This window comes from Paracoccus gahaiensis (assembly GCF_005048225.1).
Classification (GTDB): Bacteria; Pseudomonadota; Alphaproteobacteria; order Rhodobacterales; family Rhodobacteraceae; genus Paracoccus; species Paracoccus gahaiensis.
The window spans coordinates 1-113370 of record NZ_SUNI01000003.1 but is presented as its reverse complement, the minus strand read 5'-3'; the positions used below and the strand labels follow the sequence as shown (position 1 = coordinate 113370).

General features: G+C 69.1%; 106 protein-coding genes, 1 other RNA gene, 1 pseudogene, 1 riboswitch and 1 other annotated feature (1 of these 110 only partly in view). Of the genes and pseudogenes, 54 read left to right on the top strand and 54 right to left on the bottom strand.

The features are described 5' to 3' along the window. The 4 genes in view from FA743_RS05255 to FA743_RS05240 are tightly spaced (at most 36 nt apart) and all read left to right on the top strand, a layout consistent with a single transcriptional unit that may run on beyond the window. Window positions 1–1120 carry the 3' portion of a GTP-binding protein gene (locus FA743_RS05255; protein ID WP_136884832.1) on the top strand. The gene continues 98 nt to the left of window position 1, outside the view, so the window shows 1120 of its 1218 coding nt (coding positions 99–1218); the start codon falls outside the window, past its left edge; the stop codon is at window positions 1118–1120. Next, a complete protein-coding gene (locus FA743_RS05250; protein ID WP_169308773.1) occupies window positions 1117–1737 on the top strand; it encodes a DUF1826 domain-containing protein in 621 nt (206 codons plus the stop codon). Before FA743_RS05255 ends, FA743_RS05250 begins: the two co-directional genes overlap by 4 nt. Further along, a complete protein-coding gene (locus tag FA743_RS20570) occupies window positions 1731–2069 on the top strand; it encodes a DUF6525 family protein (protein ID WP_246054842.1) in 339 nt (112 codons plus the stop codon). The genes FA743_RS05250 and FA743_RS20570 overlap by 7 nt, the downstream gene beginning before the upstream one ends. Before the next feature lie 36 nt (window positions 2070–2105). Further along, window positions 2106–3083, top strand: a complete 978-nt coding sequence (locus FA743_RS05240; RefSeq protein ID WP_136884830.1) for a zinc-binding dehydrogenase — start codon at window positions 2106–2108, stop codon at window positions 3081–3083. An 82-nt stretch (window positions 3084–3165) separates the two neighbouring features. Here the strand turns inward: FA743_RS05240 and FA743_RS05235 are convergent, their stop codons facing one another. Together FA743_RS05235 and FA743_RS05230 are read right to left on the bottom strand one after the other, a co-directional pair. Then, window positions 3166–3522, bottom strand: coding sequence for a YigZ family protein (locus FA743_RS05235; protein ID WP_136884829.1), 357 nt, complete (start codon window positions 3520–3522; stop codon window positions 3166–3168). 89 nt (window positions 3523–3611) lie between these two features. Then, window positions 3612–4028 (bottom strand): Fur family transcriptional regulator, encoded by a 417-nt coding sequence (locus FA743_RS05230; protein WP_136884828.1) that lies wholly within the window; start codon window positions 4026–4028, stop codon window positions 3612–3614. Window positions 4029–4127: 99 nt separating this feature from the next. Here FA743_RS05230 and FA743_RS05225 point away from each other — a divergent pair, with 99 nt between their 5' ends. From FA743_RS05225 to FA743_RS05205, 5 genes are all read left to right on the top strand, one after another. After that, window positions 4128–5024 (top strand): metal ABC transporter substrate-binding protein, encoded by an 897-nt coding sequence (locus tag FA743_RS05225; RefSeq protein WP_136884827.1) that lies wholly within the window; start codon window positions 4128–4130, stop codon window positions 5022–5024. Beyond that, window positions 5017–5886, top strand: coding sequence for a manganese/iron ABC transporter ATP-binding protein (locus tag FA743_RS05220; RefSeq protein ID WP_136884826.1), 870 nt, complete (start codon window positions 5017–5019; stop codon window positions 5884–5886). Before FA743_RS05225 ends, FA743_RS05220 begins: the two co-directional genes overlap by 8 nt. A gap of 67 nt (window positions 5887–5953) precedes the next feature. Further along, the gene (locus FA743_RS05215) at window positions 5954–6814 is read left to right on the top strand and encodes a metal ABC transporter permease (protein ID WP_136884825.1); all 861 of its coding nucleotides are present in this window, start codon (window positions 5954–5956) and stop codon (window positions 6812–6814) included. Further along, window positions 6811–7626: a metal ABC transporter permease gene (locus tag FA743_RS05210; protein WP_136884824.1), complete on the top strand. Its 816-nt coding sequence runs from the start codon at window positions 6811–6813 to the stop codon at window positions 7624–7626. Before FA743_RS05215 ends, FA743_RS05210 begins: the two co-directional genes overlap by 4 nt. A 60-nt stretch (window positions 7627–7686) precedes the next feature. Beyond that, window positions 7687–9006 (top strand): GH1 family beta-glucosidase, encoded by a 1320-nt coding sequence (locus FA743_RS05205; RefSeq protein ID WP_136884823.1) that lies wholly within the window; start codon window positions 7687–7689, stop codon window positions 9004–9006. Here FA743_RS05205 and FA743_RS05200 read toward each other — a convergent pair. Further along, a complete protein-coding gene (locus FA743_RS05200; RefSeq protein WP_136884822.1) occupies window positions 9003–10628 on the bottom strand; it encodes a GMC family oxidoreductase in 1626 nt (541 codons plus the stop codon). The two genes, FA743_RS05205 and FA743_RS05200, sit on opposite strands and share 4 nt — an antisense overlap. 237 nt (window positions 10629–10865) lie before the next feature. Between FA743_RS05200 and FA743_RS20235 the strand changes: the two genes are divergently transcribed. From FA743_RS20235 to FA743_RS05180, 5 genes are all read left to right on the top strand, one after another. After that, the gene (locus tag FA743_RS20235; RefSeq protein WP_169308772.1) at window positions 10866–11030 is read left to right on the top strand and encodes a hypothetical protein; all 165 of its coding nucleotides are present in this window, start codon (window positions 10866–10868) and stop codon (window positions 11028–11030) included. Continuing rightward, complete coding sequence (locus tag FA743_RS05195) at window positions 11030–12211, top strand: vWA domain-containing protein (RefSeq protein ID WP_136884821.1); 1182 nt, start codon at window positions 11030–11032, stop codon at window positions 12209–12211. Before FA743_RS20235 ends, FA743_RS05195 begins: the two co-directional genes overlap by 1 nt. Window positions 12212–12265: 54 nt before the next feature. Then, window positions 12266–12952 (top strand): M48 family metallopeptidase, encoded by a 687-nt coding sequence (locus FA743_RS05190; protein WP_136884820.1) that lies wholly within the window; start codon window positions 12266–12268, stop codon window positions 12950–12952. A 62-nt stretch (window positions 12953–13014) separates the two neighbouring features. Next, complete coding sequence (locus tag FA743_RS05185; protein WP_136884819.1) at window positions 13015–14199, top strand: alpha/beta hydrolase family protein; 1185 nt, start codon at window positions 13015–13017, stop codon at window positions 14197–14199. Further along, window positions 14196–15530, top strand: a complete 1335-nt coding sequence (locus FA743_RS05180; protein WP_246054841.1) for a cytochrome P450 — start codon at window positions 14196–14198, stop codon at window positions 15528–15530. The genes FA743_RS05185 and FA743_RS05180 overlap by 4 nt, the downstream gene beginning before the upstream one ends. A 24-nt stretch (window positions 15531–15554) precedes the next feature. On the opposite strand, the gene FA743_RS05175 is transcribed toward FA743_RS05180, so the two are convergent. The 11 genes from FA743_RS05175 to FA743_RS05125 form a co-directional block, all read right to left on the bottom strand. After that, window positions 15555–16655 (bottom strand): ABC transporter ATP-binding protein, encoded by a 1101-nt coding sequence (locus FA743_RS05175; protein ID WP_136885012.1) that lies wholly within the window; start codon window positions 16653–16655, stop codon window positions 15555–15557. A gap of 11 nt (window positions 16656–16666) precedes the next feature. Then, window positions 16667–17479 (bottom strand): ABC transporter permease, encoded by an 813-nt coding sequence (locus FA743_RS05170; RefSeq protein WP_136884818.1) that lies wholly within the window; start codon window positions 17477–17479, stop codon window positions 16667–16669. Beyond that, complete coding sequence (locus FA743_RS05165) at window positions 17476–18348, bottom strand: ABC transporter permease (protein ID WP_136884817.1); 873 nt, start codon at window positions 18346–18348, stop codon at window positions 17476–17478. The genes FA743_RS05170 and FA743_RS05165 overlap by 4 nt, the downstream gene beginning before the upstream one ends. Window positions 18349–18435: 87 nt before the next feature. Continuing rightward, window positions 18436–19206 carry a squalene/phytoene synthase family protein gene (locus FA743_RS05160; RefSeq protein WP_136884816.1) on the bottom strand — a complete coding sequence of 257 codons (771 nt, stop codon included), beginning with the start codon at window positions 19204–19206 and terminating at the stop codon, window positions 18436–18438. Further along, window positions 19203–20642 carry a cysteine--tRNA ligase gene (gene cysS / locus FA743_RS05155; protein ID WP_136884815.1) on the bottom strand — a complete coding sequence of 480 codons (1440 nt, stop codon included), beginning with the start codon at window positions 20640–20642 and terminating at the stop codon, window positions 19203–19205. The genes FA743_RS05160 and cysS overlap by 4 nt, the downstream gene beginning before the upstream one ends. A gap of 34 nt (window positions 20643–20676) precedes the next feature. Beyond that, window positions 20677–21903, bottom strand: a complete 1227-nt coding sequence (locus FA743_RS05150) for a glycosyltransferase (RefSeq protein ID WP_136884814.1) — start codon at window positions 21901–21903, stop codon at window positions 20677–20679. Further along, entirely contained in the window at window positions 21900–23522 is a 1623-nt protein-coding gene (locus FA743_RS05145; RefSeq protein ID WP_136885011.1) for an ABC transporter ATP-binding protein, read from the bottom strand. The genes FA743_RS05150 and FA743_RS05145 overlap by 4 nt, the downstream gene beginning before the upstream one ends. A gap of 92 nt (window positions 23523–23614) precedes the next feature. Beyond that, the gene (locus FA743_RS05140) at window positions 23615–24718 is read right to left on the bottom strand and encodes an ABC transporter permease (RefSeq protein ID WP_136884813.1); all 1104 of its coding nucleotides are present in this window, start codon (window positions 24716–24718) and stop codon (window positions 23615–23617) included. After that, window positions 24718–25794, bottom strand: coding sequence for a microcin C ABC transporter permease YejB (locus FA743_RS05135; protein ID WP_135313158.1), 1077 nt, complete (start codon window positions 25792–25794; stop codon window positions 24718–24720). The genes FA743_RS05140 and FA743_RS05135 overlap by 1 nt, the downstream gene beginning before the upstream one ends. A 96-nt stretch (window positions 25795–25890) precedes the next feature. Next, window positions 25891–27750, bottom strand: a complete 1860-nt coding sequence (locus tag FA743_RS05130) for an extracellular solute-binding protein (RefSeq protein ID WP_136884812.1) — start codon at window positions 27748–27750, stop codon at window positions 25891–25893. Window positions 27751–28003: 253 nt separating this feature from the next. Further along, window positions 28004–28537 carry a c-type cytochrome gene (locus FA743_RS05125; protein ID WP_136884811.1) on the bottom strand — a complete coding sequence of 178 codons (534 nt, stop codon included), beginning with the start codon at window positions 28535–28537 and terminating at the stop codon, window positions 28004–28006. Window positions 28538–28661: 124 nt separating this feature from the next. On the opposite strand from FA743_RS05125, the gene FA743_RS05120 reads away from it, so the two are divergent. After that, a complete protein-coding gene (locus FA743_RS05120; RefSeq protein WP_136885010.1) occupies window positions 28662–29519 on the top strand; it encodes a prephenate dehydratase in 858 nt (285 codons plus the stop codon). Between the two features lie 18 nt (window positions 29520–29537). Here FA743_RS05120 and FA743_RS05115 read toward each other — a convergent pair whose 3' ends face one another. Next, on the bottom strand, window positions 29538–29996 hold the full coding sequence (locus FA743_RS05115) for a hypothetical protein (protein WP_136884810.1): 459 nt from the start codon (window positions 29994–29996) through the stop codon (window positions 29538–29540). A gap of 430 nt (window positions 29997–30426) precedes the next feature. On the opposite strand from FA743_RS05115, the gene ffs reads away from it, so the two are divergent. The 5 genes from ffs (at window position 30427) to recR (ending at window position 34149) form a co-directional block, all read left to right on the top strand. Next, window positions 30427–30525: signal recognition particle sRNA small type (ffs, locus tag FA743_RS05110), an RNA gene on the top strand. Window positions 30526–30646: 121 nt separating this feature from the next. Further along, window positions 30647–31312 carry an HAD family hydrolase gene (locus FA743_RS05105; protein WP_246054853.1) on the top strand — a complete coding sequence of 222 codons (666 nt, stop codon included), beginning with the start codon at window positions 30647–30649 and terminating at the stop codon, window positions 31310–31312. 66 nt (window positions 31313–31378) lie between these two features. Next, on the top strand, window positions 31379–33178 hold the full coding sequence (locus tag FA743_RS05100; RefSeq protein WP_136884808.1) for a DNA polymerase III subunit gamma/tau: 1800 nt from the start codon (window positions 31379–31381) through the stop codon (window positions 33176–33178). 3 nt (window positions 33179–33181) lie between these two features. Further along, entirely contained in the window at window positions 33182–33526 is a 345-nt protein-coding gene (locus FA743_RS05095) for a YbaB/EbfC family nucleoid-associated protein (protein ID WP_136884807.1), read from the top strand. A gap of 5 nt (window positions 33527–33531) precedes the next feature. Beyond that, on the top strand, window positions 33532–34149 hold the full coding sequence (gene recR, locus FA743_RS05090) for a recombination mediator RecR (RefSeq protein WP_281281765.1): 618 nt from the start codon (window positions 33532–33534) through the stop codon (window positions 34147–34149). Window positions 34150–34251: 102 nt separating this feature from the next. Here the strand turns inward: recR and FA743_RS05085 are convergent, their stop codons facing one another. From FA743_RS05085 to FA743_RS05070, 4 genes are all read right to left on the bottom strand, one after another. Then, window positions 34252–34704: an Hsp20 family protein gene (locus FA743_RS05085; RefSeq protein ID WP_136884806.1), complete on the bottom strand. Its 453-nt coding sequence runs from the start codon at window positions 34702–34704 to the stop codon at window positions 34252–34254. Between the two features lie 128 nt (window positions 34705–34832). Then, entirely contained in the window at window positions 34833–36143 is a 1311-nt protein-coding gene (glcF, locus tag FA743_RS05080; RefSeq protein ID WP_136884805.1) for a glycolate oxidase subunit GlcF, read from the bottom strand. After that, the gene (locus tag FA743_RS05075; protein ID WP_136884804.1) at window positions 36143–37183 is read right to left on the bottom strand and encodes an FAD-binding protein; all 1041 of its coding nucleotides are present in this window, start codon (window positions 37181–37183) and stop codon (window positions 36143–36145) included. Before FA743_RS05075 ends, glcF begins: the two co-directional genes overlap by 1 nt. A 4-nt stretch (window positions 37184–37187) precedes the next feature. Further along, window positions 37188–38645 (bottom strand): FAD-linked oxidase C-terminal domain-containing protein, encoded by a 1458-nt coding sequence (locus tag FA743_RS05070; RefSeq protein ID WP_136885008.1) that lies wholly within the window; start codon window positions 38643–38645, stop codon window positions 37188–37190. A gap of 91 nt (window positions 38646–38736) precedes the next feature. On the opposite strand from FA743_RS05070, the gene FA743_RS05065 reads away from it, so the two are divergent. Further along, window positions 38737–39513, top strand: coding sequence for a DUF599 domain-containing protein (locus FA743_RS05065; protein WP_136884803.1), 777 nt, complete (start codon window positions 38737–38739; stop codon window positions 39511–39513). Here the strand turns inward: FA743_RS05065 and FA743_RS05060 are convergent. Both FA743_RS05060 and FA743_RS05055 read right to left on the bottom strand, forming a co-directional pair. Continuing rightward, a complete protein-coding gene (locus tag FA743_RS05060) occupies window positions 39419–40618 on the bottom strand; it encodes an MFS transporter (protein ID WP_136884802.1) in 1200 nt (399 codons plus the stop codon). The genes FA743_RS05065 and FA743_RS05060 overlap by 95 nt on opposite strands. Window positions 40619–40720: 102 nt before the next feature. After that, window positions 40721–41185 carry a hypothetical protein gene (locus FA743_RS05055; RefSeq protein WP_246054840.1) on the bottom strand — a complete coding sequence of 155 codons (465 nt, stop codon included), beginning with the start codon at window positions 41183–41185 and terminating at the stop codon, window positions 40721–40723. On the opposite strand from FA743_RS05055, the gene FA743_RS05050 reads away from it, so the two are divergent. Beyond that, entirely contained in the window at window positions 41174–41956 is a 783-nt protein-coding gene (locus tag FA743_RS05050) for an alpha/beta fold hydrolase (RefSeq protein ID WP_136884801.1), read from the top strand. The genes FA743_RS05055 and FA743_RS05050 overlap by 12 nt on opposite strands. On the opposite strand, the gene FA743_RS05045 is transcribed toward FA743_RS05050, so the two are convergent. The 4 genes from FA743_RS05045 to FA743_RS05030 all read right to left on the bottom strand — a co-directional run bounded on the left by FA743_RS05045 (window position 41953) and on the right by FA743_RS05030 (window position 45281). Continuing rightward, a complete protein-coding gene (locus FA743_RS05045; RefSeq protein ID WP_169308770.1) occupies window positions 41953–42264 on the bottom strand; it encodes a hypothetical protein in 312 nt (103 codons plus the stop codon). The two genes, FA743_RS05050 and FA743_RS05045, sit on opposite strands and share 4 nt — an antisense overlap. A 45-nt stretch (window positions 42265–42309) precedes the next feature. After that, window positions 42310–42672 carry a cell division protein ZapA gene (gene zapA / locus FA743_RS05040; RefSeq protein ID WP_135313172.1) on the bottom strand — a complete coding sequence of 121 codons (363 nt, stop codon included), beginning with the start codon at window positions 42670–42672 and terminating at the stop codon, window positions 42310–42312. Window position 42673: 1 nt separating this feature from the next. Further along, entirely contained in the window at window positions 42674–43399 is a 726-nt protein-coding gene (locus FA743_RS20440) for a hypothetical protein (protein WP_211242194.1), read from the bottom strand. A 109-nt stretch (window positions 43400–43508) separates the two neighbouring features. After that, entirely contained in the window at window positions 43509–45281 is a 1773-nt protein-coding gene (locus FA743_RS05030; protein WP_136884799.1) for a BCCT family transporter, read from the bottom strand. A 220-nt stretch (window positions 45282–45501) separates the two neighbouring features. Here FA743_RS05030 and FA743_RS05025 point away from each other — a divergent pair, with 220 nt between their 5' ends. The 5 genes from FA743_RS05025 to ade all read left to right on the top strand — a co-directional run bounded on the left by FA743_RS05025 (window position 45502) and on the right by ade (window position 50603). After that, window positions 45502–46158: a potassium channel family protein gene (locus tag FA743_RS05025; RefSeq protein ID WP_136884798.1), complete on the top strand. Its 657-nt coding sequence runs from the start codon at window positions 45502–45504 to the stop codon at window positions 46156–46158. Between the two features lie 26 nt (window positions 46159–46184). Then, on the top strand, window positions 46185–47510 hold the full coding sequence (locus tag FA743_RS05020; RefSeq protein ID WP_136885006.1) for a TrkH family potassium uptake protein: 1326 nt from the start codon (window positions 46185–46187) through the stop codon (window positions 47508–47510). A gap of 44 nt (window positions 47511–47554) precedes the next feature. After that, entirely contained in the window at window positions 47555–48142 is a 588-nt protein-coding gene (gene hisB, locus FA743_RS05015) for an imidazoleglycerol-phosphate dehydratase HisB (protein WP_136884797.1), read from the top strand. Next, window positions 48142–48771 carry an imidazole glycerol phosphate synthase subunit HisH gene (gene hisH, locus FA743_RS05010; protein WP_136884796.1) on the top strand — a complete coding sequence of 210 codons (630 nt, stop codon included), beginning with the start codon at window positions 48142–48144 and terminating at the stop codon, window positions 48769–48771. Before hisB ends, hisH begins: the two co-directional genes overlap by 1 nt. A gap of 134 nt (window positions 48772–48905) precedes the next feature. Next, window positions 48906–50603 (top strand): adenine deaminase, encoded by a 1698-nt coding sequence (gene ade, locus FA743_RS05005; protein WP_136884795.1) that lies wholly within the window; start codon window positions 48906–48908, stop codon window positions 50601–50603. A gap of 66 nt (window positions 50604–50669) precedes the next feature. Here ade and FA743_RS05000 read toward each other — a convergent pair whose 3' ends face one another. Further along, window positions 50670–51257, bottom strand: coding sequence for a (d)CMP kinase (locus FA743_RS05000; protein WP_136884794.1), 588 nt, complete (start codon window positions 51255–51257; stop codon window positions 50670–50672). Window positions 51258–51496: 239 nt separating this feature from the next. Between FA743_RS05000 and FA743_RS04995 the strand changes: the two genes are divergently transcribed. Beyond that, the gene (locus tag FA743_RS04995) at window positions 51497–52258 is read left to right on the top strand and encodes a helix-turn-helix transcriptional regulator (protein WP_136884793.1); all 762 of its coding nucleotides are present in this window, start codon (window positions 51497–51499) and stop codon (window positions 52256–52258) included. Between the two features lie 201 nt (window positions 52259–52459). Here the strand turns inward: FA743_RS04995 and tsf are convergent, their stop codons facing one another. Beyond that, complete coding sequence (tsf, locus tag FA743_RS04990; RefSeq protein ID WP_136884792.1) at window positions 52460–53338, bottom strand: translation elongation factor Ts; 879 nt, start codon at window positions 53336–53338, stop codon at window positions 52460–52462. A gap of 86 nt (window positions 53339–53424) precedes the next feature. Beyond that, complete coding sequence (gene rpsB / locus FA743_RS04985; RefSeq protein WP_136884791.1) at window positions 53425–54210, bottom strand: 30S ribosomal protein S2; 786 nt, start codon at window positions 54208–54210, stop codon at window positions 53425–53427. Between the two features lie 284 nt (window positions 54211–54494). Here rpsB and eda point away from each other — a divergent pair, with 284 nt between their 5' ends. Further along, window positions 54495–55139 carry a bifunctional 4-hydroxy-2-oxoglutarate aldolase/2-dehydro-3-deoxy-phosphogluconate aldolase gene (gene eda, locus FA743_RS04980; RefSeq protein ID WP_136884790.1) on the top strand — a complete coding sequence of 215 codons (645 nt, stop codon included), beginning with the start codon at window positions 54495–54497 and terminating at the stop codon, window positions 55137–55139. Between the two features lies 1 nt (window position 55140). Then, window positions 55141–56340 carry an MFS transporter gene (locus tag FA743_RS04975; protein WP_136884789.1) on the top strand — a complete coding sequence of 400 codons (1200 nt, stop codon included), beginning with the start codon at window positions 55141–55143 and terminating at the stop codon, window positions 56338–56340. A 66-nt stretch (window positions 56341–56406) separates the two neighbouring features. Here FA743_RS04975 and xseA read toward each other — a convergent pair whose 3' ends face one another. Continuing rightward, complete coding sequence (gene xseA, locus FA743_RS04970) at window positions 56407–57990, bottom strand: exodeoxyribonuclease VII large subunit (RefSeq protein WP_136884788.1); 1584 nt, start codon at window positions 57988–57990, stop codon at window positions 56407–56409. A gap of 62 nt (window positions 57991–58052) precedes the next feature. Here xseA and purD point away from each other — a divergent pair, with 62 nt between their 5' ends. Further along, window positions 58053–59309, top strand: coding sequence for a phosphoribosylamine--glycine ligase (purD, locus tag FA743_RS04965; RefSeq protein ID WP_136884787.1), 1257 nt, complete (start codon window positions 58053–58055; stop codon window positions 59307–59309). 63 nt (window positions 59310–59372) lie between these two features. On the opposite strand, the gene FA743_RS04960 is transcribed toward purD, so the two are convergent. Next, on the bottom strand, window positions 59373–60392 hold the full coding sequence (locus FA743_RS04960; RefSeq protein WP_136884786.1) for a ribose-phosphate pyrophosphokinase: 1020 nt from the start codon (window positions 60390–60392) through the stop codon (window positions 59373–59375). Between the two features lie 84 nt (window positions 60393–60476). On the opposite strand from FA743_RS04960, the gene FA743_RS04955 reads away from it, so the two are divergent. Together FA743_RS04955 and FA743_RS04950 are read left to right on the top strand one after the other, a co-directional pair. Next, window positions 60477–61076, top strand: coding sequence for a 2-hydroxychromene-2-carboxylate isomerase (locus FA743_RS04955; RefSeq protein ID WP_136884785.1), 600 nt, complete (start codon window positions 60477–60479; stop codon window positions 61074–61076). Next, window positions 61073–61849 (top strand): alpha/beta fold hydrolase, encoded by a 777-nt coding sequence (locus tag FA743_RS04950; protein WP_136884784.1) that lies wholly within the window; start codon window positions 61073–61075, stop codon window positions 61847–61849. The genes FA743_RS04955 and FA743_RS04950 overlap by 4 nt, the downstream gene beginning before the upstream one ends. A gap of 15 nt (window positions 61850–61864) precedes the next feature. On the opposite strand, the gene FA743_RS04945 is transcribed toward FA743_RS04950, so the two are convergent. The 7 genes from FA743_RS04945 to FA743_RS04915 all read right to left on the bottom strand — a co-directional run bounded on the left by FA743_RS04945 (window position 61865) and on the right by FA743_RS04915 (window position 68336). Next, the gene (locus tag FA743_RS04945; protein ID WP_136884783.1) at window positions 61865–62212 is read right to left on the bottom strand and encodes an H-type lectin domain-containing protein; all 348 of its coding nucleotides are present in this window, start codon (window positions 62210–62212) and stop codon (window positions 61865–61867) included. 138 nt (window positions 62213–62350) lie between these two features. After that, the gene (locus FA743_RS04940; protein ID WP_136884782.1) at window positions 62351–62800 is read right to left on the bottom strand and encodes a F0F1 ATP synthase subunit epsilon; all 450 of its coding nucleotides are present in this window, start codon (window positions 62798–62800) and stop codon (window positions 62351–62353) included. A gap of 10 nt (window positions 62801–62810) precedes the next feature. After that, complete coding sequence (gene atpD / locus FA743_RS04935) at window positions 62811–64235, bottom strand: F0F1 ATP synthase subunit beta (RefSeq protein ID WP_136884781.1); 1425 nt, start codon at window positions 64233–64235, stop codon at window positions 62811–62813. Between the two features lie 21 nt (window positions 64236–64256). Then, window positions 64257–65126, bottom strand: coding sequence for a F0F1 ATP synthase subunit gamma (locus FA743_RS04930; protein ID WP_136884780.1), 870 nt, complete (start codon window positions 65124–65126; stop codon window positions 64257–64259). Between the two features lie 11 nt (window positions 65127–65137). Then, on the bottom strand, window positions 65138–66673 hold the full coding sequence (gene atpA, locus FA743_RS04925; RefSeq protein WP_136884779.1) for a F0F1 ATP synthase subunit alpha: 1536 nt from the start codon (window positions 66671–66673) through the stop codon (window positions 65138–65140). After that, window positions 66673–67239, bottom strand: coding sequence for a F0F1 ATP synthase subunit delta (locus tag FA743_RS04920; RefSeq protein WP_136884778.1), 567 nt, complete (start codon window positions 67237–67239; stop codon window positions 66673–66675). Before FA743_RS04920 ends, atpA begins: the two co-directional genes overlap by 1 nt. 287 nt (window positions 67240–67526) lie before the next feature. Beyond that, window positions 67527–68336: a class I SAM-dependent methyltransferase gene (locus tag FA743_RS04915; protein WP_136884777.1), complete on the bottom strand. Its 810-nt coding sequence runs from the start codon at window positions 68334–68336 to the stop codon at window positions 67527–67529. 57 nt (window positions 68337–68393) lie between these two features. On the opposite strand from FA743_RS04915, the gene gloB reads away from it, so the two are divergent. Together gloB and clpA are read left to right on the top strand one after the other, a co-directional pair. After that, the gene (gloB, locus tag FA743_RS04910; protein ID WP_136884776.1) at window positions 68394–69140 is read left to right on the top strand and encodes a hydroxyacylglutathione hydrolase; all 747 of its coding nucleotides are present in this window, start codon (window positions 68394–68396) and stop codon (window positions 69138–69140) included. Window positions 69141–69373: 233 nt separating this feature from the next. Continuing rightward, window positions 69374–71698, top strand: coding sequence for an ATP-dependent Clp protease ATP-binding subunit ClpA (gene clpA / locus FA743_RS04905; RefSeq protein ID WP_136884775.1), 2325 nt, complete (start codon window positions 69374–69376; stop codon window positions 71696–71698). A 521-nt stretch (window positions 71699–72219) separates the two neighbouring features. Here clpA and FA743_RS04900 read toward each other — a convergent pair. After that, on the bottom strand, window positions 72220–73164 hold the full coding sequence (locus FA743_RS04900) for a DMT family transporter (RefSeq protein ID WP_281281764.1): 945 nt from the start codon (window positions 73162–73164) through the stop codon (window positions 72220–72222). A gap of 239 nt (window positions 73165–73403) precedes the next feature. Here FA743_RS04900 and FA743_RS04895 point away from each other — a divergent pair, with 239 nt between their 5' ends. Then, window positions 73404–73934, top strand: coding sequence for a gamma carbonic anhydrase family protein (locus tag FA743_RS04895; RefSeq protein WP_136884774.1), 531 nt, complete (start codon window positions 73404–73406; stop codon window positions 73932–73934). A gap of 14 nt (window positions 73935–73948) precedes the next feature. Here FA743_RS04895 and FA743_RS04890 read toward each other — a convergent pair whose 3' ends face one another. From FA743_RS04890 to FA743_RS04880, 3 genes are read right to left on the bottom strand one after another with little or no spacing between them, the layout of a single operon-like run. Then, window positions 73949–75445 (bottom strand): tripartite tricarboxylate transporter permease, encoded by a 1497-nt coding sequence (locus tag FA743_RS04890; RefSeq protein WP_136884773.1) that lies wholly within the window; start codon window positions 75443–75445, stop codon window positions 73949–73951. Between the two features lies 1 nt (window position 75446). Further along, complete coding sequence (locus FA743_RS04885) at window positions 75447–75914, bottom strand: tripartite tricarboxylate transporter TctB family protein (RefSeq protein WP_136884772.1); 468 nt, start codon at window positions 75912–75914, stop codon at window positions 75447–75449. Between the two features lie 3 nt (window positions 75915–75917). Beyond that, window positions 75918–76898 carry a Bug family tripartite tricarboxylate transporter substrate binding protein gene (locus tag FA743_RS04880; RefSeq protein ID WP_136884771.1) on the bottom strand — a complete coding sequence of 327 codons (981 nt, stop codon included), beginning with the start codon at window positions 76896–76898 and terminating at the stop codon, window positions 75918–75920. A 182-nt stretch (window positions 76899–77080) separates the two neighbouring features. On the opposite strand from FA743_RS04880, the gene FA743_RS04875 reads away from it, so the two are divergent. The 15 genes from FA743_RS04875 to FA743_RS04805 all read left to right on the top strand — a co-directional run bounded on the left by FA743_RS04875 (window position 77081) and on the right by FA743_RS04805 (window position 91948). Further along, a complete protein-coding gene (locus tag FA743_RS04875; protein ID WP_136884770.1) occupies window positions 77081–78049 on the top strand; it encodes an AAA family ATPase in 969 nt (322 codons plus the stop codon). Then, window positions 78043–78873, top strand: coding sequence for a DUF58 domain-containing protein (locus FA743_RS04870; RefSeq protein ID WP_136884769.1), 831 nt, complete (start codon window positions 78043–78045; stop codon window positions 78871–78873). Before FA743_RS04875 ends, FA743_RS04870 begins: the two co-directional genes overlap by 7 nt. After that, window positions 78870–79223, top strand: a complete 354-nt coding sequence (locus tag FA743_RS04865; RefSeq protein ID WP_136884768.1) for a hypothetical protein — start codon at window positions 78870–78872, stop codon at window positions 79221–79223. The genes FA743_RS04870 and FA743_RS04865 overlap by 4 nt, the downstream gene beginning before the upstream one ends. Further along, window positions 79220–80179 (top strand): VWA domain-containing protein, encoded by a 960-nt coding sequence (locus FA743_RS04860; protein ID WP_136884767.1) that lies wholly within the window; start codon window positions 79220–79222, stop codon window positions 80177–80179. The genes FA743_RS04865 and FA743_RS04860 overlap by 4 nt, the downstream gene beginning before the upstream one ends. After that, the gene (locus FA743_RS04855; protein ID WP_136884766.1) at window positions 80176–81078 is read left to right on the top strand and encodes a VWA domain-containing protein; all 903 of its coding nucleotides are present in this window, start codon (window positions 80176–80178) and stop codon (window positions 81076–81078) included. Before FA743_RS04860 ends, FA743_RS04855 begins: the two co-directional genes overlap by 4 nt. After that, window positions 81075–81689, top strand: a complete 615-nt coding sequence (locus FA743_RS04850) for a hypothetical protein (protein WP_136884765.1) — start codon at window positions 81075–81077, stop codon at window positions 81687–81689. The genes FA743_RS04855 and FA743_RS04850 overlap by 4 nt, the downstream gene beginning before the upstream one ends. Beyond that, complete coding sequence (locus FA743_RS04845; RefSeq protein ID WP_136884764.1) at window positions 81683–82846, top strand: BatD family protein; 1164 nt, start codon at window positions 81683–81685, stop codon at window positions 82844–82846. Before FA743_RS04850 ends, FA743_RS04845 begins: the two co-directional genes overlap by 7 nt. A 39-nt stretch (window positions 82847–82885) precedes the next feature. Continuing rightward, window positions 82886–83101: riboswitch (cobalamin riboswitch) on the top strand. Window positions 83102–83131: 30 nt separating this feature from the next. Beyond that, on the top strand, window positions 83132–83971 hold the full coding sequence (locus FA743_RS04840) for an ABC transporter ATP-binding protein (protein ID WP_136884763.1): 840 nt from the start codon (window positions 83132–83134) through the stop codon (window positions 83969–83971). Window positions 83972–83996: 25 nt separating this feature from the next. Then, complete coding sequence (locus tag FA743_RS04835) at window positions 83997–84926, top strand: ABC transporter substrate-binding protein (protein WP_246054852.1); 930 nt, start codon at window positions 83997–83999, stop codon at window positions 84924–84926. A gap of 3 nt (window positions 84927–84929) precedes the next feature. Next, complete coding sequence (locus tag FA743_RS04830) at window positions 84930–85976, top strand: FecCD family ABC transporter permease (RefSeq protein ID WP_136884762.1); 1047 nt, start codon at window positions 84930–84932, stop codon at window positions 85974–85976. Between the two features lie 367 nt (window positions 85977–86343). Then, on the top strand, window positions 86344–87435 hold the full coding sequence (locus tag FA743_RS04825) for an ABC transporter permease (RefSeq protein WP_136884761.1): 1092 nt from the start codon (window positions 86344–86346) through the stop codon (window positions 87433–87435). Beyond that, complete coding sequence (locus FA743_RS04820) at window positions 87432–88199, top strand: ABC transporter ATP-binding protein (protein WP_136884760.1); 768 nt, start codon at window positions 87432–87434, stop codon at window positions 88197–88199. The genes FA743_RS04825 and FA743_RS04820 overlap by 4 nt, the downstream gene beginning before the upstream one ends. Window positions 88200–88202: 3 nt before the next feature. Then, a complete protein-coding gene (locus tag FA743_RS04815) occupies window positions 88203–89450 on the top strand; it encodes an MlaD family protein (protein WP_136884759.1) in 1248 nt (415 codons plus the stop codon). 8 nt (window positions 89451–89458) lie between these two features. Further along, the gene (locus FA743_RS04810) at window positions 89459–90076 is read left to right on the top strand and encodes an ABC-type transport auxiliary lipoprotein family protein (RefSeq protein WP_136884758.1); all 618 of its coding nucleotides are present in this window, start codon (window positions 89459–89461) and stop codon (window positions 90074–90076) included. Window positions 90077–90163: 87 nt separating this feature from the next. Next, complete coding sequence (locus FA743_RS04805; protein WP_136884757.1) at window positions 90164–91948, top strand: acetate/propionate family kinase; 1785 nt, start codon at window positions 90164–90166, stop codon at window positions 91946–91948. A gap of 26 nt (window positions 91949–91974) precedes the next feature. Here the strand turns inward: FA743_RS04805 and FA743_RS04800 are convergent, their stop codons facing one another. The 6 genes from FA743_RS04800 to FA743_RS04770 all read right to left on the bottom strand — a co-directional run bounded on the left by FA743_RS04800 (window position 91975) and on the right by FA743_RS04770 (window position 101025). Continuing rightward, window positions 91975–92427 carry a DUF1810 domain-containing protein gene (locus tag FA743_RS04800; RefSeq protein ID WP_136884756.1) on the bottom strand — a complete coding sequence of 151 codons (453 nt, stop codon included), beginning with the start codon at window positions 92425–92427 and terminating at the stop codon, window positions 91975–91977. Window positions 92428–92521: 94 nt separating this feature from the next. Next, window positions 92522–93376 carry a universal stress protein gene (locus FA743_RS04795; protein WP_136884755.1) on the bottom strand — a complete coding sequence of 285 codons (855 nt, stop codon included), beginning with the start codon at window positions 93374–93376 and terminating at the stop codon, window positions 92522–92524. Between the two features lie 13 nt (window positions 93377–93389). Then, the gene (locus FA743_RS04790; protein ID WP_136884754.1) at window positions 93390–94886 is read right to left on the bottom strand and encodes a SulP family inorganic anion transporter; all 1497 of its coding nucleotides are present in this window, start codon (window positions 94884–94886) and stop codon (window positions 93390–93392) included. 71 nt (window positions 94887–94957) lie between these two features. Then, window positions 94958–95013: a sequence feature (sul1 is cis-regulatory element that is thought to sense ions involved in sulfur or methionine metabolism; They are found in Alphaproteobacteria), on the bottom strand. Window positions 95014–95181: 168 nt separating this feature from the next. Then, window positions 95182–96453: a CAP domain-containing protein gene (locus FA743_RS20780; RefSeq protein WP_136884752.1), complete on the bottom strand. Its 1272-nt coding sequence runs from the start codon at window positions 96451–96453 to the stop codon at window positions 95182–95184. Window positions 96454–96796: 343 nt separating this feature from the next. Continuing rightward, entirely contained in the window at window positions 96797–99889 is a 3093-nt protein-coding gene (locus FA743_RS04775; protein WP_136884751.1) for an efflux RND transporter permease subunit, read from the bottom strand. After that, window positions 99886–101025 carry an efflux RND transporter periplasmic adaptor subunit gene (locus tag FA743_RS04770; protein ID WP_136884750.1) on the bottom strand — a complete coding sequence of 380 codons (1140 nt, stop codon included), beginning with the start codon at window positions 101023–101025 and terminating at the stop codon, window positions 99886–99888. The genes FA743_RS04775 and FA743_RS04770 overlap by 4 nt, the downstream gene beginning before the upstream one ends. 224 nt (window positions 101026–101249) lie before the next feature. Between FA743_RS04770 and FA743_RS04765 the strand changes: the two genes are divergently transcribed. Then, window positions 101250–104090, top strand: a complete 2841-nt coding sequence (locus FA743_RS04765) for an AMP-binding protein (protein ID WP_169308769.1) — start codon at window positions 101250–101252, stop codon at window positions 104088–104090. On the opposite strand, the gene FA743_RS04760 is transcribed toward FA743_RS04765, so the two are convergent. Continuing rightward, window positions 104068–104841 (bottom strand): SDR family NAD(P)-dependent oxidoreductase, encoded by a 774-nt coding sequence (locus tag FA743_RS04760; protein ID WP_136884748.1) that lies wholly within the window; start codon window positions 104839–104841, stop codon window positions 104068–104070. The two genes, FA743_RS04765 and FA743_RS04760, sit on opposite strands and share 23 nt — an antisense overlap. Before the next feature lie 346 nt (window positions 104842–105187). On the opposite strand from FA743_RS04760, the gene FA743_RS04755 reads away from it, so the two are divergent. After that, entirely contained in the window at window positions 105188–107506 is a 2319-nt protein-coding gene (locus tag FA743_RS04755) for an AAA family ATPase (protein WP_169308768.1), read from the top strand. Here FA743_RS04755 and FA743_RS04750 read toward each other — a convergent pair whose 3' ends face one another. The 5 genes from FA743_RS04750 to FA743_RS04735 all read right to left on the bottom strand — a co-directional run bounded on the left by FA743_RS04750 (window position 107507) and on the right by FA743_RS04735 (window position 111774). After that, on the bottom strand, window positions 107507–108571 hold the full coding sequence (locus tag FA743_RS04750; protein ID WP_136884746.1) for a TAXI family TRAP transporter solute-binding subunit: 1065 nt from the start codon (window positions 108569–108571) through the stop codon (window positions 107507–107509). It lies immediately after the preceding gene. A 26-nt stretch (window positions 108572–108597) separates the two neighbouring features. Next, on the bottom strand, window positions 108598–109755 hold the full coding sequence (locus FA743_RS04745; RefSeq protein ID WP_136884745.1) for a coiled-coil domain-containing protein: 1158 nt from the start codon (window positions 109753–109755) through the stop codon (window positions 108598–108600). Between the two features lie 294 nt (window positions 109756–110049). After that, a complete protein-coding gene (locus FA743_RS20230) occupies window positions 110050–110190 on the bottom strand; it encodes a hypothetical protein (RefSeq protein ID WP_169308767.1) in 141 nt (46 codons plus the stop codon). Window positions 110191–110557: 367 nt separating this feature from the next. Next, window positions 110558–111553, bottom strand: a complete 996-nt coding sequence (locus FA743_RS04740) for a DUF6976 family protein (protein WP_136884744.1) — start codon at window positions 111551–111553, stop codon at window positions 110558–110560. A gap of 11 nt (window positions 111554–111564) precedes the next feature. Beyond that, window positions 111565–111774, bottom strand: coding sequence for a hypothetical protein (locus FA743_RS04735; protein ID WP_136884743.1), 210 nt, complete (start codon window positions 111772–111774; stop codon window positions 111565–111567). Between the two features lie 562 nt (window positions 111775–112336). Here FA743_RS04735 and FA743_RS20890 point away from each other — a divergent pair. Next, window positions 112337–113163: pseudogene (locus FA743_RS20890) on the top strand (IS30 family transposase); the annotation flags it as partial. Window positions 113164–113270: 107 nt separating this feature from the next. On the opposite strand, the gene FA743_RS04715 reads toward FA743_RS20890, so the two are convergent. Beyond that, window positions 113271–113370: IS3 family transposase (locus FA743_RS04715; protein ID WP_136884740.1), on the bottom strand; the 100-nt coding region annotated here is incomplete at its 5' end.

Sequence of the window (113370 nt, the reverse complement as noted above, 5' to 3'; positions counted from 1 at the left end):
CCTGCGCGTCGCGGTCATCGTGAACGACATGTCCGAGGTGAACATCGACGCCGACCTGATCCGCGCCGAGGGCGGCATGGCCCGCACCGAAGAAGCCCTAGTCGAGATGTCGAACGGCTGCATCTGCTGCACGCTGCGCGAGGATCTGCTGGTCGAGGTCCGCGCCCTGGCCGAAGCCGGGCGCTTCGATTACCTGATGATCGAATCGACCGGCATCAGCGAGCCGCTGCCCGTCGCCACCACCTTCGAATTCGCGGACGAGGACGGCGCCAGCCTGTCCGACGTGGCCCGGCTGGACACGATGGTCACGGTCGTCGACGCGGTGAACCTGACGGCCGATTTCTCCAGCCACGACTTTCTGGCCGACCGGGGCGAGGTGATGGGCGATCAGGACGACCGCACGCTGGTCGACCTCCTGACCGACCAGATCGAGTTCGCCGATGTGATCGTGCTGAACAAATGCGCGGACGCGGGCCCGGCCCGGGTCGATGCCGCACGCAAGATCATCCGCGCGCTGAACCGCGACGCCCGCATCATCGAGACCGATCACAGCCGTGTCGCGCCCCGTGACGTCCTCAACACCGGGCTCTTCGACTTCGACCGCGCGCATCAGCACCCGATGTGGGCGAAGGAGCTTTACGGCTTTGCCGACCACACCCCCGAGACCGAGGAATACGGCGTCACCAGCTTCGTCTATCGCGCCCGCCATCCCTTCGAGCCGCGCAAGATCCATGACGTGCTGAACGGCCCCCTGCCCGGCGTGATCCGCGCCAAGGGCCATTTCTGGATCGCCACGCGCCCCGATTGGGTGGCCGAATTCTCGCTGGCGGGCGCGCTGTCCTCGGTCCGGCCCCTGGGCCAGTGGTGGGCGACGGTGCCGCGCGAGCGCTGGCCCACCCATCCCGAGGGCCAGGCCTATCTGACCCGCAACTGGGCCGAGCCCTATGGCGACCGCCGCCAGGAGCTGGTCTTCATCGGCACCGGCATGGACGAGGACCGGCTGCGCGCGCGCCTGGACGCCTGCCTTCTGGGCGAGGAATGGGGCGAGGCCCCCGATGGCTGGGCCCGCCTGCCCGACCCCTTCCCGGCCTGGCGCCGGGCCGAGGAGATCGCGGCATGACCACCCGCGTCACCCTGCGGCCCGCGACGGCCCTGAACCAGTCCGCCGATCCGCGGGTCCTGGGAACGCTGGTGATGCCGGGCGTGGCCGCCGCCCTCTGGCAGCGCCCCATCGATCCCCTCTGGCAGGCCTGGCTGGACGGATTGCCGGTTTCGCAGCTGCCCCGCCTCCGCCAGACCCTGCGCCCGCAGGACGTGGCCGCCGCGATGACCGCCGCCTGCGCGGCGTCGGATCTGCCCGACAGCCCGCAGCGCCAGCGGCTGATCGACGATGTCGCCGAACTGGCCCTGCTGGCCGCCCGGCATCTGGATGCGCTGCTGATCACCCTGCGGATCGAGGTCACCGCCGGCCAGTCCTGCCCGAAATGGCATCTCGATGCCGTCCGCGCCCGGCTGCTCTGCACGCTGCGGGGGGCGGGCACGCAGTTCGGCCCCGCCTCGGGCGCGGCGCAGGTCGCCGCGCCCCAGCAGATGCCCACCGGCGCCGCCGCGCTGTTCCGGGGCCGCCGATGGGGGGCCGAGCCCTCGGGCCTCCTGCATCGCTCGCCCCCCGCGCAGCCCGGCCGGACGCGCCTGCTGGTGGTCGTCGATCCGGTCGACGAGGCTGCCTCGTGCTGACCCCTGCTCAAAGTGGCGCCCCGCCCTCCGGCAGCGCCCGACAGGCCCTTGCCGCGCGCTGCGGCAATCTGGGCCGGACCGCGCAGCGCCAGCGCCGCCGCAGCCGCGATCCGATGGCCGCCTATGACGCCCTGCCCGCGCCGCTGCGCCGCTGGCTGGCCGGGGCGGCGCTGCCTTGGTCGCCCGCCTCCTGCCTGCGACTCTGGCAGCGCCTGCGCGCCGAGGGCGCCTCGCAGGCAAAGGCGCTGGCCGCGCTGGACCGGGCCGAGGCCAAGGCGCTGCGGCGCGAGACCGGGGCGGCGCCTCTGGCAGAAGGGGCACGGGCTGCCTAGGTTCAGGGCCAACGCGTCCTTTCGAAAGGCCCCCTCATGCATGCCGTCACCCATGACCGCTTCGGCGATCCCGCCGAGGTCCTGCAGACCACCACCGCCGACCGCCCCATCCCCCAGGACGGAGAGCTGCTGATCCGCGTGATCCTGTCGCCGATCCACAATCACGACCTCTGGACCATCCGCGGCAGCTACGGCACCAAGCCCCCCCTGCCCGCCATCGCCGGCAGCGAGGCCCTGGGCATCGTCGAGGAAACCGGCCCCGGCGTCGACCCGGCCCTCAAGGGCCGCCGCGTGGCCGCCGCCGGGCTGAAGGGCTCCTGGGCCGACTATGCCATCGCGGCCGCCGAGGGCGCGATCCCGGTGCCCGACGAGATGCCCGACGAGGCCGCGGCCCAGCTGATCGCCATGCCCTTCAGCGCCATCACCCTGCTGGAATTCCTGCATGTCCAGCGCGGGGACTGGGTCGTCCAGACCGCCGCCAATGGTGCGGTGGGCAAGATCATGGCGGTCCTCGCCCAATCGCGCGGCATCCGCCTGCTGAACCTGGTGCGCCGCCCCGAGGCCGCCGAGGAACTGGCCGCGCTCGGCATGACCGACATCGTCTCGACCGACGATCCCGACTGGATCGCCAAGGCCCGCGCGATCCTGGGCGAGGACGGCGCCCGCGCTGCCGTCGATTCGGTCGGTGGCCCGATCGCGGCCGGCCTGATCGACCTGCTGGGCACCGAGGGCCTGCTGGTCACCTTCGGCTCGATGACCGGCGACGACCTGCAGCTGCCCGCCGGCCCGATCATCTTCAAGCACCTGACGGTCAAGGGCTTCTGGGGCGCCCGCGTCATGCCGCAGACCCCGGCCGAGGATCGCCAGCGCATGTTCGGCGAGCTGATCGGCCTGGTGATGGACGGCACGCTGAAGCTGCCCTCGGGCGGCGACTTCGCCCTGGATCAGCCGGCCGAGGCCGTCACCGCCGCCCTGACCCCGGGGCGCGAGGGCAAGATCATGTTCCGCCCCTGACCACCCGGGTCCGGACCCCTGCGCGCCCCGGCGTGCGGGGGTCACCCCCCGCCCCATCTCTGGCCCCATCACTCTGGCCCCATCACCCCAGCCCGGTCTCGCGCAGGTAATGCCGCACCGCCTCGGCCACATGCCGGAACCGGTCGCCGCCCAGATGCTTGCCGCCATACCAGCGGGTGACGACGACCACATGGCCCTGCAGCCCGGCCCGCTCCAGCATCTGCGCGATCAGCTGCGCCGCCCCGCTCTCGCCGTCGTCATCCTTCACGACCTCTCCGTCCAGCACCACCGCCCAGCTGTGATGGGTGGCCTTGGCAAAGCGCTTGACCCCGCGCAGCTCGGCCAGCAGCGCCGCGATCTCGGCCCGACTGGCCACCGCCCCGCCCGAGACCGCATAGCGCGATCCCCGGTCCGAAATGATCCTATCAAAGACCTGCACGCGCCCTCCTGCGACGGTCCATAAATATCCCGGGGGGAGGCGCCGCAGGCGACGGGGGGCAGCGCCCCCCTCCGTCAGCGCCGCCTGCCTCAGCGCCGCCGGACATACAGCTCCAGCCGGTGATGGACGATCTCATAGCCCATCTCGGCGGCGATCTCGGCCTGCAGCCGCTCGATGCGCTCGTCGGTGAACTCCATGACCGCGCCGCTGTCCAGATCGATCATGTGATCGTGGTGGCGCTGGTCAGCGGCCTCCCAACGGGCGGGCTCGCCCTGGAATTCCAGCTTCTCGATCACCCCCTGCGCGCGCAGCGTGGTCAGCGTGCGATAGACGGTGGCCAGCGACACGCCCGCCCCGGCGGTCACCGCCCGGCCATGCAGCTCGGCCGCGTCGGGATGATCGTCGGCATCGGCGATCACCCGCAGCAGCGCCGCGCGCTGCCGCGTGACCCGCACGCCCGCCTCCCGCAGCGCCTGTTCCAACCTGTCCGCCCGTCGCTCGCCCATGCGCGCCATCCTGCCGCAACCGCCTTCCAGTTGCAACTCGTTCTCAGCTCTTGACAGTTGCGAACGAGTCGCAGAAAAGAGGCCAACCAAGGAGCTCCCATGATCCGCGCGCTGACCGTCCTGATGACCCTCGCCCCGATGACCGCGCAGGCCGAGACGCTGAACGTCGCCACCAGCTTCACCGTCATCGCCGACATGGCCCGCAATGTCGGCGGCGATCTGGCCAGCGTGCAGTCCATCACCCCCCCGGGGGCCGAGGTCCACGGCTACCAGCCCAGCCCCCGCGACATCATCGGCATCGCCGAGGCCGATCTGGTGCTGGTCAACGGCCTGAATCTCGACGGATGGGCCAACCAGTTCCTCGACCGGCTGGACGACGTGCCGATCGTCACCGTCAGCGACGGGATCGACCCCCTGCCGATCACCGGCTCCGAAGACAGCTCCGAATACGGCGCCGAGGGCGGCCAGCCCAACCCGCATGGCTGGATGGCCCTCACCTCGGCGCAGATCTATGTCGACAACATCGCCCGGGCGATGGCCGAGGCCGATCCCGACAATGCGGATGCCTACCGGGCCAATGCCGACGCCTACAAGGACCGCATCGCCGGGGTCATCGGCCCGCTGCGCGACCGTGCCCTGGCCCTGCCCGAGGATCGCCGCTTCCTCGTCACCTCCGAGGGCGCCTTCTCCTATCTCGCCCGCGACTTCGGCCTGACCGAGATGTTCCTCTGGCCCATCAACGCGGAAGGCCAAGGCACGCCCCAGCAGGTCCGCGGCCTGATCGACGCGATGCGCGAGACGGGGGCCCCGGTGATCTTCTCGGAAAGCACCGTCTCGGACCGCCCGGCCCGCAGCATCGCCGCCGAGACCGGCGCGGATTACGGCGGCATCCTCTATGTCGACAGCCTGTCCGAGGCCGACGGCCCGGTGCCCACCTATCTGGACCTGTTGCGCGTGACCTCAGAAACAATTCTCGACAGTCTCGAAGATGAATGACACCCCCGGCATCGAGGTCGCCGATCTGACCGTCGCCTATCGCAACGGCCATACCGCCCTGAAGGACGCCGCCTTCACGGTCCCGCAGGGCTCGGTCACGGCCTTGGTGGGCGTGAACGGCGCGGGCAAGTCGACGCTCTTCAAGGCCCTGATGGACCTTCTGCCCCATGCTGCGGGCCATGTCCGCATCCTCGGCCTGCCGGTGCGCAAGGCCCTGTCGCAGAACCTCGTGGCCTATGTCCCCCAGGCCGAGGAGGTCGACTGGACCTTCCCGGTCCTGGTCGAGGATGTGGTGATGATGGGCCGCTACGGCCATATGGGCTTTCTGCGCCGCGCCCGCCCCGCCGACCGCCAGGCCGTCACCGACGCCCTCTCCCGCGTGGGCCTGACCGAGTTCCGCCGCCGCCAGATCGGGGAACTGTCCGGCGGCCAGAAGAAGCGCGTCTTCCTGGCCCGGGCGCTGGCGCAGGAGGCCCGCGTGATCCTGCTCGACGAGCCCTTCACCGGCGTCGACGTGCAGACCGAACAGACGATCATCACCCTCCTGCGCCAGATGCGCGACGAGGGGCGGGTGATGCTGGTCTCGACCCATGATCTGGGCGCGGTGCCGGAATATTGCGACCGCGTCGTGCTGGTCAAGGGCACGGTCCTGGCCTCGGGCCCGACCGCCACCACCTTCACCCCCGACAACCTGCGCCTGGCCTTCGGTGGCACGCTGCGCCACTTCATGCTGGGCGGCACCGACCTGCATGACGATGCCGACCGCCGCGCCGTCGACGTCTTCACCGATGACGAACGCCCGCTGGTCTTCTACGACGACCGCCACCGCAAGGCCGTCCCCGGCACGGACGACCGCCCATGACCCCTTCATCTTGGCGGAAATATCCCACGGGGGTGCGGGGGTGTGAAACCCCCGCCTGCGGCGCCCGATGATCGAGCTGGCCCTCACCCCCTTCGCCTACGGCTACATGGCGACCGCGATCTGGGTCTCGGCGCTGGTGGGCGGCGTCTGCGCCTTCCTCTCGGCCTATCTCATGCTCAAGGGCTGGAGCCTGATCGGCGACGCCCTCTCCCATTCCATCGTGCCCGGCGTGGCGGGGGCCTACATGCTGGGCCTGCCCTTCGCGCTCGGCGCCTTCCTGTCGGGGGGGCTGGCGGCGCTGGCAATGCTGTTCCTGGGCACCCGCACCGGGCTGAAACAGGACGCGATCATCGGGCTGATCTTCACCGGTTTCTTCGGCATCGGGCTGTTCATGGTTTCGCTGAACCCTGTCGCGGTGGACCTGCAGGCGATCACCATGGGCAATATCCTGGCCATCGCGCCGGGCGACGTGATCCAGCTGGTGCTGATCTCGGGCATCTCGCTGACCATCCTCCTGCTGAAATGGCGCGACCTGATGGTGGTCTTCTTCGACGAGACGCATGCCCGCACCATCGGCCTGCATCCGAACCGCCTCAAGGCGCTGTTCTTCACCCTGCTGGCCGCCTCGACCGTGGCGGCGATGCAGACCGTGGGCGCCTTCCTGGTCATCGCGCTGGTCGTCACGCCGGGCGCCACCGCCTATCTGCTGACCGACCGCTTCGCGCGGCTGATCCTGATCTCGGTCACCATCGGCACGCTCACCTCGGCCATCGGCGCCTATGCCAGCTTCTTCCTGGACGGCGCCACCGGCGGCATCATCGTGACGCTGCAGACGCTGATCTTTCTTGCCGCCTTCGTCTTCGCCCCCACCCACGGGCTGCGCGCCGCGCGTGCCCGCGCCCGCGCCGCGATGGGAGGGGGGGCATGAACGGCCTCATCCTGCCCTTCACCTTTCCGGTCATGGCCGATGCGGCGCTGATCGCGGTGATCGTGGCCATTCCGGCGGCGCTTCTCAGCTGCTTTCTGGTCCTCAAGGGCTGGGCGCTGATGGGCGACGGGATCAGCCATGCGGTGCTGCCGGGCATCGTGCTGGCCTATGCGATGGGACTGCCCCTGCTGGTCGGCGCCTTCGCGGCGGGCATGATCTGTGCCCTCTCGGCGGGCTGGCTGGACGAGAACAGCCGCATCAAGCCCGACACGGCGCTTGGCGTCGTCATGGCGGGAATGTTCGCCTTCGGCCTGATCCTCTTCACCCTCTTTCCGCCCGGCGTGCATCTGGACCATATCCTCTTCGGCAACATCCTGGGGATCGGCCCGCAGGACTTCGCCCAGGCCCTGCCCATCGCCCTGGCCGTCACCGGGGCGCTGATCCTGAAATGGCGCGACTTCGCCCTGCTGGCCTTCGACCCGGTGCAGGCGCGGGTCTCGGGGCTCCGGGTAGGCTGGCTGCATTACGGGATGCTGGCGATGATCGCGGCCTCGGTCGTGGCGATGCTGTCGGCGGTGGGGATCATCCTGGCCGTGGGCCTGCTGATCGCGCCCGGCGCCATCGCCTTCCTGCTGACCCGGCGTCTGGCCCTGATGATGGGGCTGGCCACGGCCATCGCGGTCGCCAGCAGCCTGGCGGGCATCTGGGCCAGCTTCTGGCTGGACAGCGCCCCCGCCCCCACCATCATCGTCATCCTGACCGGCGTCTTCATCCTGGCCTTCACCTGGCGCCAGATCGCCCCGCGCCACTGACCCCTTCCCTGCGCGGCCCGATCATGCCAGCATGTTACCGCCACCAGTGAGGAGAGACCCATGCTGCCCCCCCGCACCGACTTCCCCGAGGGCTTCACCTTCGGCGCCGCCACCTCGGCCTATCAGATCGAGGGCACGCGCGGCGCGGGCCTGTCGCATTGGGACAGCTTCGCCGCCACGCCCGGCAACATCATCGACGCCAGCGACGGCAGCCGCGCCTGCGACCACCTGACCCGCTGGCCCGAGGATCTGGACCTGGTCCGCGACGCGGGCTTCGACGCCTACCGCTTCTCGACCTCCTGGGCGCGGGTGATGCCGGACGGCGTGACCGTGAACCCGCAAGGCCTGGATTTCTACGACAAGCTGGTCGACGGCATGCTGGAACGGGGCTTGCAGCCCTTCCTGACCTATCACCACTGGGACCTGCCCGCCGATCTGGCAGCCCAAGGCGGCTGGCAGAACCGCGACATCGCGGCGCGCTTCGCCGATCTGTGCCGCGCCGTGAATGCCCGGATCGGCGACCGCATGACCAGCGCCGCCACCCTGAACGAGCCGTGGTGCATCGCCTGGCTGTCGCATTTCCTGGGCGCCCATGCGCCGGGCCTGCGCGACATCCGCGCCGCCTCCCGCGCCATGCACCATGTGCTGCTGGCGCACGGCACCGCGATGCAGGCGCTGCGCGCGGACGGGGCGGACAACCTCGGCATCGTGCTGAACTTCGAGACATCGCATCCCGCCGATGACACGCCCGAGGCGCTCGGCGCCGCCGAAACCCAGGATGCGATCTATAACCAGTGGTTCATTTGCGCGCTGATGGGTCAGGGCTATCCCGACGCCGCGCTGGCCGGCATCGGCCCGCATCTGCCACAGGGCTGGCAGGACGACATGGCCCTGATCGCGCAGCCCCTCGACTGGCTGGGCGTCAACTACTACACGCGCCGCCTCTATACCGGCAATGCCGGCCTCTGGCCCCATGCCTCCGAGGCGCCGGGCCCCCTGCCCAAGACCCAGATGGACTGGGAGATCCGCCCCGAGGGCCTGACCGAGTTCCTGACCCGCCTCGCCCGCGACCATACCGGCGCCCTGCCCCTCTACGTCACCGAGAACGGCATGGCGCTGGAAGCCGGGGGCGGAACGGGCGCCGACATCACCGAGGATGCCCGCCGCATCCAGTTCGCGAGCGACCATCTGCGCGCCACCAAGGCGGCGATGGATCAAGGGGTGGATGTGCGCGGCTTCTTCTACTGGTCGCTTCTGGACAATTACGAATGGGGCTGGGGCTATGGCCCGCGCTTCGGGCTGGTCCATGTCGATTACGAGACGATGACCCGCACGCCGAAATCCAGCTGGCACGCCTTCCGGTCGATGCTGAAGGGCTAGGCCCTTTCGCGCGCGTCCTGCAAAATCATCTCGCTGGCCCGGCTGGCGATCATGGTCACGGGCGCATGGGTATTGCCCGACACGATGGCGGGCATGATCCCCGCATCCGCGATGCGCAGGCCCGACAGCCCGTGGACGCGCAGCTGCGGGTCCACCACGGCCATAGGGTCCGTGCCCATCCGGGTCGTGCCGACGGGATGGAAGATGGTCGTGCCGATCTGGGCCGCGGCCTCGTGCAGCTGGGCATCCGAGGTCAGATGCGCACCGGGGCGGTGTTCCTCGGGGGAAAATTCGGCCATGCGGGCGGTCTGCATCAGCCGGCGCGCATGGCGCAGGCTGTCGATGGCCACCTGCCGGTCGCCCTCGGTGCTCAGATAGCGCGGCGCGATGGCGGGCGGGCTGCGCGGATCCGGGGCGGTGATGTGGCTGGACCCGGTGCTTTCGGGGCGCAGGTTGCAGACCGACACCGTCAGCGCCGGAAAGTCGTCCAGCGGATCGCCGAACTTCCCCAGCGACAGCGGCTGCACGTGGTATTCGATGTTCGCCGTGTCGTAGCGGTCCGACGAGCGGGCGAAGATGCCCAGCTGGCTGGGCGCCATCGCCATCGGCCCGGTCCGGCGAAGCGCATATTCCAGCGCGATCCCGGCCTTGCCCCAGATCGTGCGCGCCCGGTCGTTCAGCGTCCGCGCGCCCGCGATGCGAAACACCATGCGCAGCTGCAGGTGATCCTGCAGGTTCTCGCCCACGCCGGACAGCGCATGGACCGGCGCGATGCCCAGGGCGGCCAGCCGCTCGGGCTGGCCGATGCCCGACAGCTCCAAGAGCGCGGGCGACCCGATGGCGCCGGCGGCCAGGATCACCTCGCCCCGCGCCCGGGCCAGGCGGCGCTGGCCATGCTGCTCGAAGACCACGCCGGTGACGCGCCGCCCGTCCATCTGCAGGCGCAGGACCTGGGCGTCGGTCTCGATCCGCAGGTTGGGGCGGCCCCGGGCGGGGTCGAGGAAGGCCTTCCTCGCATTCCAGCGGATGCCCTTGCGCTGCGTGACGGGAAAATAGCCCACGCCCTCGTTGTCGCCGGTGTTGAAATCGGGCCGGGCGGGCAGGCCCAGCTCCTGCGCGGCCTCGGCCACGGCATCCAGGATCGGCCAGCGCAGCCGCTGGCGTTCGACCCGCAATTCGCCCTGATCGCCATGCAGGTCGCAGGCGGGGTCGTAATGCCGCTCGGTCGCACGGAAATGCGGCAGCACGTCCGACCAGCCCCAGCCGGGATTGCCCCTCTGCCGCCAGCCGTCGTAATCGGCCGCCTGCCCGCGCATGTAGATCATGCCGTTGATCGAGGAACAGCCGCCCAGCACCCGCCCGCGCGGATAGTTCAGACGCCGCCCGCCCAAGCCCGGCTCCGGTTCGGTCCGATAGCACCAGTCCAGCGTCGGATCGCCCATCGCATGCAGATAGCCCACCGGGATGTGCACCCAGAGCCGGTTGTCATGGCCCCCGGCCTCCAGAAGCAGGACCCGGGCGCGGGGATCGGCCGAGAGCCTGTTGGCCAGCACGCAGCCACCCGAGCCCGCGCCCACGATGATATGGTCGTAATCGCCGAAATCCTGGCCGACATCCTGCATGTGATCCTCCGATCCCCCGGGGGGTGAGGCTAGAGCGATGCCGGGCGGGCGGCAAGCGGGCCCCGTGTCGCGGTCGCGCCCGTTCCCGGGCCGGGGGTTGCCGTGCCTGCGGCCTTTTGGATATTTGGGCCAAGATGAAAGCGGCAGGCGGGCGCGATGGGCGGATCGGTCGCGGTTGCGGGCGGGGGCGGGGCGGGCTATCTGCGGAGGGCAGGATCTGCCACGGGAAGGACCGACATGATCGTCATCATCGCCGCCATCGTCGGGGCCGCCCTGGGCTGGCGGCGCGCCGTCAAACTGGGCGGGACGCGCAGCGACCGGGTGCAATATGCCGTGGCCTTCGCCCTGGGCTGCGCCATGATCGGCGTCTTCGCCACGATCTTCGTCCACCGGATGGCCTGATGCTGCTGCCCTTCCTCGACAACCTGCGCCGGCAGGGGGTTCCGGTCTCGCTGCGCGAATGGCTGGACCTGATGGAGGGGATGGGCGCCGGGCTGGATGGGCGGACGGTCGACGGCTTCCACGGGCTGGCGCGGCTGGTGCTGGTCAAGGACGAGCGCCACCTGGACCGCTTCGACCGTGCCTTCGCCCAGACCTTCTCGGGGCTGGAGGAGGTTCCCGTCGAGGCACTGCTGGATCCCCGCGCCCTGCCCCGCGAATGGCTGGAGAAGCTGGCCGAGGGGCTCTTGACCGAGGCCGAGCGGGCCCAGGTCGCGGGATCGGGCAGCTTCGAGGCGCTGATGGAGAAGCTCCGCCAGCGGCTGGCCGAGCAGCAGGGCCGTCATCAGGGCGGCAGCAAATGGGTGGGCACGGCGGGCACCTCGCCCTTCGGGGCCTATGGCTACAACCCGGAAGGCGTGCGGATCGGGCAGGAGGCCAGCCGCCACCGCCGCGCCGTCAAGGTCTGGGACAGGCGCGAGTTCCGCGATTTCGACGACCGGGCCGAGCTGGGCACCCGCAACATCAAGGTCGCGCTGAAGCGCCTGCGCCAATGGGCGCGCCACGGGGCGGCGGACGAGCTGGACCTGCCCGGCACCATCCGCGCCACCGCCGATCACGGCTATATCGACGTGCGGACCCGACCCGAACGCAGGAATGCCGTCAAGGTGCTGCTGTTCCTGGACGTGGGCGGCAGCATGGACGACCATGTCCGCGTGGTGGACGAGCTGTTCAGCGCCGCGCGGGCCGAATTCAAGCACATGCACCATTTCTACTTCCACAACTGCCTCTACGAAGGCGTCTGGACCGACAACCGCCGCCGGTGGGACGCGCAGACCCCCACCTGGGACGTGCTGCACCGCTTTGGCCGTGACTACAAATGCATCGTGGTGGGCGATGCCTCCATGTCGCCCTACGAGATCGCCGTGCCGGGCGGGGCCAGCGAGCATTGGAACGCCGAATCCGGCGAGGTCTGGCTGCGGCGGCTGACCGGGGGCTTTCCCGACCATGTCTGGCTGAACCCCGTCCCCGAGGCGCACTGGGCCTATACCCAGTCCATCGGCATGGTGGGCGAGGTCTTCGAGAACCGCATGCTGCCCCTGACGCTGGACGGGCTGACCCGCGCCATGCGGCTTCTGGGGTGATGGCGCGGCAAACTGGCTCTGGCACGGACGGGCGGGGGCGCCCATATTGAGGGCATGATGAAGTTTCTGCCGCTGATCCTGCTGGGCCTCTATCTGGTCGCGATGTGGTTCTTTTCCGCATGGCGCCTCAAGAAGGACCTGAACGAAAAGGCCACGCCGCTGCGCCATCCGCGCCTGACGCCGATGCTGAAGCGGCTTGGCGACGCGATGGACCTGCCGCCCATCCAGGCCCATGTCTACGAGGTCGAGCCGGTGAACGGGCTGGCCGCCCCCGACGGGCGGATCTTCCTGACGCGCGGCTTCATCCGCAAGCTGGACGCCTGCGAGGTCACCGCCGAGGAGATGGCCAGCGTCATCGCGCATGAGCTGGGCCATGTGTCACTGGGCCATTCGCGGCGCCGGATGATCGACTTCGCGGGCCAGAACGCCATCCGCCTGGCGCTGGCGGGCGTGCTGGGACGCTTCCTGCCCGGCATCGGCACCTGGATCGCCAATGCGGTGGCCACCGCCGTCGCCGCCCGCCTGTCGCGGCAGGACGAGTTCGAGGCCGACCGCTTCGCCAGCGCGCTGATGATCAAGGCGGGGCTGGGCACCGATCCGCAGAAATCGCTATTCCGCAAGCTGGACAAGCTGACCGGCAGCGCGGGCGCAGGCGCCCCCGCCTGGTTCCTGTCGCATCCGCCCACCGCGCGCCGGATCGCCGCAATCGAGGCGCATGAGGCACGCTGGCGCGACGGCTGAGCGCGACCTCTTGCCGCGCCGGGATTTGGGCCTATTCTGCCCCCGACAGATCAAAGGCCCGCATGACCCCTCCCTTCCGCCGCCATGTCCTGTATTTGCCGGGATTCGACCCGATCCCGCCCCGGCGGTATCGCGAGCTGTACCGCCGCGAGGGGGCCGATCAGGCCGCCATCTCGGGCCACCGGCTGCGCATCACCAAAGCCGAGGCGCCGGGCTTTGCCTGGACCGTGCATGGCAAGGTCGAGGATCGCGACACCCGCACCGTGATCGAGGTCGCGCTGTGGTCCGACATTGTGCAGGCCTCGATGCGGCAGGGGATCGCGGGGACCTTCGCGCAGCTGGCGCGGACCTCCTGGACCTATATCGCGACGGGCACGCTGCCGCGTCTGATGCGGCTGCGGCGCGGGCCGGTGATCGCGGCGCTCTATCCCATCGCGGTGCTGCTGGTGCAGCTGCTACTGGCGATGCTGGCGGGGGGAGTGGCCGCGTGGGCCGTGGTGGCGATGGGGGGCGGCTGGCTGGGCCTTCCGGTGGCGCTGGCGGCAGTCTGGGGGGTGCTGGTGCTGGGCCAGCGGCTGGATCACAAGCTGTTCGCCTATTACCTGATGCATGACTATGCCTTCACCGCGCGCCATCGCGGCGGCTATCCCCCTGCGCTGGAAGATCGGCTGGCCCAGTTCCGCGACCGGCTGCGCCAGATCATCAACGAGGGCCCCGACGAGGTGCTGGTCGTCGGCCATTCCTCGGGCGCCTATCTGGCGGTGTCGCTGCTGGCCGATCTGCTGCGCGACCGGCCCCTGCCCCCGGGCGGCCCGACCTTGTCGCTGCTGACGCTTGGCCATGTCGTGCCGATGGCGGCCTTCCTGCCCGATGCGGGGCGGCTGCGCGACGATCTGGCCTGGCTGGGCCGGGCCGAGGGGATTTTCTGGCTGGACGTGACCGCGCCGGGCGATGCCTGCTGCTTCGCGCTCTGCGATCCGGTGGCGGTCTGCGGGATGGGCGGCGAGGGGCAGCGCTGGCCGCTGGTCATCTCGGCGGCCTTCACCCAGACATTGTCGCCCGAGCGGCAAAAGGCCATCAAGAACCGCTGGTTCCGGCTGCATTTCCAGTATCTTTGCGCCTTCGACAAGCCCGGCGATTACGACTATTTCGCGATCACCGCCGGGCCCCAGACGCTGGCGCAGCGCTTTGCGGGGCGCAAGCCCTCGCCCGCGCGGATCACCCGGGCCGTCGGCGCGCGACCGTGACCACGCCGCGACCGCAGGGCACCCAAGGGCGCGGCACCCTGCGCGGGCTGATCCGGGGGTTCCGCCGCGACCTGCTCTCGGCTTTGCCCGAGCGGCTGTACGGCGCCTGGATGGCCGAGTTCCGCACGCCGCTGATCCACAGCTTCTTCTGCAACGATCCCGCGCTGCTGCGGGTGATCCTGCAGGACCGCGCCGGTGATTTCCCGAAATCCAACCGCATGCGCGAAGGGTTGGCGCCGCTTCTGGGCAATGGCGTCTTCATCTCGAACGGCGCCGAATGGGCGCATCAGCGCCGCATCATCGACCCGGCCTTCGAGGGCGGCCGGGTGCGGGCCAGCTATCCCGCGATCCTGGACGCCGCCCGCGCCGCCGCCGCGCGCCTCACTCCGGGCGTCCATGACATCGAGCCGCAGTCGGCCCATGCCGCCGCCGACGTGATCTTTCGCACGCTCTTCTCGCTGCCCATCGAGCATCGCATCGCCTCGGACGTGTTCGAGGCCTTCCGCGAGCATCAGGAGGCGCAGCCGCTGGTGAACCTCGCGGCCCTGCTGCCCCTGCCCCGATGGATGCCGCGCCCCCATTCGCGCCGCACCCGGACCACCGCCGCCCGCATCCGGGGCCTGATCGAAACCCTGGTTAGCGACCGCGCGGCGGCCATCGCGGCGGGCACCGCGCCCGACGATCTGGCGACAAAGATCATGACCACCCACGATCCGCAGACCGGCGAATGCTTCACCGGGCCCGAGATGATCGACCAGGTCGCGGTGCTGTTCTTGGCGGGGCACGAGACCAGCGCTTCGGTCCTGGGCTGGGCCTTGTGGCTGCTGGCCGCGAACCCCGACTGGCAGGACCGCGTGGCCGACGAGGCCCAGATGCTCAGCGACGACTTCGCCTGCCTCAGTGGCCTGAAAGCCACCCGCGCGGTCTTCCGCGAGGCATTGCGGCTCTATCCGGCGGTGGCGATGTTCGTGCGCGAGGCCACGGGGCCCGAGACCTTCCGCGACCGCAAGGTGCCGCGCGGCGCGCAGCTGGTCGTCTCGCCCTGGCATCTGCACCGGCATGGCAGGCTGTGGGACCGGCCCGACGATTTCGACCCCGCCCGGTGGGACACGCCCGAGGGCAAGGCCAGCGCACGCGGCGCCTACCTGCCCTTCTCCGCGGGCCCCCGCGCCTGCCCCGGCGCGGGGCTGGCCATGGCCGAGGGCGTCGTCATGCTGGCCGCCATCCTGGGGCGCTGGCGGATGGAGGTGACGGACCGCATCCCCACCCCCGTCGCCCGCCTGACCATCCGCGCGGCGGACGGCATCTGGGTCCGGCTGACCCCGCGCTGAGGCCGCGTCGACTCCGGGGCGGGTCTAGCGGAACAGCACCAGCGATCCCGGCGACCAGGCCAGCCGCGTGCGGGTGCCCACCTCCTGCACGTCGCGGCCAAAGACGTTGCGCATGGAAATGCGCACGGTGCGGGCCTTGCCGTCCAGCCGCGCCGCCCCGTCCAGCCGCAGGTCGTAATAGGTCATGTCGCCGTAATAGACGACCTCGTCGATGGTGGCGTTCGTCTCGCGCGGCTGGCTGTGCGTGGCGCCGGGGCCCAGCAGGGTCATCGTCTCGGGGCGAAAGCCCACCATCGGCCCCTCGTCCTCGGGATTGGCGCGGCTGATCTGCGTCGCGGGCAGGTCCACCCGGCCCAGGCCCGCGACCTCGGCCGTCACGATGCCGCCCGCCTCCGAGATCACCTGCGCGGGCAGGAAGTTCATCACCCCGATGAAATCCGCCACCCGCCGCGTGGCGGGCCGGGCATACAGCGCCTCGGGGCCGTCCAGCTGCGCGATCTCGCCCTCGAACATGACGGCGATGCGGTCGGACATGACCAGCGCCTCCTCCTGATCATGCGTCACCAGCACGAAGGTGATGCCCACCTGCCGCTGCAGCTTGATCAGCTCGACCTGCATCTGCTCGCGCATCTTGCGGTCCAGCGCCGACAAAGGCTCGTCCAGCAGCAGCACCTTGGGCTTCAGGATCAGCGCGCGCGCCAGCGCCACGCGTTGCCGCTGCCCGCCCGACAGGGCATGGGCCGAGCGCGCGCCATAGCCCGCAAGGCCGACCATCGCCAGGGCCTCGTCCACCGCCGCCGCCTTCTCGGCCTTGCCGCGCGGATCACGCCGCAGCCCGAAGGCCACGTTTTCCGCGACCGTCAGATGCGGGAAGATCGCATAGGACTGGAACACCATGTTCGTGGGCCGCTTGTTGGCGGGCACCTCGTCCATGCGCTTCTGGTCGATCAGGATGGCGCCGTCGCTGATATCCTCGAACCCCGCGATGGTGCGCAGAAGCGTGGTCTTGCCGCAGCCCGACGGCCCCAGCAACGAGAAGAACTCGCCCGAGCGGATGGTCAGGTCGATGCCCCGCAGTGCGTGGTAATCGCCGTAATACTTGTGGACCCCGTGGCACTGGATCATCGGTTTGTCGGTCACAGCAACCCTCCAGTGGGCTTGCCGCCGATGCGGGCATTGCCCCGGCGACGGAAATATTCGCCGAGCGCCAGAAGGACGATCGACAGCACGACCAGCACCGTCCCCAGCGCCATGATGACGGGGATCGCGCGCGGAAAGCGCAGCTGGCTGAAGATATAGGTGGGCAGCGTCGGCTCGTTCCCGGCCAGGAAGAAGGCGATGATGAACTCGTCCAGGCTGATGGTGAAGCTGATCAGCAGCGCGCTGATGATGCCCGGCATGACCAAAGGCAGCGTCACCAGCCGGAACGCGCCCCATTTCGTCTCGCCCAGATCATAGGCGGCCTCTTCCAGGCTGCGGTCGAGGCTGGAAAACGCCGTGGACAGCACCGCGATCGCATAGGGCATGCAGATCAGCGTATGCCCCGCGATCACCGTCAGCAGCGACAGCTGCACCCCCATGCCCAGCAGCACCACCAGCAGCGACATGGCCACGATGATCTCGGGCAGGACCATCGGCAGCATGATGAAGGCCATGATGCCGCCCTTGCCCGGAAAGCCGAAGCGCGTCGAGGCCCGCGCCGCGAAGATCCCGAAGCAGGTCGACAGGATCGAGGCCGAGACCGCGATCATCAGGGAATTGGTCAGCGCCCGGCGCAGCGTCGCATCGGCCCACATCTGCGCGAACCAGTCGGTCGTGATCCCCTGCAGCGGAAAGGCGATGATCGTGCCCGAATTGAACGCGAACAGCGGCAGCAGGATGATCGGCGCATAAAGGAACAGCAGGTAGAAGATCGCATAGGCCTGCAGGCCCCAGCCCTGACGGTTCATTGGCGCACCTTCAGGAAGCGGCGGTTGAGGAACAAAAACAGCGCGCTGACCAGCGCCACGATGACCATCGCTGTTACCGCCAGCGCCGAGCCCAGGGGCCTGTTGTCCAGCGCCAGCATCTGCACCTGGATCATGTTGGCGATCATCGGGATCTTGCCGCCGCCGATCACCTCGGGGGTCACATAATCCCCGATGGTCGGGATGAAGACGATCAGCGTGGCCGCGATCACGCCCGGCATCGCCAAAGGCAGCGTCACCCGCCAGAAGGTCATCAACCGGCTTTCCCCCAGATCCCGCCCGGCCTCCAGCAGCGACCGGTCGATCTTTTCCAGCGCGACGAAGATCGGCAGGATCGCGAAGGGCGCATAGGCATGGGCCAGCGTGATGACGATGGCATTGACGTTGTAGAGGATGAAGGTCAGCGGCTCGTCGATGATCCCCAGCCCCGTCAGCGAGGAATTGACCACGCCGTTATAGCCCAGGATCACCTTCCACAGGAACACCCGGATCAGGTAGCTGGTCCAGAAGGGGATGGTGATCAGGAACAGCCACATGGCCTTGCGTTCCGGGCGGACCATGAAGCTGACGTAATAGGCGATGGGAAAGGCCGTCACCACCGTGGCGAAGGTCACCACCGCCGCCACGATCAGTGACCGCAGCATGACCGCCCGCACGATGGGATCGGTCAGCACCTGGCCGTAGTTCTGCAGCGTGCCTTCGGGCAGCACCTCCAGATAGCCGTCGGTCAGGAAGCTGTAGGCCAGGATCGTCATCAGCGGCGCGGCCAGGATGACCAGCGCGTACAGAAAGGGCGGCGCGATCAGCGAAAGACCCGCGCGGGCCTCGGAATCCAGTCTGGGCCTTGCCATCGTGTCCCTGTCCCCCTGTTCCGGCGGTGTTGCCCTGATCTGTTCCACAGGCCAGGCCGAAGGAAAAGGAATTTCTGCGCGCGACCCTCAGCGCCACCAATGCCCGGTCAGGGCCAGCCGCGCCAGCGAGGCGCGCCGCTGGAAGGGGGTGACCTGGGGCACCGCCTCGAAGGGATCCGAGCGCCCGGCCAGCACCTCGGACAGAAGCCGGGGCACGCGCGGCCCGGGATAGAGCGCCGCCGCCGTCCGGCGCGGCAGCTTGCGATGCATCCGCGCGGCCAGCCGCAGCCCCTCGCGGGCGCGCTCGGCCAGGGCCTGCGCATCCCCGGGGCGGGCCGGTTCCAGACCCAGCCGGACTGCCTGCAATTGCGGCAGCGCGCGCAACCAGGCGGCAAGTCCCGCACCGCGCGCCTGATAGGCGACGATCTCGCGCGTGCCCTCGGGCGCCCCGCAGCGCCGCGCGGCCGCCCACATCAGCGCCCCCGCCGTCGCCTCGACATAGGCCAGGACCTCGTCGGGACCGTCAAAGGGCTGGCGCTCGCAATCGCGCCTGCGCGCCTCGGCCAGAGGCGCAAGCGCGCCCGCCTCGGCCCCCCAGGCCTCCCAGAGCGGCGTCAGCACGTCATGCAGCGGCGGCGGGGTGCCGGCGCCCATCTGCTCCAGCCGGTCGATCCACCATTGCAGCCGCATCTCGGCCAGCATCGGCTCCGCCGACTGGAACGGCGCCCGCGCGATCTCCAGGTTCAGCGCATAGAGCGTCACCAGCGCGGGGCGATCCTGCACCTCGGCCACCAGCACCGCCCCGAAGCGGTCGGGATCGTGCTGACGCAGGGCCTCGGTGCAGGCGTCAAGGGTCAATTCAAACCTGCTATTTTTTCAGGGTCAAAATTCGGACCGGGCACCAGTTCAACTGAGCCTTTCAACATGCGCACCTCTACCCCCGCCGCGAGAAGTGCAGTCTTCAGGTGATCAACCTCAGAAAAATCTTTTGAAACTGCTGCTTTCTCCCGAGCGCCTTGCAGCTTCCAAGACAGACCCGACAGTTCTAGGCGAGGATAACTATGCTCAGCGAAGTGCGCTTGCTTTTGCACCTCGTCACGCGCCCAAGCGGAAAGCTTCCTATCGGCCGGCCAGTAACCCAAGAATTCCATTCCTGCCCGAAGTTCAGCGTTACGTCCTGCCCTTGCAGCCGCCTTGAGTGCGGTATGGGCACCACTGCAGTTAAGATCATTGGCAAGTGCATCGATAAACCCTTCCGGCAAATCGCCGGCCCCGACGCCATCGGTAAGCCAATACCATTTAGACAAAGTCTGACTGGCCTCCGCCGCCTTGGCCTCGGTCCAGTCCATCGGCTTGCGGTAATGCGTCGACAGCATCACGAAGCGGATCACCTCGCCGGGCACGCCCTGATCCAGCAGATCGCGCACGGTGAAGAAATTGCCCAGGGACTTGGACATCTTCTTGCCCTCGACCTGCAGCATCTCGTTATGCAGCCAGACGGTCGCGAAGCTGGCCTCGGGATGGGCGCAGCAGCTCTGGGCGATCTCGTTCTCGTGATGGGGGAATTGCAGATCCAGCCCGCCGCCATGGATGTCGAAGCTGGGGCCCAGCAGCGCCGCCGACATGGCCGAGCATTCGATATGCCAGCCCGGACGCCCCCGGCCCCAGGGACTGTCCCAGCCCGGCACATCCGCCTCCGAGGGCTTCCACAGCACGAAATCCATCGGATCGCGCTTGAAGGGTGCCACCTCGACCCGGGCCCCCGCGATCATGTCATCGACCGAGCGTCCCGACAGCTTGCCGTACGCGGGAAAGGAGCGCACGTCGAACAGCACATGCCCCTCGGCCGCGTAGGCATGGCCCTTGGCGATCAGGTCGGCGGTCATCTCGATCATCTGGGCGATATAGGCGGTGGCGCGGGGCTCGTGATCGGGGCGATCGGCGCCCAAGGCATCCATGTCGGCGTGATACCAGGCGATGGTCTCCTCGGATCGCTCGGCGACCAGCTCTTCCAGCGTCAGAGGCGATCCGGCGGCCTTGCGGCGCTGCGCCTCGGCGTTGATCTTGTCGTCCACATCGGTGAAGTTGCGCACATAGGTCACCGCCTCCGCGCCATAGTCATGGCGCAAGAGCCGCACCAGCAGATCAAAGACCAGCACGGGCCGCGCATTGCCCAGATGCGCACGGTCATAGACGGTGGGCCCGCACAGATACAGCCGCACGTTCGACGCATCGAGAGGAACGAACACGTCCTTGGTGCGGGTGCGGGTGTTGGTCAGCCTGATCTGCGTCATCAAAGGGGCCCTTCTGCGGCAAGGTCGCAAAGGTCTAGCGCAAAGCGCCCCGGCTTTCCACCCAGGCAATCTGGCGCGGCAGGCAATCGCGCAGCAGGTCATAGCCGTCCAGGATCGTCTGCCGCGCCGCCCGCTTGAGGGCCGGGCCATCGGGATCGCCGGCCAGCCCCCGCTCCAGCGCGCCCGCCAAAGCGGCGGTGTCGAAGAACGGCACCAGACGCCCGTTGCGGCCATCCTCGATCATCTCGCGCACCGGCTCGGTATCGGATCCCACGACATAGGCCCCCGCCGCCATCGCCTCCATCAGCGACCAGGACAGAACGAACGGATAGGTCAGATAGCAATGCACCCGCGTCAGCTTGATCAGCGACAGGTAATCGGCATAGGGCACCCGGCCCAGGAAATGCAGGCGGCCCAGATCCAGCTGCCCGTCCAGCTCGGCCAGCAGCTTGGCCCGCCAGCTGGTCGCGTCGCGGGGCTTGCCGCCATAGCTGGGATCGTCGGATCCGACCATCACCACCTGTGCCTGTGGGCGCGCGGCCATCACCGCGGGCAGCGCGCGCATGAAGGCGTGAAAGCCGCGATAGGGCTCCAGCGAGCGCGACACGAAGGACAGGACCTCGTCGCCCGCGCGCAGCACCGGCCCGCCCTGGGGCAGCGCCAGCATCGCCTGCGGATCGGGGGCGACCGTCTCGGTCGAGACCCCGTCATGGATCACGGTGATCTTGCCGCGCAGCTCGGGCGGAAAGCTGTCGGCCTGATAGCGCGTCGGCGCGATGGCCCCGTCCGCCTGCACCATCGCCTGGATCAGATGGGCCGAGCGCGAGACGGTCATGAACCGCGTCTCGTCGCGGTCCGGGCCCATCTCGTGGTCGAAACCCACATCCTGCCCGCGCGTGCGATACATCAGCTCGGCATAGATCAGCAGCGTCGCCTGCGGCCAGATCTCCTTCAGGAACAGCGTCTCCCCCCAGCCGGGATGGCCGATGATGATGTCGGGCTGAAATCCGTGCTTGTCGCGCAGGACGCGCGCGCCCCGCGCCACCAGAAAGCCGCGCTCGGCATGGTCGGTATAGGACCGCCCCAGGGCGCTTTCCATCACCGCCGGCTCGGGCGACTTGTAGCGTAGCGTCTTGACCGGGCTGGGGCGCTTATTCGTCTCGTCGGTCAGGGCCAGCACCTGATGGCCCCGGGCGACCAGCGCCGGCGCCAGATGCGGAAACTGGCCGGGAAAGTTCTGATGCACGAAGAGGATCTTCATGTGCCTGTCACCGCCGGGGCGATCGGAAAGGCCGCGGTCAGCAGCGCGCGGGTATAATCATGCTGCGGCGCATCGAAGATCTGCGCGACGCTGCCCTGCTCGACCACCTCGCCCGCCCGCATGACCATGATGTGATGCGCCATCGCGCGCACCACGCGCAGGTCGTGGCTGATGAACAGGAAGGCCAGCCCGTATTTCCTCTGCAGGTCGCGCAGCAGGTCGACGATCTGCACCTGCACGGTCATGTCCAGCGCGCTGGTCGGCTCGTCCAGCACGACGACCTTGGGGCGCAGGATCATGGCGCGGGCAACCGCGATGCGCTGGCGCTGCCCGCCGCTGAACTCGTGGGGATAGCGGTGCATCATCTCGGGGTTCAGCCCGACCTCGGCCATGATCTCGGACACCATCTGGCGGCGGTCGCGGCCCGGCTCGACCCCGTGGACGCCCAGGCCCTCGGTGATGATCTGCTCGACCGTCATGCGGGGCGAGAGGCTGCCATAGGGGTCCTGGAACACGATCTGCAGGTCGCGCCGCAACCGGCGCAGCTGGCCGCCGCCCCAGCCCTGGATCTCCTGCCCCATGAACAGGATCGGACCGTCGCTGTCGATCAGCCGCATGATCGCCAGCGCCAGCGTGGTCTTGCCGCTGCCCGATTCGCCCACGACCCCCAGGGTCTCGCCCGCGCGCAGCGTCAGGCTGGCGCCGTTCACGGCCTTCACATGGCCGGTCACGCGGCGCATCAGCCCGCGCTTGATCGGAAACCACACCTTGAGGTCGCGGGTCTCGACCAGCACCGGGGCATCAGGGGCCACCGGCTCGGCCTGCCCCTGCGGCGCGGCGGCCAGCAGCGCCTGCGTGTAGGGATGGCGGGGCCGGGCGAAGATGTCCTCGACCGGCCCCTGCTCGACGATCTCGCCGTTCTGCATCACGCAGACCCGGTCGGCGATGCGGCGCACGATGCCCAGATCATGGCTGATGAACAGCATCGACAGCCCCTCGGCGGCCTTCAGTTCCGCCAGCAGATCCAGGATCTGCGCCTGGATGGTCACGTCCAGCGCAGTCGTGGGCTCGTCCGCGATCAAGAGTTCGGGACCGTTGGCCAGCGCCATGGCGATCATCACCCGCTGGCGCTGCCCCCCCGACAGCTGGTGGGGGTAATCCGCCAGCCGCTGCTCGGGATCGCGGATGCCGACGCGGGTCAGGAGTTCGACGATGCGCACCCGCGCCTTGGCGCCCGACAGCCCCTGATGCAGCGCCAGGCTTTCGGACAGCTGCTTTTCCAGCGTGTGCAGCGGATTGAGCGAGGTCATCGGCTCTTGGAAGATGAAGCTGATGTCGTTGCCGCGGATCTCGCGCAGCGTGCGGTCGCTGGCGCCGACCATCTCGCGCCCGTCGTAGCGGACCGATCCCTCGACCACGGCCGAGCCCGCCAGCAGCTGCACCGTCGACAGCGCGGTCACCGACTTGCCCGATCCCGATTCGCCCACGATCGCCACCGTCTCGCCGCGCGCGATGTGGAAGCTGACGCCCCGCACGGCGGGGATCACCTGCCCCTCGGACCGGAACCCGATGCGCAGGTCGCGCACGTCCAGAACCGCGTCCGACGGCGCCGAGGGCATGGCATGGACCTTGGGGGCGCCGGGCATGGCATCGCCATGTGCCTCGGCCACGGCGGCGGGGGCGCCGGGCGCGGGGCGGACGGGGCGATCGGTCATCGGAAGGTCTTTCGCGGATCAAAGGCGTCGCGCACGCCCTCGAAGATGAACACCAGCAGCGACAGCATGATCGCAAAAGTGAAAAAAGAGGTAAACGCCAGCCAGGGCGCCTGCAGGTTCTGCTTGGCCTGCAGCGCCATCTCGCCCAGCGAGGCCGACCCGGCGGGCAGCCCGTAGCCCAGATAATCCAGTGCCGCCAAGCCGCTGATCGTGCCGGTCACGACGAAAGGCAGCATGGTCAGCGTGGCGACCAACGCATTGGGCAGGATGTGGCGGAACATGATCTTGCGGTCGCTGACCCCAAGCGCCCGCGCGGCCCGGACATATTCGAAATTCCGCGCCCGCAGGAACTCGGCCCGCACCACGCCCACCAGCGCGGGCCAGCCGAACAGGATGGTCACGAAGACCAGCAGCCAGAAGCTGCGCCCCAGGATCGCGAAGAGAATGATGATGACGTAAAGCCCCGGCGTGGACGCCCAGATCTCCAGCACCCGCTGGAAGACCAGATCCGTGCGCCCCCCGAAATAGCCCTGCACTGCCCCCGCCGCGATCCCGATGGTCGAGGCCACCACCGTCACGATCAGCGTGAACAGGATCGAGGTCCGGAACCCGTAGATCACCCGCGCCAGCACGTCGCGCGCGGTGTCGTCGGTGCCCAGCAGGTGGTTGCCGTCCGGCGCGCTCGGCGCGGTGCCCACATTGTTGATGGTGCGGTAGTGATAGGGGATCGGCGGCCAGATCATCCAGCCCTGCTCGGCCTCGGGCACGTCGCTAGCGCCCGATTGCACCGCCTCGATCAGCCCCTCGGGATCGTCCCAGCAGGCCTCACGCCCGCCGCTGACGATCAGGCATTGCACCGCCGGATCGCGATAGATCGCCTCTGTCCCGAAATCCCCGCCGAAGGCCGTCTCGGGGTAGAAGTTGTAGGCCGGCCAGTACAGCTCGCCCTGATAGCTGACGACGATCGGCTTGTCGTTCGCCACGATCTCGGCGAACATCGCCGCCACGAACAGCACCGAGAAGATGATCAGCGACCAGAAGGCGCGGCCGTTCCGGCGGAAGTTGCGCAACCGGCGGCGGTTCAGTTCCGACATGGCCATCAGCCGGCCCTCTTCTCGAAGTCGATGCGCGGATCGACAAAGACATACATCATGTCCGACAGGATCCCGACCACCAGGCTCATCAGGCCAAAGACATAGAGCGTGCCGAAGATCACCGGATAATCGCGCTGCACCGCCGCCTCGAAGCCCAGACGCCCCAGCCCGTCCAGCGAGAAGATCGTCTCGATCAGGATCGACGACCCGAAGAACACCCCCAGGAACATCGCCGGAAAGCCCGCGATGACGATCAGCATCGCGTTACGGAAGACATGCCCGTACAGCACCCGCCGCTCGGCCAGGCCCTTGGCACGGGCGGTCATCACGTATTGCTTGTTGATCTCGTCCAGAAAGCTGTTCTTTGTCAGCAGGGTCAGCGTGGCAAAGCTGCTGATCGTGGCGGCCATCACCGGCAGGAAGGCGTGCCAGGCATAGTCCTTGACCTTCCCCCAGGCCGAGAGGTCCGCGAAATTGTCGCTGGTCAGGCCCCGCAGCGGAAAGATCTGCCAATAGCTGCCGCCTGCGAACAGCACCATCAGCAGCACCGCGAACAGGAAGGCCGGGATCGCATAGGCCATGATGATCACGCCCGAGGTCCAGGTGTCGAACCGCGACCCGTCCCGCATCGCCTTGCGGATGCCCAGCGGGATCGAGATCACATAGGCGATCACCGTCGACCACAGCCCCAGCGTGATCGAGACCGGCATCTTCTCGATCACCAGATCCACCACGCTGACCGACCGGAACCACGAGGTCCCGAAATCGAAGCGCAGGTAGTTCCACAGCATCGAGAAGAACCGCTCGACCGGCGGCTTGTCAAAGCCGAACTCCTGCTCCAGCTGCGCGATGAACTCGGGCGGCAGACCCCGCGCGCCCTCGTATTCGGTGGTCAGCTGCTGCGAGCTGTCGGCGCTGGCGCCGGCCAGATTGCCCATCACGTCGCCCTCGCCCCGCATCTGGGCGGCGATCTGCTCGATGGGGCCGCCGGGAACGAACTGGGTCAGGGTGAAATTGACCAGCATGATGCCGATCAGCGTCGGGATGATCAGCAGCATCCGCCGCAGAATATAGGCGCCCATCAGGCCTGGCCCTTCCCCTCGATCCGGGCCGCTTCGACGGGCCCCTGTTCTTGTTACCTGCTTGTCTGCAATCCGGGCGGGGAAATCAAGCCGCGCTCAGCGCAGCTGGCCCGCAGCGCGCAGCTCGTCGGCGCGCGCGCTGTCATACCACCACATGTCCGTCACCCCCAGCCCATAGGGCGGCAGCGTCTCGGGGCGGTCATAGACATCCCAATAGGCAACCGTGTGGTAAGGACGGTACCATTGCGGAATCCAGAAGCGCAGGCTGCGCAGCGCCCGGTCCAGCGCGGCGATGCCCACGCGGTTCTCGGCGTCGGTGACGGCGGCCGAGGCGTTCTCGATCAGCGCGTCGATGGCCGGATTGGCCAGCCCCATCGGGTTGAAGACATCGTCCTTGAACTCGGACCCGAAGGCCTGCGACGTGCCGCCCCCCACGGAATAACCGTTGCCCAACGACTCGCGCACGATGTCGAAATCATGGCTGCGGGTGCGCGTGGTCAGCTCGGACGGATCGACGCGCGTCAGGACGGCATCGACGCCGATGGCGCGCAGGTTCTCGACAAAGGGGTTCACGATGCGGTCGAAGCTTTGATTGTGGTCCAGGAACTGGACCTGCAAGGTCTGGCCCGCCTCGTTGCGCCGCATCCCGTCACTGCCGGTGGTCCAGCCCGCCTCGTCCAGCAGTTGCGCCGCACGGCGCGAATTGGCGCGGTCCAGCTGCCGCTCGCCCGATGCAGGCGATGTCACCGCGTCGTCGGTCAGCACGGTATCGGGCAGATCGCCCGCCACGGGGGTCAGCAGCGCCAGTTCCTCGGGGCTGGGCGGACCTTCGGCCTTCAGGTCGCTGTTGTCCCAGAAGCTGTCCAGCCGGGTGTTCATGCCATAGAACAGCGCATCGTTGGACCATTCGAAGTTGAACATCAGCCCGATGGCCTCGCGCACACGGATGTCCTGGAACTTGGGCTGGCGCAGGTTGAAGACCCAGGCATTGCCGGTGGCCACCACGCCGTCCGGGATCTCCTCCTTGACGACGGCCCCCGCCGTGAAGGCCGGAAAGTCGTACCCTGTGGACCAGATCTGCTCGGACGGCTCAACCCGGAAGGTATATATGCCGGCCTTGAACGCCTCGAACGCGGCATCGAAGTCGCTGAAATATTCGAACCGCAGCAGGTCGAAATTGTGCCGGCCCTGCTTGATCGGCAGATCGCGGCCCCAATAGTCCGGATTGCGCCGCATGGTGATCGAGCGACCGAAATCGGCCCGGTCGAACATATAGGGCCCCGACCCCAGGAACGGGACATTGCTGGTCTGGGTCAGATCGCGGTCGTTCGCCTCGAAATCGGCCTGAGAAAAGACGATCTGCGCGCCCATCTGCCCGATGCTGTCACGGCGCGGCGCCTCGGGGGTGAAATCGAACCGGATGCGATGATCGTCCAGCACCTCGGCACTGGCGACCATGCGCTTGATCGCCTCGGCATAGGAGGGGAAGCCCTTCTCGATCAGGGTCTGATAGGTGAACAGCACGTCATGGGCGGTCAGGGGCGTGCCATCGCTGAACCGCGCCTCGGGGCGCAGGTTGAAGATCACCCAGTCACGACTTTCGGGATATTCGATGGTCTCGCACAGAAGGCAGTAGCGGGCATGCGGGTCGTCCAGCACCGGCTCCATCAGCCGTTCCAGCATCATCGTCGAAGGCGCCGTCGCCCGCCCCCGGAAGGTGAAAGGGTTATAGCTGTCGAAGGTGCCGATGCCATGCTGCGACAGCTCTCCACCCTTGGGCGCGTCGGGATTCACATAAGCCAGATGCGGATAATCGGCCGGCATCGGCACGTCCTCGAAGGTCGAGATCCCGTGCGAGGTGATGACGCCCTCGGCCGTCTCGCTCTCCTGCGCGGCGGCAGGAAGAGCGGCAGTCAGTGCCGCAAGAAGGGCGGCGGCCGGGGCGGTGGGACGCATGGGGAACTCCTGGATCAGGGCGAGACGCGCCCAAGGCTAGGCCAGCGGGGGGCCGGGCTACAAGCCGCGATTTCGTGAACGGCGGGCGGCGCCGCGCCGCACCCGTCGTGCAGGTCCCGGTGCACGGGCTGTGCACGCCCTGTGCCTTCGCGGAGCACACCCGGAACAGCAAAAAACCCCGGCATTTGCCGGGGTTTGCACCATTCGCCCTATCGGTATGCAACAGGCAGCGCACGCTGCCGTTGCCGGTCCCTTACGGGTTGGTTTCCAGGAAGGCGATCAGGTTGGCGCGTGCCTCGGGGTCGCGGATGCCTGCAAAGCTCATGGCCGTGCCCGAAACCTCGCCGCGCGGGTTCTCGATGAACAGCTGCAGCGTCTCGTAGTCCCAGATCGGATCCTCGGCGGCATGTTCGGTCATCGCCCCGGAATAGCCGAAGCCCGCCACGCTGGCGACCTCGCGGTCCACGACGCCGTTCAGATGCGGGCCGACCCCGTCGCTGCCGTCCAGCGCGTGGCAGGCGCGGCACTTGGCCCATTCCCGCTCGCCCGCCGCCGCATCGGCCGAGGCCATCAGCGCGGCAAAGTCGATGACCTCTTCCTCGGCGCCGCTGCTGTCCGTGGATTCGGGAACCGGCACCGAATAGGCCTGCGTGATCTCGTCCTCGCCATGCCCGCCCCCGTGCCCGACAGTGAACAGGCCACTGGCAGCCCAGTTGGCCAGCATCAGAAACAGCAGCGCGCCGATGAAGGCGCCGGCTGCCTTTGTCAGGGTCATGGTGTTGAACATCGCGTGCGGTCCCCGCCTTGGTAAGCTCGTCAAGTCGAGCGGTATCTATCCGCTTTCGCTTTGGAGGATCAAGGTATACTTACCCCCGCACGCTTGAATTTCGGACAATCGGGGCCCCGCCATGATCACGAACCGCATCGCCTTCCAGGGCGAACCCGGCGCCTACAGCCACGAAGCCTGCCGCATGGCCCGCCCCCGGATGGAGGCCCTGCCCTGCCGCACCTTCGAGGACGTGATCGAAGCCGTGCGCGCGAACGAGGCCGATCTGGCGATGCTGCCGGTCGAGAACTCGACCTATGGCCGGGTCGCCGATATCCATCATTTGCTGCCGGAATCGGGCCTGCGGATCATCGACGAGGCCTTCGTGCGGGTCCATATCAGCCTGCTGGCGGTCCCCGGCACGAGGCTGGATCAGATCACCGACGCGATGAGCCACACGGTCCTTCTGGGCCAATGCCGGGGCTTCCTGCGCGACCATGCCATCCGCGCCCAGACCGGCGCCGACACGGCCGGATCCGCCAAGGAGGTCGCCGCGCGCGGCAATCCGTCGCTGGCCGCCCTGGCCGCCCCGCTGGCCGGCGAGATCTATGGGCTGGAGCGTCTGGCCGACCGGATCGAGGACCGCCAGAACAACACGACGCGCTTCCTGATCATGTCGCGCCAGCCCGATGTCAGCCGCCGGTCGGATCGGATGCTGACCAGCTTCGTCTTCCGGGTGCGCAACATTCCGGCGGCGCTCTACAAGGCGATGGGGGGATTCGCGACGAACGGGGTGAACATGACCAAGCTGGAAAGCTACATGGTCGACGGGGTCTTCACCGCGACCCAGTTCTACGCCGATATCGAGGGGCATCCCGAGGATGCCAATGTCGCGCGCGCGCTGGAGGAGCTGGGCTATTTCACGTCCAGCCTGGACATCCTCGGCGTCTATCCCGCCGATCCGCTGCGCGAGCTGCAGCGGCAGGCGGCCTTCACCGACTGAGCGCAGGCCCGGGCCGTCTCAGCTGCCGGTGCCGCACATCTGGCTCACGAATTCCTCGATCCGCCGGTGATAGCGGCGGTCCAGCTGGCCCTTGCCCAGCTTGGCCGTCTGCAGCATCAGCCGCGCGCGCATGTTGCGCGGCTTGATCTCGGTTTCGCAGATCAGGCGCGACCGGGCGCGGCTGAGCGGCACGACATTGGTGTTGATCGAGATGTCCAGCGCGTCCGAGCGTCCGACCATGGCCATCTGCTCGGGCCGGTCGAAGCGCGTCACCTGCAGCAGCAGATGCCGGGGCTTGCCGCGCCAGTCGAAGCGGATGTTCCAGCCCATGCCGATGCTGGGATCGGTCGAGGGATCGATGCGGGTCACGCTGGCCCCGCGTCCGATCAGCATGCGTTCCAGCGTCTCGAAATCGCCGATCGATTCGAACAGACGTTCGGCCGGCAGGTCTGTGTCGATACGCGTCGAGAACTTCATCTGAAACAACCCACCTACCAATGCCAGACTGCCCGGAGAAACGGACCTGTCGTCAGGCTGATAGTCCGGATTGGGTCGCGTGTTCAACCAAGTCGTCAACATTGTCGCAGTTCGCCTTGTGAATTTTGCACCGTATGTCACGTCCCTGGATCGGTGTCCTTTCACTATAAGGACAGGTTTGCATGACGGCGGCGCGAAAATGCCTAAAATTGCGAATGCTGCACGTCAAAGTTGTGCAAATGCGCAACACGCACAACCTTTGTTCAGGAAATCCTGCAAGGCCCGCAGCCTGCGAAGACGGGACGCGCGGCGCGCCGGCAGGAACTTGCCGAAAACTTGCATCCTGTGCAAAGTGCGGCGCCTGCGCTTCGACCCGCTTTCGCCCCCGCACCATCTTGCATCCCGCCGCAAGTCGCCCTATCTGTCCGCCCGAGGGGTTGGCGCGGGCAAGTGCCTCGCCAACTCGGTCAGGTCCGGAAGGAAGCAGCCGTAACGAGTCCCGCTTGGGTCGTTGTCCAGCCTCTCACCTTACCCCTCATAAACGTCGTCCCTCGCTGCACAGGGCCGCCATGCGTCACGATGACTTGTCCGCGCCTTGCCCCGGCGCCATGTTAGCGCATGACCGACAGGAAGGACTGCCCGTGACCCCGATGCCCTCTGCTCCATCCCGCTTCGACGCCGTGATCTTCGATCTGGACGGCACGCTGCTGGCCACCGAACGCATGGCCATCGAGACCGGCGAGGCCGCGCTCTTGCGCATGGGCCGTCCCGCGCCCGAGGGGCTGTTGGCCTCGCTGGTGGGGATCGACGAGCCGACCTCGCGCGGGATCCTGCGTGGCCATCTGGGCGAGGATTTCGACTTCGCGCATCTGGACCGTCTCTGGGCCGAGGCGCTGATCGAGCGGCGCGACCGCGATGGCATCCCGCTGCGCCCCCATGTCCGCGACCTGCTGGACATGCTGCGCGCGGGCGGCATGCCCTTTGCCATCGCCACCTCCAGCACCTCCGCCCAAGCGCGGGAAAAGCTGGCCGCCGCCGGGCTGACCGACAGCTTCGACATCGTGGTGACGCGCAGCGACGTGCCCCTGCCCAAGCCCGCGCCCGATGTCTATCTGCTGGCCGCCCGCCGTTTGGGCATCGCACCCGAGCGCTGCCTGGCCTTCGAGGACAGCGACGTGGGCGCGATCGCGGCGCGCGCGGCGGGCATGATCGTCGTGCAGGTGCCCGACATGGTGCCGCTGTCGGGGAAGCACGCGGATTATCTGGCGACCGATCTGATCGCGGGCGCGCGCGGCATCGGGCTCTTGGCCGCATAGGCATCGTGTGATCCGGTTGTGGCCCCTGCCCCGCCCCGCTAAGATGCGGGGATGCCCGAGGGACCGATGACCGACACCCCACCCGCCTATCAGGTTCTGGCCCGGAAATACCGGCCCGAGACGTTCGCCGATCTGGTCGGGCAGGACGCGATGGTGCGCACGCTGAAGAACGCCTTCGCGGCCGACCGCATCGCGCAGGCCTTCGTGATGACCGGCATCCGCGGCACCGGCAAGACCACCACGGCCCGCATCATCGCCAAGGGCATGAACTGCATCGGCCCCGATGGCGAAGGCGGCCCCACGACCGAGCCCTGCGGGGTCTGCGAACATTGCGTGGCCATCGCCGAAGGCCGCCATGTCGACGTGATGGAGATGGATGCCGCATCCCGCACCGGCGTAGGCGACATCCGCGAGATCATCGAATCGGTCCATTACCGGGCGGCCAGCGCGCGCTACAAGATCTACATCATCGACGAGGTCCACATGCTGTCGACCAGCGCGTTCAACGCGCTGCTGAAGACGCTGGAGGAACCGCCCCCGCATGTGAAGTTCATCTTCGCCACGACCGAGATCCGCAAGGTCCCGGTCACCGTCCTGTCGCGCTGCCAGCGCTTCGATCTGCGCCGGATCGAGCCCGAGGTGATGATCGCCCTGCTGACCCGCATCGCCGCCGCCGAGGGCGCCCGCATCACCGAGGACGCGCTGGCCCTGATCACCCGGGCCGCTGAAGGCTCGGCCCGCGACGCCACCAGCCTGCTGGACCAGGCGATCAGCCACAGCGCCGGTGGCCAGGGTGCCGGCGAGACCACCGCCGAGCATGTCCGCGCCATGCTGGGGCTGGCCGACCGGGGCCGCGTCCTCGACCTCTTCGAGATGATCCTGCGCGGCGATGCGGCCAGCGCGCTGACCGAGCTGCAATCCCAATATGCCGACGGTGCCGATCCGGTCGCCGTGCTGCGCGATCTGGCCGAGGTCACGCATTGGATCTCGGTCGTCAAGATCACGCCCGGCGCACTGGATGATCCCACGATCTCGCCCGATGAACGGATGCGCGGGCAGGACATGGCCGAACGCCTGCCGATGCGGGTCCTGTCGCGGATGTGGCAGCTTCTGCTGAAGTCGTTGGAAGAGGTCTCGGCCGCCCCCAATGCCATGATGGCCGCCGAGATGGCGGTGATCCGCCTGACCCATGTGGCCGACCTGCCCGACCCCGAGGCGCTGATCCGCCGCGTTCAGCAGGCCCAGACCGCCGGCGAATTCACCCGCGGCCCCGCGGTCCAGGGGGCGGCACCTGCGATGGCTCCGCAAGCCCGCCTGGCCCGGCCCGCGCCGCAGGGGCAGGTCCAGCCCTCGGGGGCGGCGACCGCGCTGGCGATCGCTCCGGACGTGCTGGCCGGCTATCCCGATTTCGACGCGGTCATCGACCTGATCACCCGCATGCGCGACATGACGCTGCTGGTGCTGGTCGAACGCCACCTGTCGCTGGTCCGCTACAGCCCCGGCCGGATCGAGTTCCGGCCGCAGGGCAACCCCCCCGCCGATTTCGCACAGCGCCTGGCCGAACGCCTGCGCGGCTGGACGGGCGGGCAGAGATGGGCGGTCACCGTGACCAATGCCGAAGGCGCCCCCACCATCGCCGAGACGCGCGAGGCCGAAGGCCGCGCCGCCCGCGACCGCGCCCTGACGCTGCCGATCGTGCAGCAGGTGCTGGCGGCCTTTCCGGGCGCCACCCTGACGCGGGTCACCCGCGCCCCCGCCCCCGCGCCGGTCGAGGACCTGGCCGAGGGCGCGGCCAACCCGCATGATGAAACCCAGGGTCCCGTGGCCGAGGTCGAGGAATGGGATCCGTTCGAAGATGAGGATTAAGCGATGATCAAGGGATTGGGCGGCTTTGGCGACATGGCCAAGATGATGAAGACCGCCAAGGACATGCAGGACAAGATGGCGCAGGTCCAGGAGGATCTGGCCCGCATCACCGTCACCGGCGAATCCGGCGCGGGCCTCGTCAAGGCGACCTGCACCGCCAAGGGCGAGCTGACCGCGCTCGAGATCGACCCCTCGATCTTCGTGCCCTCCGAGAAGGAGGTGGTCGAGGACCTGATCCTGGCCGCCATCAAGGAGGCGCAGCGCGCCGCCGAGGAGCGGATGCAGTCCGAGATGGCGCGCATGACCGAGGGGCTGGGCCTGCCGCCCGGCATGAAGCTGCCCTTCTGACCCCGGTGTCCTCCACGGACCCCTCGGCCCAGGGCGGCGACGACATCCAGGCCCTGATCGCGCTGATGGCGCGGCTGCCGGGCCTGGGGCCGCGCTCGGCCCGGCGCATCGTGCTGCAGCTGGTGCGCCGGCGCAGCCAGCAGATGGTGCAGCTGGCCCAACTGCTGGACCGGGTGGCGCAGAACTCGCGCGAATGCGTGACCTGCGGCAATATCACCGATCGCGACGACTGCGCCATCTGCACCGACCCCGCCCGCGCCACCGGAGAGATCTGCGTCGTGCAGGACGTGGCGGACCTCTGGGCGCTGGAACGGGGCCGGGCCTTCCGGGGCCGCTATCACGTGCTGGGCGGCACCCTGTCGGCGCTGGACGATGTCGGCCCCGAGGATCTGGGCATCCCCGCCCTGCTGGCCCGCATTCAGGACGAGCGCATCTCCGAGGTGATCCTGGCCCTGAACGCCACCGTCGACGGCCAGACCACCGCGCATTACATCGCCGACGCGCTCGACGGCGCGCCCGTCGCCGTCACCGGCCTGGCCCAGGGCGTTCCCATTGGCGGAGAGCTGGACTATCTCGACGACGGCACCATCACCGCCGCCCTCCGCGCCCGCCGCAAGCTCTAACCAGGAAAACAGGGCGACCCGAAAAGGCCGCCCCTTCATCTTGGTAAAAGTATCCCGGGGGGTCCGGGGGGCTGGCCCCCCGGCCGTCGCGGGACGCAAAGATCAGGCGTCCAGACGCTCGACCTTCGGCGCCGACTTGGCGATCTCGATCCGGCGGGGCTTCAGCGCTTCGGGGATCTCGCGGACCAGGTCGATATGCAGCATCCCGTCGGCATGGCTGGCACCATCGACGCGGACATGGTCGGCCAGAGTGAACTTGCGCTCGAAGCTGCGGGTCGCGATGCCGCGATGCAGATAGGTTCGGCCCTCGTCCTCGTCCGTCTTGCGGGCCGAGACGATCACCGCGCCGTCGCGGATCTCGACATTCAGGTCGTCGGCGGCAAAGCCCGCCACGGCGATCGAGATGCGATAGGTATCCTCGCCGGTTTTCTCAATATTGTAGGGGGGATAGGTCGTGGTGGCGATATCGGCGCTCATGGCGCGGTCCATCACGTCGGCCAGCCGGTCGAAGCCGACCGAGGCGCGATAGAGCGGGGTCAGGTCGAAATTGCGCATGGGTCACATCCTCTGCTCAAGCGATGTCATGGGTGCCCCCCGAAAGCCCGGGCGGGCGGTAGGACCGGCGCCATGTCGGCCGCCGGTGAGCCGAGATTTAGCCCGGTCCCTCCCGCCTTCAAGCGCCCTCACGCATCCGTGAACAGATCCGCCAGCGCGGCGGGGCGCGGCCCCCCGGTGGCCCAGTCCAGCAGCTCGACGGTATGGACGACGGGGACGGACGTGCCGCCGCCGATCTGCATCATGCAGCCGATGTTGCCGGCGGCGATCACCTGCGGCGCGGTCGCCTCCAGCGTCGCGACCTTGCGGGCCTTCAGCTCCGAGGACAGCTCGGGCTGCAGCAGGTTGTAGGTCCCGGCGGATCCGCAGCACAGATGCGGATCGGTGGGCTCCAGAACGGTGAAGCCCATCCCCGCCAGCAGGTCCTTGGGGGCCGAGCGGATCTGCTGGCCGTGCTGCAGCGAGCAGGCCGAGTGATAGGCCACCCGCATCCCCGCGCCTCGATCGCCCACCCGCTCGGGCAGGCCCAGGCCCGCCAGGAACTCGGTCACGTCGCGGGCAAGCCCCGCCACGCGCCGGGCCTCGGCCTCCATCGGGTCGCCCGCGAAGAGATGCCCGTAATCCTTGATCGTCGTGCCGCAGCCCGAGGTGTTGATGATCACCGCGTCCAGCGCGCCGCCTTCTTCGGCGGCCAGCAGGCGGCGGATGCTGTCGCGGGCGCGGGTCTTGCCATCGGCCTCGTCGCCCATATGCAGGGTCAGCGCCCCGCAGCAGCCGAAGGACTGCGGGATGACGACCTCGACGCCCGCGCGCTGTAGCAGGCGGATGGTGGCGTCGTTGATGTCGGTGTTCAGCGCCCGCTGCGCGCAGCCGATCATCAGCACCACCCGCGCCCGGCGCGGGCCCTGGGCGGGAAAGGTCTGCCCGTCATCGTTGCGGCTGACCGGCGGGATGCTGGCCGGCGCCATGCTCAGCATCGCGCGCAGCCGCTTGTCCGGCATCAGCCGCGCGAAGGGCCGCGCGATCCTGGCGCCCAGCAGCGCCAGCCGGAAGCGGGTCGGATGGGGCAGCACGAATTTCAGCACCCCGCGCAGCGCCCGGTCGGTGAAGGGGCGGCGATAGGTGGCCTCGATATGCTCGCGCGCATGTTCCAGCAGATGGCCGTAATGCACGCCCGAGGGGCAGGTCGTCATGCAGGACAGGCAGCCCAGGCAGCGGTCGATATGCTTGACCGTCTTGGCATCGGCGGGGCGGCCCGCCTCCAGCATGTCCTTGATCAGGTAGATGCGGCCGCGCGGGCTGTCCAGCTCGTCCCCCAGCACCTGATAGGTCGGGCAGGTCGCCGTGCAGAAGCCGCAATGCACGCAGGTCCGCAGGATCTTGTTCGACCGCGCGGTCAGCGGATCGGAGAGCTGCTCGGGCGAGAAATGGGTCTGCATCAGGCGTCCCCTCCGAAGAGGCCGCGCGGGTCGAACTGCGCGCGCAAATCCCGCTCCAGCCGCGCGGTCAGCGGATCGGCGGCGGGGTGCAGCGCCGGGGCCGCGCCCCGGATGCGGCGGGCATGGCCCGAGAAATGGGGCAGATCAGGGATCTGGTCCGCAGGCAGGCGGACATGGATCAGCGCGCCGCCCCAGTCAAGCGACAGAGGTTCGGGCAGGTGGGACAGCACTGCGGGGGCCTCGCTTGGACGACAGGTGATGCGCCAGATGTCGGCCTGGGGATCTTGGGTATTTGGGCAAAGAAGAAGCCAGGCCTGCGGATTGCCCTCGGTCACCGCACCATGGGCCTGCAGGCGGTCGGTCAGATCGGCGGCGCGGGACGTGACCGAGGCGGCGAGCCCCTCCAACCGGATGAGCGCGCCCTGCCCGGGCAGCCAAGCGGCGCCCGAGACGTCATAGGGGCCGCCCAGGGCCGAGGACAGGGCCGGGATCGCGGCGGCGGCGTCCAGATCCGGCAGCGCCAATGTCAGGGTGACGGGCGGCAGGGGGGCGGTGCGGAAGCTGATCTCGGTCAACGCGCCAAGCCGTCCCCGGCTGCCCGCCATCAGCTTGACCAGATCATAGCCGGTGACGTTCTTCATCACCCGCCCGCCATTGCGGATCACCTCGCCCTGCCCGTCCACGAAGCGCACCCCGATCATCGCGTCGCGCGCCGCGCCCGCCTGCACCCGGCGCGGGCCGCTGGCATTGGTCGCGGCCACGCCGCCGATGGTCGAGCCGTCCCGGCCCACAGGCTCGAAGGCCAGCATCTGCCCCTCGGCGGCCAAGGTCTGACGCACGGTCTCCAAGGGCGTGCCGGCGCGCACGACCAGGGTCAGCGCCTCGGGCTCATAGAGCGTCACGCCGGTCAGCGCGGTCATGTCGAGGTGCGTGCCCCCGCCCTCGCCGGGCCAAGGGCGCGTGCCGCCCCCGGTGATCGACAGGGGAGCGATGGCGCCGCGGATCAGGTCGGCCAGCTGGCCCTCGGTCTCAGGCCGCATGATTTCAGGCGGCATGGGGGGTCCGGTTCAGGCGGCGGTCGCGGCGCGGGGCGCTGACATCCAGCGGAAAGACCTTGGCGGCGTTCAGCAGCCAATGCGGATCGAAGGCGTCCTTGACGCGCATCTGCGCCTCCAGATCGGCGGGGTCGAACTGCACGCTCATCAGGTCGCGCTTTTCGATGCCCACGCCATGCTCGCCGGTCAGGCAGCCGCCGACCTCGACGCAGAGGCGCAGGATGTCGGCGCCCAGATCCTCGGCCCGGTCCAGATCGCCGGGCGCATTGGCGTCATAGATGATCAGGGGATGCATGTTGCCGTCGCCCGCATGGAAGACATTGGCCACCGCCAGCCCGTATTGCCGCGACAGATCGCCGATGCCCGCCAGCACCCTGGGCAGCGCGGTCACCGGGATGGTGCCGTCCAGACAGATGTAATCGCCCATCTGCCCCATCGCCCCGAAGGCCGACTTGCGGCCCAGCCAGATGCGGCGGGATTCGTCGTCCGAGCCGCTTTCGCGGAACTCGACCGGATCGAAGCGCATCGCGATGTCGCGGATCAGCGCCAGCTGTTCGTCGATCTCGGGCGGCGTGCCCTCGACCTCGACGATCAGCAGTGCCTCGCAATCGGGATAGCCCGCATGGGCGAAGGCCTCGGTCGCCTTGATGCAGGGGCTGTCCATGAATTCGATGGCGACGGGGATGATGCCCGCGCGGATGATCGCGGCCACGCAGGCGCCGGCGGTCTCGGCCTTGTCGAAGCCGATCAGCGCGGGGCGCGCGCCGGCGGGACGCGGCAGGATGCGCAGCGTGGCTTCCGTGACGATGCCCAGTTGCCCCTCGGACCCGCAGACGACGCCCAGCAGGTCCAGCCCCGGCCCCTCGCCCATCGGACCGCCCAGCTCCACGACCGAGCCGTCCATCAGGACCAGCGTCACGCCCAGCAGGTTGTTCGTCGTCACCCCGTATTTCAGGCAATGCGCGCCGCCCGAATTCATCGCGATGTTCCCGCCGATGGCGCAGGCCAGCTGGCTGGAGGGATCGGGGGCATAGAAGAAGCCCAAGCCCTCGACCGCGCCCGAGACGGACAGGTTCGTGCGCCCCGCCTGCACCCGGATCTGGCGGTCGGGGGCCGAGATCTCCAGCACGTCGGTCATGCGCGACAGGCCGATCACCACCGCATCGGCGGTGGGCATCGACCCGCCCGCAAGGCTGGTCCCCGCCCCGCGCGGCACGACCGGCACGCGCAGCTCGTGACACAGGCGCAGCAGGCGCGAGACCTCGTCGGTCGAGCGCGGCAGCACCACGGCCAAGGGCGCGCAGCGATAGGCCGACAGCGCGTCGCATTCATAGGCGCGCGTTTCGGCCGGGTCCTGGATCACCGCGCCCGGAAGGGCCGCGTTCAGCGCATCGGTGATCGCCTGGCGCCGCGACAGGACCGAAGGATCGGGTGGGGGCATCTGCATCATGGCCGGTTCTCCTCCCTGCCGTGTCGGGCGACGATAGGCCGGTGCGCAGGGGCTTACAAGCCGCGCCATCCCGCCTTAATGTCGCGCCATGACCATGCTGGACCAACTCGCTTCCCATCCGCTGGCGCTGCGCGACCTGATCGCGCTGGTGATGCTGTTCGCGGCCTGGCTGGGCATCGGCTGGTTCACGGAACGCCCGCCGCAGGGGCGGCCCTCGGTCTCGGTGCTGATGACGCGCTATCGCCGGGAATGGATGCGCTATTTCGTGACCCGCGAGCCGCGCATCTTCGACGGCAACATCCTGGCCAGCCTGCGCGAGGGCACGGCCTTCTTCGCCAGCGCCTGCATGATCGCCACCGGGGGGCTGCTGGCGCTGATCGGCAATGGGGAACGCCTGCGCACCATCGCCTCGGGGCTGGAGCTGGACCCCGCCACTGACACCGGGTGGGAGCTGCGGCTGCTGGTGCCGATGTTCTTCGTGGCCAATGCCTTCCTGAAGTTTGTCTGGGCGCACCGGCTGTTCGGCTATTGCGCGGTGATGATGGCCGCCGTGCCGAACAAGGCCGACCACCCGGACGCCATGGACCGCGCCATGCAGGCGGCGGATCTGAACATCACCGCCGCGCGCAGCTTCAATGCCGGGCTGCGCAGCGTCTACTTCGCCCTGGGCTCGCTTGGCTGGCTGACCGGGGCCTGGACGCTGATGCTGGGTACGGGGATCGTGCTGTGGGTCACCTGGCGACGCGAGTTCGCCTCGACCTCGCGGCAGGTCATCCTGCGCTCGTTGCCGGCGCCGATCCTGCCCGATCGCGTTTCCGGTCCTGGCGGATCGACAGGGTCAGCGCCACCGCCCCCGCTGCCGTAAGCGCGACGCCCACCAGCCCCGGCGCGCGCCAGCCCCAGCCCGCCGCCAGGGCCATCCCGGCCAGGAAGGGCCCAAGTGCATTGGCCGCGTTGAAGGCCGCATGGTTCATCGCGGCGGCCATGTTCTGCGCCGAGCCTGCCACATCCATCAGCCGCGTCTGCAGCGGGATCACCAGCCCGGCCCCGGCGGCGATCAGGAAGGACGACAGCACCATCAGAGGCCAGCTGCCCACCACCAGCGCGGCAAAGCCCTGCGTGGCGGCCATCGCCGCCAGCGACAGATAGGCGGCGCGGTCGATGCCCATCCGCTCGGTCAGGCGCCCCGCGCCCCAGGTGCCAAGCGTGCCGCCCACGCCGAACACCGCCAGCGTCAGCGGGATGACATAGCCGGGCGCGTCGGTGGTGGCCAGGATGCCCGCCGTCAGGAAGGCATAGACCGCGAACAGCCCGCCGAAGCCGATCGCCCCCACCGCCAGCACCCACAGCACGCGCGGGTTCTTCAGCGCATAGAGCTCGTCCCACGGGCGCGCATCGGGGTTGCCGCCCACACGGGGCGCGACGCGCAGGATCAGCCAGGCCGAGATCAGCGCCAGCACGCCCGGCAGAGCAAAGCCCCACCGCCAGCCGATGCTCTGCCCCATCCAGCCCGCCAGCGGCACGCCCACGATATTGGCGACCGTCAGGCCCAGAAGGACCCGCGCCAGCCCGCGCCCGCGCTGCTCGGGCGGCAGGGCGTCGGCGGCGTACAGCATCGCCACGCCCAGGAAGCCGCCATGCGGCAGGCCCGCCAGAAAGCGCATGCCGGTCAGCGTCGCCAGATCCGGCATCACCGCTGCGATCAGGTTCACGACGCCGTAGAAGGCCATCAGCGCCGCCAGATAGCGCCGCCGCGGCAGGCGTGCGCCCAGGATCGCGGTGACCGGCGCGCCGACCACCACGCCCAACGCATAGGCGCTGATGACGTGGCCGGCCTGCGGCTCGGTCAGTGCCAGGTCGGCGGCGAAATAGGGCAGAAGCCCCATCGCCGCGAATTCCGACGTGCCGATGGCGAAGGCGCCAAGCGCCAGCGCCAGCACGGCGGCGCGGAAATCTGGGGGGGAGGTCATGTGGGGATCCTGCGCGCGGAGGGGATGTTAGCCCTCACACACCAGCTTGGGGCAGGTTTGGCAAGGCCCGCGGGCGCGGGTCAGGGTTGCATCATGCGCAAGTCACAAGAGCCCGCGCTGCAGCATGATCCAGATCGCCAGCGCGCCGACGACCAGCAGGCCGAGCGCCACCGAGGCCCCGAAGCTGACCGCCCGTCCCTGCCAGCGCGACAGCTCGCCCAAGGGGCGCAGATGCGCGGCCAGCGCGGCATGGTCGCGGCCAAGCCGGGCGCGGGGCAGCTGGCGGGCCACCTTGGGCTGGGCCGACAGCCGGTCGGCCTCGGCTAGCCGGGCAGCCCGGGCGCGAAGGCGCGCGGGCAAGGCGCCGCCACGACGGCGCAGCATAACATGCAGGGGCGGACGCTCTCCCCGCCGCACGCCGCCAAGGCGCGAGGCCATCAGCACGGCGATCTCGTCGGCCAGGGCCGGGATGTCTTCGAAGCTCTGGCCCTTGCGCGTCATCGGATCACGATAGACGGGATGGCAGCCGCGCGCCAGACGCCGTAAGCTGGCGCCATGAAGCTGCATCACACCGCCATCGGCCCGACGGGGGCCATTCCGATCCTGCTGGTCCACGGCCTCTACGGGCAGGGCCGCAACCTGGGCGCGCAGGCCCGCCGGCTGGCCGAGACGCGCCGGGTCGTCAGCGTCGATCTGCGCAACCACGGCGACAGCCCGCAGGGCGAGCGTGCCGATTATCCGGCCCTGGCCGAGGATCTGGCCGATCTGATCGCCGATCTGGGCGGCCCGGTCGATCTGGTCGGCCATTCTATGGGCGGCAAGGCCGCGATGGTGCTGGCGCTGACCCGGCCCGATCTGGTCCGGCGGCTGGTCGTCATGGACATCGCGCCTCTGGCCTATGACCACGACCAGACCGGCTATATCGACGCGATGGAGGCGCTGGACCTGGGCTCGGTCACCCGGCGCAGCGAGGCCGACCGACAGCTGGCCGCCCATGTCCCCCAGCCCGGCATCCGCGCCTTCCTGCTGCAGAACCTGGACCTGAAGGCCGCGCCCCCGGTCTGGCGGCTGAACCTGCCCGTCCTGCGCGCGGCCATGGGCCAGATCACCGGCTGGCCCGAGGGCCTGCCCGCCGAGGCCTTCCCCGGCAAGGTCATGGCCCTGCGCGGGGCGAAATCGGATTACGTCGATGCGGCGGGCGAGGACGCGCTGCGCCAATTCTTCCCGCAGGTCGGCATCGTCACCCTGAAGGAGGCCGGCCACTGGCTGCATGCCGACGCCCCCGAGGCGGTGGCCGAGACGCTGGTGGCCTTTCTGGGCGACGGATCGGAGGGCTAGGGCGGGCAGCGCAGGTCCACCCTGCCCACCGCCGAATCGGCGCCGCCCACCGGGATCAGGCTGTCCGGGATCGCGCGACAGCCGGTCGCCATCTCGGCCGCGCGCCGCATCCGGGGGGCGACGAGGCCCCGGTCGGCGCGGCGCAGCCTGTCCAGCCGGATCACCTGTGCCTCGGTCGCGCGGGCATAGACGGCAAAGCGCATCCCCTCGACCGTGACATCCTGACGGGCCGCGCCCAGAAAGCTCGGCGAGGGCGAGGCGCAGCCCATCAGGACCAGAATCATCAGGAAGGGGGCCATCTGCATCATGGCCCCAGCATCGCCGCCAGACCTTAAGGCAAGGTTAAGCGGGGGTCAGCCGCGCCGCTGTTCGTCCAGCCGATCGGCCAGCGATTCGGCGCGGGCGGCCATCTCGGCCATGGCCTCGCGCAGATCGGCGGGAATGACGGGCACCTCGACGCGGGGCGGGTTCTGCTGCAACCGGTTCACATGGCGCTCGGCCTTTTCGGCGCGCTCTTCCAGCGCGGCGAAGCGGTCGGCCAGCATCAGGCCCGCCAGCAGCAGCAGGCGCGTCTCGGGGACGCGGCCTGCCTGGTCCAGGATCTGACGCGCCTCGGCGTCCAGGATCAGGGCGGCGCGGGACAGCAGGCGTTCCTCGCCATCGGCGGCGCCGACGCGGTATTCCTTGTGCCCGATGGTGAATTCGACCTCGGCCATGTCAGCGATCCTCCTGAGGGGTGGGGCGACCGCCCGTGTCGGGCAGAATGGAACCGTCACCCATGTCGGGCAGACCCGGGCCGTCGGGCGACGGCGCGGTGCCGTCCGCCCCGGCATCGGCCTTCGGGTCGGGCAGTTCCGCAGAGTTTTCCGGGACAGGCAGTGCGTCATTGCCTTCCGCGTCGGGCAGACCGTCGCGGTCCTCGCCCTCGGGAAGGCCGGCGCCGTCGCCGGCGGCCTCGGTCGCGTGAAGCGCCAGCGGCGCCTCATCGGGCCCGTCGCCGTCCTGATCGGCGGCCAGCAGGCGTTCCAGTTCGGTCATGATCTCGCTCATCTGCGCCATCTCGGCGGCGCGGGCGGCGCGCAGGGCGGCGATCTCGGCCTCCAGCGCGGCGCGGGTCTCGTCGGGGCCGATACCGCCGGTGGCCTGCGCGTCCAGCAAATCGCGATTGGCGGTCATCAGCTCTTCATTGGCGGTGGACAGACGAGCGGACTGCTCGATCGCGGCCTCCAGCCGGACCTGCAGGTCGGTGAGGACGGCGCTGTCGGATCCCTCCTCGGGTGCCGGTCCCGTGGCCTCGGCGCGCGCAAGCGCGGCATCGCGTTCCTCGGTCAGGCGGGCGATCAGGCCGGGATCGGCGGCAGGGGCCGGTGCCGTCTCCAGCAGCCGGTCCAGACGGTCGAGCGCGGCGCTGAGCCGGCGTTCGCTGGCGGTGATGTCGCTCATCGGCATCGGTCCTTCGGTGGCATGTCAGGGGGTTGTCGCATTGACGCCCTCATAAGACAAGAACGGGCGGGTTCAACCCGCCCGTTCGCCCGGATTGCGGCAGCTGCCCTCAGGTCAGTTCCCGCCGTTCCGCGATCAGCCCTTTGACCAGCGCGTAGCAGGCGCCCAGCAGCACGATCGTGAACGGGAACCCGGTCGAGACGGCCATCGCCTGCAGCGCGGCCAGTCCCCCGCCCAGCAGCAGCGCGATGGCCACCAGACCCTCGACACCGACCCAGAAGATGCGCTGCGGGACGGGCGCGTTGACCTTGCCCCCCGCCGCGATCGTGTCGATCACCAGCGAGCCGCTGTCCGACGAGGTGATGAAGAACACGATGACCAGCACGATGCCCACGAAGCTGGTGATCGCGGTCAGCGGCAGCTGTTCCAGCATGGTGAACAGCTCCAGCTCCAGCGGCGCGTCCAGGATGCCGGTGAAGCCGCCGATGGTGATGTCGATGGCGGTGCCGCCAAGCGCCGTCATCCACAGGACCGAGATCAGCGAGGGCACGATCAGCACCGCGATCAGGAACTGCCGCACGGTGCGGCCGCGGCTGACGCGGGCGATGAACATGCCGACGAAGGGCGACCAGCTGATCCACCAGGCCCAGTAGAAGGCCGTCCAGCCATGGCGGAAGTTGTCATCCGTCCGCCCGAAGGGGTTGGACAGCGGGATGACCTCGGACGCATAGGCGCCCAGGTTCGAGAAGAAGCCGGTCAGGATCGCCAGCGTCGGGCCGACGATGATGACGAAGACCAGCAGCAGGATGGCCAGCACCATGTTCAGTTCCGACAGGCGCTTGACGCCCTTCTCGACACCGAGGACGACTGAGGCGCCCGCGACGATGGTGATGCCCACGATCAGGATGACCTTGGTGGTGTCGGTGTTCTGGAACCCGAACAGATAGGCCAGACCCGCCGTCGCCTGCTCGGCGCCGAGGCCAAGCGAGGTCGCCAGGCCGAAGATCGTCGCCAGCACGGCCAGGATGTCGATGATATGGCCCGGCCAGCCCCAGATCCGCTCCCCGAAGATCGGGTAGAAGACCGAGCGCAGGGTCAGCGGCAGGCCCTTGTTGTAGGCGAACAGCCCAAGCGCCAGCGCCACGACCGCATAGATCGCCCAGGGGTGCAGCCCCCAGTGGAAGATCGTCGCGGCCATGCCGATGCGGCGCGCGGCCTCGGGATCGTCCAGCGCGCCGCCCAGAGGCGCCCAGTCCGTGCGGATGCCGTCCTCCATCACCGCGCCGCCCAGGGCGGCCTCGAAATGGCCCAGGGGCTCGCTGACCCCATAGAACATCAGCCCGATGCCCATGCCGGCGGCGAAGAGCATCGCGAACCAGCCGCTGAGCGCGAAGTCGGGCGTGGCGTCGGGTCCGCCAAGCCGGATCGAGCCCAGGGGCGAGACGATCAGCCCCAGGCACAGCACCACGAAGATGTTGCCGGCCAGCATGAAGAACCAGTCCAGGTTCGCGGTCAGCCCGTCGCGCAGCCCGCCGAAGATCGGCTCCAGCTGGGTGGGAAACAGCAGCGTGACGACGGTGAAGACCAGCACGGCGGCGGCCGAGATGCCGAAGACCGGGTTGTGGATGTCATAGGGCACCCGGCCCGCGCGTTCGATATTGTCCTGACCGATGGTGTAGTCGGTCTCGATGATCTCGGTCGGGCCCTCGGGCTCGGGCAGCGGCTCCTGCCCATCTTCGGGCAGGGGCGGCGGCGGCGGGACCGGCTTGGGCTTGCCCGACGCGGGATAGCGGCCGCGCAGGGCCTCTTCTTCGCGACGGCGGTCGCGGGCGGATTGCGGGCCTTCCGGCGGACCGGGGGGTTTGGGGGGTGTCGGTGACATCTGTCCCTTTCAGATTGGGTCTTGATCGGGTGGCAGGTCCATGGACCCTTGGCGGAAACACGCCTCTATGATGCATCATTTCTCACATTCCCGTCAGAAAGGCCACCTCTGCGGGGCAAATGGCTGCCAGCTGCCTTGGAAGGCCGCTGCAGAGGTGCGCTTGACTTCGCCCGGCAAGCGGCAGAACGATCCGCCGGTTTCGCCTGATCTGGGGATCCCGATGGGAAAAGTGAGTCGCAGCTTCGTCGTCATCGGCCTGGGGGCCTTCGGCAGCGTCGTCGCCGCCGAGCTGGCACGCTTCGGCAATCAGGTGCTGGGCATCGACAAGGATCCGCGCCGCGTGGCCGCGCTGGCCGAGCAGTTGCCCGCCTGCGCCATCCTGGACGCCACCGACGAGGGCGCGCTGCGCGAGGCGGGCGTGGACCGCTATGACGTGGGGCTGGTCTCGATCGGCAACGATCTGGAGGGCAACGTCATCGCCGCGATGAACCTGCGGCTGGTGGGCGTGGGCACGATCTGGGCCAAGGCCGACAGCCGCACGCATCACCGCATCCTGTCCAAGATCGGCGCCGACCGGGTGATCATGCCGGGAACCGAGATGGGCCGCCACACCGCGCAGATGCTGAACAATCCCGCCGTGCAGGATTACGTCAGCCTGGGCAACGGATTCTCGGTCGTGAACCTGATGATCCCCGCCCGCCTCTCGGGCCGTCACCTGTCCGAGCTGCAGGCCGGGCCGGGCGTGCAGATGCTGGGCATGATGCGCGGCACCGAGTATCGCTGCGTGAAGACCGAGGACCCGGTCCTGCAGACCAACGACCGCCTGCTGCTTCTGGGCAAGCGCGTCGACCTGACGAATTTCGGCGACCGGCTGTGACACGCCGCCATCGCCGCCCGCCCGCCATGCTTCGGCGCTGGCTGGCGCGCACCCCGCCCCCCGCCGTGCTGGCGGTGGGCTATCTGGTGCTGATCCTGCTGGGCGGGGTGCTGCTGATGCTGCCGCCGATGGCGCGGGCGCCGGTCACGATCTCGGACGCGCTGTTCACCGCGACCTCGGCGGTGACGGTGACCGGGCTGGCGGTCGTCGATACCGAGCTGGTCTTCACCTTCTGGGGGCAGCTGGTGATCGCCGTGCTGATCCAGATGGGCGGGCTGGGGCTGATGACCTTCGCCGTGCTGATCTGGTCGGCGCTCGGCCTTCCCTTGGGGATCATGCAGGGCAACTACCTGCGCGAGGACCTGAACCAGACCTCCTATGTCAAGCTGACGCGGCTGGTCTGGACGATCCTGCGCATCGTGCTGATGGCCGAGGTGGCGGGCGCGATGCTGCTGTGCCTGTCCTTCATGCCCCATCACGGGCTGGGGCCGGGGCTGTGGCATGCGATCTTCCATTCCGTCTCGGCCTTCAACAATGCCGGCTTCTCGACCTTCTCGCCGGGGCTGACCGGCTATGCGCTGGACCCGATCGTGAACACGGTCATCCCCGCCCTCTTCATCGCGGGGGGCATCGGCTATGTCGTGGTGGCCGACCTGTTCCGCCGCCCCTTCTGGCGCGGCTGGTCGCTGCACACGCGGATGATGATGATCGGCACCGCCGTGCTGATCGTCGGCGGCGTGGCGATGACCGCCATCCTGGAATGGAACAACCCCCGCACCCTTGGCCAGTATGACAGCACGACCGCCCGCCTGACGGTGGCATGGTTCCAGGGCGTCACCACCCGGACGGCCGGGTTCAATTCGACCGACATCGCCGGGCTGCACGATTCGACCTCGCTGATGTACATGATCCTGATGGTGATCGGCGCGGGCCCGACCTCGACGGCGGGCGGACTGAAGGTCACGACGATCTTCGTCATGCTGCTGGCGACCTGGGCCTTCCTGCGCCGCCGGACCGAGGTCTCGGGCTTCGGTCGCGCCATCCCGCTTGGCGATGTGCTGAAGGTCATGGCGCTGATGTCCATCGCCTCGGGGGTCATCCTGATCGCCATCTTCCTGCTGCTGCTCAGCCATGACGGCGAGTTCATCGACATCGCCTTCGAGGTGACCTCGGCCTTCGGCACGGTCGGCCTGTCGCGCGCCTATACGGGCGAGCTGTCCGATTTCGGCCGCGCGGTCATCATGGTGGTGATGTTTCTGGGCCGCGTCGGGCCGCTGACCCTCGGCTTCTTCCTCGCCACGCGGATGATGCCCCGGGTGCGCTATCCCGCCGGTCAGGTCCATCTTGGCTGATCCGGCGCGGCACCCTATAAGGCGCCTGAACAGAAGGATATCCCATGCGCCAGGCGACGATCATCCGCACGACCTCGGAAACCCGGATCGAGGTCACGCTGAACCTCGACGGCACCGGGGTCTATGACAACCAGACCGGGGTGGGGTTCTTCGATCACATGCTGGACCAGCTGTCGCGGCACTCGCTGATCGACATGACCATCCGCGCCCGGGGCGATCTGCACATCGACGACCACCACACGGTCGAGGATACCGGCATCGCCATCGGCCAGGCGCTGGTGCAGGCGCTTGGCGACAAGAAGGGCATCCGCCGCTATGGCAGCTTCCTGCTGGCGATGGACGATTCGCAGGTCCGCACGGCGCTGGACCTTTCGGCCCGCCCCTATCTGGTCTGGAACGTCGATTTCCCGTCGGAAAAGATCGGCACATTCGACACCGAACTGGTGCGCGAGTTCTTCCAGGCGCTGTCGACCCATGGCGGCATCACCCTGCATGTCGACCGCCTGCATGGGGTGAACAGCCATCACATCGCCGAGGCCGCGTTCAAGTCCGTCGCCCGCGCGCTGCGCGAGGCGGTCGAGCCCGATCCCCGCATGGCGGGCGTGCTGCCCTCGACCAAGGGCGCCTTGTGATGCGGGTCGCGCTGATCGACTATGACAGCGGCAACCTGCATTCGGCGGAAAAGGCCTTCCAGCTGATGGGCCGCGATGCGGGGGCCGAGGTGATCGTGACCTCCGACCCCGAGGTGGCGGCCCGCGCCGACCGCATCGTGCTGCCCGGCGACGGCGCCTTCCCCGCCTGCCGCACCGCCCTGGGCGAGGTCGACGGCATGGCCGAGGCCCTGCGCGAGGCGGTCCTGGGCCGCGCCATCCCCTTCATGGGCATCTGCGTCGGCATGCAGATGCTGGCCACCACGGGCCACGAATACCGCGAGACCTCCGGCCTCGACTGGATCGGCGGAGAGATCCGCCCTATCGCCGCGCCAGGCCTCAAGGTCCCGCATATGGGCTGGAACGATCTGGTCATCGACCATGCCCACCCTGTCCTCGACGGCATCGTCACCGGCGATCACGCCTATTTCGTGCATAGCTGGCAGTTCCAGGTCACCGACCCCGCCCATCTGCTGGCCCATGCCGACTATGGCGGCCCGGTCACGGCGGTGGTGGGCCGCGACAACATCGTCGGCACCCAGTTCCACCCCGAGAAATCCCAGGCCCTGGGCCTGCGCCTGATCGCCAATTTCCTGCGCTGGACCCCCTGACCTTTCATCTTGGCCCAAATATCCTCGGGGGGTGAATTGGCCGCCCCGGCCAAGAGGGGGCGCGAGCGCCCCCTGCCCCCCTCGACGCCCGCCCTGCAATCGGTTTTGCTGCATAACGCAGACAGGAGACCCCCATGGACGACCTCGAACGCCGGATCGCGCAGGCACGCGGCGACATCCCCGCCGACCTGGTCCTGCGCGGAGGCCGGGTCTTCGATCTGATCACCGGCACGATGATCCCCGGCGACGTGGCGATCTGCGGCGACCGCATCGCGGGGATCGGCGCCGCTTACGACGGCACCCGCATCCTCGACGTGACCGGCCTGACGCTGGTGCCGGGCTTCATCGACACGCATCTGCATGTCGAAAGCAGCCTGGTGACCCCCTTCGAGTTCGACCGCTGCGTGACGCCCCGCGGCATCACCACCGCCATCTGCGACCCGCACGAGATCGCCAATGTCATCGGCCCCAACGGCATCCGGTACTTCCAAGCCGCCTCCGAGCACCTGCTCATGGACCTGCGCGTCCAGTTGTCCTCCTGCGTCCCCTCGACCGAGATGGAAACCTCGGGCGCCCGGATCGAGGCGGATGACCTCGCCCCCCTGATGAACCATCCCACGGCCATCGGCCTGGCCGAGTTCATGAACTATCCCGGCGTGATCCATCGCGACCCCGCCGCCATGGCCAAGTTGGCGCTGTTCGCGGGCGGCCATGTCGACGGCCATTGCCCGCAGCTGACCGGTCGAGATCTGAATGCCTATATCGCCGCCGGCATCCGCACCGAACACGAGGCCACCACCGCCGAGGAGGCGCTGGAAAAGCTGCGCAAGGGGATGCGTGTCCTGATCCGCGAAGGCTCGGTCAGTAAGGATCTGGACGCCCTGCAGCCGATCCTGACCGAGGCCACCAGCGCCTATCTGTGCCTGTGCACCGACGACCGCAACCCGCTGGACATCGGAGAGCACGGCCATCTGGATTACATGATCCGACGCCTGATCGCGCTCGGCACCTCGCCGCTGGCCGCCTATCGCGCCGCCTCGCTCTCGGCCGCCGAGGCCTTCGGGCTGAAGGATCGCGGGTTGATCGCGCCCGGCCTGCGCGCCGACATCGTGGCGATCGACAGCCTGCAGGACTGCCGGGCGCAGCTGGTCCTGACCGGCGGGCGCGTGGTCGACGACCGCGCCTTCGCCGCGCGCGGCCATGTGGCCCCGGTGGGCCGCGCCTCGGTCCGCGCGCCGCAGGTCCGCGCCGCCGATTTCCGCGCGCGCGGAAACCGCACCGAAACCCCGGTGATCGGCATCCTCGAGGGCAAGATCATCACCGAGCACCTGACGATCGACATCCCCCCCGAGAGCGGCGACAAGCGCCCCGACCCCGCCCGCGACCTGATGCGCATCGCCGTGATCGAACGCCACGGCAGGAACGGCAACATCGCCACCGGATTCGTCAAGGGCTTCGGCCTGACCCGCGGCGCCATCGCCTCGACCGTCTGCCATGACCATCACAACATCGTCGCGCTCGGCGCCGATTACGACGACATGGCCCTGGCCGCCAACCGCCTGAGCGACATCGAAGGCGGCTTCGTCGTGGCCCTCGACGGCCGGATCCTCGCCGAACTGCCCCTGCCCGTCGCGGGCCTGATGAGCCTTGATCCCTTCGAGGCGGTCCGCGACCGGCTGATCGAGCTGCGCGCCGCCGCCCGCAGCCTCGGCACGACGCTCGAGGAGCCCTTCCTGCAGCTGGCCTTCCTGGCCCTGCCGGTGATCCCCGCCCTCAAGATCACCGATCGCGGCATGGTCGATGTCGCCCGGTTCGAGATCATCGCCCCCTGAATCTCGTTTGCCCAAATACCCGCGGGGGTGAATTGGCCGGCACGGCCAAGAGGGGGCGGCAGCCCCCTAGCCCGCCCGGACCCGGCGCACCTCGGCCAAGGCACGCGCCACGGCCTCCTCGATGCTCAGGGTGCTGGTATCCAGCACCACAGCATCCTCGGCGGGGCGCAGCGGCGCGACGTCGCGCTGGCTGTCGCGCAGATCGCGCTCGCGCAGCTCGGCCAGCATTTGGTCGGGATCGGCCCCCAGCTCGGCGGCGCGGCGCGCGGCGCGCACCGCGTCCGAGGCGGTGACATACAGCTTCACCTCGGCCCCCGGGTAGATCACCGTGCCGATGTCGCGCCCGTCCAGCACGGCGCCCGGATCCTGCGCGGCGAAACAGTGCTGGAACGCGACCAGGGCCGCGCGCACCTCGGGGATGGCGGCGATGCGGCTGGCCGCCTGCCCCGCCGCCGCGCTGCGCAGATCGTCGCGGGCCAGATCGGCCGCCGTCAGCCCCCGGGCCGCCGCCACAGGATCACCCCCCTTGGCCCCCGTCGCCCGATAGAGCAGCCCGGTATCCAGGTGATGAAACCCCAGCTCCGCCGCCAGGGCGCGGGCGATGGTCCCCTTGCCCGAGGCTGCGGGTCCGTCAATGGCGATGATGAAGGGCATGGGACAGGGTCCGGACTGGGGAAGATCTGGACGATCTTGTGCATCTCGCTTGCGCAAAGGTCCAGCCCCGGCCCGCCCTTTCAAGGCCTTCCCCCGCCCCGCCCCCGACCTTCGGCTGCCCGCGCCGGAAATGGTCGAAATGTCTGCACTTATTAACCATGTGGTGAATTTATTTCTTGGCAAACGCCCTTCGCCAACGTCCAATAGCGTTTTGAACGGTGTCCGGGTCCCTCATCAAGATGTTTTCACATGCCGTTGAACGCCTTCTGGTTGTCGAAACCGCGTCCGAGATCCGTGACGTCTTCCTGCAGGAAATCGCGCAGCTGGGCTTCGATCATGCGCTCTATGCGGCGCAGTTCATGCTCAGCGTGCCCTCCTCGGTGCTGCGCGACCGGCCCATCGTCTTCACGAATCTTCCCTTCAAGCTGATGGCCGAGGCGCAGATGCTGGGCGCGCTGGACGATGACCCCTGGATTCAATGGGCCCTGAACAATGACGGGGACATTGCCGCGGACGACCTTCTGGCCCTGCCGGGCGTCGTCTCGCCCTCGCTCGACCTTGCGGCCCGGCACGGGCTGGGGCAATGCCGGATCAACAGCCTGCGCGACAAGGTGCTGGACAGCGTCGGCGTGGTGCTGGTCTTTCCGGGACAGGGCATGGATGCCGACGTCCTGGCGCAGCGCTGGCGGCAGTCGGGGCGCGAGGTGCGGGTGCTGGCCTGGGTCATGCACATGCGCATCGCCACGATGAACCGGTCCCTGCCCGTCACGACCCTGACCCCCCGCCAACGCGAGGTCCTGACCTGGCGCTCGGCCGGCAAGACCGTCGCAGAGGTCGCCACCATCCTCGGCATCACCCCCGCCACGGTGGAAAAGCACACCCGGCTGGCGCGCGAGGCCCTGGGGGTGGCCACGACCGCGCAGGCCGTGCTCAAGGCGCATGTCTGCCGGCTGCTGGTCCCGCCCGACGCCATGCGATCGCGCAGTCTGCGGCTGTCCTGAGCCCGGCCCCGGGGGCCTCTGGCCTCTGGCAGTCAGCGGGCATCCTGCCAGAGTCAGGAGGCTATCGCGCCGGCAAGCGCTTCCAGACGCCATCTGGGCGACGGGTGCCGCGTACTCCCTCCGCCCAGGCCTCATGCCCGGACAGCAAGATGCCGGCCCGAGGGGCCGGCATGTCACCGTGTCAGTCAGGCAAGGTCGGGATCAGGCGCCGCTGAGGGTCTTGGCGACCTCGGCTGCGAAATCCTCTTCCTTCTTCTCGATGCCTTCGCCGACAGCCACACGGGCGAAGCCCACGATCGTCGCGCCCTGCTCCTTGGCCGCTTCGGCCACGGTCAGGTCGGGATTGATGACGAATTTCTGGCCGGTCAGCGTGACCTCTTCGAAGAACTTCTTCATGCGGCCTTCGATCATCTTCTCGATCACGGCCTCGGGCTTGCCGGATTCGCGCGCCTGCTCGGTCAGGACCTGCTTCTCGCGCTCGACCAGCGCGGGGTCCAGGTCGGCCTCGCCCAGGGATGCCGGCGCGGTGGCCGCGACATGCATCGCGATCTGGCGACCGATCTCGGCATTGCCGCCGTCCAGACCGACGAGGACGCCGATCTTGCCCATGCCGTCGGTGGCCGCGTTATGCACGTAATGCACGACGGTCGGCGCGGTCACGACAACCATGCGGCGCAGGCTCATGTTCTCGCCGATCTTGGCGATGGCATCGGTCAGGACCTCGGAGACGGGCTTGCCGTCGATCTGCGCGGATTTCAGCGCCTCGATGTCGTCGACCTCCAGCGCGGCCTGGGCGATCTTGCGCACCATGGCCTGGAATTCCTCGTTCTTGCCGACGAAATCGGTTTCCGAGTTCACCTCGACCGCGACGCCCTTGCCGTCCTTGACGGCCACGGCCACCAGACCCTCGGCGGCCACGCGGCCGGATTTCTTGGCGGCCTTCGACAGGCCCTTCGTGCGCAGCCAGTCGACGGCGGCATCCATGTCGCCTTCGGTCTCGGTCAGGGCCTTCTTGGCGTCCATCATGCCCGCGCCGGTCATCTCGCGCAGTTCCTTCACCATCGCTGCGGTGATTGCCATATCCGTCTCCTCTGTGTTCAACGCGTCAGGCGGGGCATATCCCCGCCTGACGACAATTCGATGAAATCTGCAATCCGGGACGCGGATCAGGCCTCGGCCGGCGCCTCTTCGGCAGCGGGGGCCTCGTCCATCATCTCTTCCGGAGCATCGGCCAGCGAACCCAGATCGACGCCCGAGGCGCCCATATGGGCGGTCATGCCGTCCAGAGCCGCGCGGCTGACCAGATCGCAATAGAGCGAGATGGCGCGGGCCGCATCGTCATTGCCCGGGATGATATAGTCGATGCCATCGGGCGAGCAGTTGGTGTCGACCACGGCGACGACCGGGATGCCCAGCTTGCGGGCCTCCAGGATGGCCAGGTCTTCCTTGTTCACGTCGATGACGAAGATCAGGTCGGGAAGGCCGCCCATGTCGCGGATGCCGCCAAGCGAAGCTTGCAGTTTGGTCTGCTCGCGCTCCAGCTGCAGGCGCTCTTTCTTGGTCAGGCCCTCGGCGCCGCCGGCCATCGTCTCGTCGATCGCCTTCAGACGGTTGATCGACTGGCTGACGGTCTTCCAGTTGGTCAGCGTGCCGCCCAGCCAGCGGTGGTTCATGTAGAACTGCGCCGACTTCTCGGCCGCTTCCGCGATCGAGCGCTGCGCCTGGCGCTTGGTGCCGACGAACAGCACGCGGCCGCCCTTGGCGACCGTGTCGCGCACGACCTGCAGGGCCGCGTCCAGCATCGGCAGCGTCTGCGTCAGGTCGAGGATGTGGATGCCGTTGCGGTCACCATAGATGAACTCGCCCATGCGGGGGTTCCAGCGTTGGGTCTGGTGACCATAGTGAACGCCAGCTTCAAGAAGCTGACGCAGCGTGAATTCGGGAAGCGCCATGAGGAGTTCCTTTCCGGTTTGCGCCTTGGCAGGGGATCTCAGGGCGGATGCCCCAACCGGTGGACCGTTCGCGGATGTCTCCCGCGAGGGCCCGCCCCTGCCTGTGAAGTGTGCGCGCCTTAGCCCCTGGCCCGGGCGGATGCAAGTAAAATCGCCGGCCCGCCTGCCCTGTGCCGGGGCCGCGCGTGGATCCCCAGGCATGGGCGGGCGGCCTTCTTCGCTTGCATCGCCGGGGGCTTTCGGGTCAGGTTCGGGGCGATTTTTCCCAGATTTCCAGGTGCGTCATGACCCCCGAACTTCAGTCCCGCCAGACCAAGGCCCTCTGCCAGCTGGCGCCGGTCATTCCGGTCATCGTGATCCGCGACGCCGCGTCCGCCGCCGACCTGGCCCGCGCGCTGATCACCGGCGGGCTGCCGGTGCTGGAAGTGACGCTGCGCTCGGATGCCGCGCTGGACGCGATCCGCGCCATGGCGAAGGTCGAGGGCGGCCATGTCGGCGCGGGCACCGTGCTGAGCCCGGACGACGCCAAGCGCGCCAAGGATGCGGGCGCGACCTTCGCCGTCTCGCCGGGCCTGACCGACCGGCTGATCCAGGCCTGCGCCGATCTGGAGCTGCCGCTGCTGCCGGGCACCGTCACCGCCTCCGAGGTGATGCGGGCGGCGGATGCGGGCTTCGACATGCTGAAATTCTTCCCCGCCGAGGCGGTGGGCGGCGCGCCGGCGCTGAAATCGCTGGCGGGCCCCCTGCCGAAGGTCAGCTTCTGCCCGACGGGTGGGGTCTCGCCGCAGAATGCGCACAGCTACCTGTCGCTGCCCAATGTGATCTGCGTGGGCGGCAGCTGGATCGTGACCGATGCCGATGTCGCCGCCGGCAACTGGCAGGCCATCGAGGATCGCGCCCGCACGGCCGCCGCCCTGCCCCGCGGCTGACATGACCGACCTGGCCCGGGCGCGCCGCAACACCATCGTCCTTGTGCTGGCGCAGGCGATCCTGGGCGCGCAGATGTCGGTCATCTTCATCATCGGCGGGCTGGCGGGGCAGATCCTGTCCCCCCATCCCTGCCTGGTGACCCTGCCTTTGTCGATGATCATCCTGGGCTCGGCCCTGTCGGCCCGGCCGCTGGCGCGCTTCATGCAGGCGCGCGGGCGGCAGGCGGGGTTCCTGCTGGCCGTGGTCGCGGGCGCCCTGGGGGCCGCCGTGGCGGCGGCGGGGCTGTGGGTGGGGTCGTTCTGGCTGTTCACGGCAGGGTCCATGCTGACCGGCACCTACATGTCGGCGCAGGGCTTCTACCGCTTCGCCGCCACCGACACCGCGCCCGAGGATTATGCGCCGCGCGCGATCTCCTGGGTGATGGCGGGGGGGCTGGCGGCCGCGATCATCGGCCCGGCGCTGGTGCGGATGACCAGCGAGCTGACCGTGGTGCCGTTCCTGGCCACCTATCTGGCGGTGATCGCGCTGAACCTGACCGGGCCGTTCCTCTTCGCCTTCCTAGACATCCCCACCCCGCCTACCCGGCAGGACAGCGACCCCGCGGGGCGCCCGATGGGGCAGATCCTGCGCAGCCCGGCCATCGCGGTGGCGATGATCTGCGGGACGGTGTCCTATGCGCTGATGAACCTGGTGATGACCTCGACCCCGCTGGCGGTGGTGGGCTGCGGCTTCGCGACCTCGGACGCGGCCAATATCGTCAGCGCCCATGTGCTGGCGATGTTCGCGCCCAGCTTCGTCACCGGCCATCTGATCGCCCGCTTCGGGGCCGAGCCGATCGTGGGCATCGGCCTGGCGATCCTGGCCGCCGCCGGGACCGTCGCGCTGACGGGGGTGGAGCTGCCGCAGTTCTACCTCACCCTGATCCTTCTGGGGATCGGCTGGAACTTCGGCTATATCGGCGCCACCACCATGCTGACCCGCGCCCATGCCCCCGAGGAACGGGGTCGCGTCCAGGGGACCAACGATCTGATCGTGTTCGGGGGGGTGTTCCTGGCCTCGCTGTCCTCGGGAGGGCTGATGAACTGTTCGGGCGGATCGGTGCAGGCGGGCTGGAACGCGGTGAACCTGTCGATGCTGCCCCTGCTGGTGCTGGCCGGGGCGGCGCTGATCTGGCTGGCGCTGCGTCCGAAGCCGCTTTGACGGCGAGGGCGGACCGGGGGTTTCACACCCCCGGACCCCCGTGGGATATTTCCGGACCGCTGCAGGTCAGATGAGGGTCTTCTGGTCCGGCGGGGCGGGCTTGCGGCGCCGGGGCTTGTCGGGAGCGCCCTCGGGGCGGACCGCGACATGCCGGTCGCCCGCGAAGTGCAGGTCCAGCCGGGGCGCCTGCGCGGCGGCCTCGGGCGAGGTGATGACGCGCTTGTCGGGACCGCGCACGATCACGAAACCCCGCTGCAGGGTCTCTTCGGGACCGAGCGAGAGGCGCATCCGGTCGAGCCTTTCGATGGCCTCCTGGCGCTGCACCTGCCCCCGGCGCAGGCCCGCCACAAGGCGCAGATCAAGCTCGGCCAGCCTGGCATGCTGCGTGACGATGGCGCGGCGGGCCGTGGCCTCCACACGCCGGAGCGAACTGTCCAGCCGTTCCTGCAGATGGCTCAGCCGGTCGCGGGGACGGTCAAGGCGGCGGGCACGGGCCATGTCGAGCCGGGTCGCGGCGCGGTCCAGCCCGTGGCGCTTGGCCGCCGTGAACTGGCGCAGCGTGGCCGCCGGCATCGGGCGCCCCGCCAGCCGGTCGCGCCGCGCCCGCACCGTCTGGCGCAGCGCCGGCTCCAGCCGCGCGCCCTGCAGGTCCAGGCGCTGGCGGGCCCCGTCGGTCAGTGCCGAGGGGCGACCCATCGCCCGGGCCAGATCGCGCAGGCGCTGCCGGGGTCGCTGCAGGCCCTGGGCCTGGCTGCGGGCCATGCGGGCGCCCGCCTCGGCCAGACGCGCGGCCAGATCGGCGCGGACCGGCACCGCCATCTCGGCCGCCGCCGTGGGCGTGGGGGCGCGACGGTCTGCGGCGAAGTCGATCAGGGTCGTGTCGGTCTCGTGCCCCACCGCCGAGATCAGAGGAATGGCACTGTCGGCCGCCGCGCGCACCACGGCCTCTTCGTTGAAGCCCCACAGATCCTCGAGGCTGCCGCCGCCCCGCGCGACAATGATCAGGTCGGGACGCGGGACCGGCCCGCCCGGGGCCAGCGCGTTCAAGCCGCGGATGGCGGCGCTGACCTGGGGCGCGCAGCCCTCGCCCTGCACGGCCACGGGCCAGATCAGCACATGGGTCGGAAAGCGGTCGCGCAGACGGTGCAGGATGTCGCGGATCACCGCGCCCGAGGGCGAGGTCACCACCGCGATCACCCGGGGCAGGAAGGGCAGCGGGCGCTTGCGGTCCTGGTCGAACAGTCCCTCGGCGGCCAGCGCCTTGCGGCGGCGGTCCAGCATGGCCATCAGCGCCCCGGCGCCGGCGGGCTCGATCTGGTCGACGATCATCTGGTATTTCGACTGGCCCGGGAAGGTCGTCAGCCGGCCGGTGGCGATGATCTCCATCCCCTCCTCGGGGCGCTGGATCAGGCGCGCGGCCTGGCCCTTCCAGGTGACGGCGGCCAGCACGGCGCGGTCGTCCTTGAGGTCGAAATACAGATGGCCCGAGCCGGGCCGCGACACGCGCCCCACCTCGGCCCGGACGCGGACGCGGCCGAACTGGTCCTCGATGCTGCGCTTGACCGCGCCCGACAGTTCCGAGACGGTGAACTCATGCGCGTTGCTGCCCGGTTCGGGGGCGTCCTCGATGTCGTCGTCCAGCAGATCCATGCGGCTTGTTCCCTTCACCGCCCCAGACTAGAACGCCGCAAGGTCAAGCGAAAGGGCGGCAGATGAATATCCTGATCCTGGGCGGCGGCGGGCGCGAACATGCGCTGGCCTGGGCCATCCGGCAGAACCCGAAATGCGACCGGCTGATCGTGGCGCCGGGCAATGCGGGCATCGCGGGGGTGGCCGACTGCGCCGATCTGGACGTGCTGTCGCGGGCCGAGGTGCTGGAATTCGTGCAGGAGAACGCCATCGACTTCGTGGTCGTCGGACCCGAGGCGCCGCTGGCCGCCGGCGTCTCGGATGCGCTGCGCGACGCGGGCATCCTGGTCTTCGGCCCCAGCCAGGCGGCGGCGCAGCTGGAGGCCTCCAAGGCCTTCACAAAGGAGATCTGCGATGCCTGCGGCGCCCCCACCGCGGCCTGGGCACAGTTCACCGAAGGGGCCCCCGCCCGCGATTACGTGACGGCCCAGGGCGCCCCCATCGTGATCAAGGCCGACGGGCTGGCCGCCGGCAAGGGCGTCACAGTCGCCATGACGCTGGCCGAGGCCCATGCCGCGATCGACGCCATCTTCGAGGGCGCCTTCGGCGAGATGTCCGTGGTCGTCGAGGAGTTCATGGAGGGCGAGGAGGCCAGCTTCTTCATCCTCTCGGACGGCACCGACTGCCTGCCCATCGGCACCGCGCAGGACCACAAGCGCGTGGGCGAGGGCGACAGCGGCCCCAATACCGGCGGCATGGGCGCCTACAGCCCCGCCCCGGTGCTAACGCCCGCGCTGCAGGATCAGGTGATGGCGCGGATCGTCCGCCCGACCATCGCCGAGATGGCGCGGCGCGGCATGCCGTTCCAGGGGGTCCTCTATGCCGGGCTGATGATCCAGGGCGGACAGGCGCGGCTGGTGGAATACAATGTCCGCTTCGGCGATCCGGAATGCCAGGCGCTGATGATGCGGCTCGGCGCGCAGATCCTGGACCTGCTGCTGGCCTGCGCCGAGGAACGGCTGGCCGAGGCGCAGGTGGTCTGGGCCGACGATCACGCCCTGACCGTGGTGATGGCCGCCCAAGGCTATCCCGGCGCCTATGACAAGGGCAGCCGCATCTCCGGCCTGCAGCAGCTACCCGAGACTTCGTTCCAGATGACCTTCCATGCCGGAACTGCCGAGGCGGACGGGGCGATCGTCGCCACGGGCGGGCGGGTCCTCGGCTGCACCGGGCGCGGCGCGACCCTGGCCGAGGCGCATGAGCGCGCCTATGCCCTCGTCGACGCGATCGACTGGCCGCAGGGCTTCTGCCGCCGCGACATCGGCTGGCGGGCGCTCTGACCCATTCATCTTGGCAAAAATATCCCCGCCGGAGGCATCCGGCAGGCACACCGGGCACCGCCCTCAGAGGGGCGAGTACAGGCCCTCATAGATCGGCAGCAGCGTGTCCGTCTCGAACAGGCTGCTGACCGAGGTGCCGTTCCAGATGTTCAGGACGGCCTGCGTGAACATCGGCGCGGTCGGCACGATGCGGATGTTGGGCGCGGACCTGACCGCATCGGTCGGCTGGATCGAATCGGTGATGACCAGCGATTTCATCACCGAGGCCGCCACCCGCTCGACCGCCGGGCCGGACAGCACGCCATGGGTGATATAGGCGTGGACCTCGGTGGCGCCGCTGTCGGTCAGGGTCTGGGCTGCCTTGCACAGGGTGCCGGCCGTGTCGCAGATGTCGTCGACGATGATGCAGGTCTTGCCGGACACGTCGCCGATGACCGTCATCTCGGCGACCTCTCCGGCCTTCTCGCGACGCTTGTCGACGATGGCCAGCGGCGCACCGATCCGGGTGGCCAGCTCGCGCGCCCGCGCCAGGCCACCCACATCGGGCGAGACGACCATCAGGTCGGCCAACCGGCCCTTGAAGTGGTGCTTGACGTCCAGCGCGAAGACCGGCGCGGCATAGAGGTTGTCCACGGGGATGTCGAAGAAGCCCTGGATCTGCGTCGCGTGCAGGTCCAGCGTCAGCACGCGGTCGATCCCGGCCGTGGTCATCAGGTTGGCCACCAGCTTGGCGCTGATCGGCGTGCGCGCCTTGGCGCGGCGATCCTGGCGGGCATAGCCGAAATAGGGGATCACCGCGGTGATGCGCGCGGCCGAGGACCGCTTGAGCGCATCGACGATGACCAGCAGCTCCATCAGGTTGTCATTGGCCGGATTCGAGGTCGGCTGGATGATGTACATGTCCTCGCCGCGGACGTTCTCATAGACCTCGACGAAGATCTCGGCATCGTTGAACCGCTCGACGCGGGCGTCCAGCAGGCTGACGCTCATCCCGCGATGCAGGGACATGCGGCGGGCGATGGACTGGGCCAGGGGTCGGTTGGCATTGCCGGAGATCAGCTTGGGTTCGGTCATGACGGGCATGGGGGCGGGCCTTTGGCGGGTTGCGTCCGATTGCGGTTGCCTTAGCACCGGGCTAGCCTGCGGCCAACCAAGAAGGACAAACCCATGGCTCATATCGACTATTATCTGGGGACGATCAGCCCGTGGTGCTATCTGGCGGGCAACCGGCTGGAGGAGATCGCCGCCCGCCACGGCGCGCAGATCACCTACAGGCCGCTGGACCTGCTGCAGCTGTTCGACCGCACCGGCGGCATCCGTCCCGCCGACCGCCATGCCAGCCGGATGGAGTATCGCGCCCAGGAGCTGCCGCGATGGGCCGCGTATCTGGGCCTGCCCCTGAACCTGAAACCCGCGCATTGGCCGGTGAACATGGCGCCCTCGTCCTATGCGATCATCGCGGCGCAGGCGGCGGGCGGCGGCGATCTGGCCGGGCTGGTGCAGGCCATCCTGCGCGCGGTCTGGGCCGATCAGCGCGACATCAGCGACGACGCGGTGATCCGGGACCTGCTGGGCGCCAGCGGCTTCGACCCGGCCTTGGCCGACAAGGGCCTGTTCGTGGGCGCCGAGACCTATGGCCGCAATCTCGAGGATGCGGTTCAGGCCGGCGCCTTCGGCGCGCCCTTCTATGTGGTGCGCGAGACGAAGCAGCGCTTCTGGGGTCAGGACCGGCTGGACTTCCTGGACCGGCATCTGGCCGGGGCATGAGCGGGCTTCACCTGCGCCACTGGCCCGGCGATCCCGACCGGCCCGCATTGGCGCTGCATTGCATGATGGGCAGCGGCTCGGCCTGGGGGGGCATTGCCGCCGGGCTGGAGGGACGGGTCGATCTGCGCGGCTTCGACATGCCGGGCCACGGGCGCAGCGATGCCTGGCTGCCGCAAGAGGATGCGCCCGACTATCACACCGCCGTCACCCGGCTGGCCGCCGCGATGATCGACCGGCCCCTTGACCTGATCGGCCACAGCTTCGGCGCGACGGTGGCCCTGCGCATCGCCGTGGCCGCCCCCGAGGCGGTGCGCAGCCTGACCCTGATCGAGCCGGTGCTGTTCGCCGCCAGCCCGGACGCCGCGCAGGATGCCCGTGACCGCGAGATGGCCGAGCTGCTGGATCAGGGGCGGGATGACGAGGCTGCGGCGGCCTTCCTGGCCATATGGCGCGCGCAGGAGCTGGCACAGATGCCGGCCCCGGCCCGCGCGCAGGTGACCCGGCAGATCCGTCTGGTCGCCGCCACCCAGGACGCGCTGCGCCATGACAGCGCGCGGATCCTGCGGCCGGGCGGGCTGGAACAGATCGGGGCGCCGGTCCTGCTGATCCAAGGGGACCGCAGCCCCGGGGTCATCCGCGCCGTCACCGATGCGCTGGCCGCACGGCTGCCCGATGTCGGGCGCGCCAGCGTGCCCGGCGCGGGCCACATGGCGCCGCTGACCCATCCCGCCCAGGTGGCGGGCCTGATCGCGGTCAATCTTGACCGCAGCTAGAGGGCTGGATCGCAGCTAGAGGGTGAAGTCCTGCTCGTCGGGCAGCACGCCGATCGCCATCCAGGTGACGCGCAGCCGGCCGACGCGGGTGTCGCCCCAGGTCTGGAACACCGCGTCAAAGCCCGAGGCGGTGACATTCTCGGCCCGCAGGTTGCCCCGCAGGTTCCGGCTGCTGTCCAGATCCCACATGCTGGCCGACAGCTGCACGGCCGGGGGCATCAGGAACCGCTCGGAATACCTGACCGGGCTGCGGATCTCGCGCTCGCCCTCGTCGGTCCACATCGGGCCTTGGGTGTCGAAATCGGCGACCAGCCCCAGCTCTCCCTGGCAGACGCCGATCTCGTTTCTGGTGAATCGCAGCATGAACGCGCCCCTGGCCCCCGTCTTGGGTATGAAGATCAATGTGGTCTAGCCCAGCCCGGGCCGCAAAGGAAAGGCCCCGGCGCAATGCCGGGGCCCCGCAATCTGTCAGTGCCTTCCTTGTGATCAGCCGGTCCGCGATCAGTCCGGAACGGTGGACTGGTTCGGATCCAGCCCGATCTGCGTGCCAAGCGCCTGCATGTCGCCCAAGAGTTTGACGGCGGCGGTCACCACCTCTCCGCCGACATGCTCGCGCCGGTCCTGCGCCGAGCGGTGGCCGCGATGGGCCTCGGACATCATGTCGTTGAAGACCTCCTGCGTGATCTCCGCGCGCGGGTGACCGCGCTCGGCCAGCAGGCTGACGCTGTCGGCGTTGATCTCGGCAAAGCCGCCGGTCACGGCGAACTCGCTGGTGGTGCCATCGGCACCGACCAGGATGACCATGCCGGGACGCAGGGTCACGATCGTGGGCGCATGGCCGGGCATGGCGGTCAGATCGCCGTCATTGCCCGGCAGGCGGACCTCGCGCACGGGAACGGAGGCGAGGCTCCGTTCCGGCGACACGAGGTCGAACTGCATGGTATCGGCCATCTAGGTCCCCTTACGCGGCTTCGGCGGCAAGGCGCTGCGCCTTGGCCTTCACGTCCTCGATGTCGCCGACCATGTAGAAGGCGCCCTCGGGCAGGTGATCATACTCGCCCGCGACAACCGCCTTGAACGAGGCGATGGTCTTTTCCAGCGGCACCTGAATGCCGTCGGAGCCGGTGAAGACCTTGGCCACGTCGAAGGGCTGCGACAGGAAGCGCTGGATCTTGCGCGCCCGGGTCACGGTCAGCTTGTCCTCTTCGGACAGCTCGTCCATGCCCAGGATCGCGATGATGTCCTGCAGCGACTTGTACTTCTGCAGGATGCCCTGAACGGCGCGCGCGACGTTGTAATGCTCTTCGCCCAGGATCTGCGGGTCCATCAGACGCGACGAGCTGTCCAGCGGGTCCACGGCCGGATAGATGCCCAGTTCCGAGATGGCGCGCGACAGGTTGGTCGTCGCATCCAGGTGGGCGAAGGTCGTGGCCGGCGCAGGGTCGGTCAGGTCATCGGCCGGAACATAGACGGCCTGGATCGAGGTGATCGAGCCCTTCTTGGTCGAGGTGATGCGTTCCTGCATGACGCCCATGTCGGTCGCCAGCGTCGGCTGATAGCCCACGGCGGAGGGGATGCGACCCAGCAGGGCCGACACTTCGGACCCGGCCTGCGTGAAGCGGAAGATGTTGTCCACGAAGAACAGAACGTCCGTGCCCGAGGCGTCGCGGAACTGTTCCGCCAGCGTCAGACCGGTCAGGGCGACGCGCATGCGGGCACCCGGCGGCTCGTTCATCTGGCCATAGACCAGCGCCACCTTCGATTCCGACAGATTGTCGGGGACGATGACGCCCGATTCGACCATCTCGTGATACAGGTCGTTGCCTTCGCGGGTGCGTTCACCGACGCCCGCGAACACGGAATAGCCCGAGTGCACCTTGGCGATGTTGTTGATCAGTTCCATGATCAGAACCGTCTTGCCCACGCCGGCACCGCCGAACAGGCCGATCTTGCCGCCCTTGGAATAGGGCGCCAGCAGGTCGATGACCTTGATGCCGGTCACCAGGATCTCCGAGCTGGTCGCCTGCGCCGCGAAATCGGGCGCCGGCTGGTGGATGGCACGGGTTTCCGATGCCGCCAGCGGGCTGCCTTCGTCCACCGGCTCGCCGATGACGTTCAGGATGCGGCCAAGCGTCACGTCGCCCACCGGCACCATGATCGGGTTGCCGGTATCCGTCACGGCCTCGCCGCGGACCAGACCTTCGGTCGCGTCCATGGCGATGGTGCGGACGGTGTTCTCGCCCAGATGCTGGGCAACCTCCAGCACCAGCTTCTTGCCGTTGTTCTGAGTCACCAGCGCGTTCAGGATCGCCGGCAGCGTGTCCCCGAACTGCACGTCGACGACGGCGCCGATCACCTGCGTGATTTTACCAGTGGCCTCTGCCATGTTGTCACCTTTGCTTTACGGTCAGAGCGCCTCGGCGCCCGCAATGATTTCGATCAGCTCCGTGGTGATCGCTGCCTGACGCGAGCGGTTGTACTGCATCGTCAGTCGGTCGATCATGTCGCCCGCGTTGCGCGTGGCGTTGTCCATGGCACTCATCCGCGCGCCCTGTTCGGACGCCGCGTTTTCCAGAAGGGCGGCAAAGATCTGCGTCGCGACGGATCGCGGCAGCAGTTCCGCCAGCAATTCCTCTTCGCCGGGCTCGTAATCATACAGCGCGTTCGCGGTGGCCCCTTCGGGCACCTCGGCCGGGATGATCTGGCGCGCGGTCGGGATCTGGCTGATCACCGATTCGAAGCGGTTGTAGAAGATCGTCGCCACGTCGAAATCGCCGGTCTCGAACCGCGCCAGCACCTCGTCGCTGATGCCGCGCGCGGTGTCATAGCCCATGCGCTTGACCTCGGACAGATCGACGTGATGGACAAACAGCTTGCCATAGTCACGCTTGAGCTGCTCGCGGCCCTTCTTGCCGACGGTCAGGATGGCGACCTCCTTGCCCTCGCCGCGCAGGCGTTCGGCATGGAGGCGCGCCAGCTTGACGATCGAGCTGTTGAAGCCCCCCGCCAGACCGCGTTCCGCCGTCATCACGACCAGCAGGTGACGCTTGTCCTCGCCCGTGCCCGCCAGCAGGCGCGGCGCACCCGACTGGCCCGCCGCATTCGCGGTCAGGCCGGCCATGACGGCGGACATGCGGTCGGCATAGGGACGCGCGGCTTCCGCCGCCTCCTGCGCACGGCGCAGTTTGGCGGCGGCGACCATCTGCATCGCCTTGGTGATCTTCCGCGTGTTCTTGACGCTTCCGATCCGGTTCTTCAGGTCCTTCAGACTGGGCATCTAATCCCCCTTCAGGCGCGGGTGCGGTTGTATTCGTCCAGCACCGCCTTGATCGACGCTTCCAGCTCGCCCGAAATCTTGCGGTCGTTGCGGGTCATGTCGTCCAGCAGATCGGTCTTCTGGCTGCGCAGGAACTGAAGCAGACCGTCTTCCCAGGCCACGACCTCGCGGACGGGCACGTTGTCGATATAGCCCTTGGTGCCGGCATAGATCACGATGACGATCTCGGCCGTGGTCAGGGGGCGATACTGGGGCTGTTTCATCAGTTCGGTCAGGCGGGCACCGCGGTTCAGCAGGCGCTGCGTCGAGGCATCCAGATCCGACCCGAACTGGGCGAAGGCCGCCATCTCGCGGTACTGCGCCAGTTCCAGCTTGACCGGACCGGCGACGGATTTCATCGCCTTGGTCTGGGCAGCCGACCCCACGCGCGACACCGACAGACCGGTGTTCACGGCCGGACGGACGCCCTGGAAGAACAGTTCGGTTTCCAGGAAGATCTGGCCGTCGGTGATCGAGATCACGTTGGTCGGGATATAGGCCGACACGTCGCCCGCCTGGGTCTCGATGATCGGCAGCGCCGTCAGCGAGCCCGAGCCGTTGGCCTCGTTCAGCTTGCAGGCCCGCTCCAGCAGGCGCGAGTGCAGATAGAACACGTCGCCGGGATAGGCTTCGCGTCCGGGCGGACGGCGCAGCAGCAGCGACATCTGACGGTAGGCCACAGCCTGCTTGGACAGATCGTCATAGACGATCAGCGCATCCATGCCGTTGTCGCGGAAATATTCGCCGATGGCCGCACCCGAGAACGGTGCCAGGAACTGCATCGGCGCCGGGTCGGACGCGGTGGCCGCGACGACGGTCGTGTAGGCCATCGCGCCGGTCTCTTCCAGCTTCTTGACCAGCTGCGCCACGGTCGAGCGCTTCTGCCCGATCGCGACATAGATGCAATGCAGGGTCTTCATGCCCTCGGCCTCGCGGCCGTTATAGCTCATCTGGTTCAGGATGGTGTCCAGAGCGATGGCGGTCTTGCCGGTCTGGCGGTCGCCGATGATCAGCTCGCGCTGGCCACGGCCGACCGGGATCATGGCGTCCACGGACTTGAGGCCCGTCGCCATCGGCTCGTGCACCGACTTGCGCGGCATGATGCCCGGCGCCTTCATGTCGGCGACGCGACGCTCGGTCGTCTCGATGGGGCCCTTGCCGTCGATGGGATTGCCCAGGCCGTCCACGACGCGGCCCAGCAGGGCCTTGCCCACCGGAACGTCCACGATCGTGCGCGTGCGCTTGACGGTGTCGCCTTCCTTGATGGTGCGGTCGTCGCCGAAGATCACGATGCCGACGTTGTCGGTCTCGAGGTTCAGCACCATGCCGCGGATCCCGCCCGGGAACTCGACCATCTCGCCGGCCTGGACATTGTCCAGACCATAGACGCGCGCGATGCCGTCACCGACGGACAGGACCTGACCAACTTCGGCAACTTCGGCGTCCTGGCCGAAGTTCTTGATCTGCTCCTTGAGGATCGCCGAAATTTCGGCAGCCTGGATTCCCATTATCCGACCTCTTTCATGACATTCTGGAGGGAGCTGAGCTTCGAGCGGACCGAACTGTCGATCATCTTCGAGCCCAACTTGACAATCATCCCGCCGATGAGGGTCTCATCGACGCGCGTGTTCAGCTTGACCTTTTTGCCGGATTTCTCGGCCAGGGTCTGTTTCAGGCGATCCGCCTGGACATCCGTCAGCGCGATGGCGCTGGTGACATCCGCGGTGATCTCGCCGCGCTCGGTGGCGATCAGCTCGGCCAGGCGCGCGGTCAGCTGCGGCAGCACGAACAGGCGGCGGTTCCGGGCCATCAGCTGCAGCGTGTTGGCCAGCACCGGCGACAGGCTCATCTTCGTGGCCAGCGCGCCGATGGCGCGGGCCTGGTCGTCGCGCGAATAGATCGGGCTGGCGATCAGGTCGCGCAGCTGGGCGCTGTCCGTCAGCGCGGCATCCAGATCGGCGGTCTGCGTGGCCAGGGCGTCAAGACCGCCCTCTTCCTTCGCAATCTCGAAGACCGCCTGCGCATAGCGTCCGGCGATGCTGTGGGACATGGAAACAGAGTTGGCCACGGTCATCCTTTACGGTTTGCGCAAACCCCGCTGGCGGGCCGGGCGTGTCTGCCTGGTCTGTCGCGGGGTGCGGGTCGCGGTCGCGCGGCTTTTGGAGGGTCGCGCGCAAATCTGGGGCGTCTCTAGCAGGTGATTTCACCCCCGGCAACCGTCAAGGACAGGTTAAGACACGCCTTTGCGACCAAAGGGGGCCGGTTGAGGGAAACCGGCCACGGGCAGCGCTAACACCGCTTTCGCCCCCCAGGTTCCCCGGCGGGCGGGACCGGGCGCCCCATCCCGAGTCATGGCCCGGGTCAGGGCGATTTCGGTGGCGCGTCCGGGCCTTGAGCGACTCGCCCCGCCGGCGCCACCGGGGCGCCGCGCGGACGCGGACGCGCCACGCCGTCCAGGATCTCGCGCGGGCTGGGCACGTGGATGCGCACGCCGGGACCGATGGGCGCGCGGGTCTGCTTGGTCAGTTCGACCAGGATCACGCCGGCGATCAGCACCCGGCTGATGCGGGCGCCGCTGCGTTCCCAGAACTGGGCGCTGCGCAGCCAGAATCGCCGGTCCGAGGGCGGGATATAGACCGCGCTGCCGTGCCAGTCGGGCAGGAACCCCGCCCGTCGCAACTGCGCCTCGATCTGGCCCGTGGTATAGGCCCGGCCAAAGCCGAAGGGCGTGCGGTCGCTGGCCGCCCACAGCCCGGCGCGGTTGGGTGCCATCACCATCATCCGCCCCCCCGGCCCCAGGCAGCGCCAGGCTTCGGCCAGCAGCTCGCGCGGATGCTCGCTGGTCTCCAGCCCGTGCAGCATGACCAGCCGGTCCAGGCTGCCGGTCTCGACCGGCCAGGCGGTCTCGTCGCACAGGACGGAGCGGTTCGGCTGCCCCGCCGGCCAGCCCATCACCCCCTGCGGCCCCGGCATCAGCGCCGTCACCCGCCGCGCGGTCGACAGATAGGGCCGCAGCATCGGCGCCGCGAAGCCGAAGCCCGCCACCGTCATGCCCGACACGCTGGCCGGACCCCATCGCCCGGTCAGCCGGTCGCGCAGGATGCGCTGGACCACACGGCCAAGCGCGCGCTGATAGTAGAAGCGCCGCAGCTGGTCGATGTCATGGTGCATTGCGCATGGGTCCCGGGTTTGACAGGCTCAGGTGACCACAAGGAGAAGGATTTGCCAATGCCGCTGGATCTGGTCACGCTGCGCTGCCTCAAGGACAACTACGCCTATCTGCTGCATGGCGGGGGCGGCACCGTGCTGATCGATGCGCCCGAGGCCATGCCGATCCTGACCGAGCTGGAGGCGCGGGGCTGGGGCCTGGACGCGATCCTTTTGACGCATCACCATGACGACCACATCCAGGCGGTGGCCGAGATCGTCGCGGCGACCGGCGCCAAGGTGATCGGCGCCGATGCCGATGCGGGGCGCCTGCCGCCCCTGGACCTGCGCGTGCGCCCCGGCGAGCCGCTGGAGATCCTGGGAGAGCCGGTCGGCATCCTCGACGTGTCGGGCCATACGGTCGGCCACATCGCCTTCCATTTTCCGCAGAGCGCGATGGCCTTCACCGCCGACAGCCTGATGGCCCTGGGCTGCGGGCGGCTGTTCGAGGGCGATCCGGCGATGATGTGGGACAGCCTGTCGCGGCTCAATGCCCTGCCCGGCGACACGCTGATCTGCTCGGGCCACGACTACTGCGCGGCCAACGGCGCCTTCGCTTTGTCTGTCGATCCCGACAATGCCGCCCTGCAGGACCGGCTGGCCGACATTGCCGAGGCCCGCAGCCCCTGCGCCCCCGCCACGCTGGAGGTCGAGCGCGCGACCAACCCCTTCCTGCGCGTCGCCGCCCTGCGCAGCTTGCTTGGACTGGAGGGAGCGGACGACGCCCAGGTCTTCGCCCGTCTGCGGGCCATGAAGGACGATTTCTGATGTCCGTTCCGGGGCCCGCCGCGATGTCGCACCCGCGCGCTGCGGGGGCGCCCCGCTTGAAATGCGGGCGCCGCGATATCACATCTGCCTCAACCGGGGGAAAAACGTGGCACATGTGGGAGAAACCACTTGATGCCGGGTGAAATCCACCAAATCTTAAAACCATCGTGACAGTCTGGGCAGGTGGGCCGCGAACGGGCCCATACCGCCAGCCGACTGACAGGAGACGACCCGTGCCAAGTTTCTCGACCTCCCTGGAACAGGCCATCCATCAAGCGCTCGCGCTGGCGAACGAACATCGACATGAACTTGCGACGCTGGAACATCTGTTGCTGGCCCTGACCGAGGAACCGGAAGCGGTCAAGGTCATGCGGGCCTGCAACGTGGATCTGGAAGAGCTGCGCAAGACCCTCGTCGATTTCATCGAGGATGACCTCTCCACCCTGATCACCGATGTCGAAGGCTCCGAGGCGGTGCCCACGGCCGCCTTCCAGCGCGTCATCCAGCGCGCCGCCATCCATGTCCAAAGCTCGGGCCGCCAGGAGGTGACCGGCGCCAACGTGCTGGTGGCCATCTTCGCGGAACGCGAATCGAACGCGGCCTTCTTCCTGCAGGAACTGGACATGACCCGTTACGACGCGGTCAACTTCATCGCGCATGGCGTGGCCAAGAACCCCTCCTTCAACGAGCCCCGCAAGGTCGTCGGATCCGAGGAGCCGGTCGAACAGAAGCAGGCCGAGGCCGCGCAGGAATCCAAGGACGAAAGCGCGCTCGGCAAGTATTGCGTCGACCTGAACGTGAAGTCCCGCAAGGGCGACGTGGACCCGCTGATCGGCCGCGAGCCCGAGGTGGAGCGCGCCATCCAGGTCCTGTGCCGTCGGCGCAAGAACAACCCGCTGCTGGTGGGCGATCCCGGCGTGGGCAAGACCGCCATCGCCGAGGGGCTGGCGCTGAAGATCACCCGGGGCGAGACCCCCGAGGTGCTGGCCGGCGCCACGATCTTCTCGCTGGACATGGGCTCGCTGCTGGCCGGCACCCGCTATCGCGGCGATTTCGAGGAGCGGCTGAAGGCCGTGGTCAAGGAACTCGAGGCGCATCCCGACGCGATCCTCTTCATCGACGAGATCCATACGGTGATCGGCGCGGGCGCCACCTCGGGCGGGGCGATGGACGCCTCGAACCTGCTCAAGCCCGCCCTGGCGGCGGGCAAGCTGCGCTGCATGGGCTCGACCACCTACAAGGAATACCGCCAGCATTTCGAGAAGGACCGCGCCCTGGCCCGCCGGTTCCAGAAGATCGACGTGAACGAGCCCTCGGTGCCCGATACCGTCAAGATCCTGATGGGGCTCAAGCCGCATTTTGAGAAGCATCACGACCTGCGCTATACCAATGACGCGATCAAGTCGGCGGTCGAGCTGGCCAGCCGCTACATCAACGACCGCAAGTTGCCCGACAGCGCCATCGACGTGATCGACGAGGCGGGCGCGGCCCAGCATCTGGTGACCGAAAGCAAGCGGCGCAAGACGATCAGCCCGAAGGAGATCGAGGCCGTCGTGGCCAAGATCGCCCGCATCCCGCCCAAGAACGTCAGCAAGAACGATGCCGAGGTGCTGCGCGATCTGGATGCCGGGCTGAAGCGCGTGGTCTTCGGTCAGGACGATGCCATCGAGGCCCTGTCCAGCGCGATCAAGCTGGCCCGCGCCGGGTTGCGCGAGCCCGAGAAGCCCATCGGCAACTATCTGTTCGCCGGACCCACGGGCGTCGGCAAGACCGAGGTGGCCAAGCAGCTGGCCGCCAGCCTGGGGGTCGAGCTGATCCGCTTCGACATGTCGGAATACATGGAGAAGCACGCCGTCAGCCGTCTCATCGGCGCGCCTCCGGGCTATGTCGGCTTCGATCAGGGCGGGCTTCTGACCGACGGCATCGACCAGCATCCCCACAGCGTGCTGCTGCTGGACGAGATCGAGAAGGCGCATCCCGACGTCTTCAACATCCTGCTGCAGATCATGGATGCGGGGCGGCTGACCGACCACAATGGCCGGGCGGTGGACTTCCGAAACGTGATCGTCATCATGACCTCGAATGCGGGGGCGGCGGACGCGGCGAAAGCGGCTATCGGCTTCGGGCGTGACCGGCGCGAGGGCGAGGATACGGCCGCGATCGAGCGGACCTTCACGCCCGAGTTCCGCAACCGTCTGGACGCGATCATCAGCTTCGCGCCGCTGTCGCGCGACGTGGTGGTGCATGTGGTCGAGAAGTTCGTTCTTCAACTGGAGGCTCAGCTGATGGACCGCAACGTCCATATCGAACTGACCCCCGAGGCCGCCAACTGGCTGGCCGAGAAGGGCTACGACGACCGCATGGGCGCCCGCCCCCTGGGCCGGGTGATCCAGGAGAGCATCAAGAAGCCCCTGGCCGAGGAACTGCTGTTCGGTCGCCTGACCAAGGGCGGCGTGGTGCGCGTGAAGATCGAGGACGACAAGCCCGCCTTCGACATCACCGGCCCCGACGCGCCCCGCATCGGCAAGTCCAAGACCCCGCTGCTGACCGCCGAATAGGGCGCTTGGCCTGAGATGAACGAGGCCCCGCCGGATCGGCGGGGCCTTTGTCGTTGAGCGAGAGGGTCAGGGCTGCCTTTTTCGATCCGCAGGACGGCGTCTCTGATGCAATGCTAGGATCCTTGAACGGGTCGCCTGCGGCGCCGGCTGCCAACCCGTCCGATACGGCGCTGCCCGTCGCGCTCGTCGGCGCGGCAGGATCCATGCGTCGGCCTTTGCGCAGACGCTGCCAACCTGTCCGGTGCGGCGCCGCTCGTTGCGCCTGCCGCGGCGGCAGGATCCATCCCTGAACCTTCCGCGGAGGTGCACAAGCTGTTGCACGAGGCGTGTCCCGTCGGTGAAAGCCGCCGCGCAGGGTGTGGCGCAGAAAATCATCGACCCTTTCCGCTCTCACTGCCGTCGCGGGCGATCGACAGGCTCGGGTCTCCCGCAGTGACAGCGAGACCCGCCCCGTCGCCGGTCCAGTCGGCAACACGCGCAACCGATCTCCCTGACCTCGGCGACATTCCCGAGGCCCGCGATCAGGCTGGTCCCTGCGGCTGCGGGGGCGTCCTTCTCTGAGGCCGCGTGCGCCACATGACGAAGAGGCCCGACAGCAGGATCATGCCCGAGCCGATCCAGGTCCAGAAGTCGATCGTCTCTCCGAACAGCCCGACGCCCAGAGCCAGGCCGAACAGCAGGCGGACATAGCGGAACGGCGTCACGGCGGACACGTCGCCCGTGCGCATCGCCTTCATGAGGCAGGAATAGGCCAGAACGCCGCTGGCCACCGCCCCCGCCACGAAGGCCCAGACCAGAGGCTCAGGCCGCACGATCCCCGCCCCGTCCCAGAGCGAGAAGATCGCGCCCGCCGCCACGATCGCCAGAAAGCCGTAGAACCCCAGCACCGAGGTGCCAAGCGACACAGGCGCCGCACGGCTGGCCAGATCCCTGCCCGCAAAGCCCAGCATCCCCACCACCGCCAGGATGGACAGCATCGAGAAGCCCTCGGTGCCGGGGCGCAGGATGACCAGCACGCCGGCCATGCCGGTCGCGATGGCGATCCAGCGGCGCCAGCCGACCTTTTCCCCGAACAGCAGCGCGGCGGCGGCGACCACGACGATCGGCGTCGCCTGCAGGATCACCGTCGCCGCCGACAGCGGGATCAGCGCCAGCGCCAGCACATAGAAGAGCCGCCCCATGATCTCGAAGACCACCCGGATGCGCATGGGCCGCGAGGCCACGTCGCGGGTGACCAGACGCTCGCCCGACAGGGTCGCGATGAGGGCGAAGGCCAGCGCGCCCCCGGCTCCGAAGAGGATCAGCACCTGCCCGACCGGCAGCGTGTCGGTGGCACCCTTCACGAAGGCATCCTCGACGGCGAACAGCGCCATGGCCGTGATCATCCACAGGGCGCCGACAAGGTTTGCCCGCTCCTGCGGCGATCTGGCCGGACGGGGCCGGGCGTGGTCAGATGGGGATGCCATTCACCCGCCCTCGCGCAAGGGGGCCGCAGGCGTGGCCGCCCGGCAGGTGTCGGGGGCCGGGACGGCACGAAGGGGTCGGATGTCCAAGGTCGGGCCTCAATGCGGGGGGGATCGGTTCGGGGACCTCTATAGGGCATCACGTCCCGAAGGCCAGCGCCGCCCGCGCGCCCCGGGATCCGCATCGCCTTGCATGACGCCCGAAAGCGGCCTTAGATCGGCTGAGATCAAGGGAGGATCGCATGAGCCTGTACGCACTGGACGACCGCCACCCCGAACTGGCCCCGGACGGGTCGTGCTGGATCGCGCCCGGCGCGCGGGTGATCGGGCATGTCCGGCTTGGCGCGAATGTCGGCATCTGGTTCGGGGCCGTGCTGCGCGGCGACAACGAGCTTCTGGACATCGGCGTGGACACCAATGTCCAGGATCAGGTGATGATCCATTCCGACGCGGGCTTTCCGGTCACCATCGGGCGCGGCGTGACTATCGGGCACCGGGCCATCGTGCATGGCTGCTCGGTCGGCGACAACAGCCTGATCGGCATGGGGGCCATCGTGCTGAATGGCGCGCGGATCGGGCGGGACTGCCTGATCGGGGCCGGGGCGTTGATCCCCGAGGGGCGCGAGATCCCCGACGGCTCGCTGGTCATGGGCACGCCCGGCAAGGTCGTGCGCGCGCTGGACGCGGCCGCCATCGAGAAGCTGCGCCGATCGGCTGAGGGCTATGTCGCCAACCGGCAGCGCTTTCAGGACGGGCTGCGCCGGATCGACTGACCGGCGGGCGGTTCTCAGGCCCGCGCCGCCCGCCGCGCCCGGATCATCCCCACCAGCGGCAGCGCCAGCAGTGCCAGCGTGGCGATGACGAAGGCGCAGGCGACCGGGCGCTCCAGGAAGATCATCGGGTCCCCGCGCGAGATCAGCAGCGCGCGGCGCAGGTTCGTCTCGATCAGCGGGCCCAGCACGAAGCCCAGCAGCAGCAGCGCCGGGCTGAAGGCCGCCACCGACAGCGCATAGCCGATGGCGCCGATGCCCGCGACCATGACGATGTCGAAGGTCGATCCGCGCACCGAATAGACCCCCAGGCAGACGAAGACGATGATCGCGGGATAAAGCCAGCGGAACGGGATGCGCAGCATCGCCACCCAGATCCCGATCAGCGGCAGGTTCAGGATCAGCAGGAACAAGTTGCCGATGCCGAAGCTGACGACCAGCCCCCAGAACATGTCGGGATTGGCCTCCAGCATCATCGGGCCCGGCTGGATGCCATGGATGACCAGCGCGCCCAGCATCAGGGCCATGATCGGATCGCCGGGGATGCCCAGGGTCAGGGTCGGCACGAAGGCCGTGATCGAGGCCGAGTTGTTGGCGGCCTCGGGCCCGGCGATGCCCTCGATCGCGCCCTTGCCGAAGCGCTCGGGCCGGCGGGCGACGCGCCGCTCCATCGCATAGCTGAGGAAGGACGAGATGGTCGAGCCGGTGCCCGGCAGCGCCCCGAAGAACCCGCCCAGCAGCGTGCCGCGCGTGATGGGGGCGAACAGGCGCCGCACATCGTCGCGGGCGGGGACCAGCTGGCGCAGGCTGACACGCGGCGGCGGGCCGTCGCGTTCGGCCTTGCGGATGTTGCCGATCACCTCGGCCAGCCCGAAGAGGCCCATCGCCAGCGCGACCAGGTTGATGCCGTCCATCAGCTGGACCTGCCCGAAGGTGAAGCGCTGCGCCCCGGAATTCACATCGGTGCCCACGCAGCCCAGCAGCAGGCCCAGAACCACCATCGCCAGGCTTTTCGCAGGACGTCCCTCGCCGATGGTCGAGGCCGCGACCAGGCCCATGACCATCATCGCCGTGTATTCCGCCGCCCCGAAGCTGGTGGCCAGCTGTCCCAGCCAGCCCGCCAGCACGACCAGTATCACGATCCCCAGCATCGAGCCCGCGAAGGACGAGATCATCGCCGTGAACAGCGCCACCCCCGCCCGGCCCTGCTGGGCCATCGGATAGCCGTCCAGCGTCGTCACCGCCGATTGCGGCGTGCCCGGCAGGCGCAACAGGATCGAGGCCACCGCGCCGCCGTATTGCGCGCCGTAATAGACCGCCGCCAGCATCACCAGCGCCGCTTGGGACGAGATGTAATAGGTGATCGGCAACAAGAGCGTGATCGCCGCCATCGCGCCGATGCCCGGCAGCACGCCCACCAGTGTGCCCAGCACCGCACCCAGCAGGCTGTAGATCAGGACCGAGGGCTGCAGCGCCACCTCCAGCCCCTGGGCCAGTCCGTCCAGCGTGGTCATCTCAGCGGCTCCATGGCCAGACGGGGATCGACAGGTTCAGCCCGGCGATGAACAGCAGCCAGACCAGCGCGGTCACCGCCAGCGTCAGCAGAGCCCGCCACAGAAGGCCGCCGCGCGGCGCCACCGCGCTGGAGATCGCCACGCTCAGCGCCGTGCTGGCCATCAGGCCGATCCGGTCCAGCAGCAGGCCGAAGACCAAGAGCGACCCGATGACGCCCACCGCCTGCGCCCAGGCAAAGGGCCGGACCTGGCCGGGGCGGTTCAGCGCAGGGATCGCGATCAGCAGGCCCAGGCCCGCCAGCCCCAGCCCCAGCACCACCGGAAAGAAGCCCGGCCCCATCCGGCGCAGGGTGCCGAACTCATAGTGCAGCGCCGCATAGCCGGCCACGGCCAGCCCCGTCAGGGCCAGCACCGCGCCCCAGGCCAGATCGTGCCAGTCGGGTGTCGGGCCGGAGATCGGGCCGGGCAAGGCTCAGTTCGCCGCAGGCAGGCCGTCGATCACGCCGCCCCACAGCGCGGTGTCGTCAGCGATGCGCTTCGTCAGATCCTCGGGCGTGCCGGGCTGGACCTGCCAGCCCATGGCCAGCAGCCGCTCGGTCACGGTGGGGTCCTGCAGGATGCGGCCCAGCTCCTCGTTCAGCCGCGCGACGATGGCGGGATCGGTCCCGGCGGGGGCGATGAAGGCGTTCCACAGCTCGGCCCGGAAATCCTCGGGCAGCCCCGCCTGCCCGGCCAGCACCGGCACGTCGGGCACCTGCGCGAAGGCCTCGGCCGAGGTGATGCCCAGCATCTTCATCGTGCCCGCCTCCACCTGCGGCAGCGCGGCCGAGGGCGCCATGAAGCCGCTGTCGATCTCTCCGCCCAGGATCGAGGTGGTGACCTCGGCATAGCTCTGGAAGGGGATGTGGAACAGCTCGACCCCCGCCGCCCCGGCGAACAGTTCTGCCGTCAGATGCGCGCCCGATCCCTCGCCGACCGAGCCATAGCTGATCGCCTCGGGCTCGGCGCGGGCGGCCTCGAGGAAGGCCTCGGCGCTGTCGGCGGGAAAATCGGCGGCGACGGCCAGGACCAGCGGGCTGGTGGCGATCAGCCCGACCGGGGCGATGTCGGCCTGCGGGTCATAGCCCAGATCCGGGATCAGCCGCGCCGCGGTCGTCAGGGGGCCGTTGATGGTGATGCCGAAGCTGTAATCGTCCTGGCCCCGCGCCAGCATCTGCTGGACGCCGATCACGCCCCCGGCCCCGGGCCGGTTCTCGACCACGACCGGTTGACCAAGCGCCTCGGCCAGCGGCTCGGCCACCAGCCGCGCGATGGTGTCGGGCGACGAGCCCGCCGGAAAGCCCACGAAGACATGGACCGGCTCGGACGGCCAGTCCTGCGCATGGGCTGAGGTCGCGATCAGCGATCCCCCCAGCAGGGCGGCACGGACAAGGCGGCGGTGGCGGTCGGTCATGGCGAAGATCCCCCCAAGGCGTCAAACGATACCGCTTGTTCGACGTTTGCGCCTGTGGCGTCAACCCGGGGCCTCCCCAAAGGCGGAACCGCCGGCGCCCCGACTTTGGTGGCAAGGGGCCTCGCCGCGCTGGCAACGTGATCCGACTGGCTGCACAATCTGCAAGCAACGAGGGAGGCAGCATGGACGCTCTGGGCGAAAGCGATGTCGCGCGCGACATGGTCCGGGCGCTGGCCGAGGACGTGGCGCGGACGCTGGTGGGCCATGACTGGCTGGTGGAGCGGCTGCTGATCGCCTGCCTGACCGGCGGCCATGTCCTGCTGGAAGGCCCGCCGGGCATCGCCAAGACGCGGGCGGTCAAGCAGCTGGCCGCGCGGCTGCCGGGCGATCACGCCCGCATCCAGTGCACGCCCGACCTCTTGCCCTCGGACCTGACCGGCAGCCAGATCTTCCGCCCCGAGACGGGCCGGTTCGACTTCCTGCCCGGCCCGGTCTTCCACAACATCGTCCTGGTGGACGAGATCAACCGCGCGCCCCCCAAGGTGCAATCCGCCCTGCTGGAGGCCATGGCCGAGGGCCAGGTCACGACCGGCGGCCAGACCCGCCCCCTGCCCGATCCCTTCATGGTCGTGGCGACCCAGAACCCGATCGAGCACGAGGGCACCTTCCCGCTGCCCGAGGCGCAGATGGACCGCTTCCTGCTGCATCTGCGCCTGGACCTGCCGGGCGCCGAGGACGAGCGCGCCATCCTGGACATGGTCGAGGCCGAGGGGCGAAGCGCGCCTCCTTCGGCAGGCCCTCGCATCGAGGCGGGCGATCTGGCCCGCGCCCGCGCGCAGGTGGCGGCGGTGCATCTGGCCCCCGTGCTCAAGGATTTCATCATCCGGCTGGTGATGTCGACCCGGCCCGGCGGGCTGCTGGCCGACGCGGTCGAACATCCCGTCTCGCCGCGCGGCACGCTGGCCCTGGCGACGGCGGTCCGGGCGCGGGCCTGGCTGGACGGGCGCGATCACGGGCTGCCCGAGGATGTCGCCGCGCTGGCCCCCGACGCGCTGGCCCACCGGCTGGTCCCGGACTGGAAGGCGCAGAGCGAGGGGCGCGACGGGCGCCGGCTGATCGACGAGGCGCTGCAGGCGATCCGCCCGTGGTAGCGGCCTGGCGCCAGGCACCCGGGATCGCGCTGCCCCTGCGCGACCTGCTGGACCTGCGCCTTGGTGCCACCCGGGGCGCGCGGGCCAGGCCCATGGCGCGACGGTCCGGCGTCATGGCCTCGCGCCAGCCCGGCAGCGGCATGGACCTGCGCGAGATCCGCGCCTATGTGCCGGGCGACGACCCGCGCCGGCTGGACCCCTCGGCCACGGCGCGGACCGGCACGCCCCATGTCCGCGCGCTGCACGAGGATCGCGACGACATCACCCTGCTGATCGCGGATTTTCGCGCCCCGATGCTATGGGGCACCGGGGCCGCGCTGCGCTCGGTCAGCGGCGCGCTGCATCTGGCGGCGAGCGGCTGGCAGGCGGTGGGGCGGCAGGGCGCGGTGGGGCTGATCGTCGCCGACCCGCAGGGCGTGCGCGCCCTGCCCCCAACGCCGGGCGACCGGCACATGGCGGGGCTGTGCCGCCTCTTGGCCGATCGCCATGCGGCGGCGCTGGACGCGACCCCCGGGCCCCAAGCCTCGCTGACCGAGGCGCTGTCCCTGGCCGCCGGCCAGGCGCCCGCCGGCGCCCGCGTGATCCTGACCACCGCGCCCGACGGCTGGCCGTCCGCGCAGGCCGCCCTGTCGCGCCTGGCCCGGAAGCGGCAACTGGAGGTCGCGCTGATCCTCGATCCGCTGGAGCTGGCGCCCCCCGCCCGGCCCCTGCCCGTCACCCATGACGGCACCGCCCGACTGGCGCGGCTGCAGCCCGCCGATCTGGGGCGGCAGATGGACCTCTTGTCGGCGCTTGGCGCCCTGCCGCGCCGGGTGGACCCGTGACCCATGACCAGATGATGCAGGCCCTGTCGCCGGTCCGCCTGCCCCTGACGATGGCCACGCTGTCGCTGCCCGAGATGGCGGCGCTGCTGGCCTTCGGCATCCTGTCCGGGCTGGTCGTCGCGGCGGCGGTCCTGCCCCTGACCCGCCGCCGCGCCCCCCGCCGCAGGACCCGGCTGGCCGATCTGCGCGCCCTGCCGGTGCCGCAGCGGATGCTGGCCCTGGCGCGGCATCTGGGCCATCTGCCCGACGCCCTGCGCGCCGCCGCCTATGGTGCCGCCCCGCCCCCCTCGGACCGCCGCATCGAGCGTCTGGCCCGCCGCGCCCGCCTGTGCCGGATGTGGCGGCGATGAGCCTCGCCGCCCCCTGGCTGCTGGTCCTGCTGCCTTTGCCGCTGCTTCTGCGCTGGCTGCTGCCACCTTTGGTGCAGCCCCGCCGGGCCTTGCGCGTGCCCGCCCATCTGGCGCCCGCCGGGGAGGCGGCGGGCCTGCCCGACCTGCGCGACACGCCCTGGCTGGCGGCGCTGGCCTGGGTGCTGCTGGTCCTGGCGCTGGCCGGGCCGCGCGTCGAGCGGCAGGCCGATGTCATCCCCGCCAGCGGCCGCGACATCGTGCTGGCGCTGGACCTGTCGGGCAGCATGGAGCAGCAGGATTTCACCCTGGACGGCCAGCCCGTCTCGCGCCTGGACGCCGTCAAGGCCACCGCCCGCGCCTTCGTGGCAGGGCGGACCGGCGACCGGATCGGGCTGGTCATCTTCGGCGGCCGCGCCTATGTGGCAGCCCCCCTGACCTTCGACATGGGCGCCGTGGTGCAGGCCATCGACGAGGCGCAGATCGGCATCTCGGGGCGCGGCACGGCCATCGCGGACGGGCTGGGGCTGGCGATCCGGCGGCTGGACGGCAGCGAGGCGCCAAGCCGCGTGGTCGTCCTGCTGTCGGACGGGGTGGACACCTCGGGCAGCGTCCCGGCGATCGAGGCCGCGCGGCTGGCCGCCGCCCATGGGCTGCGCGTCCACACCATCGCGCTTGGCCCCGAGGATCTGGAAAGCCGCCCCGCCGCCCGCGACGCCGTCGACGTGGCCACGCTGCGCGCCGTGGCCGAGATGGCGGGCGGCGCCCTGTTCCGCGTCCGCAGCACCCCCGATCTGCAGGCCATGGCCGAGGCGCTGGACCGGCTGGAGCCCAGCCCGGGCGAGCGGCCTCCGCTGCGCTACTGGCAGGGGCTGTGGATCTGGCCCGCCGCGCTGGCGGCCCTGCTGATGGCCGTGGCGCTTCTGGACCCCCGCATCCTGACGGGCCGGCGGGCATGAGCGGGCTGATCCTCTTGCGCCCCTGGTGGCTGGCGGCGCTCTTGCCCGCCATCGCGCTGGCGGTGCTGGCCTGGCGGCGCGGACCGCAGGCGGGGGGGTGGGAGCAGGTGATGCCGCCGCAGATGCTGGCCGCGATGCAGGCGCTTGGCGGCTTCGACGGCGCGACGAACGGATGGGTGCGGCTGCTGCCGGTGGTCGCGCTGCTGGCATTGATCCTGGGCCTGTCCAGTCCCGCTATCCGCCGGGCCGATGCGCCCTTGCTGGCGCGCACCGACAGCGTGCTGATCGCCATCGACATGTCGCCCTCGGTCGCACGCGGCCCGGCGCTGGCCGCGGCGCAGCAGGCGGCGGCGGCGCTGCTGCAGGGCTTGGACGGGCGCCCCACCGGCCTGATCCTCTTCAGCGGAGAGGCCTATGCCGCCTCGGCCCCCACCACCGATCCGCGCACGCTGCAGACGCTGGTCGCGGTGCTGGACGTCGACACGGTGCCGGGACAGGGCAGCCGCCCCGCCGCCGCCCTCGGTCTGGCGGGACAGATGCTGACCGAAGCCGACCGCGCCGATCTGGTGCTGATCTCGGACGGGGGCGGGGTGGATGCGCAGGCGCTGGCCGAGGCCGAGCGCATCGCCGCCGCCGGAGGGCGGATCTGGGCCCTGCGGATCGAGGGCGCCCCGCCGGGGGTTCCCCTGCCCCCGCCCGGGGCACTGGCCCGGCTGGTGCGGGGCGGCGGTCAGGTGATCGAGGCCGCCGAGGTCGACCGGCTGGCCGTGCGGCTGCAGCGCGGCGGCGAGACGACCCGCGATCCCGCCCTGACGGCGCTCGGCTTTCTGGATCTGGGCCCGTTCCTGGCCGCGCTGGCCGCCCTGCCCCTTATGATGATGCTGAGGCGCGCGCGATGAGGGCGGCGGCGATCCTTCTGGCCGGCGCGCTGGCGCTTCTGGCCTATGCCGGCCCCGGCGGGATCGGCACCCTGGCTTTGCGCCTTGGCGCCGAGGGCGTGGCGCTGGCGCTTCTGGACGATGACGGGGCGCGCGGCGTGGCGCATTACCGTCGGGGCGATTTCGCCCGGGCCGATGCGGATTTCGCCCGGGCGGGACGCGCGCAGACCTACAACCGGGCGCTGTCCCTGGCGGCGACGGGCGATTACCCGCTGTCGGTCGCCTATTTCGACGCGGTCCTTTTTGCCACGCCCGCCGACGAACAGGCCCGGGCCAGCCGCGATCTGGTCGCCACGATGTTTCCGCCCCAGCTGGGCGACAGCACCGCGCCGGGCCGCATCTTCGGCGCCGGAGGCCGCCCCACGGACGATCTGATCGCCAATGCGATGACCGAGGCCGCCTCGGAAAGCTGGCGACGCCCGCCGCTGGCGCGCGGCATGGCCGCCAGCGATGCCTGGCTGGAGACGATTACCGACGATCCGGGCGAGTTCCTGACCCTGCGTCTGCAGGCCGAGCATGACCGCCGCACCCAGATGGGGCTGATCCGCCCCGAGGCGGGCGACCCGTGGTGATAAGGCTGGTCCTGCTGCTGCTCCTCTGGGCCGGCCCGCTGCAGGCCGAATCCCCGCCTCTGGCGCCGGGCGAGGCGCGGCTGATGATCCTGCACGATCACGGCAACCCGGTGGTGGCCGAGATGGTGCGCCTGACTTTGCGCGGCGAATACGACCTGACCGTCTCGCTGGAGGATCTGAAGTTCCCCGGCTCGGACGCCTATGACTGGATGCAGATCGATCAGGACCGCTGGTTTCAGGAACGCATCGGCGGTCGCATGATCCAGATCTTCGAGCGCGACATCGCGCTGTTCCCGCGGCAGGCCGGGGATCTGACGATCGGCCCGCTGGTCCATGACCTGACCCATATCACCCGCGCCGGCGCACGCGAGCCGCTGCGCGTGACATCAGACCCCACGCGGCTGACCGTGAAGCCCTTCCCCCATGGCAGCCGGCCGATGACCGCCCGCACGCTGGTCCTGACCGACGAGCTGTCGGCCCCGCCGGGCCGGCTGCTGCCGACCGACATCCTGACCCGGCGAGTCACGATCGAGGCCCTGGGCGCGATGGCCCATCACCTGCCGCCCCGCCCCGACATCAGCCAGCCCTGGCTGATCAGCTTCACCCTGCCCGAGATCCGCGAGACCACCCCGACCCCGCAGGGCCCGGTGGCGCGCGTGGTCTGGGAATGGCAGATGCGCCCCCGCACCGGCGAGCCGGGCGTGCTGCCGGCCGTGCCCTTCGTCTGGTTCGACACCGACGCCCGCCGGGTCGAGGTCGCGGCGATGAAGCCGATCCCCTTCGGCTTTGCGGGCTTCACCACCTCCTCGGGGCTGGCCTCGGGGCTGGGGCCGGGCTGGACGATGGCGGGGCTGGCGGCCCTGGGCTTCGGGGCGGGGCTTCTGGCGGTGCTGCGGCGCCGGCTGCCTGATCTGCGCCACCGGCTGCGGGGGCTTCGGCCCAACCCCCATGCGGGCGCCCTGCGCGCGGCGGCGGCCCGGGGCGATCTGGTGGCGCTGCGCGCGGCGGCCGCCGATCACCGGGCCTGGCGGGGGGCCGACAGCCCCGCGCATCGCCGCCTGCTGGACCGGCTGGACCGGCAGATCTATCAGCCCACGCAGGACGGCGCCTTCGACGCGCGGGGATGGCTGGCCGACTATCTGCGCCTGCGGGCCTGAGGCGCGCGGCCTTCCGGCTTGACCTGCCGCCGTAGCGGCGGCATTCAGGGTGCTGATGGTTCCCGGCCAAGCCACGCGCGGCCGGGTGAAAAGGGAACACGGTGCGGTGTAGCCAACAGGCGCCAAATCCGTGACTGCCCCCGCAACTGTAAGCGGCGAGCGTCCCCCGATGCCACTGCGCCCCACCGGGTGCGGGAAGGCGGGGGAGGTCACGACCCGCGAAGTCAGGAGACCTGCCATCGAAACCGACGACCACCGGGCGGGGTGTCCCGGAAGGAGATTTCGATGGATGATCCCTCGCGCCGGCCCCTGGCCGCGCCCGATTTTGTCACGCCGCTTTCGGCGGCGATCCCGGCTGCGGTGCAGCTGTCGGGTGTCAGCTGGGCGCCGCCCCGGGGCCCTCGGATCCTGTCGGATCTGAGCTTCGCGGTGCCGCAGGGACAGATCGTGGCGATCTGCGGGGCGAACGGGGCGGGCAAGACCTCGCTTCTGCGGCTGATCTATCGCCACCACGCCCCACAGCAGGGCACCGTCCGGCTGCTGGGGCGCGACCTGTGGCAGATGGTCGCCGCCGAAGCCGCCCGCCAGATGGCCGCCGTCCTGCAGGAGCAGCCCACCGATTTCGCGCTGACCGCCCGCCAGATCGTGGCGCTTGGCCGCCTGCCGCACCGGCGCGGATGGGCGGCCGGATGGGCCGGTCCCGACCCGGGCGACGCCCCCCTCATCGCGGCGGCGCTGGAGCGGATGGACGTGACGCCCTTGGCCGACCGCGCCTTCGGCAGCCTGTCGGGCGGCGAGCGGCAGCGCGTCGCGGTCGCCCGGGCCCTGGCGCAAGAGCCGCGCGTGATCGTGCTGGACGAGCCCACCAACCACCTGGACATCCGCCACCAGCTGGAACTGCTGGCCCTGCTGCGCGGCCTGGGCCTGACGGTGATCGCCACGCTGCACGACCTGACGCTGGCCGCCCGCTTCGCCGACCGCATCCTGGTCCTGTCCGAGGGGCGCATCCTGGCCGACGGCCCGCCCGACCGCGCGCTGAGCGAATCCGTGCTGGCCCGCGCCTTCCGCGTGGGTGCCCGGATCGACCGCTCCGGCTCCGCGCCGCGCTTTTCCTTCCATCTGTGACGACCCCCGAAAGGACCGCCCCGTGATCCGCCTGTCCCTTACCGCCCTGCTGCTGTCGGCCCCCGCCGCGCTGGCTCATCCCGTGACCGTGCAAAGCTGCGACCGTCAGGTGACCTTCGACGCGCCCCCCGCCCGCGCCGTGTCCAACGACGTGAACCTGACCGAGATGATGCTGGTCCTGGGCCTGCGCGACCGGATGGTCGGCTATACCGGCATTTCGGGCTGGAAGACGCTGGACGATGGGATGCGCGACGGCGTGGCCGAACTGCCCGAGCTGTCGGCCCGCTATCCCGGCAAGGAGGTGCTGGCCGGGGCGGGCACGGATTTCTTCTTCGCGGGCTGGAATTACGGCATGACGGTCGGCGGAGAGGTCACCCCCGACACGCTGGCCCCCTTCGGGATCGCCGTCTATGAGCTGACCGAAAGCTGCATCCATCTGGGTCCGCGCGACGGGTCCAGCATGGAGGACATGTATGCCGACATCCTCAACCTGGGCCGCATCTTCGCCGTCGAGGACCGGGCGCAGGCGCTGGTGGATGGCTGGCGCGCGGACCTGGCGGCGCTGACCGAAGGGACGGATGGCGCCGCCCCGCTGCGGGTCTTCGTCTATGACAGCGGCACCGAGGCGCCCTTCACCGCCGGCGCGCACGGCATGCCCACCGCCCTGATCGAGGCCGCGGGCGGGCGCAACATCATGGACGACCTGCCCAAAAGCTGGGCCGAGATCAGCTGGGAGCCGGTGGCCGACCGCGATCCGCAGGTCATCGTGATCGTCGATTACGGCGACGTGACGGCGGACCAGAAGATCGACTTCCTGCGGACCAATCCCGCGCTGGCCGGGATCGACGCGGTCCGGAACGACCGCTTCGTCGTCCTGGACTATGTCGAGGCGACACCCGGCCCCCGCAACATCCGCGCCGTCGAGAAGCTGGTCGCGGGCTTTGCGGGGGACTGAGCGATGCCCGACACCACCGCGATCCTGACCGCGCAGCGCCGGGGGCTGAGGCTGGGGCTGGGCACCGTCCTGGTGGCGGTGCTGGTCATGGCCATCGGCATGGCCGTGTCGGTGGGCGCGGTCGCGGTGCCCCTGTCCACGGTCTGGGGCGTGGTGCTGGACCGCCTAGTTCCGGGCCTGGTCACTCCGGACTGGAGCACGGGACAGGCCAGCATCGTCTGGCAGATCCGCCTGCCCCGCGCGATCCTGGCGGGTCTGGTCGGCGCGGGGCTGGGCCTTGTGGGCGCGGCGCTGCAGGCGGTGACGCGCAACCCGCTGGCCGATCCGCATCTGCTGGGGATCTCGTCGGGCGGGGCCCTGGGGGCGATCGCGGCGCTGCTGCATACGGGGATGTTCCTCGGCGCGCTGACCGTGCCGCTGATGTCCTTCGGGGGCGCGCTGCTGGCCACGGTGCTGGTCCTGGGCGCGGCGCGGATGGCGGGCGCGGGCAGCGCCGACCGGCTGGTCCTGACCGGCGTGGCGGTCAGCTTCGTGCTCATGGCCTGTGCCAATATCCTGATCTTTCTGGGCGATCCGCGCGCCACGCATACGGTGGTCTTCTGGATGCTGGGGGGCCTCGGCCTGGCGCAATGGTCGCATCTGCTGTGGCCGCTGGCGGTGCTGGTGCCCTGCGGGCTGTGGCTCTGGGCGCAGGCCGGGCGGCTGAACGCCATGAGCCTGGGCGACGAGACCGCTGCCAGCCTGGGGCTGGAGGTCGGGCGCTTTCGCCTGACCGTCTTCGTCGCGGCGGCGCTGATCACCGGCATCATGGTGGCCTTTTCTGGGTTGATCGGCTTCGTCGGCCTGATGATGCCGCATCTGGTGCGGCTGGTCTTGGGCGGCGACAATGCCCGGGTGCTGCCGGGCTCGGCCTTCGCAGGCGCGGTCTTCCTGATCTGCGCCGATGCGCTGGCCCGGGTGGCCATGGCCCCCGAGGACATCCCCATCGGCGTCGTCACCGGCCTGATCGGCGGGGTCTTCTTCCTGTGGATCATGGCGCGGCGTCCGTGATCCGCCACCCGCGACCCCTCGTTGCGAACGGCCTTGCCGCAGCGGCGGCAGGGGCCTAGACCAGAGGTCAAGGCTCACCCGCCCCGGCGGGCTGATCTGGATCAATGCGGCACGGCCGCCCGCGGGGCATCAGGGCGGTCAGAGACGGACCTCGATGCCATCCCCCCGGCGGTCGGGCCCCAAGGGCCCGGTCCTTCGACCATTCCCGGCACAAGGAAGCGCGACGCGTGACGACTGCGATCCTCCCTGCCCCGCGCCTGCCCCGCGGGGCAGGCTCCTGTCCGGCAGTACGGCCCAAGGCGGCGCCAAGCGACGCCCGCCGAAGGTCAGGACCGCGCCCGCCCCTGACCTCCGCCCGCACCCGCCCATGACCGGGGCGACGGCGGCCCGCCCCGATCTGTCGGTCGCGGTCGAGGGCGATGGCCTCGTGCTGAGCGGCGATCTGGTCGTCTGGTCCCTGTCGGCGCTGTCCGACACCCCCGCCGCGCAACGCATCGATCTTGCGGGCGTCACTCGCATGGACACCGCCGGCGCGTGGGAGCTGGCGCAGCGTCGCGACCGGGGCGCCACGCTGACCGGCCTCTCGAAGCATCATCAGGGCCTTCTGGACACGGTGACCGCAGCCCTGCCGGAGGCGGATGACAGCCCGCCCGCCCAAGCCCGCTGGCGCCGCATCTTCGAGGCGACCGGCGCCCGGATGGTCGGCATGCTGGTCTATCTGATCGCGCTGGCGGAATATCTGGGCCGCGTGCTGGCGGCGATGGCGCGGGGGCTGCGCCATCCCTCGCGCTTTCCGATGACCGCGCTGGTCCATCACGCGCAGGAGACCGGCCTGCGCGCCGTGCCCATCGTCGCCGTCATGTCCTTCCTGATCGGCGTGGTGCTGGCCTTCCAAGGCTCGGACCAGCTGCGCCAGTTCGGGGCCGAGGTCTTCGTCGTCGACCTGATCGCCATTTCCATCCTGCGCGAACTGGGCATCCTGCTGACCGCGATCGTGGTGGCGGGGCGCACGGCCTCGGCCCTGACGGCCTCGATCGGGTCGATGAAGATGCGCCAAGAGATCGACGCGATGCGCACCCTGGGGCTGGACCCCGATCTGGTGCTGATCCTGCCGCGCGTGCTGGCGCTGGTCGTCATGCTGCCGATCCTGGGGCTGGTCTCGGCGCTGATGGGGCTTCTGGGCGGGGCGGTGATGTCCTGGGTCGAGCTGGGCATCTCGCCCTCGGTCTTCCTGGCGCGACTGTCCGATGTCAGCGTGACCCATGCCATCGTGGGCTTGTCCAAGGCGCCGGTGTTTGCGGTCATCATCGGGGTGATCGGCTGCCATGCCGGGATGCAGGTCGGCAAGGATGCGGAATCGCTCGGCCGGATGACCTCGTCCGCGGTGGTCAGCGCGATCTTTGCCGTCATCATCGCGGATGCGGCCTTCTCGATCTTCTTCGCGCAGGTGGGGCTATGAGCGACGATCCCGTCGTCCGCGTCCGGGGGCTGCGCACCCAGTTCGGCACCCATGTCGTGCATGAGGGGCTGGATCTTGACCTGAGGCGCGGCGAGATCCTGGGCGTGGTCGGCGGATCGGGCACCGGCAAGTCGGTGCTGCTGCGCGCCATCGTGGGGCTGGAGGCCGCGCAGGCGGGCGAGATCGACGTGCTGGGCCAGCGCATCGGCAGCCTGTCGGGTGCCGACCGGCGGGCGCTGGAGCAGCGATGGGGCGTGATGTTCCAGGACGGCGCGCTGTTTTCCTCGCTGACCGTGCGCGAGAATGTCGAGGTGCCGCTGAACGCCGTTCCCGGACTGACCGACGCGCAGCGGCGGGGGCTGGCGGAGCTGAAGGTCAGCATGGCCGGGCTGCCGTGGAAGGCCAACGAGAATTTCCCCTCGGACCTGTCGGGAGGGATGCGCAAGCGGGCGGGACTGGCCCGGGCGCTGGCGCTGGACCCCGAGATCCTGTTTCTGGACGAGCCCACCGCCGGGCTGGACCCGATCGGCGCCACCGCCTTCGACCGGCTGATCGTCACCCTGCGCGACGCGCTGAACCTGTCGGTCTTTCTGGTCACCCATGACCTGGACACGCTGCATGCCTGCTGCGACCGCGTGGCGGTGCTGGCCGAACGCAAGGTCCTGACCACCGGCACCATGGACGAGATGCTGGGCGTCGATCACCCCTGGGTGCATGAATATTTCCACGGCCCCCGGGCGCGTGCCGCCGAGACGAAGGACTGAGCGATGGAAACCAAGGCCAATTACGCCCTGATCGGCGCCTTCACCCTGGCGGGGTTCCTGGGCATCCTGGGCTTCGTGCTGTGGTTCGCGCAGCTGCAGCTGGACCGGCAATTCGCCTATTACGACGTCTATTTCCCCGAGGTCTCGGGGCTCGGCCCCTCGTCCGAGGTGCGCTTTGCCGGTCTGGCGGTGGGCCGGGTCGTCGACATGCAGCTGGCGCCGGGCAATCCGCTGCCGGTCCGCGTGCGACTGGAGGTGACGTTGGACACGCCCATCCGCGCCGACAGCACCGCCGCGCTGGAGGTGCAGGGCGTCACCGGCGTGGCGCTGGTCGCGGTCAGCGCCGGATCGGACCGCACGCCGCTGCTGCGCGAGGCGGACACGTCCAAGGTGCCGGTCATCGCCTCCAGCCGCTCGGCGCTGCAGACGCTGACCGACGAGGGCCCGCAGATCATCGAGCGCCTCGGTCTGGTGGCCGAGCAGCTGACCCTGATCCTGGGCGCGGAAAATCAGGCCCGTGTGACCGCGATCCTCGACAATGTCGAACGCTCCAGCGGCAATCTGGATCAAGCCTTGGACGATGTGGCGACGGCGACCGAGGCCATCTCGACCGCCGCCACCGGGATCGCGTCCTTCGGCGCGCAGATGGACGAACTCAGCCGCAGCGCGGGCACGACTCTGGACCGCTTTGCCGATGCCGCGACGCAGGCCGAGTCGACGCTGGCCGCCGCGACCGCCACGCTGGAGGGGGTGGATGGCTATGTCTCGGGCGACCTGACGACGCTGACCCAGCAGCTGGAACGCAGCGCCGCCGGACTGACCACGCTGACCGAACGCGGCGAGGCCAGCCTGGACGGGCTGGACACGGCACTGGCCTCGGGGACGCGGGCCTTTGACGCGGCAGACACGGTCATCACCCGCGATCTGGCCCCGGTGGCCGGCGATCTGCGCGCCACGCTGGCCGCGCTGAACAGCGCGCTGGCCCGCCTGCCCGACGACCTGCCCCAGATCAGCGCCAGCCTGCGCCAGGCGGCCGATGGTGCCGCCGCCGCCTTCACCTCGCTGCGCGGGGTGGTCGAGGGCGCAGGCGGGCCGGTGCAATCCTTCGCGGGCGAGACGTTGCCCCAGATCGGCCGCCTCAGCCAGGACATGCGCGCGCTGGTCGAGAACATGAGCCAGCTTGTGTCCACCCTGCGCCGCGACCCCACGCAGCTTCTGTCCGGCCCCCGGACCCCCGAATTCCGCAGATGAGGTTTCCCATGCGCCTGCCCCTGATCCTGCTGATCGCGACCCTGCCCGGCTGCGGTGCGCTCTCCGCCCTGCAGGGCGAGCCCGACCGCGACCTGTTCGAGCTGCGCCCGCCCCCGGCTTTGACCTGCAGCCGTTCGCGGGTGGGGGAACTGGTGGTCGAGCCGCCCAAGGCCCGCGCCACGCTGGACAGCAACCGCATCATGATCCGCCCCTCGGCATTGCAGACGCAATACCTGTCCGATGCGGAATGGGGCGATACCGTGCCCGCGATGCTGCAGCGCCTGCTGGTGCAGAGCCTGGGCGCCACCGGCAGCTTCGAGCATGTGGGCCGCGCGCCTCTGGGCCTGTCGGGCGACGTGGCCCTGATCAGCGAGATCGGGGATTTCAACGCCGAGCTGACCCCCGAGGGGGGCGTGGTCGTGCGCCTGTCGGTCGAGGCACAGATGGTCGGCGAGATGGAGGCCGACGTGATCTCGCGCGCCGGCTTCTCGGCCACGGTCCCGGCCGCCGGCACCCGCACCGCCGACCTGATCCCGGCCTTCGACACCGCTGCCCGGCAACTGGTCACGCAGATGACCGAATGGGCATTGCGCGCCGCGGGCACCGATTCCGGAAGCTGCCGCTGAGGGGCATCACATTCTGTTAACGCACAGCCGCTATGGCCTGTGCCAAGACACAGATGCCGCCTTCTCACGGAAAGGACTTCCTTCCCCATGCGCGTTCTCGTTTTCAATGCAGGCAGTTCCAGCCTGAAGTTCGGCCTGTTCGAGGGCGACCGCCAGATCTTCAAAGGCAGCTTCGACCGCTTCCGCGAGGGGGGCTGCGATCTGTCCTTCGAGGGCGCGGAGGGCCCGCTCGAACAGGGCCGCGCCCCGCATGCCGATCTGGCGGCGGCCATCGCGGCGGTGCCGGGCGTGCTGGCCGAGCGGGGCCTGGACGCGATCGACGCGGTGGGCCACCGCCTAGCACATGGCGGGACCGAGTTCACCGGCCCCGCCCGCATCGATGACGCTGTGATCGCCCGGATCGAGGCGCTGACGCCGCTGGCGCCGCTGCACAACCCCGCCATGCTGGAGGGGCTGCGCCTCGCCTCGCGCATCTGGCCCGACCTGCCGCAGGTTGCGGTCTTCGACACCAGCTTCCATCTGACCAACCCGGCCCGCGCCACCACCTATGCCGTGCCCCCCGCCTGGCGCGACGCGGGGCTGCGCCGCTTCGGTTTTCACGGCACCTCGCACAAATACGTGGCGCAGCGGGCAGCCGAGGCGCTTGGCCAGCCCTTGTCCGACCTGCGGATCATCAGCGTGCATCTGGGCAACGGCGCCAGCGCCTGCGCGGTGCAATACGGGGCCAGCATCGACAGCTCGATGGGCATGACGCCGCTGGAGGGGCTGGTGATGGGCACCCGCTCGGGCGACATCGACCCCGGCGCCTTCGGCTTCCTGCAGCGCCATCTGGGGCTCGGCGTGGCGGCCATCGAAGCCGCGCTCTATTCCGACAGCGGGCTGAAGGCGCTGACCGGCAGCCCGGACATGCGTGATGTCGAGGATCGCGCCGCCCAAGGGGATGCCGAGGCGCAGTTGGCGATCAACCTCTATGCCTATCGGGTGCGCAAGTATCTGGGCAGCTATGCGGCGGCGATGGGCGGTGTGGATGCGGTCGTCTTTACGGGGGGCATCGGGCAGAACTCGGCCTCGATGCGGCGGCGGATCTGCGACGGGCTGTCCTTCATGGGGCTGATGCTGGACGATGACCGCAACCGCGCGCCCGATCTGTCGGACCGCGCCGCGCCGCAGATCCAGGCGCAGGGCAGCCGCGTGGCCATCGTCGTGACCGAGACGGCCGAGCAGCTGATGATCGCGCGCGAGGTCCGCGCGATGTTGCAACGTCCCGCCTTGGCGCCGCGCCCGGTTCCGGTCGCCGTCTCGGGGCGGCACGTGCATCTGTCGGAGGCTTCGGTGCAGGCGCTCTTCGGCCCAAATTACCGCTTGACCGAGGGCGCGCCCCTGCGCCAGCCCGGCAACTGGGTGGCCGAAGAGCGTGTGACGCTGGAAGGCCCCAAGGGCCGGCTGGAGCGTGTGGCGATCCTGGGCCCGCTGCGCCCGCGCACCCAGATCGAGGTGTCGCGCACCGACAGCTTCGCCCTGGGCATCGACGCGCCGGTCCGCAACAGCGGCCAGCTGGAGGGCACGCCCAAGGTGCGGCTGATCGGCCCGGCCGGCACGATCGAGACCGACGGCCTGATCGTCGCCGCCCGCCACATCCACACCAACCCCGCCGAGGCGGAGGCGATGGGGCTGTCGGACGGCGAGATGGTCGAGATCGAGGTGCAGGGCGCCGACGGGCGCGGGCTGGTCTTTTCCCATACGCTGGTCCGCGTCGTCCCCGGCACGGTGACCGAGATGCATATCGACACGGACGAGGCCAATGCCGCCGGCATCTCGGGCCATGTCGATGGCGCCGTGGTGCCGCATGTGCAGGCGGTGCCCCGGGCCTAGCGCCCGGCTTGGGGCCTGCCCCTGCGTCAGGTCCTGTCGGGCGAGCCTTTGCCAAGGCGCGCCTGCGTCGCCGCGCAGGGCTGGCCGTCGAAGAAGGTCTCGATCAGGCGGTCGAAGACATCGCTGTCGCCTCCGGCTGCCGCGAAGAGGGTCGCGGACGAGCGCAGCTTGGCGGCATCGACCGGGCCGAAGATCACCTCGACCAGGCTGGCCGGATGGGCCAGGGTCGCTTGCGCCGCAGCCTGCAGGCGCGAGCCGAGGACCGGATGGGCCAGATAGCGCCGCGCCTCGTCCAGATCCGCGATGCCGTAATGATGCGCCATGGACGAGCGCCCCAGCCCGCGCAGTTGCGGAAAGATGAACCACATCCAATGGCTCTGCTTGCGCCCGCGCGTCAGCTCGGCCAGCGCGATGTCATGGGTGCCCTCCTGCGCGGCCAGAAAGCGGTCCAGCGCGGCGGGATCGTCCGAGGGGGTCATGGGGCTCTCCTTGCCGCTGGTCATGATCGTCAACGCATCTCACCCCTGCTCGGGTTCGTCCCGCAGCCGCCGGTTTCGGCGGCGTGCGGGCATCTCAGCGATACATCAGTACCGGAATTCGGACGGCCTGCACCATGGCGGTGGTGGTCGATCCGATGATCAGGTGGCGGATGCGGGAATGGCCATAGGCGCCCATCACCAGCAGGCCATAGCCCTCGGCGGCGACGACCGCTTGCAGAACCTCCTCTGGCTCGCCGGGCTGGATGCGGGTATCGACCTGCAGCCCGGTGGCGGCCAGCGTCAGCACGGCATCGTCCAGCCTGCCGCGCAGCGCCGGGGTGACAGTGCCCGCGAAGAGCAGCGTCACCTGCAGCCCGTGAAAGACCGGGCTTTTCGCCATCCGCTGGACCGCCCGGACCGCCGAGGCGCTGCCGTCGAAGGCCACCAGCACCTTGGTGACCGGCGCGAAGGCGCGCGAGGCCACGAAGACCGGCACCTTCGAGGCGCGCACGATGCGTTCCAGGTTCGAGCCCAGATGCGCCGAGGCGAACTCGGCCCCCTCGCCACGCTTGCCGATGACGATGGCGCGCAGGTCGGGCTCGGCCTGCTGCACCGCCTCCAGGATGTCGCCCTTGCGCAGATGCGGGGTGACCTGGCCCACGCCATCGGTCCGCAGGATCGCCTGCGCGTCCTCCAGGATGGCGCGGCCCTTGATCTGGGCCAGCCGGGCGCGGCTTTCGTCGGCGCTTGCCAGTTCTTCCAGCAGCGCCGACCGCGCGCCAAGCGTCAGCGCGCCGGACAGGTTCTGGGTCGTGCCGATCTCGCGACGGCCCAGGACATGCATCACGTCCACCGAGGCGTTCAGGCGCGCCGCGATCCAGGCGGTGTGGTGGCAGACGCTTTCCGAATAGGCCGAGCCGTCGACCAGTGCGAGTATCCTGTCGGTCATGATCTTCCCTCCCTCAATGCGACATCAGCTTGTCGAGCGCGCCGGGCTTGTCGTGGATGGCCAGCTTGTCGACCAGCGTCTCGGACGCTTCGTTCATGCCGATCAGCTCGACCTCGGCCCCGTCGCGGCGGAACTTGAGGATCGCCATGTCCAGCGCCTGCACGGAACTGATGTCCCAGATATGCGCCCCGCTGACGTCGATGACCACCTTCTCGACCGCCTCCTTGAAGTCGAAGGCCTCGGCGAAATCCTCGGCCGAGCCGTAGAATAGCTGCCCCTCGACCAGATAGGTGCGGGTGCGCCCGTCCTGGGACAGGCTGGAGCGGATGCGGAACAGCTGCGCGATCTTGGCGGCGAAGAAGATCCCCGACAGCATCACGCCGACCAGCACGCCGATGGCCAGGTTGTGGGTGTAGACCACCGTCACCACCGTCGCGATCATCACCACCGAGGAGGACCGGGGATGGGTCCTCAGGTTGCCGATCGAGGACCAGCTGAACGTGCCGATCGACACCATGATCATGATCGCGACCAGCGCCGGCATCGGAATCTGCGCGACAAGGTCGCCCAGGCCCACGACCAGGACCAGCAGCACCACGCCCGCCGTGAAGCAGGACAGCCGACCCCGTCCGCCAGATTTGACGTTGATGATCGACTGCCCGATCATCGCGCAGCCCGCCATGCCGCCGATGAAGCCGGTGGCGGTGTTCGCGATGCCCTGACCGATGCATTCCTGATTGCGGTCGGATTTCGTGTCGGTCAGGTCGTCGACGATGTTCTGCGTCATCAGGCTTTCCAGCAGACCCACGATGGCGACGGCGATCGAATAGGGCAGGATGATCTGCAGCGTGGTCAGGTTCAGCGGAATGTCGGGGATCAGGAAGACCGGCAGCGTGTCGGGCAGCGCGCCCATGTCGCCCACCGTGCGCACGTCCCAGCCCATCAGCCAGACCAGCACCGTCAGCACGATGATGGTGACCAGCGGCGAGGGGATCGCCGTGGTCAGGCGCGGCACCAGATAGATGATCGCCAGACCGGCGGCCACCAGCAGATAGGTCAGCCAAGTGACGCCGGGCACCGACAGGTCCAGCTCGGTCAGCTGGGCCATGAAGATCAGGATCGCCAGCGCGTTCACGAAGCCGGTCATCACCGATTTCGAGACATAGCGCATGAAGCGGCCCAGCTTCAGCAGCCCCGCGCCGATCTGGATCAGGCCCGCCAGCACAGTGGCGGCCAGCAGATATTCCAGCCCGTGATCGCGCACCAGCGTGATCATCAGCACGGCGGTCGCGGCGGTCGCCGCCGAGATCATCCCGGGCCTGCCGCCCACGAAGGCGATCAGCACGGCGATGGAGAAGCTGGCGTAAAGCCCCACGCGGGGGTCCACGCCGGCGATGATCGAAAAGGCGATCGCCTCGGGGATCAGGGCCAGCGCCACGACGAGCCCGGACAGAAGGTCGCCCCGGACATTGCCGAACCATTGGTGGCGGTAGTCGGTCAGTGAAATCATGTCTTATCCATGACCCCGTCTCGAAGGGCCGTCTCTGAGGCGGTCCGGCGTCGGTCTGGGGTCTATCAAAGGATTGTCCGGCGGATCGGCGGCCGGAAGAGCCACCCGGGCTTTCACCGGGTCCTTGCGCGTGATCCTGTCATAGACAGAAAGGGGCCGGGGGATCAAGCTGCGGATGCGCAAAAAGCGGAACGCGGGCGGGTATGGCGGCCCGGCGGCCCCGAAGCTGCCCGGGCGCGGCCGTCCGGGATGGCCCCGCCGGACGGGAGGAGGACGAGGCCCTGGTTGCGCCGGATCAGATCAGGAAGATGTCGTCGATGATGTCCTCGGCGGTCAGGCCGCGACCGTCGAGGGTGATCCTGTCGCCGTCGCCGAACTCCAGCACGAGGCCCGTGTCGGTCTCGCGGATGACGTTGTCAAGGAGCCCCGCCACCGAGCCGGGCATCAGAGCCTCGTCGATCAGCAGGCGATCGATCCCGGGCTGATAGTCGGCGATCCGGTCGGCGCCATGCCCATCGCGGAACACGAAGGTATCGCGCCCGCTGCCGCCCACCAGCAGGTCGTTGCCGACGCCTCCGATCAGCGTGTCGTTGCCCGCCCCGCCGCGCAGCGTGTCGAAGCCCGCACCGCCATTGAGATAATCGAAGCCCGCACCTCCGGTCATCCGGTCATGCCCGGGGCCGCCCAGAAGGGTGTCGTGGCCCGCGCCGCCGTTCAGCGCGTCATTGCCCGCACCGCCGCGCAGCAGGTCATGGCCATTGCCTCCGACAAGCCGGTCATTGCCGCGATGCCCATCCAGGGTGTCGTTCCCGTCGCCGCCGACCAGAAGATCGAAGCCCGCGCCGCCGATCAGGCGGTCATGGCCCGCACCCCCATAGAGAGTGTCATGCCCTGCCCCGCCGGCCATCCAGTCGTTCCCGTCGCCCCCCCGGGCCAGATCATGGCCCGTGCCGAGGCGCATGTCATCCGCCCCGGTGGTCCCCAGGATCGTGCGGCCATCGGCCCATGACCCCCGCAAGGCACCGTCGAACTCTTCGGCAAGCCATTCGGCCCGGGTCTGCACATCCAGGTCCAGCGCCGGCGGCGAGACCAGCGGCAGCATCCCGCTATCCAGCGCAGGCTGGCCGGTCGTGCGCCCGAAGTTCTGCGTGGCCATCAGGACCGTATGGCCTTGGAAATTGCCGACCTCCAGGCCAATGCCGATATAGTCCATCCGGGGCGAGACGATGTTCTCGTAATGGCTGGGGCTGTCCACCAGGTTACTGTGCAACTGCCGGACCTCGTCGCGCAGATCGCCGCCGCCGCTGACCCCGACATAGGCCAGGTTCTCGGCAGTGCCCCAGCTGTGCCCCTCCATCGGAAAGCCCGCCTCCGCGATGCGTCCCGAGGCCGAGGATCCCCCGGCGCCGGCATGCGCGAACACATCCGCCTCCAGCATCCAGCGGGTATGCGCATCGGCGGAGTCGTTCAGCGCGCGGGCGATCCGCAGGGGCGCGAGGCCAAGGTCGGCGCGGGTCTCGTTGACCAGGCTGACAAAATAGCGCTCGTCTGCGGTCGCAAGGCTCATCGGGGTGTCTCCTTCGCGGGACGGATCTGGCGCGGGACGGGTCTGGCACCGCGGCCCGCCGTTCGCGCTCTGATTGAAACAGTTTGGCCGGTTGCTTGCGCAAGGCAATGGAAAAGCGCCGGACCGGTGCCCTGCCCTATCGCGGAAGTGGGTAAAATTCTAGACACAGCTGCGGCAGAGCGCCGAAGGGCAGTGGGTTTCCGCCCGGCGCGACAGGGTTCTGCAGGCGCCCCGCCGGGCCTGGCCACCCCGCATTTGCTGGGGGCCGGGGCCGGTTCGGCGCACCGCGCGGATCCCTTCCGACCCCGGTTCACGTTCTCGCCAACCCGGACGGCAGGGGCTCTCAGGCAGCGCCCTGCCCGTCAAGCGCCTTGTCGACCGCCTCGCTGGCCTGTCCCTTGCGCGCGGTCAGCGGGGCCAGCAGCATGTAGAGCAGCGGGATCACCATCACGATCAGCAGGCTGGAGAAGGCGAGCCCCCCCAGGATCACCAGACCGATGGCCACGCGGCTTTCCGCCCCCGCCCCGCTTGCCAGCACCAGCGGCACGGCGCCCAGAAGCGTCGAGGCCACCGTCATCATGATGGCGCGCAGCCGCGATGTGGCGCCCTCGATCGCCGCCTCGCGCACGTCCTTCCCCTCGTCGCGCAGCTGGTTGGCGAATTCGACGATCAGGATGCCGTTCTTGGCCATCAACCCGATCAGCAGCACCATCCCCACCTGACTGTAGATGTTGAGCGACTGCCCGGTCAGGAACAGCGTCCCAAGAGCGCCGGTCACGCCAAGCGGGATGGGCAGAATGATGATCAGCGGGTGGATGAAGCTTTCGAACTGCGCCGCCAGGACCAGAAACACGATCAGGATCGCCAGCCCGAAGGCAAAGAACAGCGCGCCGGACGAATCCTGCAGCTCGCGCGCCTGACCGTCCAGCGTCATGGTGGCCTCGACCGGCAGCTCCGCCTCGGCGGCCTCCTCGATGAAGGCGATGGCACTGCCCAGATCATAGCCGTCGGCCAGACCGGAGGACAGCTCGATCGAGGGCAGGCGGTCGAAGCGATACAGCGCGGGCGGGCCGGCATCGTCCTCGATCTGCACCAGACCGGCCAGGGGCACCAGCTGGCCCTGATCCGTGCGGATGAAGCTGGCGCGGATGTCCTGCGGCGAGACGCGGTCGGCATCCTCGGCCTGCACGATCACCGGATACTGGCGGCCGTCCTCGGTGAATTCGCTGACCTCGGCCGAGGCGAACAGCACCTGCAGCGCCTCGGACACATCCGCCGCATCCAGACCCAGATCGCGGATCCGGTCGCGGTCCACCGTCACGCGATAGCCGGGCTGGTTCGGCTCGTAGGCGTTCTGGACGTTCACCAGCTGGTCGTTCTCTTCCATCGCGCGCTGCATCAGGGTCGCCCATTCGATCACCTCGGCCCGGTCCGGGCCGCCCACCTGGATCTGCAGCGGGCTGCCCGCGCCGCGCAGGCCCAGCCCGGCGGGGCTGTCCACGCGGATATCGGCGGCGCTGAGCTGCTGCAGCGCAGGCTCGACCCGTTCGATGACCTCGAATTGCGAGTCGTCCCGATCGCCCCATTCCGCCAGCCGGACGATCACGAAGGCGCGGTTCAGATCGCCATAGCGACCCACGATCGAGGTGACGCCCAAGGCGGTGCCATCCTCGACCAAGGGTGCCAGGATCTCCTCGACCTCGGTCACCACGGCATCGGTATAGCTGAGGTTCACGCCGATCGGCCCATCGACATTGATGAAGAAGATGCCCCGGTCCTCTTCCGGCGTCAGTTCGGACGGCAGGCGGTCGAACAGCGGCCAGGACAGCGCCCCCAGAAAGGCCACGCCCCCCAGCACCAGCCAGGGCAGCGCCAGCACCAGGCCCAGCACGCGGCGGAACCCCGCCTCGAGGGCTGCGAAGAACCGGTCGATCAGGCGCCCGAACCATCCGGGCTTCTGGTTCTGTCGCAAGAGCCGCGAGGCCAGCAGCGGGGCCAGCGACAGCGCCACGAAGCTGGACACGATCACCGCGACGGCCAAGGTGATGCCGAATTCGGTGAAGAGCCGCCCCGCCTCGCCCTCCAGCAGCGAGATCGGGACGAAGACCGACACGAGGACGGCCGTGGTGGCGATCACCGCGAAGGTCACCTGCCGCGATCCGTTGGCGGCGGCGGCCAGAGGGTCCTCGCCCTTCTCCACCCGGCGCTGCACGTTCTCCAGAACCACGATGGCATCGTCGACGACCAGACCGATAGCCAGGATCAGCGCGAAGAGTGTCAGGATGTTGATCGAGAAGCCGAACAGCGCCAGCCCCGCGCAGGCCCCCACGACCGCGACCGGGATCGTCACCGCTGGCACCAGCGTCGCGCGCAGCGAGCCCAGGAACAGCGCGATCACCGCCACGACGAGGGCGGTGGTGATGCCCAAGGTCACCAGAACCTCGCGGATCGAGGCGCGGATGAAGACGGCATCGTCGCTGGCGACGGTCAGTTCGGTCCCGGGTGGCAGGCTTTCGCGCAGCTCGGGCAGAAGCGCCTCGACCTCGGCGGAAATCTCGACCGTGTTCGACTGCGACTGGCGCAGGACCGACAGCCCAACCGCCGAACGGAAGTCGGCGCGCAGGATCGAGCTGTCATCCTCGACGCCGCGTTCGACGCGGGCGACCTCGCCCAGGGTGACGGGGAAATCCGCCGTCCCGCCGACCGGGATGGCCTCGAACTCGGCGGGCTCGGACAGCCGCGTGTCGGTGCGGACCTGGAACTGGCGCGCGCCCGTCTCCAGCGCCCCGGCGGGCAGTTCGATATTGTTGCGCTCCAGCGCCTCGATGACGTCCGAACTGGTGATGCTGCGGGCCGCCAAGGCGCCGCGATCCAGCCAGATGCGCATGGCATAGGCCTGTTCGCCCTCGATAGTGACATCGGCCACGCCATTGATCGTGGCGATCCGGTCGACCAGATAGCGGTCCGCGAAATCGGTCAGATCCGAGGCCGATTGCCGCTCGCTGGTCAGGCTGAGGCGGATGACCGGGTCGCCCTGATCGTCGCTTTTCGCCACGGTCGGATCTTCGGCCTGCAGCGGCAGGTCGCCCGCAATCCGGGCCACCTCGGCGCGCACGTCGTTGGCGGCCACGTCGATGTCGACGCCGGTCTCGAACTCGATCACCGTGCGGCTGTTGCCGCGCGCGCTGTCCGACGAGATGGTGCGGATGCCCGAGATGCCCGCCACGGCCCCTTCGATCACCGTCGCGATCTCGGCATCCACCACCTCGGGGGCGGCGCCTTCATAGGGCACGTTGATGGTCACGTTGGCGGTGTCGACATCGGGCAGTTCGCGCACCGGAAGGGACAGGACTGCCGCGGTGCCGCCGACCAGGATCAGCAGGTTGGCGACGATGGCCAAGACCGGTCGGCGCAGGCACAGTTCCGACAGGGTCATGGCGCGGTCCCGGCGGCGGCGGCGGAGGTTTCGGTGGTCTCGTCCCCCTGGGCCTCACCATCCTGGGCCTCGTCCTCGGGTTCGACCGCATCGCCGTCCTCGATGGCCTGCAGCCCGGTGGTGATCACCGTCTCGCCGGCCTCCAGACCCTCCAGGATCTCGACCGCGCCGTCCTGCAGCAACCCGGTGCGCACCGTGCGCTCGCGCGCCTGACCGTCCTCGGGCACGAAGACGATGGCCTCGTCGCCGATATTGACGATGGCCAGCTCCGGCACCGTGGCCGCCGCCCGCGTCTCGAGCGTCAGGTCGACATTCATCAGCATGCCGGTGGTCAGCAGCCCGTCAGGATTGTCGAAGACGCCGCGCACCTCGAAGAAGCGCGCCGCCGGGTCGATCCGCGTGCCGACGATGGACAGCTCGCCCGTGAAGACGTCATCGCTTCCCGCCCCGGTGGCCTTCAGCATCTGCCCGGCCTCGACCTGCTGGAACAGCGATTCGGGAAGGTTGAAGACGATCTCGACCTGCGAGAGGTCGTCCAGCGTGGTGATGACATCGGTCGGTTCCAGCCGCCGACCGATCTCGATATCGGTCAGCCCGACGGTCCCGGCAAAGGGGGCGGTGATGTGGCGGTCGTCGACCTCGATGCGGGCCGCATCCAGTTCGGCCAGCGCCAGATCCAGATCGGCCAGCGCCGTGTCCAGCGAGGCATCAGCCGCGACGTTGCGATCCGACAGCTCGCGCGTCCGCGCGGCCGTCGCCTGCGCATCGCCCAACCGCGCCTCCACCTGCCGCAGGGCGGCGCGTTCGGCCCGGTCATCCAACTGCACCAGACTGTACCCGGCCTCGACCCGCTCGCCGCCGGGAATGTCGAAAGAGGCGACCACCCCCGCCGTCCGCGCCAGGATATCCACCGAGCGGATGGCCCGCGTGTCGCCGACCGCCGAGAACCGCTCGACGATCTCGGTCTCTTCGACCAAGGCGGTGCGAACGATCTGCGCCTCGGGGCCGCCATCGCCGTCCTCGTCGGTCTCGGCGCCCATGATCCGATCGATCATCGGCCCCCCGAAGCCCAAAGCCGCCCCGATCCCCAGGGCGACGGCCAGCACGCAGGTGATTGCCAGAATGCCTTTGCGCATGCGCCGATGTCCCCCTGTCCGGCAGAACGGCCGGCTTCGGGGGGCAAGTCATGCCTGCCCCAAGAGTTCCTGTCGGGATCTCTACGATTGCGTTATTGCCGCGAAGCGCGACCCTTGGCCGCAGCGGTTCTCAGTGTCCTGCCGGCCTGCGCCCGCGATGGACAAACCCGGGCAACTCTCTTACTCGACAGACGGAACGCGACCATTCAGTGAGCATTTCCGACATGTCTAGACCCGTCGAGACGACAGCCGCCAGCGAGGGGACGGTGCCGGCAGAGCTGGTCCGCGCCTTCCAGTCCCATCGCGACGCCCCTGCCCTTTGCGACCGGGATCACAGCCTGACTTATGGCGCGCTGTCCGATTTTGTCCGCGCGCTGCAGGACCGGTTTGCCGACGACGGGGCCGTGGCCATCTTCGGGACGCCCGGCACCCTGCTGGCGGCGGCGGGGGTGGCCTGCGTGATCAGCGGGCGGCCCTTCGTGCATCTGGACCCGGCCATGCCGCAGGCCGTGCTGACCAACATCCTGGCCGAGCTGGACATCGTCACCATCGTCACCTGCCAGCCCCCGGCGCCGGGGCAGCTGCCCGACCACGGCCGGCTGATTGCCGCGCAGGACTGCCTGGACCGGCCCGCACCGCAGGGCTGCCCGCCGCTGGTGGCCGCAGATGTCCGCCCGACCGACATCATCTATCTGGTCGCCACCTCGGGCACGACCGGGCGGCCCAAATGCATCCCCGTCACGCATGACGCCGCTTGGCTGTCCTATCGGTGGCGCGACGGCTACACCCCCTATGACCCGTCGATGCGGGTGGGCATCTACATCTTCGCCATCTGGGAGATGTTCCGGCCCCTGCGCCACGGGGCGCAGCTGCACTTTCCCGGCCTGAACGACCTGATGTCGCCGCAGGCGCTGGTCGCCTTCCTGTCGCGGCACCGCATCGACGAGATGCTGTTCACCCCGTCCTTCTTCGAGAAGACCCTGGGCGCCATCGACCCGGACACCGGGGCCGCGCTGCCGCTCTGCCGCGTGGTGCTGAACGGCGAGGTCGTCAGCGACCGGCTGGTGTCCGAGGCGCGACGGCGGCTGCCCGGCACCGTGCTGTGGAACCTCTACAGCATCTGCGAGACCCATGACATCAGCATTACCCGTCTGGACGGCCTGCCCGCCCCTGCCGAGGGCGTGTCGGTCGGCGTGGCAATGCCGCATCTGCGCGCCGTCGTCCTGGACGACCACGACCGGCCCTGCGCGCCGGGCCAGCCAGGCCTGCTGCATTTCGAAGGGCCGCGCATGCTGGGGCCGGGCTATGTGAACCGCCCCGAGGAGACGGCGCAGCGCTTTCGGATGCTGACGTTGGAGGGGCAGGACCGGCGGCTCTACGACACCGGCGACCGGGCGCTTGTGACCGAGGACGGCCAGATCCACGTGCTAGGCCGGATCGCGCATATGCTGAAGCTGCGCGGCCACAGCATCCAGACCGGCGAGCTGATCCAGACGCTGACCGCGCATCTGGCCTGCGGGCAGGTCCTTCCCTGGGTGCAGCAGGCCGGGGGCGGGGGCCAGGTGCTGGTCGCCTATTACACCGCCGATGACGCGCAGAGGACCCGCAATGCGGACGCCTGGTCCCTGGGCACGGGCTGGCAGCGGATGCCGCAGGCGCTGGCCCAGGCCCTGCAGCAGGTCCTGCCGCGCTATTGTATCCCGACCTGGCTGGCGCTTTTGGACGAGATCCCGATCAACCCCGTCTCGGGCAAATGCGATATCAAGGCACTGCCGCCCGTGCCGACCGAGGATAAGGGCGCAGAGGATGCGGACGGGTTGCCCGCCGTCACCCTGGCCGCCCGGATCCTCGGCTGCCCGGCAGGCCGTCTCGACCCGGCCCTGTCCTTTCACGATCAGGGCGGCGATTCGCTGATGTGCGTCGATCTGCTGCTGTCGCTGGAGGGGGCCTATGGGCGGCAGGTCGATTTCGATTGGGCGCTGAACCTGCCGCTGGCGCGATTGCACGCCCTGCTGACGACCCGGACGATTGCCGCCGCCCCCCGATCCGAGAACCTGCAGCGGCAGGGGATCCTGCTGACCGGGGCCACCGGCTTTCTCGGCGGGCATGTGCTGGCCGAGGCCGCCCGCCACCTTCCCCCGGATCAGGTGATCTACTGCCTGGTGCGCCCCCGGACCCACGACCCCCGGACCCGGCTGGCAGCCAAGGCCCGGGCGCTCGGCGTGCCGCAGGATCGCTTCGTCGTCCTGGGCGGCGCGATTGAGGAGCCGCAGTTCGGGCTGGACGCCGCAACCCATGACGCGCTGGCCCGCCAAGTCCATACCGTCATCCATTGCGCCGCCACCGTGAACCTGGCGGTCGACCGCGCGCGGATGGAGGCCTGGTCGCAGGCCGGCATCACAGCGATCCTTGGCTTCTGCCGGGACGCCGGGGCGGCGCTGGCCTTTTCCAGCTCGACCTCGATCTTTCCCGACAGCGGCGGGCCCTGGCCCGAGGCGCCCGCCACCGCCTTCGACGGCATCTCGGGCTATGGGGCGGCCAAGATCGTCGCCGAGCAGGCCATCGCACAGGCCGGGATCGATGCCCTGATCCTGCGCCTGCCCTCGCTTTACGATCTGGAGGCGCCGAACCCGAAGGACATCTACGAGACGATCCTGCAGGCCTGCCGCCAGTCGGGAACGGTGCCGCAGGGCCTCTGCTTCGCGATGACCGATGTGCGGGCGGCGGCGCGGCTTTTGGTGCAGGCGGTTCCGAAGGGCGTGCATCATGCCAACCTGATCGCGGAGGCGCCCGTCACCTGGCCCGACGGGTCACCGGGACTGCGCACGATCCCGGTCGCGGACTGGCTGGACACGGCCCCCCTGGCCCCGGCCGAGCAGCGCCTGCTGCGCGAAGCCCCCCGCACCCTGCGGGCGGATGCCGCCTATGACACGGCCCGGGCGCGGCACCTGTGGTCCGCATCAGGGCTGGGATCCTTTGCGCAGGTCTCAGACCCGGGGGCGCTGCTGGAGCGGCGCCTGACCCCGTCCCCGGTGCCCGAAGTCACCACAGCGAGCCCGCGTTGACCTGATAATCGGCCATGGTCATCGCGCGGGCCGCATCGCTGGCGAGGAAGGCGGCCAGACCGGCGATCTCGTCGGGCTGCACCAGCGCGCCCTGCGGGTTCGAGGCCTCGTAGGTCGCGCGGACCTCGGCCTCGGACAGCCCGCCCTTGGCCATGTCCTGCGCGATGAACTGCTGCAGCATCTCGGTCTCGACCCAGGTGGGGCTGATGCTGTTGCAGGTGATCCCGTGGGCCGCACCCTCCAGGCTGACGCAGCGGCCCAGGCCCAGAAGCCCCGCCTTGGACGCGCAATAGGCGGCGTTGTTCGCCATGCCCTGATGCGCCGCGACCGAGGCGATGTTGATGATCCGTCCCCATCTGCGATCCATCATCGACGGCATCACTGCCCGGATCATCTTGAAGGCGCCGGTCAGGTTCGTGTCGATCTGGTCGTCCCAGACCGCGTCGGAATGGCCGATCACCGCCGCCTCGTCATAGACCCCGGCCGCATTGACCAGCACATCGACCCGTCCCTCGGACGTCAGGACGGCCTCGACGAAGGCCGCCACGCTGTCCGACTGCCGGACATCCAGCCCGCGCACCTGGACCGGGCCGCCGAACGCCGCGCGCAGTTTCTGCTCGAAGGCCGGATCGTCGCCGCGCCGGGCGCCCACATGGACGCGCATGCCATCGGCGACGAAGCGGCGCGCGATCGCGTATCCGATCCCGGACAGCCCACCGGTGACAATTGCGATTTTCTGCGTCGTGCTCATGTTTTCAACCTGCTTCTGTCGGGCCGGGGTGAGATGGCGCCCTTATGGCGCTACCAAAGGGGGCCCTTCAACCGCAAATCCCCGGGAAACCGGGTGGGCCGAGGTCGGACGGCGATGCGGCTGCCGGAACAGTGACGCGCAAACCGACCGGGCCACGCAATCAGAAGTTGAAACGTTATCAGTCACCTGCCCGTTTCTAGACATGGTTCTTCATCAGCCTTAAAGTGTTTCCAAACCAGCAGTTCCCATTTCCAGGTCCTTCAGGCTGCTGGCGGAGATGACAATGGACGATGCCCCCCTCACACCGTCCTGTCCGTGCTTTCGGTCCCCACCGGAGGCGGCGCTGATGTACATCACGCCGGCGCATCATGACATCCTGGCCATGGTGCGGGCCTGGCGGATCGGGGACCGGCCCCTGCTGGTGATGACCGGGGACAGCGGGACGGGCAAGACCACCTTCGCCCGCAAGCTGGCCGCCACCTTCGGGGCGACCATGCAGGTCGGGCTTCTGGACGCCGAGAAGATGCAATCCGCCGATCTGCGCCAGCAGGTGCCGGCGGCCTTCGGCTCGGACGTCCGGTTCCTGCCCCATGATCCCCTGACCAGCCATGACCAGTTCATGGCCGAATGTCTCACCACCGGCCGCCGGCGGCTGCTGATCGTGGACGAGGCGCAGCACCTGACCGAGGCGGCGCTGGACTATCTGCAGCGGGTCACCACCCCGCCCCGCAGCGGCTTACCCGTCTTCTATGTCGTGCTGATCGGCGGGCCCGAGCTTCAGGCCCTGCTGGCCCGTCCCGACCTTCAGGCCCTGCAGGACCGGATCGGCAGCCAGCTGCAGCTTTCGCCCTTCACCGAGGCGCAGACCGCCGCCTATGTCGATCATCGCCTGCGCGTGTCGGACTGCCAGTGCGCCGTCAGTGACCTGACCTTCGAGGCGGGACGGCTGGGGCTGCTGCACGAGGCCTCGGGCGGGCGGCCCAAGATGATCAACCGTCTGGTGCAGCGCGTCCTGTTCGATCCCGTCCGGGCCGGCGCCGCCGTCAAGGTCGCGCGGACCGTGCCGCCCCCGCCGCCGGTCGAGGACAAGCCGGTGCCCGCGCCGCCGCCGACGGTTGCAGAGCACCCGACACCGCTGCCAGCGCCCGCCGCCCCCGTGGCAGAGGACGCGCCGGTGGCGGCGCAGCGTGATGCCGCAAGGGACCAGTCCGTGGCGGTTCCAGATGTAGAAGAAAACACGCCGGTCGTTGCGCAGCCCAAGGTGACGAAGGACGAACCTGCGGCGGATCCTGCCACGGCGAAGCTCGAGCCGGCAGTTCCGCATCCTGCTCTGGGACAGGAGAAGCCGGTGGCGGCGCCTCCTGTCGTGGTTCAGCCGGTGGCGGCACCAATCTCTGATGCACGGGACAGGCCGGCCGCAGGGGACCGCGCGCGCGCCAAGACCAAACCGCAGCCCGCGCCGCCCCCCGTGATCACGGCGAGGCCCGCACCCCTGAAGCCCGCCAAGGTCGACGAGGCGAAGGCTCCGTTCCAGCGGCCTGCGACCTGGGGAAAGGCCGTGCCCCTGCAACCTGCCGCAGCCCGGGATCCCTCCGCGCCCCGCCCTTCCCTGGTCCGGGACAAGCCAGCACCGACGCAGCCCGCCCTGCCCCGCCCGGAGTCGCGCAGGCCCGGCCCCCTGAAACCAGCTGCCACGACCGTGGCGCCGGTCGCTCGACCCGCCCCGGCAGAGGCGGCACCGTCGGCGGCGCCGACCGCGCGCCCCGGCCCGGTCCGGACCGCGCCCTCGGTCGTCATGCCCCGGCAAAAGCGGATCGCCGCCCCCGATGGGGTCGCGCGGCGCGGCCTGCCTTGGGGCCTTGCGGGCGCGGCGGGACTGGGGCTTGTGGCGGCGGGGGTGTTCTTTCTGGGACAGGCTGACGATCAGCCCGCCCCGATCGACATGGCGGCCCCCTCGCCCACGCCGGTCGCGGCGCCGCCTGTCGCGCCGGCTCCGGCAGCATCGCCCGAGCCGACGCCAGCCCCCGAAGGGGTGGCCCCCGAGGCCGCGCCCGCGCCTGCCGCGGTCGCGCCGGTTCCCGAGCCGCAGGCCCCGCCCCCCGCGCCCGGCCTGCGCGGCGCCAGCACCGATCCCGTGCCCGATGCCGACGCCCTTCTGACCGAGGCTCTGGCGGCGGGCGCCACGGATCCCGACCAGGCCGCGCAGCTCTACACGCAGGCGGCGCTGTGGGGGAATGCGCGGGCCGCCTATTATTTGGGTCAGCTCTATGAAACCGGCATCGGCGTGCCGCAGAATCCCGACCGCGCCCGCGCCGCCTATGCCCTGGCTCTGGAGGTCGACGGTGCCGCCGACCGGCTGGAGGCGCTGGACGGTCGCGCCACCCCGCAGACCTCCGCCGCGGCGCCCCCGGTCCCGCTGTCCCAGAGGGTGTTCGCGACCGGCGCGACCGAACTGCATTGGCGCGATCCCGAGGGCGCGGTCGCCTCGGGCTTCAGGGTCGAATTCATCCCCGCCGGCGGCGAGGACATCCAGCAGACCGAGACGGTGCTGCCCGCCCTGCTGCTGGATCAGCCGCTGGCGCGCTGGCGGGTCATGGCGCTCGGGGCCGACGGATCGGTAGGGCCGGCGTCGGAATGGTCCCTTCCCGACCCAGCCCTGCCCTGATCAGCAGCCGATGACCGCGCAGATGTTGCGGCGATAGGCGGCATTCGCCTCGCTGTCGGTGGGGGCCTGCGGCATCTGCTCGGCTTCGGCGGCGGGCTGGGTGCAGCTGCTGACATAATCGGGATCGATGCCCTGGTTGACGCAGGCCGCGATGTCCCACCCGGTCGGAATGTCGCCCAGATCGACGGATTGCCATTTCGGATGGCCCTCCTCGCGCAGCGTGTCGATATTTGTCAGGATCAGCGAGGACAGGTCGGACACCCCCCGGCAGCTCGCCTGATGATAGGCATTGCCGCGCGGGTCGTATTCATAGGTCATCAGCACGGCCTTTACCGTGACCAGATCGACCGGGTCTGGCTGGAAGTCGTAGGTCCCCCCCGCCAGGGTCGCAGGCGCATAGACCGCTTGCAGGGTCGGATCCTGGATGGGCAGCAGGTGGAACTGCTCGGCATCGATCTCGTTCTCGGTATAGATCGCCGCCGGCGCACCCGCGATATAAAAGAACGCGTCGATCTCGCCGGCCTCCAGCTGCGGCAGGGCATCGGCGGGCGCGAGGGGCAATGCCTCGGACAGCTCGATCCCCGACAGGGACAGCATCAGCGAGGCGGTCAGGAAGGTGCCGCTGTCCTCGACGCCGATCGCCACGCGCTTGTCGGCAAGCCCCGCGAAATCCGCGATGTCGCGGCGGGCCAGGATATGGACCTCCTCCTCATACAGCGGAAAGGCGATGCGCACCCCGGCAATGGCACGTGCCACATCCGGATCGTCGCCGGAGAAGGTCTGCATGTATTCCAGCACATCGTTCTGCACGATGCCGAACTGGGTGTTGGGACGCTGCCGGACGGCCAGGAAATTTTCCAGCGAGCCGGCGGATTCGACGACCTCCAGACCCCGGTCGCATTGCTCCATCAGCCTGCTCAGATCGCGGCCGACCTGAATGTAGGTCCCGGTGGGCGAGCCGGTCACGATGGTCATCGGCGCGTCCTGCGCGGCAGCCGGGGCCGAAAGGCCGCATGCGGTCGCGATCACGAGGGTCAGCTGCGCCAGAGGCTTTGAGTGTCGCATTGGGGTTTCTTTCCGCATCATGGGTTTCAGCATCCTCCCAGCTCGCTCACGAGGACCAGAAGCGACTGACGGTTGATCGGGTTCTGCACCTCGCGCAGGGCGTCGATGGTGCAATACCCCTCGATCAGCCGATCGCGCAGCTGCGCGCGCGCATCGGCCGAGGCCGGCAGCCCCGGCACGACGGCCAACGTCGCGCCGACCTGCGCCGGATCGCGGGGCTGAAGGCTGACGCTTTCAAGGGGCTCGGCAGGGGTCTCCGGGGCGGGCTCCGCAGCGGCGACCTCTGCGGGCTCCGGGGCGGGCTCGGGTTCGGCTGCAGCCACCGCCGGCGGCTCCGGCTCTGGCGCCGGCTCGGCCAGCAGGGCGTCGCGCGCCTGCGTCAGCGCGTCCAGTTCCGCCGTCAGCGTCTGGACCTCGTCCTGCAGGGCTGCGGTGCGGTCCTCCTGTGCGGCGATCTGATCGGCCAGGTCCTCGGATCGCGCCAGTTCCGCCTGAAGGGCCTCGCGCTGCCCGGTCAGGTCCTCGAGCTCGGCGGTCCCCTCCGAGATCTGCGCCTGAAGCGCCGCCAGATCCTCCTGCCGTGCCGGGATCTCCTCGTCCAGCTGCCCGCTGGCGGTCGCGATCTCTGCCTCCAAGGCCGTCAGGCGGTCGACCTGCGCCTGCTCGGAGGCCCGGAGCTCTGCAAGCCGCTCGGTCAGCCGGCCGTCCTCGGCCCGCGCCGTCTCGACCCGATCCGACAGATCCGCCAGAGCCGCCGTCATCGCCTCGAAATCGGCCTGATGCTGGGCGCGTTGGGCGGCGGCCTCTTCGGACTGCGCCGTCATGTCCTCGGTCAGGGTATCGAAGGCCGCCTGCTGCTCGTCGCGCTCGGCCTCGGCCTGCCCGATGGCGGTGCGCAAGGCGTCCTGCTGCGCCTGCAGGGCGGCCACATCGCTGCGCTGCTCTTCGAGGGACGTCGCGGTCCGGGCGATCTGGCTCTCCAGTTCGGCCAGTTCGGCCCGCGCCTCGTCCAGCCGACCTTCCATGCCGGTCCGCTCGCTTTCCATCGTCGCGATGATCTCCCGCAGGCTCTGAGCCTGCGCGGCAAGATCATCGGGCGTCTCTTGGGACAGCGATCCGCCGACGGTTCCCAAAAGACCCGCAACAGCCCAAGCGGACAGGGAAAGACAGAACCGACCATTCACCAGACGCACTCCTTGATATCGCCCGATGATGCGATGAAACCGGGCCGTGTCAAGGTGAACTGTTCTTTTCGGTATAATGTCAGCGGAAGGAATGAACGGTTATCGGCGAAACTGGCGAATTTTAAAAACGTTCTGATTGAATTGGTTCATATCCTGCATTTTATGGTTGTGCAACAAGGGGGTTCTGCCAAATGTAGACCGTCCGCCATTTGCGGTCCACGCCTGTGGCCCGCCAAAGGTGGAAACCCTGCTCCAAAGCTTTTGAAGCACGGCGACATGACAAGACAATCTCCATCACGCCTGGCCGAATTTCAATGCAGGGTTGTGTATCTTTGAATCCAAAAAGGCTTTTAATCCTGCCGCTTCGCGGGTCGATTGCCAGCCGGAGATCACGGCCTTTCGCCCCTTCTCAACACTGCAGACCAAGCTGTCCATCACGGCAAGCCGGCGGCCCCTTGACGTCCTTCACAATGCGGGGCGTCAAAGCGACGCGGACGAGAGCCCGCCGGCATTGTCTGCGCCGGAGGGATCAGTCCGATCAAAGCCCGCAGCGCGCAAAGGCGTGCAGGGCCCTGCGCTGCCCGCGGTCGGGACACCGTGCAACCGGGCCCCGCATCGTCATGCGAAGTAACGACGATGCGGTCGTCGTGATCGTGCCCCGACCCGCAAGGCATCGAGACCTTCGACGACGAACGACCGCCGCTGCTCCCTCGGCACGCAAGTCGGCCCGACCGGCCGATCGTCCCTTGGCTTGTTTGGTCAAATCCGGATCACGACAAGACCAGGTGCTCAGGCCCGGAGGTCATGCCGCGGCGCAGGCCTGCTCCCGGTGGATGTCCAGCTTGACCAAGGTCTGGTTGAGCAGGACATAGGCGACCTCGCCGAAGGTGGCCGGGCCGGTGAAACCGCCCGTGGTCTTGCCTTCCAACTCTCCGTACAGGTAGTTGAGGATGCAATTGCACGACAGCGCGCTGGCACCCTCGTCGGCAACCCGGGCTGCGAAGACATCGGCATAGGCGCCGGGCGACTTCGCGATCCGATAGACGACGCCGGTCACGACGGGTGCATAGAACTTGACGTGATCGTCTTCGACCGCCTGAAACGAGACATTGACCATCGCGCCCGCATAATCGGCGACCAGGGGCAATTGGGTGTCAATCGCGGATCGTCGCACATAGGCCGCGAAATCAACCTCTTCTCCGTTCACCAGCGCCCGTGTCGCAGAGAAGCCGGTTTCGGCGAAGGTGATCCTGTCGGCGTTCTCATCGGGCACGAACAGATTCAGGATATCAAGTTCGGCCTGCTCGTCGACGGCAAGGGCAACGTGAAGAATGGCAGCGCCTTCCTCATGCATGGTGCCGGTCACCCCGTCGAAGACCTTCGGCGTCACCCGCCCCAGGTCATCCAGATGCACGCCGGTGATCCACCCCATCAGGGGCTGATCGAACAGGCCCGGATATGAGGCGCCATTGATTGCAAAATCGGCATGCGCGGCCGAGAAGGCGGGAATGAGGATCATCGAGACGCCGTCATCGAACCTGTTCGCGGTCAGGCTCGCCAGGTCCTGCCCCTGAAGGACGACCGTCCGGGCATCCGTGGCCTCGGTGATCTCGGTCACATGGAGGTTGTCGTGATCCACACGACCGCCCGTCTCGGTGACGAAATAGACCGACGTGCCTCCGATCCACTTGCCCCTGGGCAGGGAGGACAAGGCCCGTTCCGAGCCTGCCAGCACCAGCACTGCCCCGTCCTCGATCCTTTGCGACACCTCGGCGACGCTCATCATGGCATTTTTCATCGTCTTTCCTTTCAGAACAATGCGATGTCTTTGGCGGCGAATGTATATTTCTCGAAGTACTTGCGCAGCTCGGCGATCTTCTCGTTCACCTTGGATGGATTCGACTTCGTTTCCTGCCGTAGTCGCGACACGAGGATCTTCGTGGCGAGAGATGCTGCGGACAGATCCTTTTCTGAGCAGATGGCACGTTGCCAACATGGATCGGAGGGCCCTGGAATCATCGGATTTCCTTTCTGGTTCGCAGGTGGGTGGCCTGAGTCCCCAAAGGGGTAGCACAGAGTTCTTAACGCAACGTGAAGCGGCCCCCGCCAAGGGAAAACTCAGGCGATGCTGTCCCGGAGCCTTGGCGCAGGTTTTGGGTAAGGTGGTCGCCGGCGATGTCTGGCCAGGGTCTGGTCGCTTGCGTCAACCCAGGGTTCGGACCCATTGATTTAACCGCGTGAACCGCGCCGGGTCTGCCGGAGGCTCTGACTTATCAGTGGGATGGAGCATCCTGAGCAGGACCACGAGCGAGTCTTCCCCTGAAATGCCCGAACGCGCCGTGCGGCTGGTGCTGGACACCGAAAGCCAGAACGGTTCGCGTTGGCCAGTTTGCGCGCCGTGGTCAGAACCTGCGCGCCCAGCCCGCGGAAAAGCGCCACGGTGGCCGCGCCCGCGCCTTGCGTGCCGCCGGTGATCAGGGCGCGCTTGCCCTTCAGCGTCAGGAAATCCGACATCATCCGAGGGTGGGTTCAACCGGTCAGCGCAACATCTTTGGTTTGAGATATTCTGAAAGGACCCAGGATGGCACGAACCGGTCGCCCCGGCCTGTTGCATGAACAGAAGGCTGAACTCTGGCAGCGTTGGAAGGCTGGCGAGACGCTAAGTGATATTGGCCGGGCCTTGGGCAAGCATGCGGCCTCGGCATTTGGCGTTGTCGCGGCAAAGGGAGGCTTTTCCCCGGCGCCCAGATCACGCAGGCCGGGATCGCTCAGCTTGGCGGAGCGAGAGGAGGTATCGCGTGGTCTTGCTGAAGGCCGCGCCCTCAGCCGGATCGGCCGTGATCCGGGGCGGGCAGCTTCTACGATCAGGCGTGAAGTTGCGCGCAACGGTGGACGTCGTGTGTATCGCGCTGCCCGGAGTGAAGAACGGGCATTGAATTGTGCCCTTCGCCCCGGTTGGCATTTAACCATGCTCTGTGCAGACTGGTTGCCGGAAAGCTGTCGGGCCAATGGTCACCACAGCAGATCGCCGGGTGGCTGAAGGCGCGGGGTCATCCTGGAGACCCTTCCATGACCATCTCGCACGAGACGATCTACAAGAGTCTGTTCATTCAGGCGCGAGGTGTGCTCAAGAAAGAATTGCTCGCCCATCTGTGCAGTCGCAGGATCATGCGTCGGGGCCGAACTGCGACCACGGCAGGTCAGACCAGGGAACAGATCGTCGACGCCATGTCGATCCAGGACAGAGTGGCAGAAGGCGAGGATCGTGCCATTCCCGGCTACTGGGAAGGCGACTTGTTGAGCGGCTCCAGAAACAGCCATATCGCCACGCTGGTCGAACGCAGCTCGCGCTTTGTCATGCTGGTCAAAGTCGGGGGCAAGGACAGCAACAACGTCGTCGGCGCCCTGATCTCCAGTCACTTCAGTGACCCCAAAGCGGATTTTGAACTCACCGCAGCATGCCGCTAACGCAGTCGGCCGCGGCGTGAGCTGCTGCCGGTTTTGTGGACGGCAGGTTAAGCTAGCATAGCGCGCGCCTCGAACTCCATTGGGCTGAGGTAGCCCAGTTTCGAATGGCGCCGCCGCGGATTGTAGAAGCGTTCGATGTAGTCGAAG

Excerpts from the sequence above, each read along its gene's own strand:
- FA743_RS05250 (WP_169308773.1), top strand. The coding sequence starts at position 1,117 with ATGACCACCCGCGTCACCCTGCGGCCCGCGACGGCCCTGAACCAGTCC.
- FA743_RS05240 (WP_136884830.1), top strand. The coding sequence starts at position 2,106 with ATGCATGCCGTCACCCATGACCGCTTCGGCGATCCCGCCGAGGTCCTG.
- FA743_RS05230 (WP_136884828.1), bottom strand. The coding sequence starts at position 4,028 with ATGGGCGAGCGACGGGCGGACAGGTTGGAACAGGCGCTGCGGGAGGCG.
- FA743_RS05225 (WP_136884827.1), top strand. The coding sequence starts at position 4,128 with ATGATCCGCGCGCTGACCGTCCTGATGACCCTCGCCCCGATGACCGCG.
- FA743_RS05220 (WP_136884826.1), top strand. The coding sequence starts at position 5,017 with ATGAATGACACCCCCGGCATCGAGGTCGCCGATCTGACCGTCGCCTAT.
- FA743_RS05215 (WP_136884825.1), top strand. The coding sequence starts at position 5,954 with ATGATCGAGCTGGCCCTCACCCCCTTCGCCTACGGCTACATGGCGACC.
- FA743_RS05210 (WP_136884824.1), top strand. The coding sequence starts at position 6,811 with ATGAACGGCCTCATCCTGCCCTTCACCTTTCCGGTCATGGCCGATGCG.
- FA743_RS05205 (WP_136884823.1), top strand. The coding sequence starts at position 7,687 with ATGCTGCCCCCCCGCACCGACTTCCCCGAGGGCTTCACCTTCGGCGCC.
- FA743_RS05200 (WP_136884822.1), bottom strand. The coding sequence starts at position 10,628 with ATGCAGGATGTCGGCCAGGATTTCGGCGATTACGACCATATCATCGTG.
- FA743_RS20235 (WP_169308772.1), top strand. The coding sequence starts at position 10,866 with ATGATCGTCATCATCGCCGCCATCGTCGGGGCCGCCCTGGGCTGGCGG.
- FA743_RS05195 (WP_136884821.1), top strand. The coding sequence starts at position 11,030 with ATGCTGCTGCCCTTCCTCGACAACCTGCGCCGGCAGGGGGTTCCGGTC.
- FA743_RS05190 (WP_136884820.1), top strand. The coding sequence starts at position 12,266 with ATGATGAAGTTTCTGCCGCTGATCCTGCTGGGCCTCTATCTGGTCGCG.
- FA743_RS05185 (WP_136884819.1), top strand. The coding sequence starts at position 13,015 with ATGACCCCTCCCTTCCGCCGCCATGTCCTGTATTTGCCGGGATTCGAC.
- FA743_RS05175 (WP_136885012.1), bottom strand. The coding sequence starts at position 16,655 with ATGATCCAGTGCCACGGGGTCCACAAGTATTACGGCGATTACCACGCA.
- FA743_RS05170 (WP_136884818.1), bottom strand. The coding sequence starts at position 17,479 with ATGAACCGTCAGGGCTGGGGCCTGCAGGCCTATGCGATCTTCTACCTG.
- FA743_RS05165 (WP_136884817.1), bottom strand. The coding sequence starts at position 18,348 with ATGGCAAGGCCCAGACTGGATTCCGAGGCCCGCGCGGGTCTTTCGCTG.
- cysS (WP_136884815.1), bottom strand. The coding sequence starts at position 20,642 with ATGACGCAGATCAGGCTGACCAACACCCGCACCCGCACCAAGGACGTG.
- FA743_RS05150 (WP_136884814.1), bottom strand. The coding sequence starts at position 21,903 with ATGAAGATCCTCTTCGTGCATCAGAACTTTCCCGGCCAGTTTCCGCAT.
- FA743_RS05145 (WP_136885011.1), bottom strand. The coding sequence starts at position 23,522 with ATGCCCTCGGCGCCGTCGGACGCGGTTCTGGACGTGCGCGACCTGCGC.
- FA743_RS05140 (WP_136884813.1), bottom strand. The coding sequence starts at position 24,718 with ATGGCCATGTCGGAACTGAACCGCCGCCGGTTGCGCAACTTCCGCCGG.
- FA743_RS05135 (WP_135313158.1), bottom strand. The coding sequence starts at position 25,794 with ATGGGCGCCTATATTCTGCGGCGGATGCTGCTGATCATCCCGACGCTG.
- FA743_RS05130 (WP_136884812.1), bottom strand. The coding sequence starts at position 27,750 with ATGCGTCCCACCGCCCCGGCCGCCGCCCTTCTTGCGGCACTGACTGCC.
- FA743_RS05125 (WP_136884811.1), bottom strand. The coding sequence starts at position 28,537 with ATGTTCAACACCATGACCCTGACAAAGGCAGCCGGCGCCTTCATCGGC.
- FA743_RS05115 (WP_136884810.1), bottom strand. The coding sequence starts at position 29,996 with ATGAAGTTCTCGACGCGTATCGACACAGACCTGCCGGCCGAACGTCTG.
- FA743_RS05105 (WP_246054853.1), top strand. The coding sequence starts at position 30,647 with ATGCCCTCTGCTCCATCCCGCTTCGACGCCGTGATCTTCGATCTGGAC.
- FA743_RS05100 (WP_136884808.1), top strand. The coding sequence starts at position 31,379 with ATGACCGACACCCCACCCGCCTATCAGGTTCTGGCCCGGAAATACCGG.
- FA743_RS05095 (WP_136884807.1), top strand. The coding sequence starts at position 33,182 with ATGATCAAGGGATTGGGCGGCTTTGGCGACATGGCCAAGATGATGAAG.
- FA743_RS05085 (WP_136884806.1), bottom strand. The coding sequence starts at position 34,704 with ATGCGCAATTTCGACCTGACCCCGCTCTATCGCGCCTCGGTCGGCTTC.
- glcF (WP_136884805.1), bottom strand. The coding sequence starts at position 36,143 with ATGCAGACCCATTTCTCGCCCGAGCAGCTCTCCGATCCGCTGACCGCG.
- FA743_RS05075 (WP_136884804.1), bottom strand. The coding sequence starts at position 37,183 with ATGCGGCCTGAGACCGAGGGCCAGCTGGCCGACCTGATCCGCGGCGCC.
- FA743_RS05070 (WP_136885008.1), bottom strand. The coding sequence starts at position 38,645 with ATGCAGATGCCCCCACCCGATCCTTCGGTCCTGTCGCGGCGCCAGGCG.
- FA743_RS05065 (WP_136884803.1), top strand. The coding sequence starts at position 38,737 with ATGACCATGCTGGACCAACTCGCTTCCCATCCGCTGGCGCTGCGCGAC.
- FA743_RS05060 (WP_136884802.1), bottom strand. The coding sequence starts at position 40,618 with ATGACCTCCCCCCCAGATTTCCGCGCCGCCGTGCTGGCGCTGGCGCTT.
- FA743_RS05050 (WP_136884801.1), top strand. The coding sequence starts at position 41,174 with ATGAAGCTGCATCACACCGCCATCGGCCCGACGGGGGCCATTCCGATC.
- FA743_RS05055 (WP_246054840.1), bottom strand. The coding sequence starts at position 41,185 with ATGCAGCTTCATGGCGCCAGCTTACGGCGTCTGGCGCGCGGCTGCCAT.
- FA743_RS05045 (WP_169308770.1), bottom strand. The coding sequence starts at position 42,264 with ATGATGCAGATGGCCCCCTTCCTGATGATTCTGGTCCTGATGGGCTGC.
- zapA (WP_135313172.1), bottom strand. The coding sequence starts at position 42,672 with ATGGCCGAGGTCGAATTCACCATCGGGCACAAGGAATACCGCGTCGGC.
- FA743_RS20440 (WP_211242194.1), bottom strand. The coding sequence starts at position 43,399 with ATGAGCGACATCACCGCCAGCGAACGCCGGCTCAGCGCCGCGCTCGAC.
- FA743_RS05030 (WP_136884799.1), bottom strand. The coding sequence starts at position 45,281 with ATGTCACCGACACCCCCCAAACCCCCCGGTCCGCCGGAAGGCCCGCAA.
- FA743_RS05025 (WP_136884798.1), top strand. The coding sequence starts at position 45,502 with ATGGGAAAAGTGAGTCGCAGCTTCGTCGTCATCGGCCTGGGGGCCTTC.
- FA743_RS05020 (WP_136885006.1), top strand. The coding sequence starts at position 46,185 with ATGCTTCGGCGCTGGCTGGCGCGCACCCCGCCCCCCGCCGTGCTGGCG.
- hisB (WP_136884797.1), top strand. The coding sequence starts at position 47,555 with ATGCGCCAGGCGACGATCATCCGCACGACCTCGGAAACCCGGATCGAG.
- hisH (WP_136884796.1), top strand. The coding sequence starts at position 48,142 with ATGCGGGTCGCGCTGATCGACTATGACAGCGGCAACCTGCATTCGGCG.
- ade (WP_136884795.1), top strand. The coding sequence starts at position 48,906 with ATGGACGACCTCGAACGCCGGATCGCGCAGGCACGCGGCGACATCCCC.
- FA743_RS05000 (WP_136884794.1), bottom strand. The coding sequence starts at position 51,257 with ATGCCCTTCATCATCGCCATTGACGGACCCGCAGCCTCGGGCAAGGGG.
- FA743_RS04995 (WP_136884793.1), top strand. The coding sequence starts at position 51,497 with ATGTTTTCACATGCCGTTGAACGCCTTCTGGTTGTCGAAACCGCGTCC.
- tsf (WP_136884792.1), bottom strand. The coding sequence starts at position 53,338 with ATGGCAATCACCGCAGCGATGGTGAAGGAACTGCGCGAGATGACCGGC.
- rpsB (WP_136884791.1), bottom strand. The coding sequence starts at position 54,210 with ATGGCGCTTCCCGAATTCACGCTGCGTCAGCTTCTTGAAGCTGGCGTT.
- eda (WP_136884790.1), top strand. The coding sequence starts at position 54,495 with ATGACCCCCGAACTTCAGTCCCGCCAGACCAAGGCCCTCTGCCAGCTG.
- FA743_RS04975 (WP_136884789.1), top strand. The coding sequence starts at position 55,141 with ATGACCGACCTGGCCCGGGCGCGCCGCAACACCATCGTCCTTGTGCTG.
- xseA (WP_136884788.1), bottom strand. The coding sequence starts at position 57,990 with ATGGATCTGCTGGACGACGACATCGAGGACGCCCCCGAACCGGGCAGC.
- purD (WP_136884787.1), top strand. The coding sequence starts at position 58,053 with ATGAATATCCTGATCCTGGGCGGCGGCGGGCGCGAACATGCGCTGGCC.
- FA743_RS04960 (WP_136884786.1), bottom strand. The coding sequence starts at position 60,392 with ATGCCCGTCATGACCGAACCCAAGCTGATCTCCGGCAATGCCAACCGA.
- FA743_RS04955 (WP_136884785.1), top strand. The coding sequence starts at position 60,477 with ATGGCTCATATCGACTATTATCTGGGGACGATCAGCCCGTGGTGCTAT.
- FA743_RS04950 (WP_136884784.1), top strand. The coding sequence starts at position 61,073 with ATGAGCGGGCTTCACCTGCGCCACTGGCCCGGCGATCCCGACCGGCCC.
- FA743_RS04945 (WP_136884783.1), bottom strand. The coding sequence starts at position 62,212 with ATGCTGCGATTCACCAGAAACGAGATCGGCGTCTGCCAGGGAGAGCTG.
- FA743_RS04940 (WP_136884782.1), bottom strand. The coding sequence starts at position 62,800 with ATGGCCGATACCATGCAGTTCGACCTCGTGTCGCCGGAACGGAGCCTC.
- atpD (WP_136884781.1), bottom strand. The coding sequence starts at position 64,235 with ATGGCAGAGGCCACTGGTAAAATCACGCAGGTGATCGGCGCCGTCGTC.
- FA743_RS04930 (WP_136884780.1), bottom strand. The coding sequence starts at position 65,126 with ATGCCCAGTCTGAAGGACCTGAAGAACCGGATCGGAAGCGTCAAGAAC.
- atpA (WP_136884779.1), bottom strand. The coding sequence starts at position 66,673 with ATGGGAATCCAGGCTGCCGAAATTTCGGCGATCCTCAAGGAGCAGATC.
- FA743_RS04920 (WP_136884778.1), bottom strand. The coding sequence starts at position 67,239 with ATGACCGTGGCCAACTCTGTTTCCATGTCCCACAGCATCGCCGGACGC.
- FA743_RS04915 (WP_136884777.1), bottom strand. The coding sequence starts at position 68,336 with ATGCACCATGACATCGACCAGCTGCGGCGCTTCTACTATCAGCGCGCG.
- gloB (WP_136884776.1), top strand. The coding sequence starts at position 68,394 with ATGCCGCTGGATCTGGTCACGCTGCGCTGCCTCAAGGACAACTACGCC.
- FA743_RS04900 (WP_281281764.1), bottom strand. The coding sequence starts at position 73,164 with ATGGCATCCCCATCTGACCACGCCCGGCCCCGTCCGGCCAGATCGCCG.
- FA743_RS04895 (WP_136884774.1), top strand. The coding sequence starts at position 73,404 with ATGAGCCTGTACGCACTGGACGACCGCCACCCCGAACTGGCCCCGGAC.
- FA743_RS04890 (WP_136884773.1), bottom strand. The coding sequence starts at position 75,445 with ATGACCACGCTGGACGGACTGGCCCAGGGGCTGGAGGTGGCGCTGCAG.
- FA743_RS04880 (WP_136884771.1), bottom strand. The coding sequence starts at position 76,898 with ATGACCGACCGCCACCGCCGCCTTGTCCGTGCCGCCCTGCTGGGGGGA.
- FA743_RS04875 (WP_136884770.1), top strand. The coding sequence starts at position 77,081 with ATGGACGCTCTGGGCGAAAGCGATGTCGCGCGCGACATGGTCCGGGCG.
- FA743_RS04860 (WP_136884767.1), top strand. The coding sequence starts at position 79,220 with ATGAGCCTCGCCGCCCCCTGGCTGCTGGTCCTGCTGCCTTTGCCGCTG.
- FA743_RS04855 (WP_136884766.1), top strand. The coding sequence starts at position 80,176 with ATGAGCGGGCTGATCCTCTTGCGCCCCTGGTGGCTGGCGGCGCTCTTG.
- FA743_RS04850 (WP_136884765.1), top strand. The coding sequence starts at position 81,075 with ATGAGGGCGGCGGCGATCCTTCTGGCCGGCGCGCTGGCGCTTCTGGCC.
- FA743_RS04840 (WP_136884763.1), top strand. The coding sequence starts at position 83,132 with ATGGATGATCCCTCGCGCCGGCCCCTGGCCGCGCCCGATTTTGTCACG.
- FA743_RS04830 (WP_136884762.1), top strand. The coding sequence starts at position 84,930 with ATGCCCGACACCACCGCGATCCTGACCGCGCAGCGCCGGGGGCTGAGG.
- FA743_RS04825 (WP_136884761.1), top strand. The coding sequence starts at position 86,344 with ATGACCGGGGCGACGGCGGCCCGCCCCGATCTGTCGGTCGCGGTCGAG.
- FA743_RS04820 (WP_136884760.1), top strand. The coding sequence starts at position 87,432 with ATGAGCGACGATCCCGTCGTCCGCGTCCGGGGGCTGCGCACCCAGTTC.
- FA743_RS04815 (WP_136884759.1), top strand. The coding sequence starts at position 88,203 with ATGGAAACCAAGGCCAATTACGCCCTGATCGGCGCCTTCACCCTGGCG.
- FA743_RS04810 (WP_136884758.1), top strand. The coding sequence starts at position 89,459 with ATGCGCCTGCCCCTGATCCTGCTGATCGCGACCCTGCCCGGCTGCGGT.
- FA743_RS04805 (WP_136884757.1), top strand. The coding sequence starts at position 90,164 with ATGCGCGTTCTCGTTTTCAATGCAGGCAGTTCCAGCCTGAAGTTCGGC.
- FA743_RS04800 (WP_136884756.1), bottom strand. The coding sequence starts at position 92,427 with ATGACCCCCTCGGACGATCCCGCCGCGCTGGACCGCTTTCTGGCCGCG.
- FA743_RS04795 (WP_136884755.1), bottom strand. The coding sequence starts at position 93,376 with ATGACCGACAGGATACTCGCACTGGTCGACGGCTCGGCCTATTCGGAA.
- FA743_RS04790 (WP_136884754.1), bottom strand. The coding sequence starts at position 94,886 with ATGATTTCACTGACCGACTACCGCCACCAATGGTTCGGCAATGTCCGG.
- FA743_RS20780 (WP_136884752.1), bottom strand. The coding sequence starts at position 96,453 with ATGAGCCTTGCGACCGCAGACGAGCGCTATTTTGTCAGCCTGGTCAAC.
- FA743_RS04775 (WP_136884751.1), bottom strand. The coding sequence starts at position 99,889 with ATGACCCTGTCGGAACTGTGCCTGCGCCGACCGGTCTTGGCCATCGTC.
- FA743_RS04770 (WP_136884750.1), bottom strand. The coding sequence starts at position 101,025 with ATGCGCAAAGGCATTCTGGCAATCACCTGCGTGCTGGCCGTCGCCCTG.
- FA743_RS04765 (WP_169308769.1), top strand. The coding sequence starts at position 101,250 with ATGTCTAGACCCGTCGAGACGACAGCCGCCAGCGAGGGGACGGTGCCG.
- FA743_RS04760 (WP_136884748.1), bottom strand. The coding sequence starts at position 104,841 with ATGAGCACGACGCAGAAAATCGCAATTGTCACCGGTGGGCTGTCCGGG.
- FA743_RS04755 (WP_169308768.1), top strand. The coding sequence starts at position 105,188 with ATGTACATCACGCCGGCGCATCATGACATCCTGGCCATGGTGCGGGCC.
- FA743_RS04750 (WP_136884746.1), bottom strand. The coding sequence starts at position 108,571 with ATGCGACACTCAAAGCCTCTGGCGCAGCTGACCCTCGTGATCGCGACC.
- FA743_RS20230 (WP_169308767.1), bottom strand. The coding sequence starts at position 110,190 with ATGGACAGCTTGGTCTGCAGTGTTGAGAAGGGGCGAAAGGCCGTGATC.
- FA743_RS04740 (WP_136884744.1), bottom strand. The coding sequence starts at position 111,553 with ATGAAAAATGCCATGATGAGCGTCGCCGAGGTGTCGCAAAGGATCGAG.
- FA743_RS04735 (WP_136884743.1), bottom strand. The coding sequence starts at position 111,774 with ATGATTCCAGGGCCCTCCGATCCATGTTGGCAACGTGCCATCTGCTCA.